The 112,080-nt window shown below is 67.1% G+C and carries 104 protein-coding genes, 8 tRNA genes and 1 rRNA gene (1 of these 113 only partly in view); 57 read left to right on the top strand and 56 right to left on the bottom strand.

Annotated features, from left to right (window positions below):
- Positions 1–1,951, bottom strand: the 5' portion of a protein-coding gene (gene rnr, locus BMZ19_RS00565) for a ribonuclease R (RefSeq protein ID WP_090305268.1). Its footprint begins 803 nt before the window's first position; the window shows 1,951 of its 2,754 coding nt (coding positions 1–1,951); the start codon lies at positions 1,949–1,951; its stop codon lies off the left edge, out of view.
- 203 nt (positions 1,952–2,154) lie between these two features.
- Here rnr and BMZ19_RS00560 point away from each other — a divergent pair.
- Both BMZ19_RS00560 and BMZ19_RS00555 read left to right on the top strand, forming a co-directional pair.
- A tRNA-Leu gene (locus tag BMZ19_RS00560) sits at positions 2,155–2,241 on the top strand.
- A gap of 73 nt (positions 2,242–2,314) precedes the next feature.
- Positions 2,315–2,401: transfer RNA gene (locus BMZ19_RS00555), tRNA-Leu, on the top strand.
- A gap of 170 nt (positions 2,402–2,571) precedes the next feature.
- Here BMZ19_RS00555 and BMZ19_RS00550 read toward each other — a convergent pair.
- From BMZ19_RS00550 to BMZ19_RS00495, 12 genes are all read right to left on the bottom strand, one after another.
- Positions 2,572–3,867 carry an adenylosuccinate synthase gene (locus BMZ19_RS00550; protein WP_090305266.1) on the bottom strand — a complete coding sequence of 432 codons (1,296 nt, stop codon included), beginning with the start codon at positions 3,865–3,867 and terminating at the stop codon, positions 2,572–2,574.
- Positions 3,868–3,921: 54 nt separating this feature from the next.
- On the bottom strand, positions 3,922–5,109 hold the full coding sequence (locus tag BMZ19_RS00545; protein ID WP_090305263.1) for an ATP phosphoribosyltransferase regulatory subunit: 1,188 nt from the start codon (positions 5,107–5,109) through the stop codon (positions 3,922–3,924).
- 32 nt (positions 5,110–5,141) lie between these two features.
- Positions 5,142–5,327: a DUF2065 domain-containing protein gene (locus tag BMZ19_RS00540; protein WP_090305260.1), complete on the bottom strand. Its 186-nt coding sequence runs from the start codon at positions 5,325–5,327 to the stop codon at positions 5,142–5,144.
- 105 nt (positions 5,328–5,432) lie between these two features.
- Positions 5,433–6,302 carry a protease modulator HflC gene (gene hflC / locus BMZ19_RS00535; RefSeq protein ID WP_090305258.1) on the bottom strand — a complete coding sequence of 290 codons (870 nt, stop codon included), beginning with the start codon at positions 6,300–6,302 and terminating at the stop codon, positions 5,433–5,435.
- Positions 6,302–7,462: an FtsH protease activity modulator HflK gene (gene hflK / locus BMZ19_RS00530; protein WP_090305255.1), complete on the bottom strand. Its 1,161-nt coding sequence runs from the start codon at positions 7,460–7,462 to the stop codon at positions 6,302–6,304. The genes hflC and hflK overlap by 1 nt, the downstream gene beginning before the upstream one ends.
- Positions 7,463–7,561: 99 nt before the next feature.
- On the bottom strand, positions 7,562–8,863 hold the full coding sequence (gene hflX / locus BMZ19_RS00525; RefSeq protein WP_090305252.1) for a ribosome rescue GTPase HflX: 1,302 nt from the start codon (positions 8,861–8,863) through the stop codon (positions 7,562–7,564).
- 15 nt (positions 8,864–8,878) lie between these two features.
- On the bottom strand, positions 8,879–9,127 hold the full coding sequence (gene hfq / locus BMZ19_RS00520; protein ID WP_090305249.1) for an RNA chaperone Hfq: 249 nt from the start codon (positions 9,125–9,127) through the stop codon (positions 8,879–8,881).
- A gap of 110 nt (positions 9,128–9,237) precedes the next feature.
- On the bottom strand, positions 9,238–10,209 hold the full coding sequence (miaA, locus tag BMZ19_RS00515; protein ID WP_090305246.1) for a tRNA (adenosine(37)-N6)-dimethylallyltransferase MiaA: 972 nt from the start codon (positions 10,207–10,209) through the stop codon (positions 9,238–9,240).
- A gap of 89 nt (positions 10,210–10,298) precedes the next feature.
- On the bottom strand, positions 10,299–12,200 hold the full coding sequence (gene mutL / locus BMZ19_RS00510) for a DNA mismatch repair endonuclease MutL (protein WP_090305243.1): 1,902 nt from the start codon (positions 12,198–12,200) through the stop codon (positions 10,299–10,301).
- Positions 12,197–13,723 carry an N-acetylmuramoyl-L-alanine amidase gene (locus tag BMZ19_RS00505; RefSeq protein WP_090305240.1) on the bottom strand — a complete coding sequence of 509 codons (1,527 nt, stop codon included), beginning with the start codon at positions 13,721–13,723 and terminating at the stop codon, positions 12,197–12,199. Before BMZ19_RS00505 ends, mutL begins: the two co-directional genes overlap by 4 nt.
- Before the next feature lie 2 nt (positions 13,724–13,725).
- Positions 13,726–14,199: a tRNA (adenosine(37)-N6)-threonylcarbamoyltransferase complex ATPase subunit type 1 TsaE gene (gene tsaE / locus BMZ19_RS00500; RefSeq protein ID WP_090305238.1), complete on the bottom strand. Its 474-nt coding sequence runs from the start codon at positions 14,197–14,199 to the stop codon at positions 13,726–13,728.
- On the bottom strand, positions 14,187–15,689 hold the full coding sequence (locus BMZ19_RS00495) for an NAD(P)H-hydrate dehydratase (RefSeq protein ID WP_090305235.1): 1,503 nt from the start codon (positions 15,687–15,689) through the stop codon (positions 14,187–14,189). Before BMZ19_RS00495 ends, tsaE begins: the two co-directional genes overlap by 13 nt.
- Positions 15,690–15,751: 62 nt before the next feature.
- On the opposite strand from BMZ19_RS00495, the gene queG reads away from it, so the two are divergent.
- On the top strand, positions 15,752–16,816 hold the full coding sequence (gene queG / locus BMZ19_RS00490; RefSeq protein WP_090305233.1) for a tRNA epoxyqueuosine(34) reductase QueG: 1,065 nt from the start codon (positions 15,752–15,754) through the stop codon (positions 16,814–16,816).
- Positions 16,817–16,827: 11 nt separating this feature from the next.
- On the opposite strand, the gene BMZ19_RS00485 is transcribed toward queG, so the two are convergent.
- The gene (locus BMZ19_RS00485; protein ID WP_090305230.1) at positions 16,828–17,589 is read right to left on the bottom strand and encodes a YdcF family protein; all 762 of its coding nucleotides are present in this window, start codon (positions 17,587–17,589) and stop codon (positions 16,828–16,830) included.
- A 247-nt stretch (positions 17,590–17,836) separates the two neighbouring features.
- On the opposite strand from BMZ19_RS00485, the gene leuS reads away from it, so the two are divergent.
- From leuS to aauR, 10 genes are all read left to right on the top strand, one after another.
- Entirely contained in the window at positions 17,837–20,458 is a 2,622-nt protein-coding gene (gene leuS / locus BMZ19_RS00480; RefSeq protein WP_090305227.1) for a leucine--tRNA ligase, read from the top strand.
- Positions 20,459–20,519: 61 nt separating this feature from the next.
- Positions 20,520–21,107, top strand: a complete 588-nt coding sequence (locus tag BMZ19_RS00475) for an LPS-assembly lipoprotein LptE (RefSeq protein WP_090305225.1) — start codon at positions 20,520–20,522, stop codon at positions 21,105–21,107.
- 37 nt (positions 21,108–21,144) lie between these two features.
- On the top strand, positions 21,145–22,182 hold the full coding sequence (gene holA, locus BMZ19_RS00470; protein WP_090305221.1) for a DNA polymerase III subunit delta: 1,038 nt from the start codon (positions 21,145–21,147) through the stop codon (positions 22,180–22,182).
- Between the two features lie 98 nt (positions 22,183–22,280).
- Entirely contained in the window at positions 22,281–22,457 is a 177-nt protein-coding gene (arfA, locus tag BMZ19_RS00465; protein ID WP_090305218.1) for an alternative ribosome rescue factor ArfA, read from the top strand.
- Between the two features lie 295 nt (positions 22,458–22,752).
- Positions 22,753–23,670 carry a glutamate/aspartate ABC transporter substrate-binding protein gene (locus BMZ19_RS00460; protein WP_090305215.1) on the top strand — a complete coding sequence of 306 codons (918 nt, stop codon included), beginning with the start codon at positions 22,753–22,755 and terminating at the stop codon, positions 23,668–23,670.
- A 62-nt stretch (positions 23,671–23,732) separates the two neighbouring features.
- Positions 23,733–24,479 carry an amino acid ABC transporter permease gene (locus BMZ19_RS00455; protein WP_090305211.1) on the top strand — a complete coding sequence of 249 codons (747 nt, stop codon included), beginning with the start codon at positions 23,733–23,735 and terminating at the stop codon, positions 24,477–24,479.
- Complete coding sequence (locus tag BMZ19_RS00450) at positions 24,476–25,144, top strand: amino acid ABC transporter permease (protein ID WP_170847682.1); 669 nt, start codon at positions 24,476–24,478, stop codon at positions 25,142–25,144. The genes BMZ19_RS00455 and BMZ19_RS00450 overlap by 4 nt, the downstream gene beginning before the upstream one ends.
- Positions 25,141–25,875 carry an amino acid ABC transporter ATP-binding protein gene (locus BMZ19_RS00445; RefSeq protein WP_090305206.1) on the top strand — a complete coding sequence of 245 codons (735 nt, stop codon included), beginning with the start codon at positions 25,141–25,143 and terminating at the stop codon, positions 25,873–25,875. The genes BMZ19_RS00450 and BMZ19_RS00445 overlap by 4 nt, the downstream gene beginning before the upstream one ends.
- A gap of 83 nt (positions 25,876–25,958) precedes the next feature.
- A complete protein-coding gene (locus BMZ19_RS00440; protein WP_090305203.1) occupies positions 25,959–27,857 on the top strand; it encodes a sensor histidine kinase in 1,899 nt (632 codons plus the stop codon).
- The gene (gene aauR, locus BMZ19_RS00435; RefSeq protein WP_090305200.1) at positions 27,850–29,172 is read left to right on the top strand and encodes a two-component response regulator AauR; all 1,323 of its coding nucleotides are present in this window, start codon (positions 27,850–27,852) and stop codon (positions 29,170–29,172) included. Before BMZ19_RS00440 ends, aauR begins: the two co-directional genes overlap by 8 nt.
- 21 nt (positions 29,173–29,193) lie before the next feature.
- Here aauR and BMZ19_RS00430 read toward each other — a convergent pair whose 3' ends face one another.
- Genes BMZ19_RS00430 through BMZ19_RS00420 form a run of 3 tightly spaced genes read right to left on the bottom strand, consistent with a single transcriptional unit; the run spans position 29,194 to position 30,784 of the window.
- On the bottom strand, positions 29,194–29,898 hold the full coding sequence (locus BMZ19_RS00430) for an energy-coupling factor ABC transporter permease (protein ID WP_090305197.1): 705 nt from the start codon (positions 29,896–29,898) through the stop codon (positions 29,194–29,196).
- Positions 29,895–30,362, bottom strand: a complete 468-nt coding sequence (locus BMZ19_RS00425) for an FAD/FMN-containing dehydrogenase (protein ID WP_090305194.1) — start codon at positions 30,360–30,362, stop codon at positions 29,895–29,897. The genes BMZ19_RS00430 and BMZ19_RS00425 overlap by 4 nt, the downstream gene beginning before the upstream one ends.
- Entirely contained in the window at positions 30,359–30,784 is a 426-nt protein-coding gene (locus BMZ19_RS00420) for a GNAT family N-acetyltransferase (protein ID WP_090305191.1), read from the bottom strand. The genes BMZ19_RS00425 and BMZ19_RS00420 overlap by 4 nt, the downstream gene beginning before the upstream one ends.
- A 113-nt stretch (positions 30,785–30,897) precedes the next feature.
- Here BMZ19_RS00420 and BMZ19_RS00415 point away from each other — a divergent pair, with 113 nt between their 5' ends.
- From BMZ19_RS00415 to BMZ19_RS00405, 3 genes are all read left to right on the top strand, one after another.
- A complete protein-coding gene (locus BMZ19_RS00415) occupies positions 30,898–31,527 on the top strand; it encodes a DUF1780 domain-containing protein (protein WP_090305188.1) in 630 nt (209 codons plus the stop codon).
- Positions 31,528–31,604: 77 nt separating this feature from the next.
- Positions 31,605–31,778 (top strand): DUF3094 family protein, encoded by a 174-nt coding sequence (locus BMZ19_RS00410; protein WP_090305185.1) that lies wholly within the window; start codon positions 31,605–31,607, stop codon positions 31,776–31,778.
- Positions 31,779–31,838: 60 nt separating this feature from the next.
- Positions 31,839–33,137 (top strand): NAD(P)/FAD-dependent oxidoreductase, encoded by a 1,299-nt coding sequence (locus BMZ19_RS00405; protein ID WP_090305181.1) that lies wholly within the window; start codon positions 31,839–31,841, stop codon positions 33,135–33,137.
- 208 nt (positions 33,138–33,345) lie between these two features.
- On the opposite strand, the gene BMZ19_RS00400 is transcribed toward BMZ19_RS00405, so the two are convergent.
- The 3 genes from BMZ19_RS00400 to BMZ19_RS00390 form a co-directional block, all read right to left on the bottom strand.
- Positions 33,346–33,420 (bottom strand) — tRNA-Lys (locus tag BMZ19_RS00400).
- A 5-nt stretch (positions 33,421–33,425) separates the two neighbouring features.
- Positions 33,426–33,502: transfer RNA gene (locus BMZ19_RS00395), tRNA-Pro, on the bottom strand.
- Between the two features lie 9 nt (positions 33,503–33,511).
- Positions 33,512–33,587, bottom strand: a tRNA-Asn gene (locus BMZ19_RS00390).
- Between the two features lie 193 nt (positions 33,588–33,780).
- Here BMZ19_RS00390 and BMZ19_RS00385 point away from each other — a divergent pair.
- The gene (locus BMZ19_RS00385; RefSeq protein ID WP_090305177.1) at positions 33,781–36,126 is read left to right on the top strand and encodes a DUF1631 domain-containing protein; all 2,346 of its coding nucleotides are present in this window, start codon (positions 33,781–33,783) and stop codon (positions 36,124–36,126) included.
- Positions 36,127–36,221: 95 nt separating this feature from the next.
- Here BMZ19_RS00385 and clpB read toward each other — a convergent pair whose 3' ends face one another.
- From clpB to rluD, 3 genes are all read right to left on the bottom strand, one after another.
- Positions 36,222–38,786, bottom strand: coding sequence for an ATP-dependent chaperone ClpB (gene clpB / locus BMZ19_RS00380; protein WP_090305174.1), 2,565 nt, complete (start codon positions 38,784–38,786; stop codon positions 36,222–36,224).
- 177 nt (positions 38,787–38,963) lie between these two features.
- Entirely contained in the window at positions 38,964–39,713 is a 750-nt protein-coding gene (gene pgeF / locus BMZ19_RS00375) for a peptidoglycan editing factor PgeF (protein WP_090305171.1), read from the bottom strand.
- Positions 39,710–40,672 (bottom strand): 23S rRNA pseudouridine(1911/1915/1917) synthase RluD, encoded by a 963-nt coding sequence (gene rluD / locus BMZ19_RS00370; RefSeq protein ID WP_090305169.1) that lies wholly within the window; start codon positions 40,670–40,672, stop codon positions 39,710–39,712. Before rluD ends, pgeF begins: the two co-directional genes overlap by 4 nt.
- Before the next feature lie 146 nt (positions 40,673–40,818).
- Here rluD and BMZ19_RS00365 point away from each other — a divergent pair, with 146 nt between their 5' ends.
- Positions 40,819–41,835 (top strand): outer membrane protein assembly factor BamD, encoded by a 1,017-nt coding sequence (locus BMZ19_RS00365; protein ID WP_090305166.1) that lies wholly within the window; start codon positions 40,819–40,821, stop codon positions 41,833–41,835.
- A gap of 59 nt (positions 41,836–41,894) precedes the next feature.
- On the opposite strand, the gene BMZ19_RS00360 is transcribed toward BMZ19_RS00365, so the two are convergent.
- Entirely contained in the window at positions 41,895–43,529 is a 1,635-nt protein-coding gene (locus tag BMZ19_RS00360) for an NAD+ synthase (protein ID WP_090305164.1), read from the bottom strand.
- Positions 43,530–43,714: 185 nt separating this feature from the next.
- Between BMZ19_RS00360 and BMZ19_RS00355 the strand changes: the two genes are divergently transcribed.
- The 5 genes from BMZ19_RS00355 (at position 43,715) to BMZ19_RS00335 (ending at position 49,585) form a co-directional block, all read left to right on the top strand.
- The gene (locus BMZ19_RS00355) at positions 43,715–43,945 is read left to right on the top strand and encodes a PP0621 family protein (RefSeq protein ID WP_090305160.1); all 231 of its coding nucleotides are present in this window, start codon (positions 43,715–43,717) and stop codon (positions 43,943–43,945) included.
- Entirely contained in the window at positions 43,932–45,524 is a 1,593-nt protein-coding gene (locus BMZ19_RS00350) for a sensor histidine kinase (protein ID WP_244517081.1), read from the top strand. Before BMZ19_RS00355 ends, BMZ19_RS00350 begins: the two co-directional genes overlap by 14 nt.
- A gap of 2 nt (positions 45,525–45,526) precedes the next feature.
- Positions 45,527–46,876 (top strand): sigma-54-dependent transcriptional regulator, encoded by a 1,350-nt coding sequence (locus BMZ19_RS00345; protein ID WP_090305154.1) that lies wholly within the window; start codon positions 45,527–45,529, stop codon positions 46,874–46,876.
- Between the two features lie 326 nt (positions 46,877–47,202).
- Positions 47,203–48,540, top strand: coding sequence for an NADP-specific glutamate dehydrogenase (gene gdhA / locus BMZ19_RS00340; protein ID WP_090305151.1), 1,338 nt, complete (start codon positions 47,203–47,205; stop codon positions 48,538–48,540).
- 190 nt (positions 48,541–48,730) lie between these two features.
- Positions 48,731–49,585 carry a helix-turn-helix transcriptional regulator gene (locus tag BMZ19_RS00335; protein ID WP_090305148.1) on the top strand — a complete coding sequence of 285 codons (855 nt, stop codon included), beginning with the start codon at positions 48,731–48,733 and terminating at the stop codon, positions 49,583–49,585.
- A 183-nt stretch (positions 49,586–49,768) separates the two neighbouring features.
- On the opposite strand, the gene BMZ19_RS00330 is transcribed toward BMZ19_RS00335, so the two are convergent.
- The 14 genes from BMZ19_RS00330 to BMZ19_RS00265 form a co-directional block, all read right to left on the bottom strand.
- Positions 49,769–50,833, bottom strand: coding sequence for a tetratricopeptide repeat protein (locus BMZ19_RS00330; protein WP_090305144.1), 1,065 nt, complete (start codon positions 50,831–50,833; stop codon positions 49,769–49,771).
- Between the two features lies 1 nt (position 50,834).
- Positions 50,835–51,797: a type II secretion system F family protein gene (locus BMZ19_RS00325; protein ID WP_090305140.1), complete on the bottom strand. Its 963-nt coding sequence runs from the start codon at positions 51,795–51,797 to the stop codon at positions 50,835–50,837.
- A gap of 31 nt (positions 51,798–51,828) precedes the next feature.
- The gene (locus tag BMZ19_RS00320) at positions 51,829–52,815 is read right to left on the bottom strand and encodes a type II secretion system F family protein (RefSeq protein WP_090305136.1); all 987 of its coding nucleotides are present in this window, start codon (positions 52,813–52,815) and stop codon (positions 51,829–51,831) included.
- A 2-nt stretch (positions 52,816–52,817) separates the two neighbouring features.
- Positions 52,818–54,248 (bottom strand): TadA family conjugal transfer-associated ATPase, encoded by a 1,431-nt coding sequence (locus tag BMZ19_RS00315; protein ID WP_090305133.1) that lies wholly within the window; start codon positions 54,246–54,248, stop codon positions 52,818–52,820.
- Entirely contained in the window at positions 54,241–55,473 is a 1,233-nt protein-coding gene (locus BMZ19_RS00310) for an AAA family ATPase (RefSeq protein WP_090305130.1), read from the bottom strand. Before BMZ19_RS00310 ends, BMZ19_RS00315 begins: the two co-directional genes overlap by 8 nt.
- Entirely contained in the window at positions 55,467–55,970 is a 504-nt protein-coding gene (locus BMZ19_RS00305) for a TadE/TadG family type IV pilus assembly protein (protein WP_090305127.1), read from the bottom strand. Before BMZ19_RS00305 ends, BMZ19_RS00310 begins: the two co-directional genes overlap by 7 nt.
- Positions 55,970–56,434, bottom strand: coding sequence for a TadE/TadG family type IV pilus assembly protein (locus tag BMZ19_RS00300; RefSeq protein WP_090305124.1), 465 nt, complete (start codon positions 56,432–56,434; stop codon positions 55,970–55,972). Before BMZ19_RS00300 ends, BMZ19_RS00305 begins: the two co-directional genes overlap by 1 nt.
- A gap of 52 nt (positions 56,435–56,486) precedes the next feature.
- Positions 56,487–57,842 (bottom strand): pilus assembly protein TadG-related protein, encoded by a 1,356-nt coding sequence (locus BMZ19_RS00295; protein ID WP_090305122.1) that lies wholly within the window; start codon positions 57,840–57,842, stop codon positions 56,487–56,489.
- Between the two features lie 31 nt (positions 57,843–57,873).
- Entirely contained in the window at positions 57,874–58,143 is a 270-nt protein-coding gene (locus BMZ19_RS00290) for a hypothetical protein (RefSeq protein WP_090305120.1), read from the bottom strand.
- A gap of 14 nt (positions 58,144–58,157) precedes the next feature.
- A complete protein-coding gene (locus BMZ19_RS00285; protein WP_090305117.1) occupies positions 58,158–59,672 on the bottom strand; it encodes a type II and III secretion system protein family protein in 1,515 nt (504 codons plus the stop codon).
- 85 nt (positions 59,673–59,757) lie between these two features.
- A complete protein-coding gene (gene cpaB, locus BMZ19_RS00280; RefSeq protein ID WP_090305114.1) occupies positions 59,758–60,564 on the bottom strand; it encodes a Flp pilus assembly protein CpaB in 807 nt (268 codons plus the stop codon).
- The gene (locus tag BMZ19_RS00275) at positions 60,561–61,913 is read right to left on the bottom strand and encodes an AAA family ATPase (protein WP_244517074.1); all 1,353 of its coding nucleotides are present in this window, start codon (positions 61,911–61,913) and stop codon (positions 60,561–60,563) included. The genes cpaB and BMZ19_RS00275 overlap by 4 nt, the downstream gene beginning before the upstream one ends.
- A gap of 37 nt (positions 61,914–61,950) precedes the next feature.
- Complete coding sequence (locus BMZ19_RS00270; protein ID WP_090305111.1) at positions 61,951–62,445, bottom strand: A24 family peptidase; 495 nt, start codon at positions 62,443–62,445, stop codon at positions 61,951–61,953.
- A 54-nt stretch (positions 62,446–62,499) separates the two neighbouring features.
- On the bottom strand, positions 62,500–62,691 hold the full coding sequence (locus BMZ19_RS00265; protein ID WP_090305108.1) for a Flp family type IVb pilin: 192 nt from the start codon (positions 62,689–62,691) through the stop codon (positions 62,500–62,502).
- A gap of 488 nt (positions 62,692–63,179) precedes the next feature.
- Here BMZ19_RS00265 and cueR point away from each other — a divergent pair, with 488 nt between their 5' ends.
- Together cueR and BMZ19_RS00255 are read left to right on the top strand one after the other, a co-directional pair.
- The gene (cueR, locus tag BMZ19_RS00260; protein WP_090305105.1) at positions 63,180–63,593 is read left to right on the top strand and encodes a Cu(I)-responsive transcriptional regulator; all 414 of its coding nucleotides are present in this window, start codon (positions 63,180–63,182) and stop codon (positions 63,591–63,593) included.
- A gap of 139 nt (positions 63,594–63,732) precedes the next feature.
- Positions 63,733–65,055: a lytic murein transglycosylase gene (locus BMZ19_RS00255; RefSeq protein ID WP_090305102.1), complete on the top strand. Its 1,323-nt coding sequence runs from the start codon at positions 63,733–63,735 to the stop codon at positions 65,053–65,055.
- A 121-nt stretch (positions 65,056–65,176) separates the two neighbouring features.
- Here the strand turns inward: BMZ19_RS00255 and hemH are convergent, their stop codons facing one another.
- On the bottom strand, positions 65,177–66,202 hold the full coding sequence (gene hemH / locus BMZ19_RS00250) for a ferrochelatase (RefSeq protein ID WP_090305099.1): 1,026 nt from the start codon (positions 66,200–66,202) through the stop codon (positions 65,177–65,179).
- Positions 66,203–66,214: 12 nt separating this feature from the next.
- The gene (locus BMZ19_RS00245) at positions 66,215–67,117 is read right to left on the bottom strand and encodes a TIGR01777 family oxidoreductase (protein ID WP_090305096.1); all 903 of its coding nucleotides are present in this window, start codon (positions 67,115–67,117) and stop codon (positions 66,215–66,217) included.
- 195 nt (positions 67,118–67,312) lie between these two features.
- Between BMZ19_RS00245 and BMZ19_RS00240 the strand changes: the two genes are divergently transcribed.
- The 11 genes from BMZ19_RS00240 (at position 67,313) to BMZ19_RS00190 (ending at position 77,166) form a co-directional block, all read left to right on the top strand.
- A complete protein-coding gene (locus tag BMZ19_RS00240) occupies positions 67,313–68,308 on the top strand; it encodes an NAD(P)/FAD-dependent oxidoreductase (RefSeq protein ID WP_090305093.1) in 996 nt (331 codons plus the stop codon).
- Between the two features lie 7 nt (positions 68,309–68,315).
- Positions 68,316–68,531 carry a TIGR02450 family Trp-rich protein gene (locus BMZ19_RS00235; RefSeq protein WP_090305089.1) on the top strand — a complete coding sequence of 72 codons (216 nt, stop codon included), beginning with the start codon at positions 68,316–68,318 and terminating at the stop codon, positions 68,529–68,531.
- Between the two features lie 179 nt (positions 68,532–68,710).
- Positions 68,711–69,670, top strand: a complete 960-nt coding sequence (locus BMZ19_RS00230) for a YbgA family protein (protein WP_090305086.1) — start codon at positions 68,711–68,713, stop codon at positions 69,668–69,670.
- A 13-nt stretch (positions 69,671–69,683) separates the two neighbouring features.
- On the top strand, positions 69,684–70,643 hold the full coding sequence (locus tag BMZ19_RS00225; RefSeq protein ID WP_090305083.1) for a MerR family transcriptional regulator: 960 nt from the start codon (positions 69,684–69,686) through the stop codon (positions 70,641–70,643).
- A 12-nt stretch (positions 70,644–70,655) separates the two neighbouring features.
- The gene (phrB, locus tag BMZ19_RS00220; RefSeq protein WP_090305080.1) at positions 70,656–72,104 is read left to right on the top strand and encodes a deoxyribodipyrimidine photo-lyase; all 1,449 of its coding nucleotides are present in this window, start codon (positions 70,656–70,658) and stop codon (positions 72,102–72,104) included.
- Between the two features lie 17 nt (positions 72,105–72,121).
- Positions 72,122–72,547 carry a nuclear transport factor 2 family protein gene (locus BMZ19_RS00215; protein ID WP_090305078.1) on the top strand — a complete coding sequence of 142 codons (426 nt, stop codon included), beginning with the start codon at positions 72,122–72,124 and terminating at the stop codon, positions 72,545–72,547.
- A complete protein-coding gene (locus BMZ19_RS00210) occupies positions 72,544–73,314 on the top strand; it encodes an SDR family NAD(P)-dependent oxidoreductase (protein ID WP_090305074.1) in 771 nt (256 codons plus the stop codon). Before BMZ19_RS00215 ends, BMZ19_RS00210 begins: the two co-directional genes overlap by 4 nt.
- On the top strand, positions 73,311–74,558 hold the full coding sequence (locus BMZ19_RS00205) for an NAD(P)/FAD-dependent oxidoreductase (protein WP_090305071.1): 1,248 nt from the start codon (positions 73,311–73,313) through the stop codon (positions 74,556–74,558). The genes BMZ19_RS00210 and BMZ19_RS00205 overlap by 4 nt, the downstream gene beginning before the upstream one ends.
- Positions 74,555–75,352, top strand: coding sequence for a DUF1365 domain-containing protein (locus BMZ19_RS00200; protein ID WP_090305068.1), 798 nt, complete (start codon positions 74,555–74,557; stop codon positions 75,350–75,352). Before BMZ19_RS00205 ends, BMZ19_RS00200 begins: the two co-directional genes overlap by 4 nt.
- Complete coding sequence (locus BMZ19_RS00195) at positions 75,339–76,607, top strand: SAM-dependent methyltransferase (protein WP_090305065.1); 1,269 nt, start codon at positions 75,339–75,341, stop codon at positions 76,605–76,607. The genes BMZ19_RS00200 and BMZ19_RS00195 overlap by 14 nt, the downstream gene beginning before the upstream one ends.
- A gap of 43 nt (positions 76,608–76,650) precedes the next feature.
- Positions 76,651–77,166: a DUF2878 domain-containing protein gene (locus tag BMZ19_RS00190; RefSeq protein WP_090305063.1), complete on the top strand. Its 516-nt coding sequence runs from the start codon at positions 76,651–76,653 to the stop codon at positions 77,164–77,166.
- Position 77,167: 1 nt separating this feature from the next.
- Here BMZ19_RS00190 and BMZ19_RS00185 read toward each other — a convergent pair whose 3' ends face one another.
- From BMZ19_RS00185 to hemA, 6 genes are all read right to left on the bottom strand, one after another.
- Positions 77,168–77,683: an acyloxyacyl hydrolase gene (locus BMZ19_RS00185; protein ID WP_090305060.1), complete on the bottom strand. Its 516-nt coding sequence runs from the start codon at positions 77,681–77,683 to the stop codon at positions 77,168–77,170.
- 131 nt (positions 77,684–77,814) lie between these two features.
- Positions 77,815–78,609, bottom strand: coding sequence for a glutamate racemase (murI, locus tag BMZ19_RS00180; protein WP_090305057.1), 795 nt, complete (start codon positions 78,607–78,609; stop codon positions 77,815–77,817).
- Positions 78,599–79,357: a molybdopterin-synthase adenylyltransferase MoeB gene (locus tag BMZ19_RS00175; protein WP_090305055.1), complete on the bottom strand. Its 759-nt coding sequence runs from the start codon at positions 79,355–79,357 to the stop codon at positions 78,599–78,601. Before BMZ19_RS00175 ends, murI begins: the two co-directional genes overlap by 11 nt.
- Complete coding sequence (gene prmC, locus BMZ19_RS00170; RefSeq protein WP_090305052.1) at positions 79,347–80,207, bottom strand: peptide chain release factor N(5)-glutamine methyltransferase; 861 nt, start codon at positions 80,205–80,207, stop codon at positions 79,347–79,349. The genes BMZ19_RS00175 and prmC overlap by 11 nt, the downstream gene beginning before the upstream one ends.
- Positions 80,208–80,304: 97 nt before the next feature.
- On the bottom strand, positions 80,305–81,387 hold the full coding sequence (prfA, locus tag BMZ19_RS00165; RefSeq protein ID WP_090305049.1) for a peptide chain release factor 1: 1,083 nt from the start codon (positions 81,385–81,387) through the stop codon (positions 80,305–80,307).
- A 58-nt stretch (positions 81,388–81,445) separates the two neighbouring features.
- The gene (gene hemA / locus BMZ19_RS00160) at positions 81,446–82,714 is read right to left on the bottom strand and encodes a glutamyl-tRNA reductase (RefSeq protein WP_090305046.1); all 1,269 of its coding nucleotides are present in this window, start codon (positions 82,712–82,714) and stop codon (positions 81,446–81,448) included.
- A gap of 166 nt (positions 82,715–82,880) precedes the next feature.
- Here hemA and BMZ19_RS00155 point away from each other — a divergent pair, with 166 nt between their 5' ends.
- From BMZ19_RS00155 to BMZ19_RS00110, 10 genes are all read left to right on the top strand, one after another.
- A complete protein-coding gene (locus BMZ19_RS00155) occupies positions 82,881–84,623 on the top strand; it encodes a tetratricopeptide repeat protein (protein WP_244517073.1) in 1,743 nt (580 codons plus the stop codon).
- Complete coding sequence (lolB, locus tag BMZ19_RS00150; RefSeq protein WP_090305044.1) at positions 84,620–85,237, top strand: lipoprotein insertase outer membrane protein LolB; 618 nt, start codon at positions 84,620–84,622, stop codon at positions 85,235–85,237. The genes BMZ19_RS00155 and lolB overlap by 4 nt, the downstream gene beginning before the upstream one ends.
- A gap of 20 nt (positions 85,238–85,257) precedes the next feature.
- On the top strand, positions 85,258–86,124 hold the full coding sequence (gene ispE, locus BMZ19_RS00145; RefSeq protein ID WP_090305041.1) for a 4-(cytidine 5'-diphospho)-2-C-methyl-D-erythritol kinase: 867 nt from the start codon (positions 85,258–85,260) through the stop codon (positions 86,122–86,124).
- Positions 86,125–86,142: 18 nt separating this feature from the next.
- Positions 86,143–86,217: transfer RNA gene (locus BMZ19_RS00140), tRNA-Gln, on the top strand.
- Positions 86,218–86,264: 47 nt separating this feature from the next.
- Positions 86,265–86,339: transfer RNA gene (locus BMZ19_RS00135), tRNA-Gln, on the top strand.
- Between the two features lie 96 nt (positions 86,340–86,435).
- Positions 86,436–87,377 (top strand): ribose-phosphate pyrophosphokinase, encoded by a 942-nt coding sequence (locus BMZ19_RS00130; protein WP_090305038.1) that lies wholly within the window; start codon positions 86,436–86,438, stop codon positions 87,375–87,377.
- A 106-nt stretch (positions 87,378–87,483) separates the two neighbouring features.
- Positions 87,484–88,071 carry a 50S ribosomal protein L25/general stress protein Ctc gene (locus tag BMZ19_RS00125; RefSeq protein ID WP_090305035.1) on the top strand — a complete coding sequence of 196 codons (588 nt, stop codon included), beginning with the start codon at positions 87,484–87,486 and terminating at the stop codon, positions 88,069–88,071.
- A 34-nt stretch (positions 88,072–88,105) separates the two neighbouring features.
- Positions 88,106–88,690, top strand: a complete 585-nt coding sequence (gene pth, locus BMZ19_RS00120; protein WP_090305032.1) for an aminoacyl-tRNA hydrolase — start codon at positions 88,106–88,108, stop codon at positions 88,688–88,690.
- Positions 88,691–88,731: 41 nt separating this feature from the next.
- Complete coding sequence (gene ychF / locus BMZ19_RS00115) at positions 88,732–89,832, top strand: redox-regulated ATPase YchF (protein ID WP_090305029.1); 1,101 nt, start codon at positions 88,732–88,734, stop codon at positions 89,830–89,832.
- Positions 89,833–90,145: 313 nt separating this feature from the next.
- Entirely contained in the window at positions 90,146–91,192 is a 1,047-nt protein-coding gene (locus tag BMZ19_RS00110; RefSeq protein WP_090305026.1) for an ornithine cyclodeaminase, read from the top strand.
- A gap of 359 nt (positions 91,193–91,551) precedes the next feature.
- Here BMZ19_RS00110 and rocF read toward each other — a convergent pair whose 3' ends face one another.
- Positions 91,552–92,499, bottom strand: a complete 948-nt coding sequence (gene rocF / locus BMZ19_RS00105; protein WP_244517072.1) for an arginase — start codon at positions 92,497–92,499, stop codon at positions 91,552–91,554.
- A 160-nt stretch (positions 92,500–92,659) separates the two neighbouring features.
- Here rocF and BMZ19_RS00100 point away from each other — a divergent pair, with 160 nt between their 5' ends.
- From BMZ19_RS00100 to BMZ19_RS00065, 8 genes are all read left to right on the top strand, one after another.
- On the top strand, positions 92,660–93,091 hold the full coding sequence (locus tag BMZ19_RS00100) for an Lrp/AsnC family transcriptional regulator (protein ID WP_090305023.1): 432 nt from the start codon (positions 92,660–92,662) through the stop codon (positions 93,089–93,091).
- Between the two features lie 246 nt (positions 93,092–93,337).
- Entirely contained in the window at positions 93,338–94,117 is a 780-nt protein-coding gene (locus tag BMZ19_RS00095; RefSeq protein ID WP_090305018.1) for an ABC transporter substrate-binding protein, read from the top strand.
- 69 nt (positions 94,118–94,186) lie between these two features.
- Positions 94,187–94,912, top strand: coding sequence for an ABC transporter permease (locus BMZ19_RS00090; RefSeq protein ID WP_425287150.1), 726 nt, complete (start codon positions 94,187–94,189; stop codon positions 94,910–94,912).
- Positions 94,909–95,622 carry an ABC transporter permease gene (locus tag BMZ19_RS00085; protein ID WP_090305008.1) on the top strand — a complete coding sequence of 238 codons (714 nt, stop codon included), beginning with the start codon at positions 94,909–94,911 and terminating at the stop codon, positions 95,620–95,622. Before BMZ19_RS00090 ends, BMZ19_RS00085 begins: the two co-directional genes overlap by 4 nt.
- Before the next feature lie 99 nt (positions 95,623–95,721).
- Positions 95,722–96,483: an ABC transporter ATP-binding protein gene (locus BMZ19_RS00080; protein WP_090306296.1), complete on the top strand. Its 762-nt coding sequence runs from the start codon at positions 95,722–95,724 to the stop codon at positions 96,481–96,483.
- Between the two features lie 4 nt (positions 96,484–96,487).
- Positions 96,488–96,979 carry an Lrp/AsnC family transcriptional regulator gene (locus tag BMZ19_RS00075; RefSeq protein ID WP_090304996.1) on the top strand — a complete coding sequence of 164 codons (492 nt, stop codon included), beginning with the start codon at positions 96,488–96,490 and terminating at the stop codon, positions 96,977–96,979.
- Between the two features lie 146 nt (positions 96,980–97,125).
- Positions 97,126–97,202, top strand: a tRNA-Met gene (locus BMZ19_RS00070).
- 117 nt (positions 97,203–97,319) lie between these two features.
- Positions 97,320–97,796, top strand: a complete 477-nt coding sequence (locus BMZ19_RS00065) for a hypothetical protein (RefSeq protein WP_090304993.1) — start codon at positions 97,320–97,322, stop codon at positions 97,794–97,796.
- Between the two features lie 2 nt (positions 97,797–97,798).
- Here the strand turns inward: BMZ19_RS00065 and BMZ19_RS00060 are convergent, their stop codons facing one another.
- The 5 genes from BMZ19_RS00060 to BMZ19_RS00040 form a co-directional block, all read right to left on the bottom strand.
- On the bottom strand, positions 97,799–98,710 hold the full coding sequence (locus tag BMZ19_RS00060) for a DMT family transporter (RefSeq protein WP_090304991.1): 912 nt from the start codon (positions 98,708–98,710) through the stop codon (positions 97,799–97,801).
- 249 nt (positions 98,711–98,959) lie between these two features.
- The gene (locus BMZ19_RS00055) at positions 98,960–100,294 is read right to left on the bottom strand and encodes a flavin monoamine oxidase family protein (RefSeq protein WP_090304990.1); all 1,335 of its coding nucleotides are present in this window, start codon (positions 100,292–100,294) and stop codon (positions 98,960–98,962) included.
- Positions 100,295–100,384: 90 nt separating this feature from the next.
- Complete coding sequence (gene rimI / locus BMZ19_RS00050) at positions 100,385–100,837, bottom strand: ribosomal protein S18-alanine N-acetyltransferase (protein WP_090304989.1); 453 nt, start codon at positions 100,835–100,837, stop codon at positions 100,385–100,387.
- A complete protein-coding gene (locus BMZ19_RS00045) occupies positions 100,834–101,658 on the bottom strand; it encodes an energy transducer TonB (protein WP_090304988.1) in 825 nt (274 codons plus the stop codon). Before BMZ19_RS00045 ends, rimI begins: the two co-directional genes overlap by 4 nt.
- On the bottom strand, positions 101,655–103,202 hold the full coding sequence (locus BMZ19_RS00040) for a 2-isopropylmalate synthase (protein WP_090304987.1): 1,548 nt from the start codon (positions 103,200–103,202) through the stop codon (positions 101,655–101,657). Before BMZ19_RS00040 ends, BMZ19_RS00045 begins: the two co-directional genes overlap by 4 nt.
- A 169-nt stretch (positions 103,203–103,371) precedes the next feature.
- Here BMZ19_RS00040 and mksB point away from each other — a divergent pair, with 169 nt between their 5' ends.
- From mksB to mksF, 3 genes are all read left to right on the top strand, one after another.
- On the top strand, positions 103,372–104,604 hold the full coding sequence (mksB, locus tag BMZ19_RS00035; protein ID WP_090304972.1) for an Mks condensin complex protein MksB: 1,233 nt from the start codon (positions 103,372–103,374) through the stop codon (positions 104,602–104,604).
- 79 nt (positions 104,605–104,683) lie between these two features.
- A complete protein-coding gene (gene mksE / locus BMZ19_RS00030) occupies positions 104,684–105,355 on the top strand; it encodes an Mks condensin complex protein MksE (RefSeq protein WP_090304971.1) in 672 nt (223 codons plus the stop codon).
- A complete protein-coding gene (gene mksF / locus BMZ19_RS00025; RefSeq protein ID WP_090304970.1) occupies positions 105,352–108,177 on the top strand; it encodes an Mks condensin complex protein MksF in 2,826 nt (941 codons plus the stop codon). Before mksE ends, mksF begins: the two co-directional genes overlap by 4 nt.
- A gap of 45 nt (positions 108,178–108,222) precedes the next feature.
- Here the strand turns inward: mksF and BMZ19_RS00020 are convergent, their stop codons facing one another.
- From BMZ19_RS00020 to rrf, 4 genes are all read right to left on the bottom strand, one after another.
- Positions 108,223–110,505 (bottom strand): PqiB family protein, encoded by a 2,283-nt coding sequence (locus BMZ19_RS00020; protein ID WP_090304968.1) that lies wholly within the window; start codon positions 110,503–110,505, stop codon positions 108,223–108,225.
- Positions 110,498–111,118 (bottom strand): paraquat-inducible protein A, encoded by a 621-nt coding sequence (locus BMZ19_RS00015; protein WP_090304965.1) that lies wholly within the window; start codon positions 111,116–111,118, stop codon positions 110,498–110,500. The genes BMZ19_RS00020 and BMZ19_RS00015 overlap by 8 nt, the downstream gene beginning before the upstream one ends.
- Positions 111,105–111,767, bottom strand: coding sequence for a paraquat-inducible protein A (locus tag BMZ19_RS00010; RefSeq protein WP_090304961.1), 663 nt, complete (start codon positions 111,765–111,767; stop codon positions 111,105–111,107). Before BMZ19_RS00010 ends, BMZ19_RS00015 begins: the two co-directional genes overlap by 14 nt.
- 124 nt (positions 111,768–111,891) lie before the next feature.
- A 5S ribosomal RNA gene (gene rrf, locus BMZ19_RS00005) occupies positions 111,892–112,007 on the bottom strand.
- Positions 112,008–112,080 lie beyond the last annotated feature (73 nt).

The following is a 112,080-nucleotide window of genomic DNA, read 5'->3' as shown; positions in this document are numbered from 1 at the left end:
AGTTGACCACGTCGCGGGTCGCCTCGTCGGCGCGCCGCTCGGTCATCGAGCACTGCTCGCCGAGCTGCTCCAGACGACCCTCGTCGTACGGATAGATGCGCGCCTTGGGCATGCTCGCCGCCCCGACCCGGCGCACCTTGTCGGAAGTGCGCTTGGAGCGGATCACGCTGCGGATCGCCCGGTGCACCAGCAGGTCCGGATAGCGGCGGATCGGCGAGGTGAAGTGGGTGTAGGCCTCGTAGTTGAGGCCGAAGTGGCCGGCATTGTCCGGGCTGTACACCGCCTGACTCAGCGAGCGCAGCATGACCGTCTGGATCAGGTGCTGGTCCGGACGCTCGCGCACCGCCTCGAGCAGGTTCAGGTAGTCCTTGGGCGTCGGCTCGCCCTTGCCGCGGTACAGGGTCAGCCCCAGCTCGCCGAGGAAGCTGCGCAGCTTTTCCAGCTTCTCCGCCGGCGGGCCGTCGTGCACCCGGTACAGCGCCGGCACCTCGTGCTCCATGAGGAAGCGCGCGGTGGCGACGTTGGCGCAGAGCATGCACTCCTCGATCAACCGGTGCGCATCGTTGCGCTGGGTCGGGCGGATCTCGGTGATCTTGCGGTCGGCGCCGAAGACGATGCGCGTCTCCTGGGTCTCGAAGTCGATGGCGCCGCGCACCTGGCGTGCCGCCAGCAGTGACTTGTATAGCGCATACAGCTGACGCAGGTGCGGCACCAGGTGCGGCATCTGCTGGCGCAGGTACTTGGCTTCGGTGGAGTTGGGCTTCTCCAGCAGCTGGCTGACCTTGGTGTAGGTCAGTCGCGCATGGGAGTGGATCACCGCCTCGTAGAACTGGTAGCCGGTCAGCTCGCCGCTCTTCGACACGGTCATCTCGCAGACCATGGCCAGGCGATCGACCAGCGGATTCAGCGAGCACAGGCCGTTGGACAGCTCCTCGGGCAGCATCGGGATCACCCGCTCGGGGAAATACACCGAGTTGCCGCGCTTGACCGCCTCCTCGTCCAGCGCCGAACCAACCTTCACATAGTGCGATACGTCGGCGATGGCGACGAACAGGCGCCAGCCGGCCCCCTTGACCGCCTCGGCATACACCGCGTCATCGAAGTCGCGGGCATCCTCGCCATCGATGGTGACGAAGGGCAGCTCGCGCAGATCGACGCGCTTGTGCTTGTCCTTCTCCTCCACTTCGGGCTTGAGCTTCTTCGCCTCGGCGAGCAGCGCCTGCGGCCACTCGTGGGGCAGGTCGTAGCTGCGCATGGCGACCTCGATCTCCATGCCGGGCGCCATGTAGTCGCCGAGCACCTCGACCACTTCACCCTGGGCCTGACGGAACACCGTCGGCCACACATCGATGCGCACCTGGACGAACTGGCCGTGGTGCGCCGCACCCTGCTTGCCCGGCAGGACCAGCACCTGCTGCTGGATCTTCGGATTGTCAGCCACCACCATGGAAATGCCGCTTTCCTCGAAGAAACGGCCAACCAGCGTTTCATGGGCGCGCTCGAGCACCTCGACCAGCGCGCCTTCTCGACGCCCGCGCCGATCGAGACCAGAGACCCGTGCCAGCGCACGGTCGCCGTCGAACACCAGGCGCATCTGCGCCGGACTGAGGAAGAGGTCGTCGCTGCCGTCGTCGGGAATCAGGAAGCCGAAGCCGTCGCGATGGCCGCTGACGCGCCCGCGGATCAGGTCCAGCTTGTCCACCGGGGCATAGGCGCCGCGACGGGTATAGATCAGTTGGCCATCGCGCTCCATGGCACGCAGCCGGCGGCGCAGGGCCTCCTCGGCCTCCTCGCCAGCCAGACCCAGCTCTTCGAACAACTGGGCACGGGAAGCCGGCGCACCGCGCTCGGCCAGGTGCGCCAGGATCAGCTCGCGACTGGGGATGGGGTTTGCGTATTTTTCCGCTTCGCGGGCGGCCTCGGGATCGAGGGTTTGCCAATCATCGGCCATATGTCCGGTTTTACCTGTGGTTGTCTTGCTCGTGGTCATGCCTATATTGAAGCGCGAAAGCGGCGCCTAGCGCAGCCTCGTCGGCACAATAAAATTTTTTCATATCAGGGGTTTACAAGCTTCCGAAGCCCCCGTATAGTTTGCGCCCACAGCAGCAGTGATCGCTGTAACGATAGAGCAGATGAGCAATCATCGCACTATTAGCCCAGGTGGCGGAATTGGTAGACGCGCTGGTTTCAGGTATCAGTGGTGGCAACACCGTGGAAGTTCGAGTCTTCTCCTGGGCACCAATTCTAAACATCTGCTTCGGCAGATGTGCAGCAAGAAGCAGTCAGCTTCGTCGTGTAACGGCAAAAATGGCACGCCCAGATGGCGGAATTGGTAGACGCGCTGGTTTCAGGTATCAGTGGTGGCAACACCGTGGAAGTTCGAGTCTTCTTCTGGGCACCAATTCGAAAAAACCGGATCTTAGGATCCGGTTTTTTTTCGCCTGCAGAAAAGCATCAACCCTCTTCAGGCCTCGACCGAGCCTGACCGGTACCATTCGCCAGCTCTTCAGGGCGCTTCTTCAGGACAAAAAAAAGACCGCCCGCAGGCGGTCTTTTTCAGGCAACCAGCGATCAGGCGTAGGGATGACGCAGGACGATGGTTTCGTTGCGGTCCGGACCGGTGGAGATGATATCGACCGGCGCACCGACCAGCTCTTCAACGCGCGCAATGTAGGCGCGCGCATTGGCCGGCAGCTCTTCGAGGGACTTGGCGCCCACGGTGGATTCACTCCAGCCCGGCATTTCCTCGTAGACCGGCACCAGGCCGACATAGCTGTCGGCGTCGGTCGGCGCTTCGCTCATCAGCTCGCCGGCGGCGTTCTTGTAGGCCACGCACAGCTTGACGGTTTCCAGGCCGTCGAGCACGTCGAGCTTGGTCAGGCACAGGCCGGAGACCGAGTTGATCTCGATGGCGCGACGCAGGATCACCGCATCGAACCAGCCGCAGCGACGGGCACGACCGGTGGTGGAACCGAATTCGTGGCCCTTCTCGGCCAGGCGCGCACCGACGTCGTCGAACAGCTCGGTGGGGAACGGACCGGAGCCGACACGAGTGGTGTAGGCCTTGGTGATGCCGAGAATGTAGTCCAGGTACAGCGGACCGAAGCCGGAACCGGTGGCGACGCCGCCGGCGGTGGTGCTGGAGCTGGTCACGTACGGGTAGGTGCCGTGATCGATGTCCAGCAGCGAGCCCTGCGCGCCCTCGAACATGATGCAGGCATCAGCCTTGCGCAGCTCGTGCAGACGGGCGGTGACGTCGACGACCATCGGCTTGAGGATCTCGGCGTAGGCCAGCGCCTCGTCGAGGGTCTTCTGATAGTCGACCGGATCGACCTTGTAGAAGTTCTCGAGGACGAAGTTGTGGTAGGTCAGCAGCTCCTTGAGCTTGACCGCGAAACGCTCGGGATTGAACAGGTCGGCGATGCGCAGACCGCGACGGGCCACCTTGTCCTCGTAGGCCGGACCGATGCCGCGACCGGTGGTGCCGATCTTGCCTTCGGAACGGGCTGCTTCGCGGGCCTGGTCCAGGGCCACGTGGTACGGCAGGATCAGGGTGCAGGCCGGGCTGATGCGCAGGCGCTCGCGCACCGGCACACCCTTCTCTTCCAGCTTGGTGATTTCCTTGAGCAGCGCATCCGGCGCCACCACCACACCGTTGCCGATCAGGCACTGCACGTTGTCGCGCAGGATGCCGGACGGAATCAGGTGCAGCACGGTCTTCTCGCCGTCGATCACCAGGGTGTGACCGGCGTTGTGGCCGCCCTGGTAGCGCACCACGGCGGCAGCCTGGTCGGTCAGCAGATCGACGATCTTGCCCTTGCCCTCATCACCCCACTGGGTGCCCAGGACCACGACATTCTTACCCATAACACTTGTCCCCTCGTGGAAGGTCGGTACCGGCGCGCACGCCGGTGAAAAAACTCAGGAAGCCAGCGGCGAGACCTGCCAGCCACCCTCCTGTAAACGCAATTCGCTGTCGCAGCCGGCCTCGCGGGCGTCCGCCAGGGTCTGCCCCGGCAGCGCCTGGACCACACGACGGCCGCTGCGACGCAGCTCGAGCACGGTCTGCCACAGCCGTGCATCACCGCTCTGCGGCGCCCAGATACCCCGCGGGTCGGCAGCCTGGATGGCCTGCCCCAGCGTCACCAGGGCCTTCAGATCGGTGGAGAAGCCGGTGGCCGGACGCGCGCGACCGAAATCGGCGCCGATATCGTCGTAACGCCCGCCCTGGGCGATGGACTGGCCGACGCCAGGCACGAAGGCGGCGAACACCATGCCGGTGTGGTAGTGATAGCCGCGCAGCTCGCCCAGATCGAAATACAGCGGCAGCGCCGGGTAGCGCGCGCTCAGCTCGCCGGCCACCTCTTCCAGCTCGGCCAGCGCCGCCAGCACATCGGCCGGGGCTGCCACCAGCAGCTGGCGCGCCTCGGCCAGCACTTCACGGCCGCCACACAGCTCGGCCAGCGCGCGCAGCATGGCCGCCTGCTCGGCCGGCAGCGCCGCAGTCAATGCCGCCACCTCGTCGATGGCCTTGCGCTGCAGGGCGTCGAACAACTGCTGTTCGGTTTCGCCGGACAGCCCGGCCGCGCGGGCCAGGCCGCGGTAGATGCCGACATGACCGAGATCCATGTGCACTTCGGCCACCCCCGCCAGTTCCAGCACCTCGAGCATAAGGCTGATGACCTCGCGATCGCTGGCCGTGCTGGCATCGCCGTACAGCTCGGCGCCGATCTGGATCGGACTGCGCGAGGTGGACAGCGCCGCCGGGCGCGCATGCAGCACGCTGCCGGCGTAGCACAGGCGGCTCGGTCCTTCCTGGCGATGGGTATGGGCGTCGAGTCGCGCCACCTGTGGCGTGATGTCGGCGCGAAAGCCCATCTGCCGACCGGACAGCGGATCGGTGACCTTGAAGGTGCGCAGGTCGAGATCCTGCGCAGCCCCGGTAAGCAGGGACTCCAGGTATTCGACATGCGGAGTGATGACGAGCTCGTAGCCCCAGTTGCGGAACAGATCCAGCACCTGACGGCGAGCCGTCTCTATGCGTGCGGCCTCTGCCGGCAGCACTTCTTCGATTCCGTCCGGCAGCAGCCAGCGGTCCAGCGTTGCCATATTGCCTCTCCCCTTTCGGCCGGGCGTGGTGTTCAACGTAGCCAGTACAGCAGGCCCGTTCCCAGCAGCATGCTGCCCAGTCCGATCAGCCGCAGCTGGCGATCCTCCAGCCCGGCCAGACTGATGACAGCCTCGCGCCAGCGCCGCGGACAGAGGAACGGCAGAATGCCTTCCAGTACCAGCAGCAGACAAAAAGCGATGCCAAGTTCTTGCCACATGGTTCCCGCAGACGCAAAAAAGCCGGGAAATCCCGGCTGACTCATGATAACACGTTTTCCCCGTGGTCACCCCGGCGGCTGCGCAGCAACCGCCGGGCGGACCGGTCAGGGCCTGGCCTTCTCCAGATAGCGGAAGAAGTCACCCTTGGGATCCAGCACCATCACGTCGCGCTTGCCGGCAAAGCTTTCGCGGTAAGCCTGCAGGCTGCGATGGAAGGCATAGAACTCGGCATCCTGACCGTAGGCCTTGGCGTAGATCGCCGCCGCCTGGGCATCGCCCTGGCCGCGCAGCTCTTCCGACTCGCGATAGGCTTCGGCCAGCAGCACGCGGCGCTGACGATCGGCGTCGGCACGGATACCCTCGGCCAGCTCGCGACCCTTGGCGCGATGCTCGCGGGCCTCGCGCTCGCGCTCGGTGCTCATGCGCTCGAACACGCTGCGGTTGACCTCCTTGGGCAGGTCGATGGCCTTGACCCGCACGTCGAGCACCTCGATGCCCAGCTCGCGACGCGCCATGCGATCCAGCAACTGGGTGATGTCGGCCATCAGCGCATCGCGCTCGCCGGACACTACCTCGTGCAGGGTGCGCTTGCCGAACTGGTCACGCAGACCCGACTCCAGACGCCGCGACAGACGCTCGTCGGCGATCTGTTTCATGCCCGAGGTCGCGGTGTAGAAGCGCTCGGCGTCTGCGACCCGCCACTTGGCGAAGGAGTCGACCATCACCGCCTTCTTCTCCAGGGTGAGGAAGCGCTGGGTCGGCGTATCCAGGGTCAGCAGACGCGCGTCGAACTTGCGCACCTGGTTGACGTAGGGGATCTTCACGTGCAGACCCGGCTGCACGTCGGCCTCGACGATGCGCCCGAACTGCAGCAGCACCGCCTTTTCGGTCTGCAGGACGATGTAGAAGCAGTTCCAGCCCACCAGCGCCAGCACGGCGGCGGCAATCAGGGCGATCAGCGACTTGTTGCTCATCAGCGGCTCTCCCTCGAACGCAGATCACGCTGCAGATCGCTATTCATCCGCGGTACCGACTCGGCCGCACCGGACTGAATGCTCGGTGCCACGGACCCGGCCGCAGCGGAGCGACCCTCCATCATCTTGTCCAGCGGCAGGTAGAGCAGGTTGTTGCCCCCCTGCTCGCCGGTGATCAGCACCTTGCTGGTGTTGCCCAGCAGGTCCTGCATGGTTTCCAGATAGAGACGCTCGCGGGTCACTTCAGGAGCCTTGCGGTACTCGGCCAGCAGGCGACTGAAACGGTCGGTCTCACCCAGGGCTCGCGCCACCACTTCCTCGCGGTAGCCGTTGGCATCCTCGACGATGCGCTGGGCCTGGCCGCGCGCCTCCGGAATCACGCCATTGGCATAGGCCTCGGCCTGGTTCTTCTCGCGCTGCTCATCCTCGCGGGCACGGATCACGTCGTCGAAGGCTTCCTGCACTTCGCGCGGCGCGGCGGCGCTCTGGATGTTCACCTGGGTCACGGTGATGCCGGTCTTGTAGGTATCGAGGAAGCGCTGCAGGCGCTCGCGGACGTCGATGGCCATCTGTTCGCGACCCTCGGTCAGCACCTGGTCCATCGAGGTCGAGCCGACCACGTGGCGCAGGGCGCTGTCGGTGGCGTGCTGCAGGCTGACTTCCGGCTGGTCGACGTTGAGCACGAACTCCTGCAGGTTGCTCACCCGGTACTGCACGGTCAGCGGCACCTCGATGATGTTCTCATCCTCGGTGAGCATCTGTCCCTGCTTGCTGTAGGCGCGCTCGCGGGTGACGTTTTCCTGGAACTTGCGGTCGATCGGCGGCAGGTAGAGGTTCAGGCCCGGCCCTACGGTTTCGTAGTATTTGCCGAAGCGCAGGATGACGGCCTGTTCCTGCTCATCCACCACGTAGACGGCACTGTACAGCCAGAGCGCGGCCAGTACGCCGAAGCCGATCGCCAGCAGGCCGATACCACCGCCCTTGCCGCCGCTTGCGCCATCGTCGCCGCCACGCTTGCGCCCGCCAAACAGCCTGTTGAGGTTGTCCTGCAGCTTGCGCAAGGCTTCGTCCAGATCCGGTGGCCCCTGGCGACCGCCGCCACGGCGGCCACCCCAGGGATCCTTGTCGTTCGAGTTGCCACCCGGCTCGTTCCAGGCCATAGCGTTCTCCCCACTGATAACGCATCGACGCGCATTTGGCGCACATCCACCCATGCTACAGAAAGCCCCCGACCAACGGCAAAGCCAGCCGCCCGGGCTTTATTGCAAAGTATGTTGTGCCAGAAATTCTTCGGGCTTCCAGCCTTCGCGACTGACCAGCCGATTCAGCTCCACCCGCGGCAGACGCACCTTCAACAGGATAGCGCCCCCTTCGTCGTGCCCCTCTTCCTGCACGGCGCCGAGCGAGAAGAACTGCGCGCGCAGGCGGCCCAGCTTCTGCGGCAGGCACAGCGTGCCGATGAACAGGTCGTCGGCGAGCAGTTCGCTGATGGCCTGGTGCAGCAGGTCCAGACCCAACCCTTCGCGCGCCGACAACCACACCCGCACCGGCTTGCCGCTGTCGTCGCGCTGGATCTGCGGCGCCACACCGGGCAGCAGGTCCAGCTTGTTGTAGACCTCGAGGGTCGGCAACTCGTCCGCGCCGATCTCCTTGAGCACCGAATACACCTGCTCGATCTGCAGCTGGCGCTCCGGCTCGTGAGCATCGATCACGTGCAGCAACAGGTCGGCATTGCTCGATTCCTCGAGCGTGGCGCGGAACGCCTCGACCAGCTTGTGCGGCAGGTGACGGATGAAGCCCACGGTATCGGCGAGGATCACCGGGCCGACGTCGTCGAACTGCAGACGGCGCAGGGTCGGGTCGAGGGTGGCGAACAGTTGGTTGGCGGCGAAGACATCCGCCTCGGTCAGCGCATTGAACAGGGTCGACTTGCCGGCGTTGGTATAGCCGACCAGCGAGACCACCGGCACTTCCGCACGCTTGCGCCCGCGCCGGGCCAGCTCGCGCTGGCCACGCACCTTCTCCAGGCGCTGCTTGATCTGGCGAATGCGCACGCGCAACAGGCGGCGGTCGGTTTCCAGCTGGGTCTCGCCCGGACCGCGCAGGCCGATACCGCCCTTCTGCCGCTCCAGGTGGGTCCAGCCACGCACCAGACGCGTGCTCAAGTGATCCAGCTGGGCCAGCTCGACCTGCAGCTTGCCCTCGTGGGTGCGCGCGCGCTGGGCGAAGATGTCGAGAATCAGACCGGTACGGTCCAGCACGCGACACTCGAACACCCGCTCGAGGTTGCGCTCCTGACTGGGCGTAAGGGTGTGATTGAAGATGACCAGGTCGGCCGCGTCGCGCTTGACCTGATCGCAGATCTCCTCGACCTTGCCGCTGCCGATCAGGAAGCGGGCGCTCGGCTGATGCCGGGGAATGTTGACGAAGCCAACCACCTCGGCGCCTGCCGAACGAGCCAACTCGAGAAACTCGTCGGGATCTTCACGCGCCTCGGGCGCCTGACCTTCCAGATGAACCAGAATGGCCCGGTCACCGCCCTCATGGCGCTCAAAGAACAAGACTGGCGACTCCGCTTATTCGTCGTTGCCCGATTCGCCCTGCTCGCTGCTGGGCAGACGGACCGGACGGCTCGGAACCACGGTGGAAATGGCGTGCTTGTAGACCATCTGGCTGACGGTGTTCTTCAGCAGGATGACGAACTGGTCGAACGACTCGATCTGACCCTGCAGTTTGATGCCGTTGACCAGATAGATGGAGACCGGAACGCGTTCCTTACGCAGGGTATTCAGGTAAGGGTCTTGTAGCGAATGCCCTTTTGACATTGTCCACACTCCTTCAGAGGATAAGTAATTTTAATTGGTAGGTCGAAATCGACGAAGTCATGGCTTGCTGCTGCGCTTTCCCCACAGGATAGCCGGCTGCCGACCGAAACTCAGCCTTTAATGGAGATCGCGTGCAGATATTTCAAGGTACGTGCCAGATTGTCGCAGGCCAGGCTGTCCAGCCAGTGCAACTGCGACCAACTGCGCAACCAGGTGAATTGTCGCTTGGCCAGCTGGCGGGTAGCGATGATGCCGCGCTCGGCCATCTCCTCTCGACTCAGGTGTCCTTCGATATATTCCCATGCCTGCCGGTAGCCCACCGAACGAATCGAGGGCAATCCCGCATGCAGGTCGCCACGGGCATGCAGAGCTTCGACCTCGGCAATGAAACCTTGTTCAAGCATCAGCTGAAACCGTCGCGCAATGCGCTCGTGCAGCAGCGGACGCTGTCCCGGGGCAATCGCCAAGTGGGCGACATTATAGGGTAAAGCCTGTCCCTGCGGCGTACCCGCGTGCAGATTTTGCAACACCTGGCGGCGACGGTGCTCGCTCATGCTCAGGCCGCTGACCCGGTACACCTCCAGCGCCCTTACCAGCCGTTGCGGATCGTTGGGATGGATGCGCGCTGCCGACTCCGGATCGACCCGCACCAGTTCCGCATGCAGCGCCGCCAGACCCTCGGTGGCGGCCTGCGCCTCGAGCTGGGCGCGCACCGCGGGATCGGCCGAGGGCATGTCGGCCAGTCCCTCGAGCAGCGCCTTGAAATACAGCATGGTGCCGCCGACCAGCAGCGGAATCCGCCCGGCTGCGGTGATTTCGGCCATCGCCGCCAGCGCATCGCTGCGAAACTCCGCCGCCGAATAGCTCTCGGCCGGGTCGCGGATATCGATCAGGCGGTGGGGAAATTCACCCAGCAGCTCGCGCGAGGGCTTGGCAGTGCCGATGTCCATGCCGCGATAGACCAGCGCCGAGTCGACACTGACGATCTCGCAGGGCAACACCCGCGCCAGCTCGATGGCCAGGTCGGTCTTGCCCGAGGCGGTCGGACCCATGAGGAAGATGGCGGGAGGCAGCGAAGACATCGGGACACTCTGGAAGGGTAACGACCATCCGACGCTACGGACGGTCAGGCAAGGTTTCAGGCGCCCCTCGACCGACGGGGCGGCGGCGATCAGCGCCCGCGCAGGAACAGCTTGTCGAGATCGTCCATGCCCAGCTGGGTCCAGGTCGGCCGGCCGTGGTTGCACTGACCACTGCGCTCGGTCTGCTCCATGTCGCGCAGCAGGGAGTTCATCTCCGGCACGGTCAGGCGCCGGTTGGCGCGCACCGCGCCATGGCAGGCCATGGTCGCCAGCAGTTCGTTGAGGTGGGCCTGGATGCGGTCGCTGGAGCCGTACTCGAGCAGATCGCTGAGCACGTCGCGCACCAGCTGGCTGGCTTCGGCCTGCTTGAGCAGCGCGGGAATCTGGCGGATCGCCAGGGTTTCCGGTCCGAGGCGCTGCAGCTCGAAGCCGAGACGGGCGAACCACTCGGCATGTTCCTCGGCGCAGTCGGCCTCGCGCTGACTGAGGGCGATGGATTCGGGCACCAGCAGCGGCTGGCCACGCAGGCCCTCGCTGGCCATGGCGCTCTTCAGGCGCTCGTAGGTGATGCGCTCGTGGGCCGCATGCATGTCCACCAGCACCAGGCCATGGGCATTCTCGGCGAGGATGTACACGCCCTTGAGCTGCGCCAGCGCATAGCCCAGCGGCGGCACGTCGCCCTGGCCCTGCGGCAACGCCTGCGCGCCCCCCGCAGGCAGCGGAGCGAAGAACTCGCGGTAGGCGCCCTGCAACTCGGCCTGTGGCTGGCCACCCGGCGCCTGCGGTGGACGATAGCCACCGCCGCCGCCGACGCTTTGTCCGCCCGGCGGCGGCTGCCAGCGTGGCGCCTCGGCCGGTGCGGCCGCCGGCACATGCTCGGCCAGGCTCATCTCGTTCTGCCCAGCGAACTCGCCAGCCGCCAGGCCACCGACCTGCGCCTCGCTGCGCAGGCTGGCCGGCGCAGCGAGCTGATCCTCGGGGCGCACATCGGCCAGCGCGCGATGCAGGGTGCCATACAGGAAGTCGTGGACCATGCGGCTGTCGCGGAAACGCACCTCGTGCTTGGTCGGGTGCACGTTGACGTCGACCACCGTCGGATCGATCTCGAGAAACAGCACAAAGGCCGGGTGGCGGCCGTTGTACAGCACGTCGCGATAGGCCTGGCGCACCGCGTGGGCGACCAGCTTGTCGCGCACCATGCGGCCGTTGACATAGAAGTACTGCAGGTCGGCCTGGCTGCGCGAGAAGGTCGGCAGGCCGACCCAGCCCCACAGGCGCAGGCCGCCGCGCTCGATGTCGATGGGCAGCGCCTGCTCGAGGAACGCCGGACCGCAGACGCTGGCCACCCGCCGCGCGCGGCTGGTCTCGTCGGCCGCCGGATGCAGGGACAACACGCCCTTGCCGTTGTGGCGCAGGTGGAAGCCGACCTCGAAGTGGGTCAGCGCCAGACGCTTGATCACTTCCTGCAGGTGGTCGAACTCGGTCTTCTCGGCGCGCAGGAACTTGCGCCGCGCCGGGGTATTGAAGAACAGGTCACGCACTTCCACCGTGGTGCCGTCGGGATGCGCCGCCGGCTGCACCCGCGGCTGCATGTCACGCCCCTCGGCCTCGACCTGCCAGGCCTGCGGCGTACCGCGGCGGCGCGAGGTCAGGGTCAGTCGGGCCACCGAGCTGATCGAGGCCAGCGCCTCGCCGCGAAAGCCCAGGCTGAGCACCCGCTCGAGGTCTTCCAGCTCGCGGATCTTGCTGGTGGCGTGGCGCGCCAGAGCCAGCGGCAAATCATCCGGATCTATCCCGCCGCCGTCATCGCGCACGCGCAGCAGCTTGATGCCGCCCTGCTCGACCTCGACGTCGATGCGCGCGGCACCGGCGTCGAGACTGTTCTCGAGCAGCTCCTTGGCCACCGAGGCCGGCCGCTCGACTACCTCGCCGGCAGCGATCTGGTTGGCCAGCCGCGGCGTCAGCAACTGGATCCGCGCCGCCTCACTCATGGCTGCACCGCCAGGCTCGGCGCCGGAATGGTCAGCATCTGACCGGCCTTGAGATTGTCGCTGCTAAGCCGGTTGGTACTGCGCAGCGCCGGGAGGCCGACCTGATAGCGCTGGGCGATCAGCGCCAGGCTCTCACCGGGAGCGACCACGTGCTCACGCCGGCCGATCTTGATCTTGCCCTGGTCGCGCAGCCAGGCGATGTAACTGCCCGGTGGCGGGTTCTCGTGGAAGAACTGGCGGATACCGCTGTGGATCGAGTGTGCCAAGGCCTGCTGATGGCTCTTGGTGGACAACTTCTGCGATTCGGCAGGATTGGAGATGAACCCGGTTTCCACCAGGATCGACGGAATGTCCGGCGACTTCAGCACCATGAACCCGGCCTGCTCGACCCGTCGCTTGTGCAGCGGCGCGATGCGCCCCATGTTCGACAGCACCTTGTGGCCGACGTCCAGGCTGGAGGACAGCGTCGCGGTCATCGACAGATCGAGCAGCACCCCGGCGAGCATGCGGTCCTTGTCGTCGAGACTCACGCTGCCGACGCCGCCGACCAGGTCCGAGCGGTTTTCGCTGTCGGCCAGCCAGCGCGCGGTTTCCGAGGTAGCGCCGCGATCGGAAAGGGCGAATACCGAGGCGCCGAAGGCCGCCGCCCGTGGCGCAGCATCGGCATGGATCGAGACGAACAGGTCGGCACCCTTCTTGCGGGCGATCTCGGTACGCTTGCGCAGCGGGATGAAGTAGTCGCCGCTGCGCACCAGCTCGGCGCGAAAGCCACGCTCGCTGTTGATCTGGCGCTGAAGCTCGCGGGAAATCGCCAGCACCACGTCCTTCTCGCGCACACCACGCGGGCCGAGGGCGCCCGGATCCTCGCCGCCGTGACCGGCATCGATGGCGACGACGATGTTGCGCTTGCCGCTCGGCACCGGTGGCAGCGGGGCGGCCGCACGCGGTTCGGGGGCAGCTTTCGGCGGCTGAGTCGCGACGGGCGGCGGCAGGGTCGCGACTGGCAGGGGATCGTTCGCCACCGGCTTGTCCGCCGACGGACGGGGCGGCACGGCATTCGCCGGCCCCTTGGCCGACTGCACCGGCACACTGGCCTGGGTGGGCGTCTCGTCCTGATCAAACAGATCGACCACCAGACGGTGACCATACTGCTGGTTCGGCGCCAGGCTGAAACTCTTCGGCGATACCGCCGCCGCCATGTCGAGCACAATGCGCAGCTGCCCGGGCGCCCGCTCGGCCACGCGCAGGCTGCGGATCGGAGTCTGCGCGGTGGCCAGCTGCTCCAGACGGGTCTTCAGCTGCGCGCCGTCGACGTCGATGACAATGCGCTCCGGTGCGCTCAGGGTGAACACACTGTGCTGCACCGGTCCGCTCAGGTCGAACACCAGACGGGTGTTGTCCGGCGCGCGCCACAGGCGCACGCTGCGGATTTCGCTGGCCGCCAGCACCGTCTCGGCCGCCAGCAGGGCCAGCGCGGTGCTCAGCACGGCAAGCAGTGCCCGGGGGCGAATGGCCCATCGCATGTTCATTGAACTCCCACAGTCGTCAGTGTGGCGCACCAGGCGTCACCACGCGCGCCATGGGGCTGCAGGCGCACTACCCGGCCCTCACCTTGCACGTCGATGGTAATGTCCAGGTCCGCCTTGGGCAGAATGCCGGCGCCACGTTCGGGCCACTCGATCAGGCACAACGCGTCACCGTCGAAATAGTCGCGGATGCCGAAGAATTCCAGCTCCTCCGGATCGGCCAGACGGTACAGGTCGAAATGATAGACGTGCCGCGCGCCCAGCTCGTAGGGCTCGACCAGGGTGAAGGTCGGACTCTTCACCGCTCCGGCATGGCCCAGACCGCGCAGGATACCGCGCGACAGGGTGGTCTTGCCCATGCCCAGATCGCCATGCAGATAGATCACGCCGACGCCGGCGCTCACCTCGGCCAGGCGAGCGCCCAGCGCCAGCATGGCGGCCTCATCGGCGGCATACAGGGTCACTTCAGGCACGGGCTGTGCTCCTCCAGCAGTTCACGTAGGGTTTCGATCAGATCGGCCGCCGCCAGACCGCGGCCGCCGCGGCCCAGACGCTCGCCGGCGCGGGCATGCAGCCACACGCCGAGACGCGCCGCCGCGGCCACGTCCAGGCCCTGGGCCAGCAGGGCACCGAGCAGGCCGGCGAGGACATCGCCCAACCCGGCACCGGCCATGGCCGGGTGGCCATGGTCGCACAGATACAACTCGCCTGCAGGGGTCGCCACCAGGCTGCCCAAGCCCTTGAGCAGCACCACGGCATTCAGCCGGCGGGCCAGCGCCAGCGCGGCGGCCGGCCGGTCGGCCTGCACCTCTGCCGTAGTGCAGTCAAGCAGGCGCGCGGCCTCGCCGGGGTGCGGCGTGACCAGCCAGTTGCCGCTCGGCGGTGTCAGCTGTGCGGCGGCCAGCAGGTTCAGCGCATCGGCGTCCCACACCTGCGGCTTGTCCAGCGCGCCCAGCCCGGCCAGCAGGCCGCGCCCCCAGGCGCCCTGCCCGCAGCCGGGGCCGAGCACCAGCACATCGGCTTGGGCGAGCAGATCCTGCAGCTGGAAGGACGACTGCACGCCACGCGCCATCACCTCCGGTCGGCGCGCCAGCAGCGCCGGCACATGCTCGTCGCGGGTGGCCAGGCTGACCAGCCCGGCGCCGCTGCGCAGGCAGCTTTCCGCCGCAAGCAGCGCCGCACCGCCGAAGCCGAGATCGCCGCCGACCAGCAGTACGTGGCCGAACAGGCCCTTGTGGGCGTTGCGCGGGCGCGGCGCCAGCCGCGGCAGACTGCCGGCGGACAGGCGCAGCGCCGCCGGCGCCACGCTGGCGAGCAGCGCCGGATCGCCGCGCAGGTCGTCGAACACCAGCGCACCGCAGTAGTCCGGCCCGTCGAGGCAGTACAGGCCCAGCTTGAGGCCGATGAAGGTCACCGTCAGCTCGGCCTGCAGCGCCACGCCGAGCACCCGCCCGGTATCCGCGCACAGACCGGAAGGGATATCCACCGCCAGCACCGGCAGGCCGCTGGCATTGGCCAGACGGATGGCCTGGGCGTAGGGCTCGCGGACCGCGCCGTTGAGGCCGGTGCCGAGCAGCGCATCGACCAGCACGCCGCGCAGCGGCGCGCACTCGCTCCATGGCTCGATCGCCACGCCAGCCGCGCGGGCTTCGGCGCAGGCGCTTGCCGCATCGCCGCCCAGCTGCCCGGGATCACCGACCGCCAGCACGCGCACGCGCCAGCCGGAATGCTGCGCCAGCGCGGCAAGCAGATAGCCGTCGCCGGCGTTGTTGCCGCGCCCGGCCAGCACGGTGACTTCCCGCGCATCCGGCCAGCGCCGGCGCAGGGCCCGCCACACGGCCTGGGCGGCGCGCTGCATCAGCTCGAAGCCGGGGGTGCCGGCGGCGATCAGGCGCGCGTCCAGCTCGCGGACCTGGGCGGCGCGATACAGGGCAAGGGGCAGGGGATCGTTGCGATGCGACATGGGCCATTCGACTCCGGGCTCTGGCACAATTATACCCACCCTGTCCCGGACTGCCGCCAGCCATGTCGACCACCGCCCCCGATCTTGTCGCCCTCGCCCAGTCGATCCGTGACTGGGGCCGCGAGCTGGGCTTCCAGCAGGTCGGCATCGCCGGCATCGAGCTGGACGAGCACGAGGCGTATCTCCAGCGCTGGCTGGCCGCCGGCCATCACGGCGAAATGGACTACATGGCCGCCCACGGCCACAAGCGCTCGCGCCCGGGCGAACTGGTGCCGGGCACCCTGCGGGTGATCTCGCTGCGCATGGACTACCTGCCCGGCGACACGCGTATGACCGAGGTACTGGCCAGCCCGGACAAGGCCTACGTGTCGCGCTACGCCCTGGGCCGCGACTACCACAAACTGATCCGCAAGCGCCTGCAGCAGTTGGCCGAGCGTATCCAGACCGCCGTCGGCCCGTTCGGCCATCGCGCCTTCGTCGACAGCGCGCCGGTGCTGGAAAAGGCCCTGGCGCAGCAGGCCGGGCTCGGCTGGATCGGCAAGAACACCCTGCTGCTCAACAAGAAGGCCGGCAGCTGGTTCTTTCTCGGCGAGCTGTACGTCGACCTGCCGCTGCCCGTCGATGCGCCCCACACCAGCGAACACTGCGGGCGCTGCCAGGCCTGCCTGGACATCTGCCCGACCGCCGCCTTCGTCGGCCCGCAGCAGCTGGATGCGCGGCGCTGCATCTCCTACCTGACCATCGAGTTCAAGGGGCCGATCCCCGAGGAGCTGCGCCCGCTGATCGGCAACCGGGTGTTCGGCTGCGACGACTGCCAGCTGGTCTGCCCGTGGAACCGCTTCGCCCGCCCCACCGCGCAGGGCGACTTCCAGCCGCGGCACAATCTGGACAACAGCGAACTGGCGGCACTGTTCCGCTGGAGCGAGGAGGAGTTTCTCGCCCGCACCGAGGGCTCGCCGCTACGCCGCGCCGGCTACCAGCGCTGGCTGCGCAACCTGGCGGTGGGCCTGGGCAATGCGCCGAGCAGCATTGCGGTCATCGAGGCCTTGCGCCTGCGCCGCGACGACCCATCCGAGCTGGTACGCGAGCATGTCGAATGGGCGCTGGCGCGCCACGGCGTGGCCTGAGCAACAGTCGATCAGCGATGGAGCAGCGGATAGAGCAGCAGCCCTGCCGCCTCGTGAAGCAGCAGGCCGCTCTGCCACAACGCCTTGCTCTCCGGCAGCCAGCCGCCCAACGGCCGGCCGTTGGGCACGCCGAGAAAGCCCAGCGGCGCCGGCACCACCTCGAAACCGTGGCGCTCGAAGCACCAGCGCGCCCGCGGCATGTGCCATGCCTGGGTGACCAGCACGATGCGCCGCACCCCCGCGTCGCGCAGCAGCGGCGCACTGAGCGCGGCGTTTTCCCAGGTGGTGCGGCTGCGCCCTTCCTGCCAGCGCGCCACCACGCTGAAGTCCTCCTGCAGCACCTGGGCGAACAGCTCGGCCTCGCTCGGCGGCGCGCCGAAATGCAGGCCGCCGCTGGCGAGGATCGGCAGGCCGCTAGCCCAGTGCAGGCGCGCCGCCAGACGGGCGCGCTCCAGCGCCAGCAGACTCGGCTGATCGCCGCCCCAGCCGGGATCGCCACGCTCGCGTCCACCGCCGAGCAGCACGATGGCCTCGGCGCGCCGCGACAGCGTCGGCCACTCGCTCGCCGCCAGCGCCGGCTCGCGCTCCAAGAGCCGCGCCGCCTGCTCGACCGCCACGGGCAGACTCATCAGCCACAGGCCGCCAAGGCCCAGCACGCCGCAGGCCAGGGCCAGCCGCGGGCGGCGCAGCCGCCACCACCAGACCAGCAGCAACAGCAGGAACAGACCGCCCGGCGGCAGCAGCAGTTGCTCGAACAAATAACCCAGTGGCACGGCGATCCTCCCCTGCATGGGCCGCGACGGTCGCCCCGGCAGCCGACGGTGCGCGCCCGCCATCCCCTAGCTTAGCGGTGCAACGAGCCGTAGTGCGATGCACCGGCACCCAGCGTGGCTGCAAAACCATCCGCAGACGCCGCCGATCAACGCCCCGCCACCCGCCAATCAGGGTTTCCCCAGATCCGCGGGGGTCATGTATGCTTGGAAACTTTGATTACCCCCCTTTTTCCAGTCCGGCAGAGCCATGCACGAACAGTATCAGCCCCGCGAAATCGAAGCCGCCGCGCAGTCCCACTGGGACGCGCACCAGTCCTTTGAAGTAAGTGAACAGCCCGGCAAGGACACCTTCTATTGCCTGTCGATGTTCCCCTACCCGAGCGGCAAGCTGCACATGGGCCACGTGCGCAACTACACCATCGGCGACGTGATCGCGCGCTACCAGCGCATGCAGGGCAAGAACGTGCTGCAGCCGATGGGCTGGGACGCTTTCGGCATGCCGGCGGAAAACGCCGCGATGCAGAACCAGGTCGCCCCCGCCGCCTGGACCTACGCCAACATCGACTACATGAAGACCCAGCTGAAGAGCCTGGGCCTGGCCATCGACTGGTCGCGCGAAGTCACCACCTGCAAGCCGGACTACTACCGCTGGGAGCAGTGGCTGTTCACCCGCCTGTTCGAGAAGGGCGTGATCTACCGCAAGAACGGCACCGTCAACTGGGACCCGGTGGACCAGACCGTACTGGCCAACGAGCAGGTGATCGACGGCCGCGGCTGGCGCTCCGGCGCGCTGGTCGAGAAGCGCGAGATCCCGATGTACTACTTCAAGATCACCGCCTATGCGGATGAGCTGCTGCAGTCCCTCGACGATCTGGATGGCTGGCCCGAGCAGGTCAAGACCATGCAGCGCAACTGGATCGGCAAGTCGCGCGGCATGGAAGTGAGCTTCCCCTACGACGCCGCCAGCATCGGCAGCGAGGGCGTGCTGAAGGTGTTCACCACCCGCCCGGACACCCTGATGGGTGCCACCTACGTGGCCGTGGCCGCCGAACACCCGCTGGCCTGCATTGCCCTGAGCCAGCTGCCGGCCGACCAGGCCGCCGAACTGCAGGCCTTCATCGACGAGTGCAAGCGCGGCGGCGTGGCCGAGGCGGACATCGCCACCCAGGAGAAGAAGGGCCTGGCCACCGGCCTGTTCGTCCTGCACCCGCTGACCGGCGAGAAGCTGCCGGTGTGGGTCGCCAACTACGTGCTGATGAACTACGGCGAAGGCGCGGTGATGGCCGTGCCGGCCCACGACGAGCGCGACTTCGAGTTCGCCCACAAGTACGCCCTGCCGATCAAGGCGGTGATCCGCACCGCCGCCGGCGACGAAACCCCGGCGCCGTGGCAGGACGCCTATGGCGAGCACGGCCAACTGATCAACTCCGGCGAGTTCGACGGCCTGGACTTCGCCGGCGCCTTCGACGCCCTTGAGGTCGCGCTGCAGAAGAAAGGCCTCGGCCAGGCGCGCACCCAGTTCCGCCTGCGCGACTGGGGTATCAGCCGCCAGCGCTACTGGGGCTGCCCGATCCCGATCATCCACTGTGACAGCTGCGGCGACGTGCCGGTGCCGGAAGACCAACTGCCGGTGGTGCTGCCCGAAGACGTGGTACCGGACGGTGCCGGCAGCCCGCTGGCGCGCATGCCCGAATTCTACGAATGCATCTGCCCGAAGTGCGGCGCCGCGGCCCGCCGCGAAACCGACACCATGGACACCTTCGTCGAGTCGTCCTGGTACTACGCGCGCTATGCCTCGCCGCAGTTCGACGGCGGCATGGTCGACAAGGCCGCAGCCAACCACTGGCTGCCGGTCGACCAGTACATCGGCGGCATCGAGCACGCCATCCTGCACCTGCTCTACGCGCGCTTCTTCCACAAGCTGATGCGCGACGAAGGCCTGGTCGACAGCAACGAGCCGTTCACCAACCTGCTGACCCAGGGCATGGTGATCGCCGAAACCTACTACCGCCTGCAGGATAACGGCAGCAAGCTGTGGTTCAACCCGGCCGACGTCGAACTGGAGATGGACGCCAAGGGCAAGCCGCTGTCCGCCAAGCTGAAGAGCGACGGCCTGCCGGTGGAAATCGGCGGCATCGAGAAGATGTCCAAGTCGAAGAACAACGGCGTCGACCCGCAGACCATGATCGAGCAGTACGGCGCCGACACCTGCCGCCTGTTCATGATGTTCGCCTCGCCGCCGGACATGAGCTTGGAGTGGTCCGACTCCGGCGTCGAGGGGGCCAACCGCTTCCTGCGCCGCGTCTGGCGCCTGGCCCACGCCCACGTCAGCGCCGGCCTGCCGGGCGCGCTGGACAGCGCCAGCCTGAACGATGCACAGAAGGGCATCCGTCGCGCCATCCACCTGGCCATCCGCCAGGCCAGCCAGGATATCGGCCAGCACCACAAGTTCAACACCGCCATCGCCCAGGTGATGACCCTGATGAACGTGCTGGAGAAGGCGCCGCAAGGCGAGGCCCAGGACCGCGCCCTGCTGCAGGAAGGCCTCGAGGCCGTGGCCCTGCTGCTGGCGCCGATCACCCCGCACATCAGCCACGCGCTGTGGCAGCAGCTCGGCCACGCCGAGCCGATCATCGACGCCACCTGGCCGCAGATCGACCAGGCCGCGCTGGTGCAGGACAGCCTGACCCTGGTGGTGCAGGTCAACGGCAAGCTGCGCGGCGAGATCCAGGTCGCCGCCTCCGCCTCCCGCGAGGAAGTCGAAGCCGCCGCCCGCGCCAACGAGAACGTGCTGCGCTTCACCGCAGGTACCACCATCCGCAAGGTCATCGTGGTGCCGGGCAAGCTGGTCAACATCGTTGCCAACTGACGGACATCGTCCAATCTGCCGCCCGCCTCGTGCGGGCGGCGTTTCACATGAGGGAAGCCTGATGAAACGTAGCCTGTCCGGCCTGCTGCTGGTGATGCTGGCCACCCTGCTCGGCGCCTGCGGCTTTCAGCTGCGCGGCACCGGCAGCAACGATTTTGCCCTGACCGAACTGGATCTCGCTGCACGCAACGCCTACGGCGAGACCGTCAAGGACGTGCGCCGCATGCTGGAAAACAGCGGCGTGCGCGTGCACGGCGGCGCTCCCTACCGGCTGGTGCTGGTCAACGAGAACGAACGGCAGCGCACCGCCAGCTACACCAGTTCGGCACGCAGCGCCGAGTACGCCCTGAGCAGCAGCCTCGACTACGAGATTCGCAGCGGCGAGCTGCGCCTGCTCGGCGATCGCCTGGAGGTGCAGAAGGTCTACGTGCACGACTCCAACAACCTGATCGGCTCCGACCAGGAAGCCCAGCAGCTGCGCGCGGAAATTCGCCGCGAGCTGGTGCAGCAACTGGGCATGCGCCTGCAACAGCTGAGCCCGACCCGCCTGGCCACGCTGCAGGAAACCGCCCAGGCCAAGGCCGACGCCGAGGCTCGCGCGGCCGAAGAAGCCGCGCGCCAGCCGGCTCCGGCCGCGCCGGCACGCTGAGCGAGCACGGGGCCTGCGGGCCCCGTTTTCCCTGCCGATGAAACTCACCCCCGCCCAACTGGCCAAGCACCTGCAGGGTCCGCTCGCCCCGCTGTACGTGGTCAGCGGCGATGACCCGCTGCTGTGCCAGGAAGCCTGCGACGCCATCCGCGCCGCCTGCCGCGCCCGCGAGTTCAGCGAGCGCCAGGTCTTCCACGTCGACGCCAATTTCGACTGGAACCTGCTGCGCGAGGCCGGCGCCAGCCTGTCGCTGTTCGCCGACAAGCGCCTGCTGGAGCTGCGCATCCCCGCCGGCAAGCCCGGCGACGACGGCACCCGCGCGCTGCTCGACTACCTGGCGCGTCCGGCCGAGGACACCGTGCTGCTGCTCAGCCTGCCGCGGCTCGACGGCAAGACGCAGAAGACCAAGTGGGCCAAGGCGCTGATCGACGGCGACAACTGCCAGTTCGTGCAGATCTGGCCGGTGGACGCCGCGCAGCTGCCGCAGTGGATTCGCCAGCGCCTGGCCCAGGCCGGGCTGTCCGCCAGCATGGAGGCCATCGACCTGCTGGTGGCGCGCATCGAGGGCAACCTGCTGGCCGCGGTGCAGGAGATCGAGAAGCTCAAGCTGCTGGTCGAGGGCAACCAGCTGGATGCGGCCACCGTGCAGGCCAGCGTCGCCGACAGCGCGCGCTTCGACCTGTTCGGCCTGCTCGACGCGGCGCTGGCCGGCGATGCAGCCCACGCCCTGCGCATGCTCGAAGGCTTGCGCGGCGAGGGCGTGGAGGCGCCGGTGATCCTCTGGGGACTGGCCCGCGAGCTGCGCCTGCTCGCCACCCTCGCCCAGCAGCACGCCCAGGGCCAGCCGCTGGAGCGACTGATCGCCCAGGCCAAGCCGCCGATCTTCGGCAAGCGCCAGGCCCTGGTCGGCCGCGCCGTACAGCGTCACCCGGCGAGCCGCTGGAACCAGCTGCTGCGCGATGCCCAGCTGATCGACGCGCAGATCAAGGGCCAGGCACCCGGCAACGTGTGGAATGCGCTGGCGCAGTTGACCCTGCAGATCGCCGGCACGCGCCTCAACCTGCCCACCGAGTAGACCTGCTCACTTTTTGCACAGCGCCACTGGACAACTTGCGTAGCGCGGCCGATGATGCGCGCGCCGGCACGCTCGCCGGCGACCCACGAGGAGTGGTCATGGCCAAGCAACGCAACCCCGGCCCGAACAAGGTCAAATCCCTGATAGCGCAACCGCTGTTCCGCTGTCGCCGGGAAAAGCCCGCCAAAGGCAAAGGCAGCTACCGCCGCGAAGCCTTCCGGTCCACCGACCGGGAGGCTTCTTCCTTTCCAGGTCCGGAAAAGCTCGCCGCCTGAGTCCCCGTCTGCCCAACACGCCTGTCGCCGCCCCTCTCCGCCCCGCCCCGAATCGTTCGGCTTTCCGAATGCAGCAGCCCGCTCCATCCGGCCAGCCGGACGAAGATCCTCTCCAGTCGCCGCCAGTAAAAATAAAATCCTTCATTTTCAATAAGATACGCTTATATCCGCGTAGCCATAAAGCTGGCCCGCATCCTGCAATCAACCTGTCAGCCATGCTGATCCGAAGCCCCCGCGGATCGCCGCTATCACCGTCCACGCCAATAACCAATAACTAGAAGCCGAGGAAACACTCATGCGTATCGTCCCCCGTTTGCTGAGCAGTGCCATCGCCATCGCCCTGCTGTCCGGCCCGGCCTTCGCCGCCGAGGAACTCACCGGTACCCTGAAGAAGATCAAGGAATCCGGCAGCATCACCCTCGGCCACCGCGACGCCTCCATCCCCTTCTCCTACCTGGGCACCGATTCGCGCCAGCGCCAGCCAGTCGGCTACTCCCACGACCTGCAGCTCAAGGTGGTCGAGGCGCTCAAGCAGAAGCTCGGCATGCCGGAACTCAAGGTGCGCTACAACCTGGTCACCTCGCAGACCCGCATCCCGCTGGTGCAGAACGGCACCGTCGACCTCGAGTGCGGCTCGACCACCAACAATCTGGAGCGGCAAAAGCAGGTCGACTTCTCGGTGGGCATCTTCGAGGTCGGCACCCGCCTGCTGACCAAGAAGACCTCCGGCATCGCCGATTTCGCCGACCTCGCCGGCAAGAACGTGGTGACCACCGCCGGCACCACCTCCGAGCGCCTGCTCAAGTCGATGAACGCCGACAAGCAGATGGGCATGAACATCATCTCGGCCAAGGACCACGGCGAGTCGTTCCTGATGCTCGAGTCCGGCCGCGCGGTGGCCTTCATGATGGACGACGTGCTGCTCTATGGCGAAATGGTCAAGGCCAGGAAGCCCGACGACTGGACCGTGGTCGGCACCCCGCAGTCCTTCGAGATCTACGGCTGCATGCTGCGCAAGGACGACCCGGCCTTCAAGCAGGTGGTCGACGACGCCATCCGCGCCACCTACCAGTCCGGCGAGATCAACGCCATCTACGACAAGTGGTTCCTCCAGCCGGTACCGCCGAAGGGCCTCAACCTCAACTTCCCGATGAGCGAGCAGATCAAGCAGCTGATCGCCGAACCGACCGACAAGTCGGCCGAGCAGCGCTGAACGAAACGGGCGGCTGCACGCAGCCGCCTGGCCTTGCGTCAACCACAGAAGGGGAAACCCGCATGAATTACAACTGGGACTGGGGCATATTCTTCAAGTCCACCGGGATCGGCAGCGAGATCTACCTCGACTGGTTCGTCACCGGCTTCGGCTGGACCCTCGCCGTCGCCCTGGCGGCCTGGACCGTCGCCCTGGCGCTCGGCGCGCTGCTCGGCGTGCTGCGCACCGTGCCGAACCGCTGGCTGTCCGGCTTCGCCAGCAGCTACGTGGAGATCTTCCGCAACGTACCGCTGCTGGTGCAGCTGTTCCTCTGGTACTTCCTGGTGCCGGACCTGCTGCCCGAGCCGCTGGAGCTGTGGTTCAAGCAGGACCTCAGCCCCGCCACCTCGGCCTACCTGAGCGTGGTGGTGTGCCTCGGCCTGTTCACCGCCGCGCGGGTCTGCGAGCAGGTGCGCACCGGCATCCAGGCCCTGCCCAAGGGCCAGACCGCCGCCGCCCGCGCCATGGGTTTCAGCCTGGCGCAGATCTACCGCTACGTGCTGCTGCCGCAGGCCTTCCGCATCATCATCCCGCCGCTGACCAGCGAGTTCCTCAACATCTTCAAGAACTCCGCGGTGGCCTCGCTGATCGGCCTGATGGAGCTGCTGGCGCAGACCAAGCAGACCGCCGAGTTCTCCGCCAACCTGTTCGAGGCCTTCACCCTGGCCACCCTGATCTACTTCGTGCTGAACATGGGCCTGATGCTGCTCATGCGCCAGGTGGAGAAGAAGGTGGCGGTGCCCGGCCTGCTGTCGGTAGGAGGCAAGTGATGGATTTCAGCGCAATCCTCCCGGCCATGCCCGGCCTCGTCGACGGCATGCTGATGACCCTCAAGCTGCTGCTGCTCGGCGTGCTCGGCGGCGTCAGCCTCGGCACCCTGCTGGCGCTCATGCGCCTGTCGCACAACCCCTTGCTGTCCAAGCTGGCCGGGCTGTACGTCAACTACTTCCGCTCCATCCCGCTGCTGCTGGTGATCACCTGGTTCTACTTCGCGGTGCCCTTCATCCTGCGCTGGGTCACCGGCGAGGACACCCCGGTCGGCGCGTTCACCTCGTGCCTGGTGGCCTTCATGATGTTCGAGGCGGCGTATTTCTGCGAAATCGTCCGCGCCGGCATCCAGGCCATTCCCAAGGGCCAGATGGGCGCCGCCCAGGCGCTGGGCATGAGCTACGGCCAGTGCATGCGCCTGGTGATCCTGCCGCAGGCGTTCCGCAAGATGACCCCGCTGCTGCTGCAGCAGAGCATCATCCTGTTCCAGGACACCTCGCTGGTCTACACCGTGGGCCTGATGGACTTCCTCAACGCCGCCCGCTCGCGCGGCGACATCATCGGCCAGCCGTACGAATTCCTGATCTTCGCCGGCCTGGTCTACTTCACCGTCAGCTTCGCCGCCGCCCAGTTGGTCAAACTCCTGCAGAAGAGGTTAGCCGTATGATTTCCATCCAGAACGTCAACAAGTGGTACGGGGACTTCCAGGTGCTGACCGGCTGCAGCACCGAGGTGAGCAAGGGCGAGGTAGTGGTGGTGTGCGGGCCGTCCGGCTCCGGCAAGTCGACCCTGATCAAGTGCGTCAACGCTCTGGAGCCGTTCCAGCAGGGCGACATCGTGGTCGACGGCACCTCGATCGCCGCGCCGCAGACCAACCTGCCGCAGCTGCGCTCGCGGGTCGGCATGGTGTTCCAGCACTTCGAGCTGTTCCCGCATCTGTCGATCACCGAGAACCTGACCATCGCGCAGACCAAGGTGCTCGGCCGCAGCAAGGACGAGGCCATCGACAAGGGCCTCAGGCTGCTCGACCGCGTCGGCCTCAAGGCCCACGCCCACAAGCACCCCGGCCAGCTGTCCGGCGGCCAGCAGCAGCGCGTAGCCATCGCCCGCGCCCTGGCGATGGACCCGGTGGTGATGCTGTTCGACGAGCCGACCTCGGCGCTCGATCCAGAGATGGTCAACGAGGTGCTCGACGTGATGGTCGAGCTGGCCCAGGAAGGCATGACCATGATGTGCGTGACCCACGAGATGGGCTTCGCGCGCAAGGTCGCCGACCGGGTGATCTTCATGGACCGCGGGCAGATCGTCGAGGACTGCGCCAAGGACGCGTTCTTCGGCGACATCCACGCCCGCTCCGAGCGCGCCCAGCAGTTCCTCGCCAAGATCCTCCAGCATTGAGCCTGCAGCGGGAGGCGGCGCCGGCGCCGCCTCCCGTCCACGGGCAGTGCCGGCGCCCTACTGGCCGCACGGACCTCTTTGTGATGCAATCGCCACATCCCCGCCCTCCGGCGCTGCCGCCCTCGCTGACCGTGAACCCGCGCCTGACTCCGCCCGTGCATGTACCACTGCTGGTCCTGTTGCTGATGCTCGGCTGTGGGGTGGTCGCCTACCACCTCAGCGAACGGGCCGGCCTGCGCGCGCTGGCGGACAACGGCGAGCGTCAGCTCGAACTGCATGCCCACACCCTGGCCAGCGCGATCAGCATCCACGCCTACCTACCCAGCCTGCTGGAACTGGAGACCGGCGTCGGCCGCCTGCTGCTCGAGCCCAGCGAGCGCCGCCGCGCCCAGGTCAACGCCTACCTCGAAGGCCTCAACCAGCGCAGCGGCAGCCGCGCGGTGTACCTGCTCGACCGCAGCGGCCGGGTCGTGGCCACCAGCAACTGGCGCGACGCCGACAGCTTCCAGGGCGACGACCTGTCGTTCCGCCCCTACTTCCAGGACGCCATCCAGGGCAAGCCGGGACGCTTCTACGGGCTCGACAGCATCACCGGCGAGCCCGGCTACTACCTGTCCCACGGCCTGCGCCGCGCCGGCGAGATCATCGGCGTGGCGGTGGTGAAGATCCGTCTCGACCCGCTGGAGGAGCGCTGGCAACGGGCGCAGCTGGAGGCCTACGTCAGCGACGGCAACGGCATCGTCATCCTCTCCAGCGACCCGGCGCGGCGCTTCAAGTCGGTGCAACCCCTCGACGCGGAACGGCGTACCCAGCTGGCCAGCAGCCTGCAGTACCACTGGACGCGCTTCGAGGAACTGCAGCCGCTGCGCCGCCAGCGCCTGTCCGCCGACACCGAGCTGCTCAGCCTGCCCTCCGCGGCCAGCGCCCAGCCGGTCAGCTACCTGGCGCAGACCCGTCGCCTCGCCGATCCGCCGTGGGACTTCACCCTGCTCTCGCCGGTACGCGACGTGCGCAGCGCCGCCACCAGCCATGGCCTGCTGGCAGCGGTGGCAGTGGCCCTGCTGGCCTTCCTGCTGATCGCCTGGAACGAGCGGCGCAAGACACTGGCCACCCGCCTGGCCGCGCGCGAGGCGCTGGAGGAGGCCAACAACCAGCTGGAGCGGCGCATCGCCGAACGCACCGAGCACCTGCGCGCCAGCAACGAACGGCTCAAGGCGCAGATCCGCGAACGCCGCCAGGCCGAGGAAAGCCTGCGCAAGACCCAGGACGACCTGATCCAGGCCGGCAAGCTGGCCGTGATCGGGCAGATGTCCACCAGCATCGCCCACGAACTCAACCAGCCGCTGGCCGCCCTGCGCACCCTGTCCGGCAACACCGTGCGCTTTCTCGCCCGCGGCGACAGCGCCACCGCCAGCAGCAACCTGCAGACCATCAACGAACTGGTCGACCACATGGGCCGCATCACCGCCAGCCTGCGCGCCTTCGCCCGGCGCTCCGATGACCGCGGCGAGGCCGCGCTGGACAAGGCGGTGGACGCCGCCCTGTTCCTCCTCCGTCCGCGCCTGGAGCGCACACCGCTGACCATCCACCGCACCTGTGCCGACGCCCGCCTGGCGATCGACCAGACGCGCCTGGAGCAGATCCTGGTCAACCTGATCGTCAACGCCATCGACGCCCTGAGCGCACAGAGCGACCGCCAGCTATGGCTCGACGGCCGCGTCGAGGACGGTCACTACCGCCTCGCCGTGCGCGACAACGGACCCGGCATCCCGCCGGCCCTGCGCAGCCAGCTGTTCGAGCCGTTCTTCACCACCAAGCCGGGCGAACAGGGTCTGGGCCTTGGCCTGACCCTGTCGGCCAGCCTGGCCGCCGCCGCCGGCGGCAGCCTGACTGCCCAGCACCCGGACGACGGCGGCACCCTGTTCGAGCTGAAGCTGCCGCTGCTGCCCCCATCCCCTGCCGAGTCCCGCCGCGATGCATGAGCCTCTCACCGTCCTGATCGTCGAAGACGACCCCCACGTGCTGCTCGGCTGCCAGCAGGCGCTGGCCCTCGAGGACATCGCCAGCGAGGGCGTCGGCAGCGCCGAGGAGGCCCTGGCGCGGATCGGCGAGGACTTCGCCGGCATCGTCATCAGCGACATCCGCCTGCCCGGCATGGACGGCCTGACCCTGCTCGGCCGGCTCAAGGCCCGCGACCGCAGCCTGCCGGTGGTGCTGATCACCGGCCACGGCGACATCTCCATGGCGGTCGGCGCCATGCGCGACGGCGCCTACGACTTCATGGAAAAACCCTTCTCCCCCGAACGCCTGGTCGACGTGGCGCGCCGCGCCCTCGAACAGCGCAGCCTGGCCCGCGAGGTGTCGGCGCTGCGCCGCCAGCTGGCCGGCCGTCAGGCCCTGGAGGAACGCCTGATCGGCCGCTCGCCGGCCATGGCGCAGCTGCGCGGGCTGATCGCCAACGTCGCCGACACCTCGGCCAACGTGCTGATCGAGGGCGAGACCGGCACCGGCAAGGAGCTGGTGGCGCGCTGCCTGCACGACTTCAGCCGGCGCAAGGACCACCCGTTCGTCGCCCTCAACTGCGGCGGCTTGCCGGAAAGCCTGTTCGAGAGCGAGATCTTCGGCCATGAGGCACACGCCTTCACCGGCGCCGGCAAGCGGCGCATCGGCAAGATCGAGCACGCCAACGGCGGTACCCTGTTCCTCGACGAGATCGAGAGCATGCCGCTCAACCTGCAAATCAAGCTGCTGCGCGTGCTGCAGGAACACAGTCTGGAGCGCCTCGGCTCGAACCAGAGCATCGCGGTGGACTGCCGGGTGATCGCCGCGACCAAGGCCGACCTCGACGAGTTGGGTCGCGGCGGCCAGTTTCGCAGCGACCTGTACTACCGGCTCAACGTCGTTACCCTCGAGCTGCCGCCGCTGCGCGAGCGCCGCGAGGACATCCCGCTGCTGTTCGAGCACTTCCTGCAGCAGTCCGCGCTGCGCTTCGACCGCCCCGTACCGGAGCTGGACCGCCAGACCCTGGCCAGCCTGCTGGCCCACGACTGGCCGGGCAACGTGCGCGAGCTGCGCAACGTCGCCGAGCGCTTCGCCCTCGGTCTGCCGGTGTTCAAGAAGGGCGGTGCCTGCGCGGAAAGCGGCGGGCCGAATTTCGCCGAGGCGGTGGAGGCGTTCGAGAAGCGTCTCTTGAGCGATGCCCTCGAACGCCACGGCGGCAACCTCAGCCAGGCCAGCCAGGCCCTCGGCATGGCCAAGACCACCCTGTTCGACAAGGTCAAGAAGTACCGCCTGTAGCGGCCGGGCGACGGGACAGACTCAGCGCCTGTTTTCGTCCTCGTCCTTGCTCTCGTCCTTCCACGGCGCCTGCAGGTAGCGGGTGCGGTTGAAGGTCTCCAGCCACTCCGGGTAGTAGACCACCAGCGCGGTGACCACCGTGCCGTTGATGAAGGCCTCGGGGAACATGATCAGCCACAGGAAACCGACGAAGTCGTCGAGCCAGGGCGGCATCTGGTAGATGCCATCGACCAGCAGCACGCCCAGACCGGCGAGCAGCACCAGCACGGCAATCAACGCCGCCGGGAAGAAGCCGCTGAAGAAGATGTAGACGAACAGGTTGCGCGGCTGCAGGCGCTCGACCCAGCGCGCGCAGACCTCGGTGACCAGCACCGGGATGAGAATCAGCAGGACGCCGTTCACCCCCAGCGCCAGCCAGTCCTGACGACCCAGCGCAGCCAGCGCCAGCTGCGCGGCGAAGGCACTGAGCACCGCCAGCGGCCAGTCGAGCAGCAGGGTCACCGCGGTCATGCCGATGAAGTGGAAGGACAGCCCCGAGGCAAAGTCGCGGCGCACCAGCCACAGCAGGAACAGCGCCAGCACGGTGCCGAACAGCAGGTGCTGGCGGCGGAAATCGCTGAACAGCTCGACCCAGGGCGCCTGCCAGAGCGCCGCCAGCAGCAGCGGCAGAAACAGCAGCGCACCCAGCCACAGGCTGGCCTCGCTGAGCAACCGCGCGGCGATCACGGCGCCACCTGCTCCAGGGCCGCCCGCAACGCCGCGGCATCGCTGAACACCCGGCGTTCACGCAGCACGCCCCGCTCCAGCTGCAGCCAGAGCACGCCCTGTTCCGGCGCGGCGTACTGCGGCACCACCTGCGCCTCGCGATCGAGCAGCACGCGGTAGCGGTACTCGCGCATCGCTGGGATGGCGAACAGCTTGCCGATCAGGCCGGGCATGCGGCTGATATCGGCCACGAACAGCGCCTGACGGGCCTCCAGATAGCCCTTGGCCTGCCCTTCCAGGGCGGCATCCAGCAGTTTCGCCGCGTCCATGCTGCGCGCCACCAGCAGGATGCGCAGGTCGTCGTCGAGGGTATAGGCCTGCTCGAACTGGTCGCTGAGGGTCCAGGGCGCCAGGCGCTCGCCGGTTTCCAGCGCCTGCGCACCGCTCGCCAACAGGGCCAGGCCCAGCCATATCCAGCACTTCATCGTGATTGCTCCATCGTGGAAAAGACCCGGATATCCCCGCGCTCCCCCCAGCCAAAACGGGCGCGCCAGAACGCCAGCGCCTCGGGCGCGGCGTCGAGAACGAAGACATGACTCTTGGCGATGCCCTGCGCCGCCAGGCGCGCCAGCACCGCGGCGATCAGCGCGCTGGCGATGCCACGCCGCCGATAGCCGGGATCGACCGCCAGGTGCTGCAGGTAGCCACGCCGGCCGTCATGGCCGGCCAGCAGGCAGCCGACAACGCGGCCATCGGTCTCGGCCAGCAGACTGAAGCCGGGATTGCGCGCCAGATAGGCGCAATAAGGCGCCAACGCATCCTCGGCGCGCAGCTGAATGCCCGGCGTGCGGGCCCACAGGGCATGGAGAACGGCATGGTCGGCGGGGGTGGCTTCGCGCAGCTGCATGGGCACTCCGATAATCGGCACGCTTCAGTCTACACCGCCGGCACGCTCCCCAGAGCGACTGCGACAACCTGGCGTCGGCACCGCCGAGGGGGCGTGCCGGCTACACTTCCAACATGGACGAGCGCGACTACCTGCACCATCTGGTGCGCCAGGCCGAGGCGGCCACCGACTTTCTCTCCAACGGCCGCAAGTGGGAACGCGAACGCTGGGTCTGCCAGCGCCTGCTGCAAGCGCTGAACATCGCCCACCGCGTGGAGGACTTCGTCACCCCGATGCAGCAGCCGCCTGACGTGCTGTACCGCGACGCCAGCTTCGAGGTGTTCTTCGTCATCGACGAGGGCCGCCGCCTGAACGACGAGTGGCGCGAGGAACTGGAGCGACGCCGCGCCGCCAGCAGCCTTGCCCAGCTGCAGCGCCGCGAGCCCAAGCCCAGACGCATCACCCTGGCCGAGGTGCAGCAACGCCTCGGTCCGACCCTGCGCAAGAAGGCGCACAACTATGCAGAGCGCGGCATCGACCTGGGCGAACTCGACCTGCTGGCCTACGTCAGCTTCAAGCGCGAGATCCCCGACTTCAACAGCGTCTTCCCGCCGCCCAGCGAGTACCTGCGCCAGGGCTGGCGCTCGCTGTCGATCGTCGGCCCCAACTATGCCCGCGTGCTGTTCGCCCATGCCGACGCGCCGGCATTCCTGCGCGACAACCAGGCGCGCACCCTGCTGTTCGATGTCGAAATGGGCTTCTGAGCGCCTTGCGCTCCTGCGGCATTGAGCCGCACAGGGCGCCAGGCATAGAATGGTCCATTTCTTATTCCGAGACTGCCATGTCCAGCCGTCTGAACCCCGAAGATCAGCGCCGGGTCGAGCACTACCTCAGCTCCCCGCAGCATCAGGTCAAGCGCCAGCCGTTCCGGCCGTGGCGGCTGATGCTCGCTCTGCTGGCCGTGGTCATCGGCCTGGGCCTGCTGAGCCGCCTGCTGAGTTCGCTGGTCACATGATCGCACCCGTACGCCGCCGCCAGTCTCCCCCGGTTTTTCCAAGCCTTGAGAGACATCCCCATGACCCATCACATCGTGATTGTCGGCGGCGGCGCCGGCGGGATCGAACTGGCCACCCGCCTTGGCCGCAGCCTGGGCAAGCGTGGCCAGGCGCGCATCACCCTGGTTGACGCCAACCTCACCCACATCTGGAAACCGCTGCTGCACGAGGTGGCCGCCGGCTCGCTGAACTCCTCGGAGGACGAGCTGAACTATGTCGCCCAGGCCAAGTGGAACCACTTCAAGTTCCAGCCCGGGCGCATGTGCGGCCTCGATCGCGCGCGCAAGACCATCCAGCTGGAAGCCAAGCACGACGCCGCCGGCGTCGAGCTGGTGCCAGCGCGCGAGATCGCCTACGACACCCTGGTGCTGGCGGTCGGCAGCAAGACCAACGACTTCGGCACCCTGGGCGCGGCCGAGCACTGCCTGTTCCTCGATTCGCGCGACCAGGCCGAGCGCTTCCACAACCTGCTGCTCGACCAGTACCTGTGCGCCCACGCCCATCCGCAGCAGGAAGGGGCCGGACAGATCAACGTGGCCATCGTCGGCGCCGGTGCCACCGGAGTCGAACTGGCGGCCGAACTGCACCATGCCGCGCTGCTGATGGCGGCCTACGGCCTCGACGGCATCCGCCCGGAAAACCTCAACCTGACCCTGATCGAGGCCGGCCCGCGGGTGGTCCCCGCCCTGCCCGAACGCATCAGCCGCCCGGTGCACAGCACCCTGGAGAAACTGGGCATCAAGGTCCTGGTCGGCTCGCCGGTCCAGGAAGTCAGCGCCGAGGGCCTGCGCACCGCCAACGGCAACTTCATCCCGGCCAGCCTCAAGGTCTGGGCCGCCGGCATTCGCGCCCCCGAGTTCCTCCGCGAGCTGGACGGCCTGGAAACCAACCGGATCAATCAACTGGTGGTCCTGCCGACCCTGCAGTCAAGCCGCGACGAGCACATCTTCGTGCTCGGCGACTGCGCCGCCTGTCCGATGGGCGACGGCAAGAACGTGCCGCCGCGCGCGCAGGCCGCCCACCAGCAGGCCTCGCTGCTGGCCAAGTCGCTGGCGCGCCGCCTGGAAGGCAAGCCGTTGCTGGAGTATCGCTACCGCGACTACGGTTCGCTGATCTCGCTGTCGAGCTTCAGTGCGGTGGGCAACCTGATGGGCAACCTGACCGGTGACGTGATGCTGGAGGGGCGCCTGGCGCGCTGGTTCTACGTGTCGCTCTACCGCCTGCACCAGATGGCGCTGTACGGCACCTTCCGCACCCTGCTGCTGATGCTCAGCGACCGCCTCGGCCGCAGCACCGAGCCGCGTCTGAAGCTGCACTGACGGCAACGCCCCGGCAGGGGCAGGATGGGCGGCGCACCACGCTGCCCATCGGCAATCGGGTGGATACGCCGCCAGCGGCGTTATCCACCCGAGCCGCCACGGCGACAGGAGGGCGGCCCGGTGGGCGGACAAAAAACGCGGACAAACAAAAAAAGCTGGAAGGCCTTGCGGCACTTCCAGCTTTTCAGTCCTTCCGAAGAAGGCAAGATGGTGGGTCGTGTGGGATTCGAACCTACGACCAATTGGTTAAAAGCCAACTGCTCTACCACTGAGCTAACGACCCAAAACTGGTCGGGGTAGGGGGATTCGAACTCCCGACATCCTGCTCCCAAAGCAGGCGCGCTACCGGACTGCGCTATACCCCGTCTGAAAGTTGGCTCCGCGACCTGGACTCGAACCAGGGACCCAATGATTAACAGTCATTTGCTCTACCGACTGAGCTATCGCGGAACGGTAATACTTTCAACCCCTCAACAGGTTTCGGCGTTGCCGATTTCCCGTATCAGTGGCGCGGCATTCTACGCATTTAAAAACATCCGTCAACCCTGCGATCAGGTTTTTTTTCAGTGCTTGGCATAACCCCCTCCACTTGCTATATGTGCACCACTTCCGAGAGTGCAGGGCGCTGGCCCGCCAGACCATCATGAGCCATACGCCACCGCCAGATCTTTCCGCCCCCAGCGCCCTCGCCGGCCGCAGCATCCAGCCACGCTTCGGCCAGCTCGAGCAGGCGTGCCGCCAGCAGGTGATGAACCATCTCGACCCGTACCTGACGCGCACCTTCGAACAGGTGGACGACACCCTGTTTGCCCTGGCCGACAAGGCTGCCAACAATCGCGAACAGGTACTGTTCTTCGACGGCATGCGCGAGGTACGCAAACAGCGGACCGCGATCGTCCGCCACTTCCACCAGCAGCTCTCCAGCGACTTCGCAGCCTATCTTTCCGGCAGCCGTGTCGAGAGCGCAGTTCCGCCCCCCAGCGCCCGTGACCAGCTGTCGCTCGTCGCCCACGAAGAGCACGAGGAAGACCTGCTGCTCGACAAGCTGGTCAAGCGCTGCCAGAGCCACTGCGCCACGCTGCTGCGGCCACTGGAGCAACGTCTGGCGCACCTGTGCCCCGCGCCGCAGGCGGCATTGCAGCAGGCGCTACCCTTCGGCCCCCGCGCCATCGCCGAGGCCTTCCGCCAGGCACTGGCCGGCGAGCCGCTACCATTGCCGCTGACGATCCGCCGCATCCTCTATGAACTGTTCGAGCAGCAGGTCATGGGCTCGCTCGACAGTCTGTATGCCACTCTCAACCAGCAGCTGATCGAGGCCGGCATCCTGCCGCAGCTCAGCGACAAGCCGCCGCGCCCGCACAGGCCGTCAGCGCCCGCCAGCGCCCCGAGCAGCCCGCAGCCTGTCACCGAAAGCCGCCAGCGCCGCAACGACAACTGGCCGGAGGCGGTGGACAGCAGCGGCGAGCAGCTGTTTCGCGGCGTCACCCAGCTGCTCAGCCGGCGCCACACTGGCACTGGCACTGGCACTGGCACTGGCACTGGCACTGGCACTGGCACTGGCACTGGCACTGGCACTGGCAACAGCGTGGGCGACCCTATTACCCCCGTAAACCCGGGGCCACCGCCCGCCTCGAGCGGAACCTACAGCGCAGACGAGCTGATGGCCGCGTTGACCCGTCTGCAGCAGGTCACCGCCCACAAGATCACCCAGGAGATGCAACGACCGCAGGATGCCGGACAGCTCAAGGCGCGCCTGTACGCCGAGCTGGAGGCTGCCTGCACCCTGCCCGAGCGTCCGCAACTGAGTGACGAGGATGCGGACATCATCGATCTGGTGGGCATGCTGTTCGCCTTCATCCTTGACGACCCCGCCCTGCCGGATCGCTGCAAGACCGTACTCTCCCACCTGCACACGCCCTACCTGAAGCTCGCCCTGCGGGATCGCCGTCTGTTCACCCACGGCGACCACCCGGCACGCCGGCTGCTCGACAGCATGGCCAAGGCCGGCACCCGCTTCGTCGAGGACAGCGATGCCAGCGGCCTGCTGGCGAAGATGCAGGAAATCGTCGAGCGCATCATCCAGGACTTCAGCGAGGATCGCGCGCGGTTCTCCCTGCTGCTCGAGGACTTCGAGGCGCACCTGCGCCGCCTGCAGCAGCGCATCGAGCTGCGTGAGCGGCGCACGCTGGATACCGCCCGCGGTCGCGACCGCCTGCTTGCGGCGCGCAGCCAGGCTGCCCAACAGATCCGCCAGGTGCTGCATGACCGTGCACTGCCGCGCCTGATGCAGGAGCTGCTGGAAAATGGCTGGCGCGACGTGCTGACCCTGATCCACCTGCGCACGGGCGAGCAGAGCGAGGAATGGCAGAGCGCCTGCCAGGTCGCCGAACAACTGGCCTGGAGCTGCACGCCATTGAGCCGCAACGACCGCGAGCGCATGCAGCGGGCACGGCTGGCCTTGCTGGAACAACTGCGCGAAGGGCTGCAGCAGCTGGGCAGCCTGCCCGAAGCCGACATCCGCGGCCTGCTGCAGGACGTGGTCGCCTGCCAGCACGCCGTGCAGGCCCGGCAGCCCGAGCTGGTCGCCGGCCTGCAGGCCAGACTGCCGAAGAGCCTGCTGGGCACCAAGCTGCAGGCCGGCCCGGAAGACGAGCTACCCGCGAGCGATGCGCTGACCGAGGAACTGGAAGCCCAGCTGCAACAGTTGCAGGCCCTACCGTTCGGTAGCCTGTTCGGCTTCCACGAGGACGGCCAGATGCGCCGCCTGCGCCTGTCCTGGTTCAGTCCGGCCACCCGCCGCTACCTGTTCATCGATCCCAGCGGCGAGCACAACCGCACCTGGCCGGCGGCACGCCTGGCCCAGGCGCTGCACGACGGCAGCGTGCAGTTGCTCGGCGAGCCGACCGACACGCCGCTGATGGAGCGCGCCCTGCAGGCGATCTACCGGGTCCTGCAGCGCCTCGAGGAAGACCAACCGGCAGACGGCTGAGCCCCGACGCCTGCAGCAAAAAAGGCACGGCTCTCGCGGCGCCGTGCCTTTGGGTTATCCGCATGGCCGGGATCCCCCGGCCACCTGACCCGACCTCAAGCGAAGACGATCTGCTCGCCCTCGACCTTGGCATGGATGGTCGCCCCGGGGGCGAACTCGCCGGCGAGGATCTGCTGCGCCAACGGGTTCTCGATCCAGCGCTGGATCGCGCGCTTGAGCGGCCGCGCGCCGTACACCGGGTCGTAGCCGACGGCGATCAGCTTCTCCAGAGCTTCGGGCGTCAGCTCCAGAGTCAGCTCGCGCTCGGCCAGACGCTGGCGCAGGCGACCCAGCTGGATCTCGGCGATGCCGCCGATCTGCTCCTTGCCCAGCGGATCGAACACCACCACCTCGTCGATGCGGTTGATGAACTCCGGGCGGAAGTGGTGGCTGACCGCATCCATCACCGCCGCGCGCTGCGCCTCCGGATCACCCACCAGCTCCTGGATCTGCGCCGAACCGAGATTGGAGGTCATCACCACCACGGTGTTCTTGAAGTCCACGGTACGCCCCTGGCTGTCGGTCAGGCGACCGTCCTCGAGCACCTGCAGCAGCACGTTGAACACGTCGGGGTGAGCCTTCTCCACCTCGTCCATGAGAATCACCGAGTAGGGCTTGCGGCGCACCGCCTCGGTCAGGTAACCGCCCTCCTCGTAGCCGACGTAGCCCGGCGGCGCGCCGATCAGGCGGGACACCGAGTGCTTCTCCATGAACTCGGACATGTCGATGCGCACCATCGCCTCCTCGGTATCGAAGAGGAAATCGGCCAGCGCCTTGCACAGCTCGGTCTTGCCCACCCCGGTCGGGCCGAGGAACAGGAAGGAGCCGCTCGGCCGGTTCGGATCGGCCAGGCCGGCACGCGAGCGGCGCACCGCGTTGGACACCGCGACCACCGCCTCGTGCTGGCCGATCACCCGCTTGTGCAGCTCGGCCTCCATGCGCAGCAGCTTGTCGCGCTCGCCTTCGAGCATCTTGGCCACCGGAATGCCGGTCCACTTGGACACCACCTCGGCGATCTCCTCGTCGGTGACCCGGTTGCGCAGCAGCTGGTTCTCGCGCGGCTCGCGCTGGTCCATGCTGACCAGCTTGCGCTCCAGCTCGGGAATCACACCGTACTGCAGCTCGGCCATGCGCTGCAGGTTGCCCTGGCGACGGGCGGTCTCCATGTCGGCCTTGGCCTGCTCCAGCTGCTGCTGGATCTGCGCCGAGCCCTGCACCTCGGCCTTCTCCGACTTCCAGATCTCCTCGAGGTCGGCGTACTCGCGCTCGAGCTTGGCGATGTCCTCCTCCAGCTTGGCCAGGCGCTTCCTGGTGGCCTCGTCGGTCTCCTTCTTCAGCGCCTCGCGCTCGATCTTCAGCTGGATCAGGCGGCGGTCCAGGCGGTCCAGCTCCTCGGGCTTGGAGTCGATCTCCATGCGGATGCGGCTGCCGGCCTCGTCGATCAGGTCGATGGCCTTGTCCGGCAGCTGGCGGTCGGTGATGTAGCGATGGCTGAGCTTGGCCGCGGCGATGATCGCGCCGTCGGTGATGGTCACCCCGTGGTGCACCTCGTAGCGCTCCTTGAGGCCGCGCAGGATGGCAATGGTGTCCTCCTCGCTCGGCTCGTCGACCAGCACCTTCTGGAAGCGGCGCTCCAGCGCGGCGTCCTTCTCGACGTACTGGCGATACTCGTCGAGGGTGGTGGCGCCGACGCAGTGCAGCTCGCCGCGGGCCAGCGCCGGCTTGAGCATGTTGCCGGCATCCATCGAGCCCTCGGCCTTGCCGGCCCCCACCATCGTATGGAGTTCGTCGATAAACAGGATGACCCGACCTTCCTGCTTGCCCAGCTCGTTGAGCACCGCCTTGAGACGCTCCTCGAACTCGCCGCGGAACTTGGCGCCGGCGATCAGCGCGCCCATGTCCAGCGACAGCAGGCGCTTGTCCTTGAGGCCGTCCGGCACCTCGCCGTTGACGATGCGCTGGGCCAGGCCCTCGACGATGGCGGTCTTGCCCACGCCCGGCTCGCCGATCAGGACCGGGTTGTTCTTGGTGCGCCGCTGCAGGACCTGGATGGTGCGGCGGATCTCGTCATCGCGACCGATCACCGGGTCGAGCTTGCCCTCCTCGGCACGCTTGGTCATGTCGACGGTGTACTTGTCGAGCGCCTGGCGCGACTCCTCGGCGTTGGGGTCGTTGACCGCCTCACCGCCGCGCAGGTTGCTGATCGCGTTCTCCAGCGCCTGCCTGCTCACCCCCTGGGCCAGCAGCAGCTTGCCCAGCTTGGTGCCGCCGTCCAGCGCGGCGAGCAGCACCAGCTCGCTGGAGATGTACTGGTCGCCCTTCTGCTGGGCCAGGCGGTCGGCCTGGTTGAGCAGGCGCGCCAGGTCCTGCGACATGTTCACGTCGCCAGTAGGGTTCTGGATCTTCGGCAGGTCGTCGAGCGCCTTGCTCAGCGCCTGGCGCAGGGCGGCGATGTCGAAGCCGACCTGCAGCAGCAGCGGCTTGATCGAACCACCCTGCTGTTCAAGCAGAGCCAGCAGCAGGTGCAGCGGCTCGATGGCGGAGTGATCGCGGCCCACGGCCAGGGACTGGGCATCGGAAAGCGCCAGTTGCAGCTTGCTGGTCAAACGGTCGATACGCATGGATTCGTCCTTCGTAAGCAACGGCGGACCGGGCAACAGGCACCCGACAAGCACAGCGAGTCCGCCTGGGGATTCGATTGCAGGATAGATGAGGACGATTGACGGCGATTCAAGGGGCGGGAACTTGACCGGGGTCAAGCGGGGTGCAGAGACCTGCAGGAACCAGCTTGCTGGCGCCTACAGGGCTAACGACTCCAGCCAGATCAGGCTGGCCAATCGCCCGGTACGCGGCTCGCGGCGGTAGGAATAGAAGCGCTCGGCATCACTGAAGGTGCACAACCCGCCACCGTATACGGCGGTGATACCAATGGCCGCCAGGCGAATGCGCGCCAGCCGGTACAGGTCGGCCATGAAGCGCCCGGGATTGACGCTGGGCACGAACGCCGCGACCGCCTCGGCATGCTGCGCGACGAAGGCCTCGCGTACCTCGGCGCCGACCTCGAAGACCTGCGGGCCGATGGCCGGCCCCAGCCAGACCAGCACCTGATCGACCGGGCAGTCCAGCGCGGCGACGCTGGCCTCCAAGACCCCGGCCGCCAGCCCACGCCAGCCGGCATGCGCCGCCGCCACGCGGCTGCCGGCACGGTCGCAGAACAGCACCGGCAGGCAGTCGGCGGTCATGACGGTACAGGCGATGCCGGGGGTGGCGCTCCAGCTGGCGTCGGCGTCGGCGACCTGCGCCGGATCGGCCTCGGCCACCGCCACGCCGTGCACCTGACTGAGCCAGGCCGGCTGGCAGCCGAGCAACGCCTGCAGGCGCCGGCGATTTTCGGCCACGGCAGCCGGATCGTCGCCGACATGGTCGCCGAGGTTGAAGCTGTCGAACGGCGCCTGGCTGGCGCCACCGGCGCGGGTGGTCACGCAGGCGCGCACGCTGGGTGGCGCCGGCCAGTCAGGGATCAGCAGATCACCGAGGGCCAGACTCATCCGATGAACGCCTCGCGGTCGCCGCGCAGCAGGTTGAGCAGCTCGACCAGGTCGTCCGGCAGTGCCGATTCCCAGCCCATGCGCTCGCCGGTCACCGGGTGATCCAGCTCGAGGAAGCGCGCATGCAGTGCCTGGCGCGGATACTCGCGCAGGGCCTGGACCAGCACCGGGTTAGCCGCCGGCGGAATACGGAAGCGGCCGCCATAGAGCGGATCGCCGACCAGTGGGAAGTTGACGTGGGCCATGTGCACGCGAATCTGATGGGTGCGCCCGGTCTCCAGCTTGACCCGCACGTGGGTGTGCGCGCGGAAGCGCTCGAGCACCCGGTAATGGCTAACCGCCGGCTTGCCGGTGGAGGTCACCGCCATCTTCTGGCGCTGCTGCGAGTGGCGACCGATGGGGGCATCGACCTTGCCGCCAGCGGTGACCACGCCGAGTACGATGGCCTCGTAGACGCGGCTGACGCTGCGCGCCTGCAGCTGGGCGACCAGATTGGTATGCGCCTCCAGGGTCTTGGCCACCACCATCAGGCCGGTGGTGTCCTTGTCCAGACGGTGGACGATGCCGCCACGCGGCACGTTGGCCAACTCGGGCCAGTGATGCAGCAGGGCGTTGAGCAGGGTGCCGTCGGCGTGCCCGGCAGCCGGATGCACCACCAGTCCGGCGGGCTTGTCCAGCACCAGCAGGTGCTCGTCCTCGTAGACGACGTTGAGGGCGATATCCTGCGCCAGATACTCGACTTGCGCCTCGCGCTCGGCCTCCAGCTGCAGCACGGCGCCGCCGTGGACGACGTCGCGCGGACGCAACACGGCGCCGTCGACGGTCAGCCGACCATCCTTGATCCAGCCGGCCAGGCGCGAGCGCGAGTGATCGGGAAATACCTGGGCGGCGATCTGGTCAAGACGTTGCCCGCCCAGCTCGTAGGGCACTTCGGCACGCAATTGAATGATTTCGGACATGGCGGGTATCGGGGAGGGCCGTGCGGCTTTGGTTTCAGCCACAGGCTTGTGGTTAAATACGGCGAATTTCCCCCAGAGGATTCTGGGGCGCCAATCATATCAGGCCGGCCCCCGTCACGCACCCGGCCCCAGGGAACCCAAGCGCCATGCAAGTGAAACACCTGCTGCTGATCGCCACCCTCGCCCTCACCGCCGCCTGCTCGTCGCAGCAGGTGATCGACGAAAACCTCAGCGAGGCCGAGCTGTACAAGCAAGCGCAGGAGCACCTGGACAACGACAGTTACACCAGCGCGGTGACCTCGCTCAAGGCGCTGGAGTCGCGCTACCCGTTCGGTCGCTACGCCGAGCAGGCGCAGCTCGAACTGATCTACGCCCACTACCAGAACCAGGAGCCGGAAGCCGCCAAGGCCGCCGCCGAGCGCTTCATCCGCCTGCATCCGCAGCACCCCAACGCCGACTATGCCTGGTACCTCAAGGGCCTGGCTTCCTTCGACCAGGACCGCGGCCTGCTGGCCCGCTTCCTGCCGCTGGACATGACCAAGCGCGATCCCGGCGCGGCCCGCGACTCGTTCAACGAATTCGCCCAACTGGTCGCCCGCTACCCGAACAGCCGCTACGCCCCGGACGCCAAGGCGCGCATGATCTACCTGCGCAACCTGCTGGCCGCCTATGAAATGCACGTGGCGCACTACTACCTCAAGCGCCAGGCCTACGTCGCCGCCGCCAACCGCGGCCGCTACGTGGTGGAAAACTTCCAGGAAACCCCGGCCGTCGGCGACGGCCTGGCGGTGATGACCGAAGCCTACCAGCGCCTCGGCCTCGACGATCTGGCCGCCACCAGCCTGGCCACCCTCACGCTCAACTACCCGGACCACCCGTCCCTGGAAAGCGGCGAGTTCGTGCCGAGCGAGAAGGAAGCCGACACACGCTCCTGGATGAGCAAGGCCACCCTTGGCCTGATCGAGAGCGAAGCGCCGCTGCCGCCGGGCCAGACCCGCGCCAGCCAGGATGTGCAGCGCCAGTACGAGGAAGCCCTGGAAGCCATCCCCGAGGAGCTGCAGCCGGAAAACGCGCAAGAGGTCGAGCCCGACGAAGTCGAGGAAGACGACAACGCACCGAAGCGCTCCTGGTGGAAGCGCATGACCTTCGGCCTGTTCGACTGACACGACCGGGCAATGAAAAAGGGAGGCTACGGCCTCCCTTTTTCATTTCTGCCGGACAGTCACTCGCCGATGCGCCAGCCCGAGGTGATCGGATAGCGGCGATCGCGGCCAAAGCCGCGCTGGGTGATACGCGGGCCGACCGCGGCCTGGCGGCGCTTGTACTCGTTGAGATCGACCAGGCGCAGCACGCGGCGCACGTTCTCGGCGCTGAAGCCGCGGGCGATGATGGCATCAGCCGACTGGTCCTCCTCCACGTACAGGCGCAGGATCTCGTCCAGCTCCGCATAAGGCGGCAGCGAATCCTCGTCCTTCTGGTCCGGCGCCAGCTCCGCCGACGGCGGACGGTCGATGACCCGCTGCGGGATCACCTCGCCACCCAGGCTGTTGCGATACTCGCAGAGACGGAACACCAGGGTCTTGGGCACGTCCTTGAGCACGTCGAAGCCACCGGCCATGTCGCCGTACAGGGTGCAATAGCCGACCGCCACCTCGCTCTTGTTGCCGGTGGTCAGCACCAGGTAGCCCTTCTTGTTGGAGATCGCCATCAGCAGGGTGCCGCGGCAGCGCGCCTGCAAATTCTCCTCGGTGGTGTCGCGCGCCAGGCCGGCGAACACGGGCGCCAGTGTGCCCATGAACGCCTCGACCATCGGCGCAATGGGCAGCACGCTGTAGGCCACTCCCAAGGTGCGCGCCTCGGCCTCGGCATCCTCGAGGCTGATCTGCGCGGTGTAGTGGTACGGCATCATCACCGCCTCCACCCGGTCGGCACCGAGGGCATCCACCGCCACCGCCAGGGTCAGCGCCGAGTCGATGCCGCCGGACAGGCCGAGCACCACGCCCTTGAAGCCGTTCTTGCGCACATAGTCGCGTACGCCGAGCACCAGCGCGCCGTACACGCTGGCCTCCTCGCCAGCCAGCGGTACGCAGGCGCCGGGCTGCGGCTGCACCAGCTCCTCGTCGACCTGCAGCTCGGCGAGGAACAACCCTTCCTCGTAGGCCGGCGCGCGCTGCAGCACATGGCCGCTGGCCGCCACCACGCAGGAGCCGCCGTCGAACACCAGCTCGTCCTGGCCGCCGACCTGGTTGACATAGACGATCGGCATGTCGCCTTCGCGCGCGCGCGTCGCCAGGGTCTCCTCGCGCAGGCGCTGCTTGTCCAGGTGGAACGGCGAGGCATTGAGGTTGAGCATCAGCCGCGCGCCGGCGGCACGCGCCGCCGCCATCGGCTCGGCATGCCAGATGTCCTCGCAGATGCTCAGCGCCACCGGCACGCCGGCGATCTCCACCACGCACGGCTGGTCGCCGGCATCGAAGTAGCGCTTCTCGTCGAACACCTGATAGTTGGGCAGCTTCTGCTTGTAGTAGCGCGCCACCTGCTGGCCGTCATCGAGCAGCGCACAGGCGTTGTAGCGCCGCTCGCCCTCCACCCAGGGGAAGCCGATCAGCAGGCGGATGTCACGCACCTCGCGGGCCAGGCGCTCGAGGGCGGCCTCAGTGCGCAGTTGCATGCTGTCCCGGAACAGCAGGTCTTCCGGCGGATAGCCGCACAGCGACAGCTCGGGAAACACGATCACATCGGCCTGCCACTGTTCGCGGGCGCGCCCGGCCGCCTCGATGATGCGCTCGACATTGCCGTGAATGTCGCCGACGCGCAGGTTGAGCTGGGCCATCGCGACCCGCAGGACTTGACTCATGCTGCTCTCCAAATGAAGGGAACAGGCGCCGGGAACCGTGAGAGTCCCGCCGGGCCTGATGTAAGGGCCGCATTGTCCCGCAACGGCCGCAGCCGACACAACGCACAGTCGCGGCCGGCGGTGCTGGGATCGCGCCGCCGGCGACGCTACACTGGCGCCCGATTCCGCTTGCGCATGAGAGCATTATGGCTCGCCTACTGATCCTGCTTGCCCTGTTCGCCCTGGCCTGGTGGCTGTGGCGCAGCTTCACCCGCCCGAAGAAGGCTCGCCCGCCGGCCGCGCCCAAGGTCCAGCCGATGGTGCGCTGCGCCCACTGCGGGGTACATGTGCCGCAAGCCGAAGCCCTCGCCCACGACAACCGCTGGTATTGCAGCCGTGCCCACCTCGAACAGGACAATCCCCCTGGACCGCGCTGACTTCTGGTCGCCGAGTGCCGAGCAGGGCCAGCGCATCCTGCGCCTGTACCATCTCTATCGCCTCAGCGTCGGCCTCGCTCTGGTGCTGCTGGTCACCAGCAACATGCACCGCGAGCTGCTGGACATGGCCGATCCCCAGCTGTTCCGCTACGGCAGCTGGGCCTACCTGGCCACCAACGTGGTGCTTGGCGTCCTGCTGCAGCAGGCCAACCGGCCACTGCAGCTGTTCGGCCTGGCGCTGTTCGACGTCAGCCTGCTCAGCGCCCTGTTCTATGCCGCCGGCGGCATCCCCAGCGGCCTGGCGCCGTTGCTGGTGATCTCGGTGGCGATCGCCAACAGCATCCTGCGCGGGCGCCTCGGCCTGCTGATCGCCGCGCTGGCCAGCAGCGGGCTGATCTACCTGACCTTCTATCTCAGCCTCAGCCGCCCGGCGGCCACCGCCCAGTACGTGCAGGCTGGCGCCCTCGGCACCCTGTGCTTTGCCGCCGCGCTGATCATCCAGGCTCTCGGCCGGCGCCTGCAGCAGAGCGAAACCCTGGCCCGCCGCCACGCCGCCGACGTCGCCGACCTGCAGGCGCTCAACGCCCTGATCCTGCAGCGCATGCGCACCGGCATCCTGGTCCTCGACCCGCAGCTGCGGGTACTACTGGCCAACCCCAGCAGCCAGACCCTGCTCGGCCAGAGCCAACTGGTCACCCAGCGCCTCGACGCGCACTGTCCCGCGCTGCTCGAGCGCTTGCAGCAGTGGCAGGAAAATCCGGCCTTGCGCCCGCAGAGCCTGCAGGCCTTCGCCGAAGGCCCGGTGCTGCAGCCCAGCTTCGTGCCGCTGCGCCGCAAGGGCGAGCGCGACATCCTGGTGTTCCTCGAGGACGTCTCGCAGATCGCCCAGCAGGCGCAGCAACTCAAGCTGGCCTCCCTCGGTCGCCTGACCGCCGGCATCGCCCACGAAATCCGCAACCCGCTCGGTGCCATCAGTCACGCCGCCCAACTGCTGCAGGAAGCCGAGGACCTCAGCGCACCCGACCGCCGCCTGACCCAGATCATCCTCGACCACTCGCGACGCATGAACCTGGTGGTGGAAAACGTCCTGCAACTGTCGCGTCGGCGCCAGGCCGAACCGCAGCTGCTCGACCTGCGCTACTGGCTGCACCGCTTCGCCGGCGAACTGCGCGAAACCCAGCGCGGCGATTCGGCGGTCAACCTGCAATGCGTCTCCGGCTCGATCCAGACCCGCATGGATCCGCAACAGCTGACCCAGATCCTCACCAACCTGGTGCAAAACGGCCTGCGCCACAGCGCGCGCAAGCACGACAAGGGCCAGGTCTGGCTGCAGCTGTTTCGCGACGGCGCCACGCAACTGCCGGTGCTGGAAATCAGCGACGACGGCGACGGCATCCCCGCCGACCAGCTGGGCAACCTGTTCGAGCCGTTCTTCAGCACCGAAAACAAGGGCACGGGCCTTGGCCTGTACATCTCCCGCGAGCTGTGCGAAAGCAACCGCGCCCGCCTCGACCACGTTCCCCGTGAAGGCGGCGCCTGTTTCCGTATCACCTTCGCCCACCCGAAAACCGCGAGCTGAGCATGGCGCAACGAGCCCTGATCGTCGACGACGAACCCGACATCCGCGAACTGCTGGAAATCACCCTCGGCCGCATGAAGCTGGACACCCGCTGCGCGCGCAACGTCAAGGAAGCGCGCGAGTGGCTGGCCCGCGAGCCGTTCGACCTGTGCCTGACCGACATGCGCCTGCCCGACGGCACCGGCCAGGAACTGGTGCAGCTGATCCAGCAACGCTACCCGCAGACCCCGGTGGCGATGATCACCGCCTACGGCAGCCTGGACACCGCGATCAACGCCCTCAAGGCCGGCGCCTTCGACTTCCTCACCAAGCCGGTCGACCTGGCGCGCTTGCGCGAACTGGTGGCCACCGCCCTGCGCCTGCGCAGCCCGCAGGTGCAGGACGTCGCCGAGGGCTCGGTGGACAGCCGTCTGCTCGGCGACTCGCCGCCGATGCGCGTGCTGCGCAAGCAGATCGCCAAGCTGTCGCGCAGCCAGGCGCCGGTGTACATCAGCGGCGAGTCCGGCAGCGGCAAGGAGCTGGTGGCGCGCCTGATCCACGAACTCGGTCCGCGCACCGAGCAGCCGTTTGTGCCGGTCAACTGCGGGGCCATCCCCTCGGAGCTGATGGAAAGCGAGTTCTTCGGCCACAAGAAGGGCAGCTTCACCGGCGCGGTGGAAGACAAGCCCGGCCTGTTCAAGGCCGCCGATGGCGGCACCCTGTTCCTCGACGAGGTGGCCGACCTGCCGCTGCCGATGCAGGTCAAGCTGCTGCGCGCCATCCAGGAGAAGGCCGTGCGCGCGGTCGGCGGCCAGCAGGAAGTCGCGGTCGACGTGCGCATCCTCAGCGCCACCCACAAGGACCTGGCCGGCGAGGTCGCCGCCGGACGCTTCCGCCAGGATCTCTACTACCGCCTCAACGTCATCGAACTGGGCGTGCCGCCACTGCGCGAGCGCCGCGAGGACATCGCCCTGCTCGCTGAGCGCAGCCTGCAGCGCCTGGCTGCCGAATGCGGCCTGGAGCCGGCCCAGTTGAGTGACGAGGCGCTGGAGAAGCTGAAAAGCTACCGCTTCCCCGGCAACGTGCGCGAACTGGAAAACATGCTCGAGCGCGCCTACACCCTGTGCGAGGACGACCTGATCCAGGCCAGCGACCTGCGCCTCGGCGATGCTCCCGCCCCTGGCAGCGGGGACAGCGCCGGCGGCAGCCTGACCCAGATCGACGACCTCGAGGACTTCCTCGAAAGCATCGAACGTCAGGCGATCATGCAGGCGCTCGAGGAAACCCGCTGGAACCGCACCGCCGCCGCCCAGCGCCTCGGCCTGTCGTTCCGCTCGATGCGCTACAGGCTGAAGAAGCTCGGCATCGACTGATGCCTCGGCCGATATAGCGGCCGCCCCTCACCTCCCCCTCGCCCTTGCCGATACGGCGGCCTGCGTCCAGGCCGCACGGTATCCGCGCGCCTCACCCCACCCATCGCATCGCACCTTTTTCGACCATCAGAAAACCCAAAACAGTGCACCATGACGCTATAAGAACCGGCCTAAACCCGCTCTAAACGGCGCCAATTTACAAAAAAGCACCAAAAAGATTCATCCAAGCGTCACTTCGCACTACCGGAAAGCACTCCTGGCTGTTAAATTTCCGCACCCGCCAGATACGGCCGACCTCATTCGTAGAAAACCTTCGAGGCATCCCCATGTCCCTGTCCCTTGACGCCTTCCTGACCCAACTCAAGCGCCGCGACCCCGACCAGCCGGAATTCCACCAGGCGGTCGAAGAAGTGGTGCGCAGCCTGTGGCCCTTCCTGCAAAGCGAACCGCGCTACATGAAGGCCGCCATCCTCGAGCGTATGGTCGAGCCGGAACGCGCCATCCTGTTCCGCGTACCGTGGGTCGACGATCAGGGCGTGGTGCGCGTCAATCGTGGCTACCGCGTGCAGATGAGCAGCGCCATCGGCCCGTACAAGGGCGGCCTGCGCTTCCACCCGTCGGTCAACCTCGGCGTGCTGAAATTCCTCGCCTTCGAGCAGGTGTTCAAGAACTCCCTGACTTCCCTGCCCATGGGCGGCGGCAAGGGCGGCTCCGACTTCGATCCGAAGGGCAAGAGCGACAACGAAGTGATGCGCTTCTGCCAGTCGTTCATGAGCGAGCTGTACCGCCACATCGGCGCCGACCTCGACGTGCCGGCCGGTGACATCGGCGTCGGCGCCCGCGAAATCGGCTTCATGTACGGCCAGTACAAGCGCCTGGCCAACGAGTTCAGCTCGGTGCTGACCGGCAAGGGCATGAGCTACGGCGGCAGCCTGATTCGTCCGGAAGCCACCGGCTACGGCTGCGTGTACTTCGCCCAGGAAATGCTCAAGACCCGTCACGAAGGCTTCGATGGCAAGCGCGTGGCGATCTCCGGCTCGGGCAACGTCGCCCAGTACGCGGCACTCAAGGTCATGGAGCTGGGCGGCAAGGTCATCTCCCTGTCCGACTCCGCCGGTACCGTGCTGATCGAGGCCGGCCTGAACCAGGAGCAGTTCGACTACCTGATGGACCTGAAGAACGTCCGTCGCGGTCGCATCGAAGAGATGGCTGCCCACTTCGGCCTGCAGTACCTGGAAGGCCAGCGTCCGTGGGGCCTGGTGTGCGACATCGCCCTGCCGTGCGCCACTCAGAACGAGTTGGACGCCGACGACGCGCGCACCCTGATGAAGAACGGCTGCATCTGCGTGGCCGAAGGCGCCAACATGCCGTCGACCCTGGAGGCCGTGGACCTGTTCGTCGAGGCCGGCCTGCTCTATGCCCCGGGCAAGGCTTCCAACGCCGGCGGCGTGGCCGTGTCGGGTCTGGAAATGAGCCAGAACGCCATGCGCCTGCTGTGGACCGACGGCGAAGTGGATGCCAAGCTGCACAGCATCATGCAGAGCATCCACCACGCCTGCGTCGCCTACGGCGAGGAAAACGGCCGCATCAACTACGTCAAGGGTGCCAACATCGCCGGCTTCGTCAAGGTTGCCGACGCCATGCTGGCCCAAGGCGTGGTCTGAGGCTCCCGCCTCGCGACGCTGCCTGAGCAGTACAGAACAAGCCGGCCGCTGTGCCGGCTTTTTCTTGCCTCGCATTTTTTATTCCAAAAAGCTCATTTAATCCTCACGTTTAGGAGGATTGGTTCTCTTCCGCCCGCCCTGAATGATCTTGAATTGATAGCAGAATCAAGTCAGTAGAGTAGTTAGTGGAATGAGTGCCAAGGCCGCGAGCAAGCCCCGTCTGTTGTGGTTCGATCTGACCAGCGCGCAGAACGCCGAGCAGTGCACCCAGCAATTCACTCCGCCGTGCGAGGTCACCCTCGCCTATGGTCTCGGCAGCCTGCCGGCAGCAGACGAGAAGAACCTGCCGGACATGATCTGCCTGCAATTCGACCGCCCCGACAGCAGCGGTCTGAACCTGTTGCTGGAGATCAAGCGTCGCGCGCCCTCCATCCCGATCACCATGCTCACCGTGCAGCACTCCGAGGAACTGGCCGTGTGGGCGTTCCGCTCGGGCGCCTGGGAGTATCTGACCCTGCCGCTGTCCGGCGCCGAGCGCCAGCGCTACCTTAAGTCCCTGCGCGACCTGCACGAACTGCGCCGACGCCCGCCGGGCAGTCAGCGTCTGCGCCCGGTACGTACCGAGCAACTGCCCGACTGCGTGCGCCTGAACCGCGGACAGCATGCCCACCAGCCGCTCTACGCCGCCCTGGCGCATATCGACAATCACTTCCGGGAACGGATCGAAGAGAAGGAAATGGCCGAGCTCTGCGCCATGACCGTGGTGCGCTTCAGCCGCATGTTCAAGCAGAACTGCGGTATCGGCTTCCAGGAATACGTGATGCGCAAACGCATGCAGGCCGCCGAGGAACTGCTGCTCAACAGCGAGATCCCGGTCTCCAGCGTGGCCTACATGGTCGGTTTCAAGGACCCCTCCTATTTCGCCCGCGCCTTCCGCCAGTATTTCGGTCACAGCCCGAGCGCCTGCCGGCAAGCTCAGCCAGCGGAAACGACAACGCCCCTGCCCGACCAACTGGATAGAAGGGCATCGGATCGCCTGCAGTAGAACAATCGTTCGCAGTAGAACAAAAGTGGACCGTCTGAAGGGGCGACTCATTCACCCTGAGCAATGGCATGCACGACTTTCACCCCTCTCCCAGTCATGGGAGAGAGGCCGGGGGTGGGGTAGCAGTAACTGTTGTCACTTCATGCTATTTCCCTGCTCACTTGTCCGGCAGATCGCCACAATTCAAGGCATCTTCACGTGCCCTGTCGCAGGCAGGCTGACACTGGAGACCACTGGCGCCAGCGGCACCTGCAACTCACCCACACTGCCACCCTCGTTGCGGATGCGACGAATCTGCTCAACGCGCTTGAGGTTCTGGAAGGCCACCTCATAGTGGGCCGGCGACTGGTCGATGGCGCTACGGAAGAAGCGTTCGGCCTCTGCCAGCTTGCCCTCGATCAGGCAGATATAGCCAACATCGTTGCTGGCCTCGGCGCGCGGCTCGACCTGCTCGAAGGCCGACAGCGCCTCCTCGTATTGCCCCATGCGCGCCAGTAGCATCCCGTAGTTGCGCCACGCGGGCTTGTAGCTGGAATCGAAACCCAGTGCCTGCCGATACGCCGTGCGTGCGGCCGGCCAGTCGCCCGCCAGATAGTGCGAATAGCCCTGGCTGTTAGCCACCATGGCCGAGCGCGGGCTGATCTGCAGCGCCAGCTGGTAGTACCGCTGCGCCCGGTCGAAGTCGTTGCCCAAGTCGGCCAGCACGCCAAGGCCGGTGTAGACCCGCAGCGGCGATTTTTCGTCCACCATCAGCCGGCTCAGATCGGCCAGCTCGCCTGGCGGCACCCCATCGCCAAAACGCTGCTGGTCCAGGCGCAGTGCATTGCCGAGCGTCTGCTGCGCCTCCGAATAACGGCGCATACCGATCTCCAGTGTGCCCAGCTCGCTCAGGGCCTCGAGATTGGCCGGATCGTTCTTCAGTACATCGCGCAAGGCCAGCTCGGCCAGCTGACTGTTGCCCCTCTCGCGATGGATACGCCCGACCCACACCAGCGCGTCGTAGCGTTTGGCATCAAGTTCGCTGGCGCGCAGGAACAGGTACAGCGCCTGATCGGTATCACCGGCTGCATAGGCCGCACTCGCCATCTTCATGGCCTGATCCGATGTTTCGGCCCCCTTCTGAACCTTGTAGAGCACCGAGCGACCACCGTCGTACAGCTCATTACGGCTCTTGCCGACACCCTCCCCCATGGTCTGGCAACCTGCCAGCGTGGCAGCAAACGCTGCCAAAAGTGCGATCCTGCGCATATCACAATCTCCCGAAGGCCTTGAGAACGCCGACAATCACCGGTCCAATGACGACCAGGAAGAAACTCGGCCACAAGCAGAAGATTAGTGGAAAGATCAGTTTGGTACCGAGTTTCGCCGCCTGCTCCTCGGCGGCCTGGGTGCGCCGGTCGCGAAACTCCTCGGCATAGATGCGCAGGGTATCAGCCACGCTGGTACCGAAGCGGATGCTCTGGGCCAACAGGCTGACCAGACCGTTGATGTCCTCCAGGCCGGTGCGGTCAGCCAGATGACGCAGGGCCTCCGTGCTGGAGATGCCGGCACGAATCTCGGCGTTGACCAGCGCCAGCTCCTCAGCCAGCTCGCCATGGCTGACCGACAGCTCCTCGGCCACCCGCTCGATGGATTGCGGCAGCGCCAGGCCGGACTCGACGCAGACCACCAGCAAATCCAGGGCATCGGGAAAAGCCGCGCGCAGTGAGCGCATCCGTGCCTGCTTGCGCTTGTCCACATAAACCGCCGGCACAATCCAGCCCACCCCCGCAGCCCCTACCAACAGCAGGGAAGCCTGAAGGAACGAAGCCCCCTTGAGGAACGGCAAAACCAGCACGGCAATCCCAACCAATACCAGAATCAGCAACAAACGAGCCGCCCAGTAGGCTTGGGCGGCCGAGGGCTGACGGTAACCGGCGTGCACCAGCAGAGTTCGGGTCGGCGAATTATGCCAGTCCTGATTACCGGCAAAACGCTCGCCCACCTGCTCCAGCATCAGCTGCAGGCTACTGGGCGCTGCGCGGCCGACACTGGCATGGCCACGCTTGAGCACATTCAGGCGGCGTTGCAGCGGACTCTGCAGGCCAACCACCAGCAGCCCCACGGTCACCAATGCCAGCACCGCACTCAGCCCCACTGCACTGACAAACAACAGACGCGCCAGCTCAGGATTGCCCACCACGCTATCGAGCAAACTCAGTAGATAGTCCATTTGCAGTCCCTCCCCACAGTCCGCCCAGGCTTCAGACCTCGATGCGGATGATCTTTTTGATCCAAAAAATCCCCAGCAGCATGGCAAAGAAGGACCCAGCGATCAGCTTGTGCCCAATCGGCTCCTTGAGCAGCATGGGCAGATACTCTGGAGAAGTAGCCATCAGCGCGATGGTCAACACGAAGGGAATCGCCACCAGTACCCACGCCGACATCCGCCCCTCCGCCGACAGCGTCTTGACCTTGCGCTGGAAACGGAAGCGACCGCGAATCAGCGAGCTCAACCGCTGGAGAATCTCGGTGAGGTTGCCGCCGGTTTCCCGGTGCAACAGGATCGAGGTCACCAGCATCATCACAGTCATACTTGGCATGCGCTCGAGCAGGCCGAGCATGGCGCGACGCACGTCGTTGCCGTAGTTGATGTCGGCAAAGGTCAGGCCGAACTCGTGGGCTACCACGCCCTTCTGCTCGTCGGCCACCAGGCGCAGGGTCTCGTTGAACGGATGCCCCGCCTTGAGGGCGCGGACCATGGAGTCGAGCGCATCCGGCAACTGCTCCTCGAACTCGGCGAAGCGTTTGCCGCGGTCGCTGGAGATCTTCAGGATCGGCACCCAGAACAGCGCCACACCGACCGCCAGCGCCGCCCACCACAGGGGGAAGAACAGCCACACCAACAGCGCTCCCCCTGCGGCCAGCGCCAGGCCGAGCAGGATCACCCGATAGGCGCGAAACTCGTGTCCCGCCTGCTCGACCATCTCGGCCAGCTTCTCCATGCCCGGCAGCTGCTCCAGCGCCGCCTCCAGCGGCGACAAGCGCTTGAGGTATTTCTGGCGCAGCACCGTCTGCATGTTCGGCACATCACTGGCACGCTCGAGCACGTGCAGCCGCTCGCGAATCCGCTTGCGCACCTTGCCGGCTTCGCCGAACACAGGCACCGCCAGTCCCTGGCTGAGCAGGAAGACCGACAGGAAGATCATACCAAGGAAGATCAGGATGAATTCCGTGGGGATCTGGCTCATGGCTATTGACCCTCCATCCACTCCGGCCGGAACAGGTTGAGCGGCAGCTCGATACCGCGCTTTGCCAGCACATCGCGGAAAGCCGGGACCATGCCGGTGGGCTTGTAGTCGCCGAGCACCTCGCCATGCTCACCGATGCCGCGGCGCTCGAAGGTGAAGATCTCGGTCATGGTGATGATCTCGCCCTCCATGCCGTTGATCTCCTGCACGCTGACCAGCCGGCGCTTGCCGTCCTCCTGACGCTCGAGCTGTACCACCACGTCGATGGCCGAGGCGATCTGCTGGCGCAGCGCCTTGATCGGGAAGGTGGCGCCGGTCATCGCCACCATGTTCTCGATACGTCCCAGAGCATCGCGTGGGGTGTTGGCGTGGATGGTGGTCAGCGAGCCGTCGTGACCGGTGTTCATCGCCGCCAGCATATCCAGCGCCTCGGAACCACGCACCTCGCCGATGACGATGCGGTCGGGGCGCATGCGCAGGCTGTTGCGCACCAGCTCGCGCTGGTTCACCTCGCCACGTCCCTCGATATTCGGTGGACGGGTTTCCAAGCGCACCACATGGGGCTGCTGCAGCTGCAGCTCGGCCGAGTCCTCGATGGTAACGATGCGTTCGTTGTGCGGAATGAAGCTGGACAGTACGTTGAGCATGGTGGTCTTGCCGGTACCGGTACCGCCGGAAACCAACACGTTCATCCGGCCACGGACGATGGCCTTGAGCACCAGGGCAATCGCCGCGGTCAGCGTGCCGCGCTCGATCAGGCTCTCGGTATTGAGCAGATCGACGGCAAAGCGGCGGATCGACATGCTCGGCCCGTCAATGGCCAGCGGCGGGATGATGGCGTTGACCCGCGAACCATCCTTGAGGCGGGCATCCACCAGCGGCGAAGACTCGTCGATACGCCGCCCCAAGGCAGAGACGATGCGGTCGATGATATTGAGCAGGTGAGCATCATCGCGGAAGCACACATCAGTTCTCTGCAACTTGCCGAAGCGCTCGACATAGACCGACTTGGCTCCGTTGATCAGGATGTCCGACACCGTGCTGTCGGCCAGCAGCGGCTCCAGCGGGCCGAGGCCGAGCACCTCGTCGGTGATCTGCTTGATGATCAGCTGGCGGCTGGCCACGCTGATCGGCGCCGAATGATCGTCAAGCAGGCGCAGGCAGATCTCGCGAATCTGCTTGGTTGCCTCGGACGGCTCCAGGCTGTCGAGCAGCGACAGATCCATGACCTTGAGCAACTGCTCGTAGACCTTCTCGCGCCACTCCACCTCCAACGGGTTGAGCTGGGTGCGGGTACTGTAGTTGTTCAGCGGCACGGCCTCCTCCCAGGCCAGCTGTTCGCGTTCGTGGCTGGTGGCTTCGCTGGCAGTGGTCGGCGACGCTGCAGGTTTCTGCGGTGACTGGCGCAGGCGATTGCGCAATTCGTTAAGCATGGCTGACTCCCCCGAACAGGCGACTCACCGCACGCTTGAACAGTCCGCCACGTTGGACTTCCGGGCTGCCCTGCAGATCTTCGGCGATCTGCTTGAGTGCCAGGGTAATGGCGGCGCGCGGTGCATGGATGGCCAGAGGCACGCCGGCGTTCTGGCTCTCGCTGACCACAGTGAAATCGTTGGGCAATAGCAGCAGGTCCGGGCAGCGCAAGGCCTCCTCGATATCCTTGAGACTGACCGCGGCATTCTTGTTGTAACGGTTGACCAGCACCTGCAGGCGGCTGGACTGGATGCCCATGTCGTCGCGCAGGATGCGCAGCAGGCGGTCGGCATCCTTGAGGTGGCTGATACTCTGCTGCACCACCACCAGCGCCTTGTCGGCACTCTCCAGTGCAGTGCCGGTGAGGTGGTCGATCTGCCGTGGCAGGTCCACCACCACCCAGTCGTAGGTGCTGCGCGCCAAGTGCAGCAGAGCCTCCAGCTGCTCTGCATGGATATCCTGTGGCAGGCACAGCTCGGAGCTGCGTCCGCCCAGCACGTGCAAGTTGGCGTTGTAGTGAGTACAGAAACCACGCAACGCCAGGCTATCCATTTCGCCTATCTGCTGCAGCACTTCGACGTGACTGTGAGTCGGCTGTACATCGAGATAATGCGTCACGCTGCCGAACTGCAGATCGAGGTCGATCAGTAGCACGCTGGCGTGCTGGCTCAACTGCTGGGCCAGGTTGCAGGCCACCAGGGTCGCACCGGAGCCCCCCTTGGCGTTCATCACCGCCAGCAGTTTGCCGCTCCTACCGCTGCTGGCACGTTTTTCCTGCACCATGCGCAGCAGCGCAGCGGCCATTTCCTGCGGGTTGAGCGGCTCGGGGAGAAAATCCCGCGCCCCCGCCTGCATGGCCAGGCGCAAGCCTTCAGCCTGCTCCAGCGCACCACATACCAGCAAGGCCGGACGCTCGGCAGCTGGGCGCTGCATCAAGGCTGCCAGCTCCTCGCGCCACATGGCGCTGACCCGCAACAACAGCAGGTCGGGCATATGCTCAAGACTGTGCAACGGATCGCAGTGGCCATTGCTGACCAGCCGTGTAGTCACTTGCAGGCCTGGAACGTGCTGGCAGATGCCCTGCAGGTCCTTGAGCGCCTGGGCATCGCGGCTGCTGATCAGCAATTTCAACCCCTGCCGCGATGAGTTATCCGTCGCTATCGGCACTTCCTTTAAGTTCAGCATGGAGTGATCTCCGGAACGACGCCATCCTCGGCATGCCTGCCGAGACTTTCGCGGGGAATGGTCGACCTGAATACCGGCAGGGTAAACATCCCGCGAAATCCAGGAATCAGCAGCTCGAAGGGAAAATCGCTCACCCGTAGCTGCACGTAACGAATGGCACGGAAACCGTTGGCGCTGATCAGATCATCAGGACTGGCAACGACCGCCCCGTTCTCGTCCAGGTAGATCAGATTCAGATCGGCGGTTTCCAGACTGCCAATCAGCGAGCTGGCACCGCTGTTGTTGATGTCGTTGAAGATGGCCCGCCGCAGGATGCGCTCGTCTCGAATGTCACAAACCGCGGCTAGCCTGGCACCGCGTCGCACCACCTCGTCCAGACCATTGACCGTGAAGTACAAACGGCCCATTTCCAGCACTCCGAACAGCAGCACGAAGAGCAGCGAGCCAATGATGGCGAACTCCACTACGTACACACCGCTCATGCGTTTCGCGTTCATCACAGCCCCCTCATCACTGTGGTAGCCACCAGCGGGAAATTCAGTGGAATGGCATTGCCGATCAGAGCCGGCAAACCGTTGCCGATCACCGGCCGGAACACATAGCTGATGCGTACCTGCACATGCTCGGTCCCAACCGTGCTGACCTGTACATCGCCCGTAGTCAAGCCAGGCACCACCGTGTTGCCCTGGGGAGTGGGAGTGCCATAAACGGCGAGATTCTTGGTCCGAGCTTCCAGCACCGGATCGATCTCCACCTGGCCGAGATTGCCGTTCCAAGCCTGGCCGGCGAGATAACGCACTGCATCGCGGTTGGCCTGCAGCAGGTTGTTGTAGTGGTAGAGCATGCGTCCGAACTCGGCGATGGCGAGCAGCAGCAACAGGAGCAGCGGCAGGGCAATGGCAAACTCGACCATGGCCACACCTCGCTGGCTCTGGCTGTGCTTGTGTGAGCGAACTTGCATAATCACCCTCCCTTGCCGGGACAAGCCCGGCAGGCTTGCTTTCAACCACCGATCAGGAGTCGGTACTCGGCGTACGGTTGTCGTCGATATAGGTCTTGTACAGTTGGATGATCGCTGGACCGGTATCCTCAGTCGGCACCGGTCCGGCTACGCCATCGCCTTCGCACTCCTTGACGAACTGGCCGAACACCTGGGCCTCTACGCCCTGCTGGGCAACGGTCTGCAACAGGAAGAAGCAACCAAAATCCAGCACCGGTACATCGACCTGGCCTCCCGACTCTCCATCGCAGTTGCCGATCACTATATTGAGCATGCGCCGCTCGTAGGCCCCCGCGCAGGAGCCGGACGCTGCACAGGCCGCACTATCCGTCTTCCAGTCATTGAGGTCGTACAGTGGAGCTCCGCCAGCCGACAGATCTCCGCCGCTGGAAGTTACCTGCTGCCCCTGGTATTCCACCTGAGCCGGCGACGTACTGTCGTTGTAGGTCATCTTGGGGTCGTTGAACTCGGTGACCCAGTCCGGCGGATAGTCGGTGGCGTTCATGCCGGGGCCGTTGTACACGCCGAAGCGGGTATTCAGCCCCTGGGCCACGGGGCCTACCTGGTTGCCGGGTTCGGTGCCGACCTCGTCGCCTACCACATTGCACTTCTCGATACCACCAGCCAGGGCGGTGCGCAGGTCGTTGGCGCCGGAAGCCCCATCAAGGCGCAGCAGCTGAAAGTTTCCTGGGCCGATGGCCGGCTCATTGCCAGCCGCACTCTTGAGGACTTCCAAATCCCCATAGCTATACCCCCAGTACGAAGTACCGCCATTATCCGCAGGATCGTCATCGGGATCGCCGCAGACCATGATGGGCTCGATCTTGCAGGGGCTGGCCGAAGGGCTCGGCCCTGCGGTGGCAATGGCGGCCACTGCCTTGTCGCCCAAACCTGCAAAGACCTGAGCGACCCCCCACAGGAACCCCGTCAGAGGGTAGTCCGGCACAGATACGCGGACGTACCTGGCATCGACCGGCCCAGGAAAGGAGAAGGGGCCATAAACGCTGTTGGAAAGCGTAACCACGGTAGAACCCGCAACCGCCGGCGCTGTTACTCCAATCGCCTGGCCCAGCTCTCCGTTACCCCCAGCCGCGGCATTGCGCGCCAAGGTATCCAATGCCGCATCGCGAGCCAGACTGGAGGCATTGCCGCTACCGAAGGACTGCTGCAACGTCTTGGCACCGCTCAAGGCTGCGGCATCCACGGCATTCTGCAGGCGCGTCTTGTTCAGCAGCATGTGGCCACCATCCAGAGCCAAGGCCCCCATCAGCAGCATGGCCACCAAGGCAATGACCACAAGCACTATCACGGCCCCCTGTTGCCTGACCGGCCAGTGTTGCTTGAGGTTTCGTTTAGTCAGGGGGCGCATACATATTTCCTCACAAGTCGTTATATCAACGTCAGTTGCCTATGTTGATCTGAATGGGCTGCGCTACCTGACCGGCATCGCCGGTAACACCGCGGTAGTTGTCCATCACCTGCTCGGTCAACGGGCCATCGATGCCCGTTGGCGATACTTCCGTTCCCGGATTGGCGACCAACTCCTTGTCGGCAATTTGCTGGTAGGTGGTGGCGTACACCGTGGATCCCAGGTCGCCGACCCGTCCTTCCTCATAGGTCATGCACCCCGTCAGGGTGGTCAGCAACATCAGCGAAATCAGTGTTTTCATGGTCTGTGCTCCCTTCAGTCCAGATCGTGGCCGAAGCGGCCTTCGCTTACGCCCAAGGTCACCGGGATGTTGCGGCCCGGGCCGTTGCCCTTGGTCTTGCCGAGCAGGTAGAAGTCCAGATCGTTGGGCTCGACGAAGCGCTCGGTCGGCAGGCGCACAGCCTTGGCATCCAGCGGTTTAGCCAGATACGGTGTCACCATGATCACCAACTCGGTTTCGCCGCTCTGGTATTGCTGGCTGCGGAACAGATGCCCCAATACCGGGACATCGCCCAGACCGGGAAACTTGCTGACGAAGTCACGCGTGGTTTCGTTGATCAGGCCAGCGATGGCTATGGTCTGGCCGTTACCCAACTCCACGGTGGATTGCGCACTGCGCTTGGTGATCGACGGAATGACCTGAGCCACGCCCCCGCCCAATACGCTATCCAGTCCAGTGTCCAAGGCCAGGGCATTGGTATTGGAAAGCTCGCTGACCGAAACATTCAGGTTGAGGTTGATCCGTCCGGAGTCCAATACAACCGGCAGGAACTTGACCCCCACACCAAACTCCTTGTACTCGATGGTGATGCCGTCATCCTCGGTGACCGGAACCGGGAACTCGCCACCGGAGATGAACTCGGCCTGCTGCCCGGTCAGAGTAGTCAAGGTCGGCTCAGCCAGGACCTTGGCGGAACCATTATCCTTGGCCGCCTCCAGCACCACGTTGAACAGGAAGTTCTCCGAGAGGAACTGGCCGAACAGCGCCTTGCCATTGCCAATCATCGAAGCCGGATCAAGGGGGGTACCGTCAGGCGCCACACCTAGCAACCGGCCATCGTTGAAACCACCCCCACTCCAGCGGCTGGAGGAGCCGAAATCCAGAGCGTTGAAGCGCACGCTGAGGTTCTTGAACAGGCTACGCTGCATCTCGGCCACCTTGACCTCGAGCATCACCTGCTGACTACCGCCGACGGTGAGCAGGTTGATCACCTCCAGCGACTTACTCGGTTTCGCCTCGGCCGCTTCCGCCTTGCCTTGGGCAATGCTCTGGCTCTGTGCGGTATAGGTCTTGGCCACCTTGACCGCAGTATCCATCGCAGCCGCGCTGGAAACCTGGCCACGCAGCACCAGTGCGCCCTGGGCGCTGAATACCGAGATCTTCTCGTTGGGCATCAGCTCGTGGAGCTTGCTCTTCAGCGCACCGAGGTCGTGCACCACCTCGAGATCGAGGCTGTCGATCAGCCTGCCTTGGCCATCCCACAGCAGCACGTTGGTGCTGCCCAGCGAGCGGCCTAGCAGGTACAGCTCGCGCGGGTTGGTGACCAGTACATCGGCGATTTCCGGGTTGCCGATGGAAACCTTGCGTACCGGCGCACTGGTGGTCAGCACTCGCGACTTGTAGATGGGTACTTCGACATTGGTGATGGCGCCCCCCGGAAAGCCCGCGGTCACCGCGTTGGGCTCGGCGGCCTGGACCGCCAGCGACAGCAACAGCCAGGCGCCAACCGTGCACAGCGCGTGCGCCCCCAGCCTGTGGATTGTGTCCATGTCCTGCTCCTTAGTCTTTATCAACGCTTGCCTGCATCTGTCGGACGCCAGACCCCGCGCGGCGCCCTGCTGTCGAACAACCCCGCTAACGCTGTACGCTCACCCGCTCCACCTCGGTGCCACGAATAATGGTGACCTGCCCCATGCCATCCCCACTGCTGCGGCGCACCACCCGCTTCGGCGCTGGCCGTGGCGCTACGGCCACCACTGGCTCGGCCTTGGCTTCGGGCTTCTTCTGCTCGTCCAGCGGATTGCGCAGGGCCAGTTGCAGCTTTCCTTCGGTTTGCGCCTTGACCAGGACCTCGGCCTCTTCCGAGGTCATTTCGAGAGTCACCGCGCGCACCACTACCGGTTGGGTCTTGTCGGTGCTGGCGGTCTGGTCCACCGCCAGCACGCGCAGATCCTCCAGAATGGTTTCCGACTTGGCTTCGTTGCTGCCGCCTGAAGTCTTCTTGGTGGCCAGCACGTCGACCCGGTTGCCGGGCAGCAGGAAACCACCGACGCCCACTACATCATCGACCCGTACCGAGATCGCCCGCTTGTTGGGGGCGATCAGCGAGGCCAGGGTACTCCCCCCCAGGTGCTCGGCCAGCCGAGCCGCACGGAGGATGTCGCCCTGCAGCAGGGTGAAGGTGGCAATCCGGCCGGTGGCCTTCTCTACCGTATCGAAGGCATCACTGGGCGCCGATCCCTTGGGCATGGCCACCAGCTTGACGTGCTGTGGCTCGACCATCTGGCCGAAGGGAATCTCCACCACAGCCACCACCACGTTCTCCATATTGGAATCGGTGGCAGTATTCATCCGCGCAGTCAGCCAGTTGTTGGCCATCCAGGCTGCGCCAAGCCCGAGCAGTACCGACAGCGCGATCAACGACAATGTGCGAGAGCTCATGGTGTGTCTCCTTGCTCAGCGCCCCCGAGCCTGACGAAGTAGTTGTGCCAGGCCCATTCCAGCTCCTGCGGCGTCAACGGCCCGGAGCTCCCCTGATAACGCTGCCGGTCGCGCGCCATGCCGAGCAGGTCGCGCGGATGGCAGGGTGCCAGCGGCACCTTTTCCGGCTGGTGCAGTCCTTCGATCACGTAACGCAACAGCAGCGGGTCGAAGGGAATGCCCAGTTTCTCCACTTCCTGGCGCCAGATCCGCTCGTACTCGTTGCGGGTCAGGTGGTCGAAATGCAGCTTGTAGCCAATGCGGCGCAGGAAGGCCTCCTCTGCCAGTTCCAGCGGGTTGAGGTTGGTGGAAAACACCAGGATCAGGTCAAAAGGTAGTTCACAGTGGCGACCGCCGCCGAGGTTGAGAAAATCTTTTTTCTCCTCCATTGGCACGATCCAGCGGTTGAGCAGTTGGGCCGGCGCCATGCGCTGGCGGCCCATGTCGTCGATGATGAACATGCCGTTGCTGGCCTTGAGCTGCAGCGGCGCCTGGTACTGGCGGGTATAGGGGTCGTAGCGGATATCCAGCTGATCCATGGTCAGCTCGCCACCGGTGATCACCACCGGGCGCTTGCAGCGCAGCAGTCGGCGATCGTGGCCCTGGTCCAGGCGCAGGGTCGGCCGGGCCGGATCGTCCGCCCGCTCGTGCACCTGCGGGTCGAAGACCTCGATGATCGCCTCGCCGATGGCGATGGCCTGGGGAATCCAGATCGCCTCGTCGAACAGGCGGATCAGCTTGCTGCTGATGAAGGTTTTACCGGTACCGGCGGGGCCGTAGATCATGATCGCCCGTCCGGAATTCAGCGCCGCGCCGAGCTGGTCGAGCAGGCCGTTGTGCAGCACCACGCCCTCGAAGGCAACCTGCATGGCCTTGGCGTTGACGCCACCGTGGTGGATGGTCTGGGCAAGGAGCAGTTCGCGGTAGCAATCCACGGGATAGGGCGCCGGGCCGATATAGCCGCTGCGCGCCAGCGCATCGCGGGCCGCGCCGCGACCGCGGTCGGTAAGCCCGTAGCGCAGGCCGCCGCCGGCGCCGTTATTCTGACCGAGCACCTCGATCCGACCATCCTTGCGCAGAAAGGCCAGCAGCTCGTCGAGCACCGGCCCGGCCAGCGCCAGGCGCTCCATCAACCTGGCGGTATCCAGGCTGCCGGCGTCGTACAGGTGTTTGCAGAGCAGATCGATCAACAGCGGTTCGGAAAGTCCGGTTTCCGCCACGCTGCGTGGCTGTGTCACGTTGAACGTATTGTGTTCTCCGGGACTATCCCGCCCGGCCTCCTCGATCCTGGCAATCCCCGGCAAGTTCATGGCCTGCTCCCTGGTATTTGTTGATTTCTTTACATGATCAGATCGGTGTCCAGTACAGACTCAGCAAGGTTCCGGCAGCGATGGCTATGGCATAAGGAAAGCGATGCCTGGCGGCGTCACCCTCCTCCGCGGCAATGCGACTGCGCGTGGCAGCCATCGCCCAATAGCGCACCACGAGCTTGCCAAGATGACCTTTGTAGAGTAGATAAAGGATTCCCAATAGCGACCCTACAATCAAACTGTAAGCGCCCGCCCACAAGGCGCCGGTTGCCCCAAGAAAACTGCCCACCACCGCCATCAATTTAACGTCGCCGGCGGCCATGCCGCCCAATACATAAAGTGGAACAAATAGTGCAAACCCGGTAAGCAACCCTGCACCAGCCGAGATCACTCCGCTCCATCCATAAGCCCATGCCTGCCAGGCAAAACCAACCAGCAAGCCCAGCAACAGGTAATAATTGGGGAGTCGGTGACTTACGAGGTCGTAAATCACCGCCCCCAAGAGGAGCGCTGATAAAAATTCAATCAGCATCAAACCCCCCTAAATATATAGAAATCCAACAATTATTAATTTGATATTGAAAAGTTACGGAGCGGCCGGAGTGATTGCATCAGTAAGACTATCAATCACAACACCAACCTGAGTACCGAGCTCAGTGAACGCAGTAACTACAGCCAAACTAACCAGCCCGCCTGCCACCGCATACTCCACAACGGTCAGACCCTCTTCATCCTTGATGAACTTGACCACTGCCTGCTTGATTGTTTGAAGTTCCATTTTTCCCTACCCCTTCAGTTCGCCGATTTGGTCACGGCAGTTCGTTTGCCGTGATTTGAAGTTAGTCGGGGCCACCAGGAGGGGTTAGGAGTTTTTTGCCAATCGCAGGTACTTTTTTGCGACGCAGCGGGTCAGGCGACGGTAATGCTGTGCAGACGGAGCAGACGCCGGACCTGCTCGGCACCGGCAAGCGCTTGAATTGGGGCAGGAAAAATCGGCATGGCGCACCGCCGCTGCCAGTCTGCTGCTCGATAAGGACTGTGCCCGTCCCGGGAAGTTTTGTGATGTACATCACGCTCTTGCTGGTGCGCAGCCTTGCCATGATGCAGGGCGCAGGCCTGCCAGAGCATCAAGAGCTTCGCCCCGAGGTCGGGCCTCCCACAAGGGCAGGCGTCGCGTACCGGCCGTGGCGCGTGACCTTGCCACCATGGCAAGCTCGATCCTGATCGACGCTTGCCTACCCATCCATATCCTGCGGAGAGTCCGCCATGAACATCGGCCAAGCCGCCAGCCAGTCCGGCCTCAGCGCCAAGATGATCCGCCACTACGAAAGCATCGGCCTGTTGCAGCCGGCCGGGCGCGGCGACAACGGCTATCGCCGCTACGCCGAGCAGGACCTGCATCGCCTGACCTTCATCAAGCGCGCCCGCGACCTGGGCTTCTCCCTGGAGGAGATCGGCAAACTGCTGCAGCTGTGGCAGGACCGCCAGCGCGCCAGTGCCGATGTGAAGGCATTGGCGCTGCAACATATTGCCACGCTCGAGGGCAAGATCGCCGAGCTGGTCAGCCTGCGCGACACCCTCGGCGAGCTGGTCGAACACTGCCAAGGCGACGAGCGCCCGGATTGTCCGATCCTGAAAAGCCTGGCGTGCGGAACGCCTCGCGACGGACGCTGCGACTGAGTGATTGGCGGCGCAACGCCAGCATACAAGGGCCCTGCGAGCCGACGGATGCCCTCCGGATGCGGCAAGTCGGCCGAGGCAAAGCCGTCTTGCCCATGTTAAGGTTGGCCCCTGTTCAGTTTTGCCGTGGAACCTGTCCATGCCGAACCTTATCGCCGGGCGTCAGCCGCGCCATCGTCTGCTCGGCAGCTGTGCGCTGCTGCTGGCGCTGGTCCAGCTCAGCGCCTGTGCCGAGCCTCCTGCCAACCGCATCGAGCTGGCCGCACCCAAGGTAGCCACCGCTGCGCCGGCGCCGCTGCAGCAAGCCGCCGTGCCCGCTGCCCCCGTGGTGCAGCTGAGCTTCAGTGAATGGCGCGATGCCTTCCGGCGCGAGGCGCTGGCTGCCGGTATCCAGGCCAGCACCTTCGAGCGCGCCTTCGCCGGCGTCGTCCCCGATCCGGCGGTGATCCGTGCCGACCAGAGTCAGCCGGAATTCACCCGGCCGGTGTGGGAATACCTCGACAGCGCGGTTTCCACCCTGCGCGTGCACCGCGGCCAACGCCTGCTCGCCGAGCATGCCGCGACCCTGCATGCCATCGAGCAGCGCTATGGCGTGGATCGCCATACCCTGGTGGCGATCTGGGGCATGGAGAGCAACTTCGGCGGCAACATGGGCAACATGAACGTGATCCGCTCGCTGGCCACCCTCGCCCACGAGGGACGCCGGCCGCAGTTCGCCCACGATCAGTTGCTCGCCGCCCTGACGATTCTCGAGCAGGGCGACGTGCAGGCGCAGAACATGCAGGGCTCCTGGGCCGGGGCGATGGGCCAGACCCAGTTCATCCCGACCACCTACCAAAGCTACGCGGTGGACTTCGACGGCGACGGCCGCCGCGACATCTGGGATTCCCCCCCCGACGCGCTGGCTTCCACCGCCAACTACCTGCGCGCCTCCGGCTGGCAGAGCGGACAGCGCTGGGGCATGGAAGTGCGCCTGCCGCAGGGCTTCGACTATGCGCTGGCCGACCCGGAGCAGCGCAAGCCACTGGGCGAATGGCTGCAGCTGGGCGTGAGCCCGCAGCATCCATACAGCACCGTGCGCGACGACAGCCAGATGGCCACGCTGGTGCTGCCGGCCGGGCATCGCGGGCCGGCGTTCCTGGTCATGGACAACTTCCGCAGCATCCTCAAGTACAACAACTCCACCGCCTATGCGCTGGCCATCAGCCTCCTCGGTGAGCGCTTCCACGGCGGCGGGCAGGTGCTGGCCAGCTGGCCGCGCAACGAGCGGCCGCTGTCGCGCAGCGAACGCATCGAGCTGCAGGAGCGCCTGGTCCAGCGCGGCTTCGATCCCGGCGAACCGGACGGCATCATCGGCGCCAACACCCGCCGCGCGGTGCGCGCCAGCCAGCAGCAACTCGGCTGGCCGGCCGATGGCCATCCGAGCTATCGCCTGCTGGAGCAGTTGCGCCAGCTGCCTTGAGCCGCAAGCACGACGAGAAAGGCCACGCGTGAATCACAGGGCTCCACTGTAGGGGCGAATTCATTCGCCAACAGGGCTCGCAAAGGCGAATGAATTCGCCCTTACAAGGGCCAGGCTGGCATCAGATCGCCTTCGGCGTGCGCTCGCACAGCTTGACCAGCGCCGTTACCCACTGCGGGTGGTCGTTGAGGCAAGGCACCAGCACCAAGTCCTCGCCACCGGCCTCACGGAACTGCTCGCGACCACGGTCGCCGATTTCCTCGAGGGTCTCGATGCAGTCGGCGACGAAGGCCGGGCACATCACCAGCAGCTTCTTCACCCCGCGCCCGGCCAGCGCCTCGAGGGTCTCCTCGGTGTAGGGTTCGATCCACTTGGCGCGGCCGAGGCGCGACTGGAAGGACACCGACCACTGGTCGTCGCTCAGCCCGGCCCGCTCGGCAAAGCCGCTGCTGGTACGCAGGCACTGGGCGCGGTAGCAGCTGTCGAGCACCACGCCGGTGGCATGCAGGCAGCAGTCGTCCGTCTTCAGGCAGTGTGCGCCGGTCGGGTCGCTCTTGTGCAGGTGGCGCTCGGGCAGGCCGTGGTAGCTGAGCAGCAGGTGGTCGAAGCCCTGCTCGAGATAGGGACGCGCACTCTCGGCCAGCGCCGCGAGGTATTCGGGCTGGTCGAAGAATGGCGGCAGCACGTCGACCTCGAAGGGCAGGTCGCGGGCACGCTGCACGCGCCGGGCCTCCTCGACCACGGTGGTCACGGTGCTGTCGGCGAACTGCGGGTACAGCGGCACCAGGGTCACCCGGCCCACACCAGTCTTCTCCAGGCGCTGCAGGACGGTGTCGATGGACGGCTCGCCATAGCGCATCGCCAGCTCCACCGGGCCGTTCTGCCACTGCTCGGCGACCTTCTGCTGCAGGCGGCGGCTGAGCACCACCAGCGGTGAGCCGTCTTCCCACCAGATCGAGCGATAGGCTTCGGCCGAGGCGGCCGGGCGCTTGATCAGGATCATCGCCACGATCAGCCGACGCAGCGGCCAGGGCAGGTCGATGACGTAGGGGTCCATGAGGAACTGGTTGAGGTAGCGACGCACGTCGGCCACTTCGGTGGAAGCCGGCGAGCCCAGGTTGACCAGCAGCAGCGCGTGATCGGTCATGCAATGTCCTTGTCAGTGACGACCCAGCAGATCGGCCAGCGCCGCCTCCAGGTCGGGAAAACGAAATTGGTAGCCGGCGTCGAGGGTGCGCCGGGGCTGCAGGTGCTGGCCACCGAGCAGCAGGTCGGACATCTCGCCGAACGCCAGGCGCAGCACGCAGGCCGGCGCCGGCAGCAGCGCCGGGCGGTGCAGCACGCGGCCCAGGGTACGGGCGAACTCGGCGTTGCGCACCGGATTCGGCGCGCAGCCATTATAAGGACCGCGGCATTCTTCATGCTTCAGCAGGAAGTCGATCAGGCCGACCTCGTCATCTATGTGGATCCAGGGCATCCACTGCCGGCCGCTGCCCATGCGTCCGCCGAGGCCTAAGCGAAACGGCGGCAGCAGGCGCGCCAGCATGCCGGCATCGCGCGCCAGCACCGGTGCGGTGCGCACCAGCGCCACGCGGATACCCAGATCCTCGGCACGCAGCGCGGCCTCCTCCCACGCGAAGCACAGCTGGCTGCCGAAGTCCTCGCTGCCCGCGGGGCTGTCTTCGTCGAGACGACGCTCGCCGCCGTCGCCATACCAGCCCACCGCCGAGCCGGAGACCAGCACCCGCGGCTTCTGCGGACGACTGGCCAGCCAGTCGACCAGCTGACGGGTCAGCTCGATGCGGCTGTCCCACAGCAACTGGCGCCGCTTCGTCGTCCACGGCCGGTCGGCGATCGGCGCCCCGGCCAGGTTGACCACCGCGTCCAGGGGCTCGCCGGCATCCAGCTCGTCGAGGCGGCCGATGCCCCGCGCGCCACTGCACAGCCCCGTCACCTTGTCGGGGCTGCGACTCCAGACCACCAGTTGATGTCCTTGCGCCGCCCACAGGCGACACAGCGCGCGGCCAATCAGGCCAGTGCCGCCGGTCAGCAGAATACGCATCGAGGTATCTCCTGGTTGTTGTGCATGCGTCAGTTCAGAGTCTGGTCCACACTGCAATTACCGGCCAGGTCAGCGTGGCCTGTGAACAGTCCGGGTTCATGGCTGGATTGGACCAGAACATTCTGTACAATTCAATAATATTGTATAAGTTTGGTCCAAGGATTAGCCTGTAGTCTCAGCATTTGAGGTGACGTCATGAACACTCCCATCGCCATCATCGGCAGCGGCATGGCCGGGCTGTCGGCGGCTCACGCTCTCACGGCGGCGGGTCTTTGCGTACAACTCTTCGACAAGAGCCGTGGCAGCGGCGGACGCATGTCCAGCAAGCGTAGCGAAGTCGGCGACCTCGACCTGGGCGCCCAGTACTTCACCGCCCGCGATCGCCACTTCGTCGATATCGTGCAGCAATGGCAGGAAAACGGCTGGCTGGCCGAGTGGAAGCCCGCGCTGTACCAGTCCCAGGGCGGCCAGCTCAACCTGTCGCCGGACACCCAGCTGCGCTACACCGGCGTACCGCGCATGAGCGCGCTGACCCGCAACCTGCTCGGCGAGCTGCCGGCGACCTTCGCCTGCCGCATCACCGAGGTGTTCCGCGGTGAGCAGCACTGGCATCTGGTCGATGCCGCCGGGCAGAGTCACGGCCCGTTCAGCAAGGTGATCGTCGCAGTGCCGGCGCCGCAGGCCTCCGTGCTGCTCTCCGCCGCGCCCAAACTCGCGGCCAGCGTGGCCAGTGTCGTCATGGAACCGGTGTGGGCCGTCGTCCTGGCCTTCGCCAAACCGCTGGATACCCCGGTGGAAGGCTGCTTCGTGCAGGACAGTCCGCTCGACTGGCTGGCGCGCAACCGCAGCAAGCCCGGCCGCGCCAGCCGCCCGGACAGCTGGGTGCTGCACGCCAGCAGCGCCTGGAGCCGCCAGCACATCGACCTACCGCCCGAGGCGGTGATCGAGCAGTTGCGCTGTGCCTTCGCCGAGCTGATCGGCTGCGCCGTGCCGGAAGCCGACTTCAGCCTGGCGCATCGCTGGCTGTATGCGCGCCCGGCGCATGCGCACCAGTGGGGCGCGCTGGCCGATGCCGACCTCGGCCTGTACGTGTGCGGCGACTGGTGCCTGAGCGGCCGGGTCGAGGGCGCCTGGCTGAGCGGCCAGGAAGCGGCCCGCCGCCTGCTCGAACACCGCGAGCACAACTCCTGAGTCGGCCATGCATCGGATCAACCCCGCCAAGCTGCACCTGTCCAAGTGGACGGCGGTGCAGCCGCGCAACCGCGAAAAGCATTTCCTGGTCACCGAGCTGTACCGTGACGAGGAAGGCGTCGTGCTGGCCATCGAACTGCAGGCGGTGCTGACCGGCCGCAGCCAGCGCTGCGACTGGCGCACCCTGAAGGACGCTGACCACTGGCGGATGGGTTGGCACTGAGCGCGCCCACCGCCCACCTCGTCCACCCCCGGCAATAGATCAGACAAGCAATACAAAAGCTGTACAAAGCATTTGACCTGTACAACATATGCCCTATGATAAGGCTGTGTTGTACAGAAACCATTGCTTGTACAGGTTGCGCCCGCGCTGCTGTACAAGCTGCAGCCCAGGTGCCCGCCATGACCGCCGCTCAGCCACCCCGTCTCAAACTCGCCATCAGCGCCTGCCTGCTCGGCAACGAGGTGCGCTACAACGGCGGCCACAAGCAGTCGCAGCTGTGCAGCCAGACCCTGGCGCGCTACTTCGACTTCCAGCCGCTGTGTCCGGAAATGGCCATCGGCCTCGGCGCCCCGCGCGAGCCGATCCGCCTGGTCGGCGATGCCCGGGCGCCGCGCGCGGTCGGCACCGTTACCCGCAGCCTGGACGTCACCGAGGCGCTGGTCGGCTACGGCGAGCGCATGGCCGCGCAACTTGCCGACATCAGCGGGCTGATCGTCATGCAGAAGTCGCCGTCCTGCGGCATGGAGCGGGTCAAGGTCTACCAGGACGACGGCCGACCGGCCGAGAAGGGCCAGGGCCTGTTCACCGCCACCATCGCCCGCCTGCGCCCGGAGCTGCCGATCGAGGAAGACGGCCGCCTCAACGATCCGGTGCTGCGCGAGAACTTCATCGCCCGGGTGTACGCCTATGGCGACTGGCAGCGCCTGTGCGCCGAGGGACTGACCCGCAAGGCGATCATCGCCTTCCACTCGCGGCACAAGTACCTGCTGATGGCCCACAACCCGCTCAAGTACCGCGAGCTGGGTCGCCTGCTGGCCGGCATCGGCGAGCACGATCCGGCCGAGCTGGGGCCGCGCTACTTCAGCGCGCTGATGGCAGCGCTGCAGAAGTGCGCCACCCGCGGCACCCACGCCAACGTGCTGCAGCACCTGTCCGGCTACCTGCGCCGCGCCCTGCCCAGCGAGGAGCGCCGCGAGATCCAGCAACTGATCGAGCAGTACCGCAGCGGCGTGGTGCCGCTGGTGGTCCCGCTGACCATGCTCAAGTACCACTTCCGCCGTCATCCGGACCGCTACATCGCCCTGCAGGCCTACATGCAGCCGCACCCGGAAGACCTCAGCCTGCGCAACGCGATCTAACGGAGCGCCGGCCATGTACGAGCACTTGCCCCTGCCTGCCAGCAACCTCGCCGAGAACGCCGAACTCGGTGCGGAGGAGTTCGCCGAAGGCTGGCTGCCGATCCGCGAGGTGGCGCGGCAGACCGGGGTCAACCCGGTGACCCTGCGCGCCTGGGAGCGCCGCTACGGTCTGATCGTGCCGCAGCGCACCGCCAAGGGTCACCGCCTGTACGGCCAGGCCCACGTCGAGCGCATCCAGGCGATCCTCACCTGGCTCAATCGCGGCGTGGCGGTCAGCCAGATCCGCGACCTGCTCGATCACGATGCGCCGCCCGCCGGCAGCGCCGACGGCCCGTGGGAAAGCCTGCACAGCGAGCTGCTCGAGGCCGTCGCCACGCTGGCCGAGCGCCGCCTCGACGACGCCTACAACCGCGCCCTGGCGCTGTACCCGCCGCAGCCGCTGTGCCGCCACCTGCTGCTGCCGCTGCTCGCCGAGCTGGAGCAGCGCTGGCAGGGCCAGTTCGGCGCGGCGCTGGAGCGGGTGTTCCTGCGCTCCTGGCTGCGCAGCCGTCTCGGCGCGCGGGTCTACCACAACAACCGCCAGTTGCAGGGCGCGCCCGTGCTGCTCGCCAACCTGTCGGAATTGCCGATGGAGCCCGGCCTGTGGCTGTGCGCCTGGCTGCTCAGCGACAGCCTGTGCCCGGTGGAGGTACTCGACTGGCCGCTGCCGGCCGGCGAGCTGAACCTCGCCGTCGAGCGTCTGCAGCCGCGCGCCGTGCTGCTGTATTCCAGCCAGGCGCTGGACAGCGTGCAACTGCGCCGCCTGCTGCCGCGCCTGCATGCCGGCTGCGCCGTGCCGCTGCTGCTCGCCGGCCCGGCCGCGCAGATCCATCGCGACGAGCTGGCCGCTCTCGAGCGCCTGGCGCTGGCCGACTCGCCGCTCGACGCTCACCACTACCTGCACCAGCGCGGCCTGTTCGCCGCCGCCTCCTGAGGATCGAAGCCCATGACCCGCCTCGTCTGGCTGCGCAGCGATCTGCGCGTGCGCGACAACACCGCCCTGGCCGCCGCGGCCGCCGCCGGCAACGGCCCGCTGCTGGCGGTCTGGCTGATCGCACCGGCGCAGTGGCGTGAACATGACGATGCCGCCTGCAAAATCGACTTCTGGCTGCGCAACCTCGCCGAGCTGGCGCAGAACCTGGCGGCGCTGAATATCCCGCTGCTGCTGCGCACGGCCGAGCGCTGGGACGACGCGCCCGCCGTGCTGCTGCAGCTGTGCCGCGAACACGGCATCAGTGCCGTGCACGTCAACGCCGAGTACGGCGTGCACGAACAGCGCCGCGACCAGGCGGTGGCGGCCACGCTGGAGAGCGCCGGGATCGCCTGGCACAGCCATCTCGACCAGCTGCTGTTCGCTCCCGGCAGCGTGCTGACCAAGAGCGGCGGCTACTTCCAGGTGTTCAGCCAGTTCCGCAAGGCCTGCTACGCGCGCCTGGCGCAGGGCCTGCCGGCGCTGCAGCCACTGCCGCGCATCCAGGCGGCGAGCGGTATCGCCAGCGATCCGCTGCCCGCGATCATCGACGGCTTCCCCACGCCGAGCGCGAGCCTGCGCCAGCTGTGGCCGGCCGGCGAGGCGACGGCGCACCGCCAACTGGCCAGCTTCGCCGACGAGCATCTGGCGTGGTACGCCAGCCAGCGCGACTTCCCCGCCCAGCCCGGCACCAGCGCCCTGTCGCCCTACCTGGCGGCCGGCGTGCTGTCGCCGCGCCAGTGCCTACACGTCGCGCTGCAGGTCAACGGCGGCGAGTTCGCCGACGGCAATCCCGGGGTGGTCACCTGGATCAGCGAGCTGCTGTGGCGCGAGTTCTACAAGCACATCCTGGTCGGCTACCCGCGGGTGTCGATGGGCCGCGCCTTCCGCAGCGAGACCGAGGCGCTGGCCTGGCGCGATGCGCCGGCCGATCTCGAGGCCTGGCAGCAGGGCCGCACCGGCATCCCCATCGTCGACGCGGCGATGCGCCAACTGCTGGCCACCGGCTGGATGCACAACCGCCTGCGCATGATCGTCGCCATGTTCCTGACCAAGAATCTGCTGATCGACTGGCGCCACGGCGAGCGCTGGTTCATGCGCCAGCTGATCGACGGCGACCTGGCCGCCAACAACGGCGGCTGGCAGTGGAGCGCCTCGACCGGCACCGACGCGGCGCCCTACTTCCGCATCTTCAACCCGCTGACCCAGGCGCAGCGCTTCGACCCGGACGGCGCCTTCATCCGCCAGTGGCTGCCCGAGCTGGCCGCACTGGACAAGCGCGACATCCACAACCTGGCGACGCTGGGCGGCCTGTTCGGCCTGCCCGGCTACCCACGGCCGATCGTCGACCTGGCCCGTTCGCGCGAGCGCGCCCTGGCGGCGTTCAAGGCGCTGGACCAGTCACCCGACGCGCAGTCGGCATGAACCGCGAGGAACCTGCGATGAGCGACTTCCTGCCCGCCTTCGCCCGCCGCTTCGCCGCGCTGGACAAGGACAATCTCGAGCACCTCGGCGAGCTGTACAGCACGGATGTGCTGTTCGTCGACCCGCTGCACGAGATCTGCGGCTTGGCCGCCCTGGAGCGCTACTTCGCCGCGCTGTACGCCAACGTGAGCGACCTGCACTTCGAGCTCCACGGCTGCGATGAAGTGCACGAGGGCGAGGGCTACCTGCGCTGGACCATGAGCTACCGCCATCCGCGCCTGGCCGGCGGGAGGCCGATCCAGGTCGAGGGCTGCTCGCACCTGCTCTGGCGGGATGACCGGGTCTACCGCCACCGCGACTATTTCGACGCCGGCGCGCTGCTCTACGAACACCTGCCGGTATTCGGCCGGGCAATCGCCTGGCTGAAGAGGAGGCTGACATGAACGGCAAACGAATCTGGCTGACCGGCGCCAGCAGCGGCATCGGCGCCGCCCTGGCCGAACAACTGCTGCAGCGCGGCCAGCGCCTGGCGCTCAGTGCGCGGCGCCGCGAACCGCTCGACGCCTTGGCCGCGCGCTGGCCCGGGCAGGTGCTGGTGCTGCCGGGCGATCTCACCGATCCGAACGCGGTCGCCGCCATCGGCGCACAAATCGAGCAGGCCTGGGGCGCGCTGGACATGGCCATCCTCAACGCCGGCACCTGCGAGTACCTCGACGTGCGCGCCTTCGAGGCGGCGATGGTCGAGCGGGTGATGAACAGCAACCTGATGGCCGCCGCCCACTGCATCGAGGCCGCCCTGCCGTTGTTGCGCAAGGGCGACGAGCCGCTGCTGGCCGGAGTGGCCAGCGCGGTGACCTTCCTGCCACTGCCGCGCGCCGAGGCCTACGGCGCTTCCAAGGCGGCGCTGCGCTACCTGCTGCAGTCGCTGCGCGTCGACCTGGCCGCCGAGGGCATCGCCGTCACCCTGATCAGCCCCGGCTTCGTCGACACGCCGCTGACCCGGCGCAACGACTTCGCCATGCCGATGCGCTGGCCAGCCGACAAGGCCGCCCGGCATATCGCCACGCGGCTGGAACAGCGCCCGCTGGAAATCACCTTCCCCACGCCGTTCATTGCCCTGTTGCTGCTGCTCGCCCACCTGCCCGGGCGCCTGCAACTGGCCCTGGTCCGGCGCATGAGCCGCAACTCCGCCAAGGATGTCAGCCGATGAAAATCGCCATTGTCGGCACAGGGATCGCCGGCCTGACCACCGCCCACCTGCTCGCGCGCCAGCACCAACTGACCGTGTTCGAGGCCGGCGACTGGATCGGCGGGCATACCCATACCATGGACGTCACGCTGGATGGCCGCAAGCATGCGGTGGATACCGGCTTCATCGTCTTCAACGACTGGACCTACCCCCACTTCATCCGCCTGCTCGAGCGGCTGGGGGTCGCCTCGCAGCCGACCGAGATGAGCTTCTCGGTGCACGAGCCCAGCAGCGGCCTGGAGTACAACGGCAACACCCTCAACAGCCTGTTCGCCCAGCGCAGCAACCTGCTGTCGCCGCGCTTCTGGGGCATGCTGCGCGACATCCTGCGCTTCAACCGCGAGGCGCTGGCGGATCTCGGCAGCGGCCGCCTGCCGGCCGGGATCACCCTCGGCCGCTACCTGGCCGAGCGCGGCTATGGTCAGCGCTTCATCGACCACTACATCGTGCCGATGGGCGCGGCGATCTGGTCGATGTCGCTGGCCGGCATGCTGGAGTTCCCGCTGGAATTCTTCGTACGCTTCTTCAAGAACCACGGCCTGCTGTCGGTCAACGACCGGCCGCAGTGGCGGGTGATCCAGGGTGGCTCGCGCAGCTATATCGAGCCGCTGACCGCGAACTTCGCCGACGCCATCCGCCTCAACTGCCCGGTGCTGATGGTCGAGCGCGACGCAGACGGCGTCACGGTGCACAGCGCCGCCGGCCGCGAGCGCTTCGACAAGATCGTCTTCGCCTGCCACAGCGACCAGGCGCTGGCGCTGCTCGCCGCGCCGAGCGCGGCGGAGCGCGAGATCCTCGGCGCCCTGCCCTACGCCGACAACGACGTGCTGCTGCACACCGACACCGGCCTGCTGCCGCGGCGTCCGCTGGCCTGGGCCAGCTGGAACTACCGCCTCGGCGGCGACCCGCGCCAACCGGCGGCGCTGACCTACAACATGAACATCCTCCAGGGCATCCAGGCGCCGCAGACCCTGTGCGTCAGCCTCAACCAGAACGCGGCCATCGACCCGCAGCGGGTGCTCGGCCGCTTCAACTACGCCCACCCGCAGTACAGCCTGGCCGGCATGGCCGCCCAGGCGCGCTGGAGCGAACTGCACGGCGCGCAACACAGCTACTACTGCGGCGCCTACTGGGCCAACGGCTTCCACGAGGACGGCGTGGTCAGCGCCCTGCGCGTCGCCGAAGCATTCGGGGAGCGACTGTGAACAGCGCGCTGTACCAAGGCTGGATACGCCACCGGCGCGTGCGTCCGCGGGCGCATGCGTTCCGCTACCGCATCGGCCTGCTGTACCTCGACCTCAGCGAGCAGGACGCCCTGTTCGGCCTGTCGCCGCTGGTCGGACCCGGCCGCTTCGCGCCGCTGTCGTTTCGCCAGAGCGACTACCTGCCGCAGCTCACCGGCCAGGGCATGGCGCTGAGCGATGCGGTGCGCCAGTGCGTGGGCCAGGCGCTGGGCCAGGCGCCGCAGGGGCGCATCTGCCTGCTCACCCAGCCGCGCTGCTGGGGGCTGACCTTCAATCCGGTGAGCTTCTTCTACTGCTTCGACGCTGATGACCAGTTGGCGGCGATCCTCTGCGAGGTCAGCAACACGCCCTGGCGCGAGCGCTACCACTACGTGCTGCCGGCCGCGGGCAGCGGCAGCCAGCACTTTGCGGTGGCCAAGGCCTTCCACGTCTCGCCGTTCCTGCCCCGCGAGCTGGAGTACCGCATGCATTTCAGCGCACCGGGGCAACGCCTCGGCGTGCACATGGAAGACCACGACGCCGAGGGCCGTCTGTTCGACGCCACCCTCACCCTCGAGCGCAGCCCGCTGGATCGCGCCGGGCTGCATCGCCACCTGCGCGCCTTCCCGTGGATGAGCGCGAAAACCGTGCTCGGCATCTACTGGCAGGCCCTGCGCCTGGCGCTCAAGCGCGTGCCGCTGTTCTCCCATCAGCCGGCGGACGGCGACTGCCGCGTCGCCACCCGGATCCAGGAGCAAGCCCATGAAGACCTCTAGCCTGACCGCCTCCCGTGCCCGCCTTGCCGATGGCCTGGCTGCCGGCCTGCTGCGCCGCGCCGTGCTGCGCCAGCTCGGCCAGTTGCGCCGTGGCCGCCTGCTGCTGGTCGAGGGCGACGAACGCCACAGTTTCGGCGAGCCGCACGCCGCGTTGCACGGCGAAATCCACATCCACGACAGCGCCGCCTGGGGCCTGGTCGCCGGCAACGGTTCGATCGGCGCCGGCGAGGCCTACATCCACGGCTACTGGAGCAGCCCGGACCTAACCGCAGTGGTCCGCGTGCTGGTCGCCAACCTCGCGGTGCTCGACGCCCTCGAAGGCGGCCTGGCCGCCCTCGGCCGGCCCGTGCTGCGCGCCCTGCACTGGTTGAACCGCAACTCGCGCAGCGGTTCGCAGAAGAACATCGCCGCCCACTACGATCTCGGCAACGAGCTGTTCGAGGCCTTCCTCGACCGCACCATGATGTACTCGGCGGCGATGTTCCGCAGCGCCGACGACAGCCTCGAGCAGGCGCAGCTCAACAAGCTGGAGCGCATCTGCCAGAAGCTCGACCTCCAGCCCAGCGACCACCTGCTGGAGATCGGCACCGGCTGGGGCAGCATGGCGCTGTACGCCGCCAGCCACTACGGCTGCCGGGTGACCACCACCACCCTGTCGCGCGAGCAGCACGCCTACACCGCGCGGCGCATCGCCGAGATGGGCCTGGAAAGTCGCGTCACCCTGCTGCTCAAGGACTACCGCGAACTCGACGGCCAGTTCGACAAGCTGGTGTCGATCGAGATGATCGAGGCGGTCGGCCACCGCTACCTGCCCGAGTACTTCCGCCAGTGCGCGCAGCTGCTCAAGGCGGACGGGCTGATGCTGCTGCAGGCCATCACCATCCGCGACCAGCGCTACCGCCAGGCCTGCAACAGCGTCGACTTCATCCAGCGCTACATCTTCCCCGGCGGCGCGCTGCCGTCGATCGAGGCGATGCTGACCACCGTCAGCCGCGAGAGCGACATGAACCTGCTGCACCTCGAGGACTTCGGCGCCCACTACGCGCGCACCCTGCGCCACTGGCACGACAACCTGCGCCACGTCCGCGGCCACCTCGAGCAGCTCGGCTACGACGAGCACTTCTACCGGCTGTGGGAGTTCTACCTGTGCTACTGCGAGGGCGGCTTTCTCGAGCGCAGCATCGGCACGGTGCAGATGCTGCTGGCCAAACCGGAGGCGCGGCCGGCGCCGCTGCTGGGGCGCTTCGCGGGTTGATGGCATCATCGCCGCCCTCACTCTGCACACAGGTAGCCCGCCGATGAACCGCAAACTGCTGCTCAACGCCCTGCTGTTCCAGACCGGCTGGTTCGCCTGCGTGTTCGCCGCCCGCGAGCCGTGGCTGCTGGCGGTCGCCGCGCTGGCGCTGCTCGCGCACTTCCGCTGGATCGCTCGCTGGCGCGAGGAAGGCCGGCTGGTGGCCAGCGTGCTGATCGCCGGCAGTGCGCTGGACAGCTTCCTGCTGCAGTTCGGGGTATTCGACTTCGGCGCAGAGCGGCTGCTGGTGCCGCTGTGGCTGGCGCTGCTCTGGGCCCTGTTCGCCACCACCCTGAACCACTGCCTGGCCTGGACCGCGCGGCCCTGGTGGCTGGGCAGCCTGCTCGGCGCGCTGGCCGGGCCGCTGTCCTACTGGGCCGGTGCCAGCATCGCCGGGGTCGGCTTGCCGCTCGGCAGCACGCCGACCCTGCTGCTGCTCGCCGGCCTGTGGGCGCTGGTGATGCCCGTGCTGCACGGCTTTGCCGCGCTGTACCGCGAGCAGGCGCGGTTGCGCGGCTGACTCAGAACGACGTGCGATAGTGCAGCGTGTAGGTCTCGGCGCCGTCGTTGGGATTCTTGATCCCGGCGTTGGAGTAGTGGATGGCGCGCACGCCGATCTCCTGACCGGCGAAGCGCAGGCCGAAGCCGATGCGGTCCTCGAACTGGAAGGCGGTGCTGAGGTCGTGGCTCTCGTGCTCGGTGCTGGAGAACAGCGCCGCGCCGATGCCGGCCTCGACGTAGGGACGCACCGACTCGCCGGCGAACTCGTAGACGAACACCGGGGCGAACGACAGGCTGTGGTTGCTCGCCGACTGGTCGCCAAACCAGTAGGTGTAGCCGGCATCCCAGTAGCCGGTCAGGCGGCCGGTGGAACTCTGCCACCAACTGCGCTCGAAGTCGCGCTGCAGGGCCAGGCGGATCACCTCGGTGGACTCGCGGGTCACCCCGCCGGCGAGGGTCACGTCCCAGGCACTGGCCGGCGCACTCGCGCCCAGGGCCAGGGTCACTACGGCACCGATGCTCAGCAATCGCTTCATGGTCGGAACTTCCTTATTTTCGTGGTGATGGGGGCAGATCCCCTGACCGCCGGAGCACCGCTCTTACTGCTCGGCAGTGGCAGTCTGCTTGCAGTATAGGAGCCGTTCGTCGGCGCGAGAATGGCGAAGTTTCAGCAGCCCAGCGCCGCGACCGCCGCCGCCTCGCCCCACAGCACCGGCAGCACCCGCGCCAGAGCGGCCGGCTCGCCACTCGACCAGAAGCGTGCCGCCTGCGCCGGCCCCGCGGCGAGCAGACCACGCTCGCCGAGCAGGCGCGCGAGCTGGCGCGCCACCGCGGCACCGGTGTCGATCAGCTCCACCTCGGCCGGCACCAGCTCGCGCAGCAGCGGCCTGAGGAAGGGATAGTGGGTGCAACCGAGGATCAGCGTGTCGCAGCCGGCGGCCAGCAGCGGCTGCACGTAGGACGCCAGCAGCGCGCGGGTCTGCGGCGCGGTCAGGGCGCCCTGCTCGACGCACTCCACCAGCCCCGGGCAGGGCTGGGTGACCACCCGCACGTCGTGGGCGAAGCGATCCAGCAGGGCGGCGAAGCGCGCGCTCTTCAGGGTGCCGGTGGTGGCCAGCACGCCGACCGCGCCGCTGCGGGTGGCCGCAGCGGCCGGCTTGACCGCCGGCTCCATGCCGACGATGGGCAGTTCGGGATGGCGCTCGCGCAGCTCGGCCACCGCTGCCACCGTGGCGGTGTTGCAGGCCACCACCAGGGCCTTGGCACCCTCGCCGAGGAGGAAGTCGGCGATGTGCCGGCAGCGCTCGCGGATGTACTCGGGGCTCTTCTCGCCGTAGGGCACGTGGCCGCTGTCAGCGACATAGAGCAGCGACTCAAAGGGCAGCCTCGCGCGGATCTCGCCCAGCACCGACAGGCCGCCGACCCCGGAGTCGAATACGCCGACCGGCGCCTCACTGGCCATCGCGCGTCCCGCATACCGTGCACAGCGGGTCGCGCTTGACGCGCAGCTCGCGGAAGCGGCTGGTCAGAGCATCGACCAGCAGCAGGCGGCCGACCAGCGGCTCGCCGAAGCCGACCAAGAGCTTGAGGGTTTCCAGCGCCTGCAGGCTGCCGACCAGACCGACCAGCGGACCGACCACGCCGGCCTCGCTGCAGGTCAGCTCGTCTTCGCTGCCGGCGCCGTACAGGCAGTGGTAGCAGGGGCTGGCGGCGTGGCGCGGATCGAACACCGCCAACTGGCCTTCCAGGCGGATCGCGGCACCGGACACCAGCGGCTTGCCAGTGGCCACGCAGGCGGCGTTCACCGCGCTGCGGGTGGCGAAGTTGTCGCAGCAGTCGACCACCACGTCCACCGCCGCCACCGCGGCGGCCAGGCTGTCGGCGTCCAGCGCCTGGCGCAGCGGCTTGAGCGCGACGTGCGGGTTGAGCGCGGCGAGACGCGCCATGGCCGAATCGACCTTGGCTAGGCCGACACTGACGCTGTCATGGATCACCTGGCGCTGCAGGTTGGTCAGGTCGACCGTGTCGAAGTCGGCCAAGTGCAGCTCGCCGACCCCGGCGGCGGCCAGGTACAGCGCCACCGGCGAGCCGAGGCCGCCGAGGCCGACGATCAGCACGCGACCGTGCTTCAGGCGCAGCTGGCCGTCGATGTCGATCTGGGGCAGGAGGATCTGCCGGCTGTAGCGCAGCAGTTCATCGTCACTCAGCATTCGGTTCACCCACAAGAGACTCTCCATTCCAGCGGCCGAGGGTGATGCGCTCGTTGCCGCCCAGGTCGCGGCGGCTGTCCACCGCCGTGAAGCCGCGGGCGGCGAACAGGGCACGCACCGCTTCACCCTGATCGTAGCCATGCTCGAGCAGCAGCCAGCCGGCGGGCTCGAGGTGCTCCGGCGCCTGCGCGACTATCTCGCGGATGTCGTCCAGGCCGTCTCTGCCGGCGACCAGCGCGCTGGCCGGCTCGAAGCGCACGTCGCCCTCGCGCAGGTGCGGATCCTCGGCGGCGATGTACGGCGGATTGCCGACGATCATCGCGAAGCGCTGCCCGGCCAGGGCCGCGAACCAGCGACTCTCGACGAAGCGGACATTGCCCAGCTTGAGGCGCGCGCGGTTGCGCTCGGCTAGGGCCACCGCTTCGGGCACGCGGTCGACGCCGAGCACCTGCCAGGCCGGCCGCTCGCTGGCCAGGGCCAGGGCGATGGCGCCGGTGCCGGTGCCCAGATCGAGCACCCGGACCGAGCCGCCGGGGAGCAGCGCCAACGCGGTCTCCACCAGCAGTTCGGTGTCCGGACGCGGGATCAGGGTGTGCGGCGCCACTTCCAGATCCAGGCTCCAGAAGCCCTGCTGGCCGAGCAGGTAGGCCACTGGCTCGCCGCTGCGGCGCCGCTCGAGCAGCGCAGCGAAGGCCGCGCACTGGGCCACGGAAGGCTCGTGCTCGGGCCAGGTGCGCAGGTAGCTGCGCGGCTTGCCGAGCACGTGGGCGAGCAGCAGCTCGGCATCCAGCCTGGGGCTCGGCGAGTCGGGCAGCGCGGCGCTGCTCAACAGGGATTCGATGGAGGCCATGACATCATCTCCGTAGGAGCCAGCTTGCTGGCGATCACGCGGCAGGTCGTACAAGGGCATCGCGAGCAAGCTCGCTCCTAGAGGCTTGCGCAGTGGCTCAGTCGCCCAGCGCCGCCAATTGGTCGGCCTGGTACTCCTGCAGCAGCGGCTCGATCACCTGCTCCACCGCGCCGCCCATGATCTCGTTCAGCGAGTACAGGGTCAGGTTGATGCGGTGGTCGGTGACCCGGCCCTGGGGGAAGTTGTAGGTGCGGATACGCTCGGAACGATCACCGGAGCCGACCAGCAGCTTGCGCGTCTCGGAGATTTCCTTGTGTGCGGCGGCGTCCTGCTGGTCCTGCAGTCGGGCTGCCAGCCAGCCCATGGCGCGGGCGCGGTTCTTGTGCTGCGAGCGTTCTTCCTGACACTCGACCACCATGCCGGTCGGCAGGTGGGTGATGCGCACCGCCGAGTCGGTCTTGTTGATGTGCTGGCCGCCGGCACCGGAGGCGCGATAGGTGTCGACACGCAGATCGGCCGGATTGATCTCGATGGCCGCCTGCTCGTCCGGCTCCGGCAGCACCGCCACGGTGCAGGCCGAGGTGTGGATGCGGCCCTGGGACTCGGTTTCCGGCACGCGCTGCACGCGGTGGGCGCCGGACTCGAACTTGAGCTTGGCGTAGACGTTGTCGCCCTCGACGCGAGCGATCACTTCCTTGTAGCCACCGTGCTCGCCCTCGCTCTCGGAGAGGATCTCGACTCGCCAGCCCTGGCGCTCGGCGTAGCGCGAGTACATGCGGAACAGGTCGCCGGAGAAGATCGCCGCCTCGTCGCCGCCGGTGCCGGCGCGGATCTCGAGGAACACGTTGCGACCGTCGTTGGGATCCTTGGGCAGCAGCATGCGCTGCAGGCGGCTCTCCAGCCCCTCGAGCTGCGCCTTGGCCGTGGTCACTTCCTCCTCGGCCATCTCGCGCAGGTCGGGGTCGCTGTCCTTGAGCAGCGCCTGGGCGCCCTCGAGGTCGCCCAGCACCTTGCGGAACTCGCGGAAGGCGGCGTTGACCGGCTCGATCTCGGCATATTCACGGGAATAGGCGCGGAACTTGGTCTGGTCGCTGATCACCTCGGCGTCGCCGAGCAGCGCGGTCAGCTCCTCGAAACGGTCCTGCAGGGTATCGAGCTTGTTCAGCAGCGAGGCTTTCATCGGTGGTTTCACCATGGCCGGCGCCACGCCGGTCAATCGGCGCGGCGCGCACGGGCGGTTAGCGGTTGTGCCCGGCCCCGTCGAGGTCGAGCAGTTCCTGGGCTACGGCCAGCGCATCGTGGCGGCCGGCGGCGGAAAACTTCTTCAGCTGCACGCTGGGCGCATGCAGCAGCTTGTTGGTCAGGCCGCGGGCCAGCTGGGCCAGCACGTCCTCGGCCGGGATGCCGTTGCCGAGCTGGCGCAGGGCCTTGGCCAGCTCCTCGTCGCGCAGCTGTTCGGCGCGCTGGCGGTAGCCGCGCAGCAGGTCGACGCTGTCGCGCTCGCGCAGGCGCGCCATGAACTCGTCGACCCCGGTCAGCACCAGCTCCTCGGCGGCGCGGGCGGCGCCCTGACGGCTGCGCAGGTTCTCGGCGATGACCTCGTGGAGGTCGTCGACGGTGTACAGGTAGACGTCGTCCAGCTCGCCGACTTCCGGCTCGATGTCGCGCGGCACGGCGATGTCGACCATGAACACCGGGCGGTGCTTGCGCTTCTTCAGCGCGCGCTCGACCGCGCCCTTGCCGAGGATCGGCAGCGGGCTGGCGGTGGAGCTGATGACGATGTCGCTGTTGACCAGTTGCTCGGGAATGTCGGCCAGCAGCACGGCCTGGCCGCCGACCTCATCGGCCAACTGGCTGGCGCGCTCGAGGGTGCGGTTGGCCACCACGATGCGGCGGATGCCCTGCTCGTGCAGGTGGCGGGCGACCAGGGTGATGGTCTCGCCGGCGCCGATCAGCAGAGCCTGGCTGCGCGGCAGCTCGCTGAAGATCTGCTTGGCCAGGCTCACCGCGGCGAAGGCCACCGATACCGGGTTCTCGCCGATGCGGGTGTCGGTGCGCACGGTCTTGGCGGTGCTGAAGGTAGCCTGGAACAGCCGGCCGAGCAGCGGGCCGAGGGTGCCGGCCTCGCGGGCGCTGGCGTAGGCGTCCTTCATTTGGCCGAGAATCTGCGGCTCGCCGAGGATCATCGAGTCCAGCCCGCAGGCCACGCGCATCATGTGACGCACGGCCTCGTTGTCCTCGTGGATGTAGGCACAGGCACGCAGTTCGTCGAGGTTAAGGCCGTGGTAGCCGGCCAGCCAGGCGAGGATCGCCTCGGCCTGCGCCTCGTCCAGCGCCAGGTACAGCTCGCTGCGGTTGCAGGTGGAGAGGATCGCCGCCTCGCGGCATGGCGTCACCCGGCACAGCTGCTGCAGGGCCTCGACCAGCTGCTCGGGGCCGAAAGCCACGCGCTCGCGGACCGCCACGGATGCGGTTTTATGGTTGATGCCGAGGGCGAGAAAAGCCATGCGGGGATGCTGAGGTGGCCTGGAAGCCGACAATTGTCCTACTTAGGCCGGTGCAGGACAACTGCCTGGCGTAGCCGGCCCCCTCGCCCGGACGATGACACCCGGCAAGCATGGGATTGACGGGGCGCTTGTGTCATGATTGGCCGACTTGCCGGTGAGCCCGCCTATGCCTGCCATAAACAAATCCTTCGCGCTGTTGAGTGCCCTCGCCTTGCTGGGCGGTTGCCAGATTCTGCCCTCTGCCCGCACCGATGCTGCGCAGCCGGAGGCCGAGACCGCCACCCCACCCAGCGCTGCCGTTGCCGCCGTCCCCAGCGCCTCGTTCAGCCCGGACACCCTGTACAGCCTGCTGGTCGCCGAACTGGCCGGGCAGCGTGACCGCTTCGATATCGCCCTGGCCAACTACGTCGAGCAGGCCCACGCCACCGGCGACCCGGCGGTGGCCGAGCGCGCCTTCCGCATCGCCGAGTACCTGGGCGCCGACGAGGCCGCCCTGGAAACCGCCCTGCTGTGGGCCGACAGCGCCGAGGACAACCTCGACGCCCAGCGCGTCGCCGCCATCCAGCTGGCCCGCGCCGGGCGCCACGACCAAGCCATGCTGTATATGGAGCAGGTACTGCAGGCCAAGGGCGACACCCACTTCGACTTCCTCGCCCTGACCGCCGCGCAGACCGACCCGGAAACCCGCGCCGGTCTGCGCCAGAGTTTCGACCGCCTGCTCGAGCGCTACCCGGACAACGCCCAGCTGGTGTTCGGCCGCGCCGTGCTGCTGCAGCAGGACGGCCGCCGCGAGGAAGCCCTGGCCAGCCTCGAGGCCCACCCGGCCGGCAGCCGCGAGGTCGCCCCGCTGCTGCTGCGCGCCCGCCTGCTGCGCTCGCTGGATCGCAACGAGGAAGCCCTGTCCCTGCTCAAGGCCGGGCTGCGCCAACACCCCGACGACAAGCGCCTGCGCCTGACCTACGCCCGCCAGCTGCTGGAAGACCAGCAACTGGACGCCGCCCGCAAGCAGTTCATCGAGCTGCTGCAGCGCTTTCCCGAAGACGACGACCTGCGCCTGTCGCTGGCCCTGGTCAGCATCGAGGCCAAGGCCTGGGACGAGGCGCGCCCCCTCCTCGAGGAGCTGATCGAGCGCGACAGTCATGTCGACGCCGCACACTTCAACCTCGGCCGCATCGCCGAGCAGCAAAACGACAGCCGCCGCGCCCTGGGCGACTACGCCGAGGTCGGCCCGGGCAACGATTACCTGCCGGCACAGGTGCGCCGCACCGAGCTGTTGGTCAAGGCCGGGCGCAGTGCCGAGGCCGAGCGCCTGTTGGCCGGCGCCCGCGACAGCCAGCCCGACTATGCCCTGCAGCTGTACCTGATCGAGATCGAGAGCCTGTCCAAGCAGCAGCGCTACGATGCCGCCTGGCAGCGCATCAGCGAGGCCCTCGAGCAGTTCCCAGAAGATCTCAACCTGACCTACACCCGCGCCATGCTCGCCGAGAAGCGCGGTGACCTGGCCGGCCTGGAGCGGGACCTGCGCTTCATCATCGAGCGCGAACCGGACAACGCCATGGCGCTCAACGCCCTCGGCTACACGCTGGCCGACCGCACCACGCGCTATGCCGAGGCCCGGGAACTGATTGCCAAGGCCTACGAACTCAATCCCGACGACCCGGCGATCCTCGACAGCCTGGGCTGGGTCAACTACCGCCTGGGCAACCTGCCCGAGGCAGAGAAACTGCTACGCCAGGCTCTCAAGCGCATGCCCGACCATGAAGTCGCCGCCCATCTGGGCGAAGTGCTGTGGGTCAGCGGCCAGCAGGACGCGGCGCGCAAGGTCTGGCGCCAGGCGCTGACCGACACGCCGGACAGCAGCGTGCTGCAGGAAACTCTCAAGCGCCTAACCGGCAAGGTGCAGCCGTGAACCTGCGCAGCCTGCTGTTGCTCGCCGGCCTGCTGCTGCTCGCCGGTTGCGCCGGCCTCGGCCCGCGCGAGGATCTCGGCGGCCAGGGTGAAGCCGCCAGCTGGCGCAGCCACAAGGCCCAGGTCGCCGCCATCGACGGCTGGCAGATCAGCGGCAAGGTCGGCATCCGCGCCCCGCAGGACTCCGGCAGCGGCACGCTGTTCTGGCTGCAGCGCCGCGACTACTACGACATCCGCCTGTCCGGCCCGCTCGGTCGCGGCGCCGCCCGCCTGACCGGCCGCGAGGGCGACATCCAGCTCGAGGTGGCCAATCAGGGGCGCTACCAGGCCGAATCCCCCGAGGCGCTGCTCGAAGAACAGCTCGGCTGGCGCCTGCCGGTCTCGCACCTGCTGTGGTGGGTGCGCGGCCTGCCCGCCCCCACCAGCAAGAGCCGGGTGACCCTGGATGCCGACAGCCACCTGTCGCAGCTCGATCAGGACGGCTGGCGGGTCGAATACGCCAACTACCGCCTGCAGCATGGCTACTGGCTGCCCGAGCGGCTCAAGCTGTTCGGGCAGAACATCGACATCACCCTGGTGATCAAGGAATGGCAGCCCCGCCGCCTCGGTCTCTGATTTTTTTTGCCCTGAATCCCATGCACGAAGCCACCCTGATCCTGCCGGCCCCGGCCAAGCTCAACCTGTTCCTGCACATCCTCGGCCGCCGCCCCGACGGTTACCACGAGCTGCAGACGGTGTTCCAGTTCCTCGACCACGGCGACGAGCTGGGCTTTCGCCTGCGCGACGACGGCGAGATCCGCCTGCACACGGCGATCGCCGGCGTGCCCCACGACAGCAACCTGATCGTGCGCGCTGCGCGGCGCCTGCAGCAGGAGTCCGCCACCCGCCTGGGCGCCGATATCTGGCTGGACAAGCGCCTGCCCATGGGCGGCGGCATCGGCGGCGGCAGCTCGGACGCCGCCACCACCCTGCTCGGCCTCAACCACCTGTGGCGGCTCGGCTTCGGCCTCGAGCGCCTCGCCGCCCTCGGCCTGGAGCTGGGCGCCGATGTGCCGGTGTTCGTCCGCGGCCGGGCGGCGTTCGCCGGCGGCGTCGGCGAACAGCTCGTCCCGGTCACCCTCGAGGAGCCCTGGTTTCTCGTCGCCGTACCGCAAGTGTCTGTCAGCACAGCAGAAATTTTCTGCGCCCCGGAGTTGACACGCGACACCCCGGCCATTAGAGTTTGCGGCCTTCCCGAAGGGGGCGGTCATAACGACTGCCAGCCGGTGGTCGAGCAGCGTTACCCAGAAGTACGTAACGCCTTGAACTTGCTGAACAAATTTGTTCCCGCAAGAATGACCGGCACCGGAGCTTGTGTGTTTGGGAGCTTCCCAAACCGCGACGATGCTGATAAAGTCTCGCGCCAGCTTCCGGCCACTCTGCCAAGCTTCGTAGCTCAGGGACGCAACATCTCGATGTTGCATCGCAAGCTCGAAACACTGGTACAGGAAGTGAGTGCATAGCACTCGGTTATACGATACAGGGGCGTCGCCAAGCGGTAAGGCAGCAGGTTTTGATCCTGCCATGCGTTGGTTCGAATCCAGCCGCCCCTGCCATAACCTCTCGAGGTTCGTTTGTTTTTTCCGCATTCATTTTACGCGACAGGGGCGTCGCCAAGCGGTAAGGCAGCAGGTTTTGATCCTGCCATGCGTTGGTTCGAATCCAGCCGCCCCTGCCATATTCTCGAAAAACCTTTGTGGTTTTGCGGTACACCCGCGAGCTCACAAAGGTTTTTTGTTCATCCAGGTCCACCCTCAGCCGGCAGGTACTGCGCGTGTCCAAGATGATGGTCTTCACGGGGAACGCCAACCCCGATCTCGCCCGCCGTGTCGTGCGTCAATTGCATATTCCCCTCGGTGACGTTTCCGTCGGCAAGTTCTCCGACGGCGAAATCAGCGTGGAAATCAACGAGAACGTCCGCGGTAAGGACGTCTTCCTGATCCAGCCGACCTGCGCACCGACCAACGACAACCTGATGGAACTGGTGGTGATGGCCGACGCCTTCCGCCGCTCTTCCGCCAGCCGCATCACCGCGGTCATCCCCTACTTCGGCTATGCCCGTCAGGATCGCCGCCCGCGCTCCGCTCGCGTGGCCATCACCGCCAAGGTAGTGGCCGACATGCTGACCGTGGTCGGCATCGACCGCGTGCTCACCGTCGATCTGCACGCCGACCAGATCCAGGGCTTCTTCGACATGCCGGTAGACAACATCTACGGCTCGCCGGTGCTGGTCGACGACATCGAGGATCAGCGCTTCGAGAACCTGATGATCGTCTCCCCGGACATCGGCGGCGTGGTGCGTGCGCGCGCCGTGGCCAAGAGCCTGGGTGTCGACCTGGCGATCATCGACAAGCGCCGGCCGAAAGCCAACCAGTCCGAGGTGATGCACATCATCGGCGACGTGGAAGGCCGTACCTGCATCCTGGTCGACGACATGGTGGATACCGCCGGCACCCTGTGCCATGCCGCCACCGCGCTGAAGAAGCACGGCGCCGCCAAGGTCTACGCCTACTGCACCCACCCGGTGCTGTCCGGCCGCGCCATCGAGAACATCGAGAACTCGGTGCTCGACGAGCTGGTGGTGACCAATACCATTCCGCTGTCCGCTGCCGCCCAGGCCTGCGAGCGCATCCGTCAGCTGGACATCGGTCCGGTCGTCGCCGAAGCCGTACGTCGCATCAGCAACGAAGAATCCATCAGCGCCATGTTCCGCTAAGGAACGGGCGCCGATACAACCGCTCCGCCTTTGCGCGGAGCCTTAGCCAACCGCCCGAACGCTGGTCGCAAGCGTGTCGGGCGTGTTGTCACCCTGGAGAAATACCATGACCAATTTTGCCCTGAATGCCGAAGCGCGTTCCGACCTGGGGAAAGGTGCGAGCCGCCGCCTGCGTCGTAACGCCAGCCTGGTTCCCGCCGTGATCTACGGTGGCGACAAGGCTCCGCTGTCCGTCAGCCTGGTGGCCAAGGACTTCGCCAAGCTGCTGGAAAACGAAGCTTCCTACAGCCACGTGCTGAGCCTGAACGTCGACGGCACCGTTGAAACCGTGCTGATCAAGGCCCTGCAGCGTCACCCGGCCAAGGGCTTCGTCCTGCACGCCGACTTCATCCGCGCCGTGGCCGACCACAAGCTGACCACCAGCGTACCGCTGCACTTCATCAACGCCGAAACCGCCGATGCCGTGAAGCTGCAGGGTGGCGAAATCTCCCACACCATGTCCGAAGTGGAAGTTTCCTGCCTGCCGAAGGATCTGCCGGAATTCATCGAAGTCGACCTGGCCAAGGTGGCCATCGGCCAGACCGTACACCTGTCCGACCTGACCGTTCCGGCCGGCGTCGAGCTGGTGGCCCTGGCCCACGGCAACGACCTGGCCGTCGCCAACATCCACGCTTCCCGCGTGCAAGGCGAATAAGTCACTCGTTGACTGAACCAAGAGAGCCCCTGTCGTGACTGCCATCCAACTGATCGTCGGTCTGGGTAACCCCGGCCCCGAATACGAACAGAGCCGGCATAACGCAGGGGCTCTTTTCGTCGAGCGCCTGGCCCGCCATCAGGGCGTCAGCCTGAGCGCCGAGCGCAAGTACTTCGGCCTGGTCGGCAAGTTCAGCCATCAGGGCCGCGACGTTCGTCTGCTCATCCCCACCACCTACATGAACCGCAGCGGCCAGTCCGTGGCGGCGCTGGCGAATTTCTTCCGCATTCCGCCGGCGGCCATCCTGGTGGCCCACGACGAACTCGACATGCCTCCCGGTACCGCCAAGCTCAAGGTGGGCGGCGGCCATGGCGGGCACAACGGGCTCCGGGACATCATCGCCCAGCTCGGCAACCAGAATTCCTTCCATCGCCTGCGGCTCGGCATCGGCCACCCAGGCGACAAGAACCTCGTCTCCGGCTTCGTCCTCGGCCGGGCTCCGCGCAGCGAACAGGAAAAGCTCGAGGCAAGCATCGACTTCGCCCTCGACGTGCTGCCGGAAATGCTCGCCGGCGACTGGACCAAGGCCATGCACAAACTGCACAGCCAGAAAGCCTGAGCCATCTCCACGATCGAACTCATCTCCGCGAGGGATACACCATGGGATTCAACTGCGGCATCGTCGGCCTGCCCAACGTCGGCAAGTCCACCCTGTTCAACGCCCTGACCAAATCCGGCATCGCCGCGGAGAACTTCCCGTTCTGCACCATCGAGCCGAACAGCGGCATCGTGCCGATGCCCGATGCGCGCCTCGAGGCCCTGGCCGAGATCGTCAAGCCCGAGCGCGTGCTGCCGACCACCATGGAGTTCGTCGACATCGCCGGCCTGGTCGCCGGCGCCTCCAAGGGTGAAGGCCTGGGCAACAAGTTCCTCGCCAACATCCGCGAGACCGACGCCATCGCCCACGTGGTGCGCTGCTTCGAGGACGACAACGTGATCCACGTGTCCAACTCGGTCGATCCCAAGCGCGACATCGAGATCATCGACCTCGAGCTGATCTTCGCCGACCTCGACAGCTGCGAGAAGCAGCTGCAGAAGGTCACCCGCAACGCCAAGGGTGGTGACAAGGAAGCCCTGGCGCAGAAGGCGATCCTCGAACAACTGATCCCGCACTTCACCGAAGGCAAGCCGGCCCGCACCCTGATGAAGAACATGGGCAGCGACGAGAAGGCGCTGATCCGCGGCTTCCACCTGCTCACCAGCAAGCCGGTGATGTACATCGCCAACGTCGCCGAAGACGGCTTCGACAACAACCCGCTCCTCGACGTGGTCAAGGCCATCGCCGAGGAAGAAGGCGCCCTGGTGGTGCCGGTGTGCAACAAGATCGAGGCGGAAATCGCCGAGCTGGAAGACGGCGAGGAGAAGGACATGTTCCTCGAGTCGCTCGGCCTGGAAGAACCGGGTCTCAACCGGGTGATCCGCGCCGGCTACCAGCTGCTCAACCTGCAGACCTACTTCACCGCCGGGGTGAAGGAAGTGCGCGCCTGGACCGTCAAGGTCGGCGCCACCGCGCCGCAGGCCGCCGCGGTGATCCACACCGACTTCGAGAAAGGCTTCATCCGCGCCGAAGTCATCGCCTATGACGACTTCATCCAGTACAAGGGCGAAGCCGGCGCCAAGGAAGCCGGCAAGTGGCGCCTGGAAGGCAAGGAGTACATCGTCAAGGACGGCGACGTGATGCACTTCCGCTTCAACGTCTAAGCCTTACCGCTCCTCCCGACAAGCCCCGCCCAGTGCGGGGCTTGTGCTTTCCGGGGCGGCCAGCCCGCCCCCACTCCCCTCTTGCCCCTCCTCGGTTGTCCTCGCCCCGGCCACAGCAGAATCGGCTGCCAAGCCTCCCCTTTCAGCTTTCCAGGCTGGGCGGCAGCCGCGGATCAGCCGGGATTGTCGCCGGCGCGAGCCCACAATAGCGGCATCGCCAGACGCGCACATGCCGCCTGGCCAACGCGCCAAGACAGGGCGCCACGCTCATCGCCAGTGGCCGCCCGAGCCGATAGCCAAGAGGAACAACAAGATGACCCGCTATATCGACGTCAACGACCTGAGCCACCTGGTGGCCCGCCAGGGCCTGACCACCTGCCTGGCCGAGATGACCGAATACCTGCGCCAGGACTACCTGCGCTGGGCGGAGTTCGAGAAATGCGCACGCCTGGCCAACCACTCGGCCGACGGCGTGATCGAGCTGATGCCGGTATCCGATGCCTCGCTGTACTCGTTCAAGTACGTCAACGGCCACCCGAAGAACACCCGCGCCGGCCTGCTCACCGTGATGGCCTTCGGCGCCCTCGGCGACGTCGCCACCGGCAAGCCGGTGCTGCTCAGCGAACTGACCCTGACCACCGCCCTGCGCACCGCCGCCACCTCGGTGCTGGCCGCCAGCGTGCTGGCGCGCAAGGGCTCGCGCAGCATGGCGCTGATCGGCAACGGCTCGCAGAGCGAGTTCCAGGCCATCGCCTTCCACAGCATCCTCGGCATCGACGAGATCCGCCTGTTCGACGTCGACCCGCAAGCCACCCGCAAGCTGGCGCGCAACCTGGCCGGCTTCCCGGGCATCAAGGTGATCATCGCCAACTCCACCATGGAGGCGGTGCGCGGCGCCGACATCGTCACCACGGTGACCGCCGACAAGACCAACGCCACCATCCTCACCCCGGAGATGATCGAGCCGGGCATGCACCTCAACGGCGTCGGCGGCGACTGCCCGGGCAAGACCGAGCTGCACCGCGACATCGTCGAGGCGGCCAACGTGTTCGTCGAGTACGAGCCGCAGAGCCGCATCGAGGGCGAGATCCAGCAGCTGCCGGCCGGCTCGCCGACCACCGAGCTGTGGCAAGTGCTCAGCGGCGCCGCGGCCGGCCGCCGCAGCGACGCGGAAGTCACCCTGTTCGACTCGGTGGGCTTCGCCCTCGAGGACTACTCGGCCATGCGCTACGTGCGCGACGTCGCCGAGCGCCTGGACATCGGCAGCCTGATCGAGCTTGTGCCCAGCCCGCGCGACCCGAAGAACCTGTTCGCCCTGCTCGCCGAAGGCGCCGAACAGCCGCTGCTCAAGCGCGCCTGATTCCTCCCGCGTCCAAACCGAACGCCCCGCGCCGCCATGGCACGGGGCGTTTTGCTGTTTCTTGCCACGAGCTGCCGGCAAGCCGTCGCCCTACAAACCTGAAGCCACGCACCTCCTGCCAGCCGTAGCAGCTTCGCCATTCGGGCCAACAATCAGCGAAGACAAGGGTGCGGCTGTGGATAAAGGACTGGCCCGGCAGTACCGGGGAAAAGCTGCATCCCGCAGCCGCACGCGCTACTCCAGCTACCGGCGAGACGGCGGGAAGCCGACTGGAGCCATGTTCGACCAGCAGCAGAATGCAAACGACCGGGGCCCCCTGTGGCGGCCCCGGTCGTTGTCGTGCAGCGGACTCGCCAGCCTCAGCCGGCAGCGCGCATCAGCGTCGACTTGCCGAACAGGCTCTCGGTCAGCTCCACCGCCACCTTGGCGGTGCGGTTGCGCACGTCCAGCGCCGGGTTCAGCTCGACGATGTCCAGCGAACGCAGCAGGCCGGTGTCGGCGATCATCTCCATGCACAGCTGCGCCTCGCGGTAGCTCGGTCCGCCGGGCACCGTGGTGCCGACGCCGGGGGCGATCTCCGGGTCGAGGAAGTCGACGTCGAAGCTGACGTGCAGGTGGGTGTTGTCGTCCAGCCCGGCCAGCGCCTGCTGCATGGCCACACGCATGCCCACCTCGTCGAGGTAGCGCATGTCCATCACCTCGAGGCCCGCCTCGTGCACGCGCACGCGCTCGCCCTCGTCGACGCTGCGGATGCCGATCTGGCGGATCGCGTCGGCCTGGATCGCCGGGACCTGGCCGGCCATCTCGACCAGCTCGCGCGGGCCGGCACCACACAGGCAGGCCACCGGCATGCCGTGGATATTCCCCGAGGGGGTGAGCTCGGAGGTGTTGAAGTCGGCGTGGGCATCCAGCCAGATGATGCGCAGCTTCTTGCCGGTGTCGCGGCAGTGGCGGGCCACCGCGCTGATCGAGCCGACGCCCAGGCAGTGGTCGCCACCGAGCAGGATCGGCAGGCGCTCCTCGCGCAGTTCGGCGTAGATGGCGTCGTGCACCGCCTGGTTCCAGGCGATCACTTCCGCCAGGTGGCGGTAGCCCTGCTGCGGCGGCTGCCAGGGATTGGCCGGACCATTCAGGTTGCCGCGATCAAGCACCTGGAAGCCGCGCTCGCGCAGCGCGCTCTCCAGGCCGGCGACGCGCAGCGCCTCCGGCCCCATCGAGGCACCGCGGGCGCCGGCGCCGACATCGGTAGGCGCCCCGACCAGGCTGACGATCCTGGGCAGGGCGGACAGGGCATGAATGACTGACACGATGGCGACTCCGGTTGAGCGAAATGGTGGGAAAAGTGTAAGAAAGCCCTCGCCTAGCAGATAGATAGATAAATTACATTTTCTGCTTAATCATCAAGCAGAATGACAGGGTAACCTGACGTTTTGATCAAAATAGCCCGCAACCACCCGGTGACGCCCCATGCATGATCTCCCCGACGACCTCGACCGCCGCCTGCTCGCCCTGCTGCGCGAGGACGGCCGCGCCTCCACCGCCGCCCTCGCCGAACGCCTCAAGGTGTCGCGCGGCACCGTGCAAAACCGCATCGACCGCCTGCAACGCTCCGGCCTGCTGGTCGGCTTCACCATCAAGCTGCGCAACGAGCTGGACAACAGCGGAATCCGCGCCATCACCATGATCGAGCTGCGCGGTGGCGCCAGCGATGCGGTGATCGCTGCGCTGCGCCAGATCCCCGAAGCCGTGCGGGTGCACACCACCAATGGCCGCTGGGACCTGGTGGTGGAAATCCACACCGCCACCCTCGGCGAGTTCGACCGGGTGCTGCGCGAGCTGCGGGCGATCAAGGGCGTCGCCAACTCGGAAAGCAATCTGCTGCTGGCCGCCTACAAGTGAGCGGCCCCTCGTACGGATTTGCGACACCCGCGGCGACGCAGAGACATAAAAAACATGGAGCACAGCCGATTCTGCTGTTTTCGGCTTTTTAACAACGATTTATTGCCCGGCCGACGACCCTTTACGACACCAATCGAGCCACGCCACAGGTCATTCTCACTCCCCGGCCGCACCCGGCCCGGCGGCCCTCCCCGCCCGGCCAGAGCCGCCGCACAACAAAAACAAGACAACCTGTGGGACAGCTCCATGACCAAACTTCGCACCCTGCTCGCCGTGCTTCTTGTGCCCCTGTCCGCCGGTCTGGCCCAGGCCAAGGAGTGGAAGGAAATCCGCTTCGGGGTGTTCCCCGACTACCCACCCTTCGAATCGGTGGCCGCCGACGGCAGCCTGAAGGGTTTCGACATCGAACTGGGCAACGCCCTCTGCGCCAAGCTGGAGGTCAAGTGCACCTGGGTGACCAATGACTTCGACGGCCTGATCCCGGCCCTGCGCGCGCGCAAGTTCGACGGCATCATGTCGTCGATGGCTGTCACCCCGGCCCGCGAAAAGCAGATCGACTTCTCCGAGAAACTGTTCCTCAGCCCCACCTCGGTCATCACCCGCAAGGACGCCGGCTTCGGCGCCACTCCCGAATCGCTCAAGGACAAGCAGGTCGGCGTACTGCAGGGCTCCATCCAGGAAGTCTACGCCCGCGCCAAGCTGGCTCCGGCCGGCGCGCGCATCAAGGCCTACCAGTCGATGGACCAGAACTACGCCGATCTGGCCAACGGCCGCCTCGACGCCATCGTCACCGACAAGCTGGAAGCCGAGCTGAACTTCCTTTCCCAGAACAAGGGCCAGGGCTTCCACAGCGGCCCGGCGATCCTCGACCCGGGCCTGCCCTCGGTGATCGCCATCGGCCTGCGCAAGAACGACGCCGAGCTGAAGGCGCTGCTCAACCAGGGTATCGCCGCCCTGCACGCCGACGGCACCTACCAGGCCATCGAGCGCAAGTACTTCGGTCCGCAGGACATCTACAACGAGTGACCGCTCCCCGCCCGGCCCGTCGGCAACGGCGGCCGGGCTCCGCCCTCGCTTCCGAACAGGTATTCCATCGTGAATGACCTCCTGCATTCCCTCGGCCTGCCCGGCGTCGAGCTGCACGGCTTCGGCCCGCTGCTGCTGCAAGGCATCTGGATGACCCTGAAGCTGGCCCTGCTGTCGCTGCTGCTCAGCGTGGCGCTCGGCCTGCTCGGCGCCAGCGCCAAGCTCTCGCCGCGGCGCCCGCTACGCCTGCTGGCCATGGGCTACACCACGCTGATCCGCGGCGTGCCTGACCTGGTGCTGATCCTGCTGATCTTCTACAGCCTGCAGACCTGGCTCAACGAGCTGACCGACGCCCTCGGCTGGGACTATCTCGAGATCGACCCGTTCAGCGCCGGCGTGGCCACCCTCGGCTTCATCTACGGCGCCTATTTCACCGAGACCTTCCGCGGCGCCATCCTCAGCGTGCCGCGCGGCCAGCTGGAGGCGGCCACCGCCTACGGCCTCGGCGCGCTCAAGCGCTTTCGCCTGGTGCTGTTCCCGCAGATGATGCGCTTCGCCCTGCCCGGCCTCGGCAACAACTGGCTGGTGCTGCTCAAGGCCACCGCGCTGGTGTCGATCATCGGCCTCGCCGACCTGGTCAAGGCGGTGCAGAACGCCGGCAAGAGCAGCGGCGAGCCGTTCCACTTCCTGATCATCGCCGGCCTGGTCTACCTGCTGATCACCAGCCTGAGCAACCTGCTGCTGCGCCAGCTGGAGCGCCGCTACAACACCGGGATCAAGGAGCTTGCGCCATGATCGAGCTGCTCAACGAGTACGGCCAGGCCTTCCTCTGGCACGACGGCTACAACCTGTCCGGTCTGGCCATGACCCTCTGGCTGCTGGTCGCCTCCATCGCCCTGGGCTTCATCCTCGCCCTGCCGCTGGCCGTGGCGCGCGTCTCGCCGAACCGCCTGCTGCGTTGGCCGGTGCAGTTCTACACCTACCTGTTCCGCGGCACGCCGCTGTATATCCAGCTGCTGATCTGCTACACGGGCCTCTACAGCCTGGAGGTGGTGCGTGCGCAACCGCTGCTCGACGGCTTCTTCCGCGAGGCGATCAACTGCACCCTGCTGGCCTTCGCGCTGAACACCGGCGCCTACACGGTGGAGATCTTCGCCGGCGCGATCCGCAACATTCCCCACGGCGAGATCGAAGCGGCGCGCGCCTACGGCCTGTGCGGCTGGCGCCTGTACGCACGGCTGATCCTGCCGTCGGCCCTGCGCCGGGGGCTGCCCTACTACGGCAACGAGGTGATCCTCATGCTGCACGCCACCTCGCTGGCGTTCACCGCCACCGTGCCGGATATCCTCAAGGTCGCCCGCGATGCCAATGCCGCCACCTTCATGACCTTCGAGGCCTTCGGCATCGCCGCCCTGCTCTACATGCTGCTGTCCTTCCTGCTGGTCGGCCTGTTCCGCCTCGCCGAACGTCGCTGGATGACCTTTCTTGGCCCAACCCGGGGGTAACACGTGATGAACCAGACCGCCTATGCCCTGCCCGCCGCACCGGCCGGCATCCTGTCCACGCGCCCCGCGGCGCAGGCCCGCGGCGTCGCCGCCAGCGAGCTGTTCAAGCTGCGGGTCGCCGACCTGCACAAGCGCTACGGCGACAACGAAGTGCTCAAGGGCGTGTCGCTCGACGCCCGCAGCGGCGACGTGATCAGCCTGATCGGCACCAGCGGCTCGGGCAAGAGCACCATGCTGCGCTGCATCAACTTCCTCGAGCAGCCGGACCAGGGAAGCATCACCCTCGACGGCCAGACCATCCGCATCCAGCACAGCCGCGCCGGCGTGCGCTCGGCCGACAAGGCCCAGCTGCAGGGCCTGCGCACGCGCCTGGCGATGGTGTTCCAGAACTTCAACCTGTGGAGCCACCTGAGCGTGCTGGACAACATCACCCTGGCGCCGCGCCAGGTGCTCGGGGTGTCGGCGCGCGAGGCCGAGGAGCGCGCCCACGCCTACCTCGACAAGGTCGGCCTGCCGGAGCGGGTCGCCACGCAGTATCCGGCCTTCCTCTCCGGCGGCCAGCAGCAGCGCGTCGCCATCGCCCGCGCCCTGGCCATGGAGCCGGAGATCATCCTGTTCGACGAGCCGACCTCGGCGCTCGACCCGGAACTGGTCGGCGAGGTGCTCAAGGTGATCCAGACGCTGGCCGAGGAAGGTCGTACCATGATCATGGTCACCCACGAGATGGGCTTCGCCCGCCAGGTGTCCAGCCAGGTGCTGTTTCTCCACCAGGGCCGCGTCGAGGAGCAGGGCGGTGCCGAGATCCTCGACCAGCCGCGCAGCGAGCGCCTGCAGCAGTTCCTCTCCAACCGCTTGAAGTGAAGCCATGCCCGACGCCAGCCAAGACCACAACCTGCCCCTCGACCGCATCGACCAGGCGATCATCGAGGTGCTGCGCCACAACGGCCGGATCACCTACCAGAAGCTCTCCGAGCTGGTGCACCTGACGCCGCGGCCCTGCCTGGAGCGGGTGCGCAAGCTGGAGCGCCTGGGGGTGATCCTCGGCTACGGCGCCATCGTCGACCTGCAGCAGGTCTCCCCCGGCCTGTCCCTGCTGGTGCTGGTGGCGCTGTCCAACCAGAGCGGGCGCTCGGCGCAGAAGGCCTTCGAGTCCAGCATGCGCGCCTGCCCGCAGGTGCTCGAATGCCGCCTGATCAGTGGCACCTTCGACTACAGCCTGCGCATGCGCTGCCGCGACATGGAGCACTACCGGGTGCTGACCGAGACCTGGCTGGACAACCCCGAGCTGCATATCGACAAGCTGGTCGCCCACCCCGAGCTGGCCACGGTGAAAAATCCCGCGCCGATGCCGGGCTGAGGACGCCCGCTCCGGAGGTCAGGGATGACGGCTGCCAGGCTTGTCGGCGCCACCGCCCAAGCCATGGCAAGCACTTGATCGGACTGGAATTTTCTGTGACACAGGGGTTGACAGGCGACCCGCCGGAGAGAATAATGCGCGCCGTTGGCTACGTAGCTCAGTTGGTTAGAGCACGGCATTCATAATGCTGGGGTCCGGGGTTCAAGTCCCTGCGTAGCCACCAAATTCCGGAAAGGGCCTGCAGCAATGCAGGCCCTTTTTCGTTGTGCCGGAAAATTGTGCAGGATAGGCTGCAGGGGCCCGGAAGGATCCGGGGTACTCGCCCATGCCAGGAGGCACCATGGCCGCAGCCCGCACCGTCGTCCCGCAGCGCACCTGGGGTAACGCACCCCGACTGGTGTTTCTCGTCCTCATCGGCTGGCTGCTCGGCGCCAGCGCGGCCGAACCGGTCGAATCGCCACCGCGCCAGACGGCGTTCGACGACAACAACTACCGGCCCCGCGAAATCGTCAATCGTCTGCCCCCGCCTCCAGTCACGACGGCAACACGCAGCACACGCAGGCCCACCGCCAAGTCGGTTACCCGTTCGGCCAAATGGTCGTGGCAAAGCCGCCAGACCGTCGAGCGCGGCACCTTCCAGTGGCGCGAGCGCGACGGGCGCATCGACTACGCCAGCGTGTGCATGAACGAGAAGACCGGCTCCCTGCGCTACCGTGAGTGCCGCAAGGGCGCCAAGCCGGCGTTCGCCCGACTCTGCAAGAGTGGCCGCAACCCGGCCGCCTGCCACGCGCAGAACAACTACTCGCCGCTGCGCTAGTTTCAGGCCACCGCCTTCGCCGCTGCTGGTCGGGTAGCCAGCAGCAGGCCGGCGAAGATCAGCGCCCCGCCCAGCCAGTGATAGAAGGCCAGCCGCTCGCCCAGCAGCAACCAGCCGAGCAGCGCCGCGAACACCGGCATCAGGTAGCTGAACAGCGAGGCGCGCGCCGCGCCGAGCACCTTGAGGCCGTGGTTCCAGCTCAGATAGGCGAGCAGCGAGGCAAACACCGCCGTATAGCCGATGGCCCCGAGGCTGCGCGGACTCGGCGTGAAGCCGCCGACACGGAGCAGTTCGAACAGGTAGAACGGCAGCATCAGCAGCAGGCCTAACAGGATCATCACGCCCAGCAGGGCCAGCGGCGGCAACGCCAGGCGTGGCGCCCAGAGGCGCATCAGCAGCGAATACAGCGCCCAGGCCAGCACCGCCAGCAGCATGATTAGGTCGCCGCGATAGAAGTCGAGGGCCAGGAACGTCGCCGGATCGCCGCGGCCGATCAGCAGCAGTAGGCCGCCGGCGGCCAGGGTCATGCCGAACCAGGCGCGCCGTGCCGGCCAGTCGCCGAGCAGCAGGCCGGCACCGAGGAAGGTGGCCAGCGGCAGGCAGGTGTTGAGCAGGGTGATGTTGATCGCCGAGGTGCTGTGCGCGGCGTGATAGAGCAGCGAGTTGTAGCAGGCGATGCCCAGCCCGGACACCACCCATAGCCGCCAGCCGGCACTGCGCACGGCGGCGCGCTGCTGCCACAAGGGGCGGGCGACGAACGGCAGGAGGATCGCCAGTGCCAGCGACCAGCGCCAGAACGCCAGCGACATCGGCGGGATGCTCTCGTACACCGCGCGCGCCACCAGGGCATTGCCGGCCCAGCACAGGCAGGACAGCACCAGTCCGGCGGCGGCCCACAGGTGACGCAGGTTCATCGGCGGCACTCCCCGCGTGCGCGGATCAGGCCCGGGAAGGAACGCCGGCACTCGGGCAGGCGCAGCGGTAGACAGGCGACGGGCATGGACAACTCCTTGGGAACAGCCCGGCACCTTACGAACTGCCGGGCCGCCTTGGCAAGCCGCGGCCAAAATCCCGGCACCGGCGCGGCCCTCCTCTGCCGCGGGCGGGGCGGACGGCATGCTCATCGGCGGCCGGCGCCGCTACAACGCCCGGCCGCGCCCGGATCAGCCCAGTGCGAGCACTTCCTCCGCGGCCTGCTCGCCGGCCTCCACCGCGCCCTCGAGGCTGCCCGGCCAGCGACGGGCCAGGTCGGCGCCGGCGAAATGCACCCGCCCCAGCGGCCGGCGCAGCGACGCTGCCTGCAGGCTCCAGCCGCCGGCCGGCCACTGCACGGCGGCGCTGCGCAGAAACGGCTCATCGGCCCAGCACTGCAGCAGGCACTCCAGCGGCGTACGCGCCGGCTCGCCCAGCAGCCCGCCGAGGATGTCCAGCAGCAGCGCCCGCCGCGCCGGCTCCTGCACAGCGTCGAAGCGCCGCGCCGCCGCGCCCGTGAAGCGGACACCCAACGCGCCCTCGCCGGCTTGCAGCGGCGGCTGCTCGAGGAGCAGACAACCGCCGGCGCTGCACAGCGGCAGAGCGATCTGCGGCAGGCGCTCACGCCAGAACGGCCGCTCGTAGCGCAACTGGGCATCCACGGAGCTCTGCGGCAGCAGGTGGCGCAGGCCGTGATCCTGCCAGCCCGCCAACGCCGGAGTGAACCCCATGCGCACCAGCAGCAGCGCCGGCAGCGCCAGCACCACCCGCCCGGCGCGATAGCGGCCCTGCGCGGTGAGCAGCTCGACGCCACGGGCATCCTGCTCCAAGGCCAGTACCGGGGTATCGAGGATCAGCCCCTCACCCAGGCGCTCGGTCAGCCCCTGGCAGATCGCCTGCATTCCGGCCGCCGGACGCTGCTGGCCTCGACCGAGACGCAGCTCGGCCAGCCCCGCTGCGCCCCCCTGGCGGCGCAGCTGCAACAGCGCCTGCAACAGGGACACCGCCTGCGGCGCCCCCGCGAACAGCAGCTCGGCCATCTCGCCGCCCAACTGCCGGGCGTCCCGCCCCAGCCAGCGCGCCCCCAGCCAGTCGGCCAGGCTGTGCCGATCGAGCGCCTGCGCCTGGGCATGCTCCGGCGCAGGTTCCGGAGACAGCAGGGCCGCCTGCTGCTCCAGCTGGCGCCAGAGTCGGCGCAGCTGCAGACGCGCCAGCCAGGGCAACCCGGCCAGCGCCGGCCCGTACAGCTGCTGCAGACCTATCGCCGGCTCGGCGGGCGGCGACTCCAATGCCAGTCCCAGCTCGCTCACCAGTTGGCGCAGACGCACCTGCCGTTCACCGATACCGCCCGCGCCCAGCTCGACCGTCTGGCCGGCAGCGAACGGGCGCGTCAGGATCCGCCCGCCGATGCGCGGTGCCGCCTCCAGCACACGCACGTCCTTGCCGGCCCAGCCCAGCCGCCAGGCAGCCGTCAGCCCGGACAGGCCGGCACCGACCACGATCACTTCGGCGGTTTGCAGCGTCATCGGCAGGTATTCCAGAAAGCGAAAGGCAAAAGGTGAAACGCCGACGCGCTTGCCGCGGGCCGGCGTCGTACACAAGCGAAGACCAGCGGCTCAGTCGAACAGGGGGCAGGCCATCACCAGCGCATCCTCGCGCCCGCCCACCGCCGGATAGTAGTCGCGGCGGCGGCCGATCTCGTTGAAGCCGAAACGTTCGTACAGGCGATAGGCCGACTGGTTGGAGGCGCGCACTTCGAGGAAGCAGTCGTTGCCGCCGCGCTCGCGGGCACGCTGCATCAGGTGGGTGAGCAGGCGCAGGCCCAGGCCGCGACCCTGGCTTTCCGGCTTGACCGTGATGTTGAGCAGGTGGGCCTCGTCGAGAATCAGGTTGATCACCCCGTGGCCGACCTGCTGGCTGCCCTCGAACATCACCCAGCATTCGTAGGAGTTCAGCGCATCGCTGAAGGTGCCGCGGGTCCAGGGATGACTGAAGGCGGCGTATTCGATCTTGAGTACCGCATCCAGGTCGTCGGCGCTCATGCGCCGGAAGCTTACTGCATCGCTCATCGTTCACTCGTCCAGCGACGCATTGCGCGACGCATGCTGTGCCACAGCTCGGCCTTGAGGGCCGGAGCTTCCATCAATTGTTCCAGTCCCGGCAGGGTCCAGGCGCAGCCCAGCCCGGCCAGATCGATTTCCCGACAGGCCGCCACCGCGTCCTCCTCGCCGGCGAAGCGTGCGGCCGGCGTGCCTATCAGCCAGACGCAGGCCGCCGGTTCCTGCTCCAGCTGGCCCTGCAACACGGCGCGCACGTAGTCGCGCGCCGCCGCCGGGCCCTGGTCGAATTCGCGGTTGCCGCGGATCAGCGGCCAGCGGATCGGCTCGCCCTGAGCGCGCGGACTGTCCGGCAGCCCCGCGGCATGCAGCAGGTCCTTGAGCAGCCGATAGGCCGGGTCGCGACTGGCGAAGACTTCGCCGGTCGGCAGTTCGACCAGCAGCAGGCAGTTGCCGGCACGCAGCAGCTGCAGGACGAAGCGCGGCGGCGGTTCGCGGCGCACCTCGGCGAGCGGCGCGGCGGCGACGGCCGGAGTGGCCGCCTTGGCCGGCGCCGGCTTGACCGGCAGCACGGCAATCCTGCGCGGCGCGGCCGGTTTTTCCACCACAGGCGCCTCCGCAGGCGGCTCAACCGCCTCCGCCCCGCTCGCTGCCGGCAACGGCGCTGCCCCTGCCGACGGCGGGCGTGGCCGGCGCGGCGCTTCGACGGCCGCTTCCGGCAACGCCAGCAGCTCGGGCCGCGACGGCGCGGCGAACGGCAACGCCGTGCGCGGCAGCCAGGTGGTTACCTGCATGGCGCCGAGGTAGGCCCGGCGCTGCTGCTCGTCGATCAAACGCCGTCCGCCTGCGGGTGGGTCTTGTGCACGCCGGCCTGCATCAGGTTCAGCGCGTTGAGGTAGGCCTTGGCCGAGGCGGCAAGGATGTCGGTGTCGGCGCCATTGCCGTTGACGATGCGCCCACCCTTCTCTAGGCGCACGGTGACCTCGCCCTGCGAGTCGGTACCCTGGGTGATGGCGTTGACCGAGTACAGCTGCAGGTTGGCCTGCGACTGGGCGATCGCCTCGATGGCCTTGAAGGTGGCATCCACCGGGCCGGCACCGCTGGCCAACGACGAGTGCTCGACGCCATCGACGCTGAGCACCAGCTGCGCATGCGGCACCTCGCCGGTCTTGCTGGCCACCTCGAGGAAGGCCAGTTTGAAGTGCTCCGGAGCTTCCTCGCCGAGGCTGTCGGAAACCAGCGCCTGCAGGTCCTCGTCGAAGATCTCGTGCTTCTTGTCGGCCAGCTCCTTGAAGCGGGCGAAGGCGGCGTTCACCTCGGCCTCGCCGGCCAGGACGATGCCCAGCTCCTCAAGGCGCGCGCGGAAGGCGTTGCGCCCGGAGTGCTTGCCCATGACCATCTTGTTGGCGTTCCAGCCGACGTCCTGGGCGCGCATGATCTCGTAGGTCTCGCGGTGCTTGAGCACGCCGTCCTGGTGGATGCCCGACTCGTGGGCGAAGGCGTTGGCGCCGACGATGGCCTTGTTCGGCTGCACCGGGAAGCCGGTGATGCCGGAGACCAGTCGCGAGGTGCTGAGGATGTGCTCGGTCTCGATGTTGGTATAGACGCCGAGCAGGTCCTGGCGAGTCTTGATCGCCATGACGATCTCTTCCAGCGCGGCGTTGCCGGCGCGCTCGCCCAGACCGTTGATGGTGCACTCCACCTGGCGCGCACCGGCGACCACCGCAGCCAGCGAGTTGGCCACCGCCAGGCCGAGGTCGTTGTGGCAGTGCACCGAGAACACTGCCTTGTCGGCGTTGGGGATGCGCTCGAGCAGCTGGCGCATGGTCTCGGCGTACTGGTGCGGGATGGCGTAGCCAACGGTGTCGGGAATGTTGATGGTGCGCGCGCCGGCGTCGATGGCGGCCTCGATGATGCGGCAGAGGAAGTCGATTTCCGAACGGCCGGCGTCCTCGCAGGAGAACTCCACATCGGCGCACAGGCTGCGCGCCTTCTTCACCGCGCGTACCGCCTGCTCGATCACCTGGTCCGGCTGCATGCGCAGCTTGTACTGCATGTGGATCGGGCTGGTGGCGATGAAGGTGTGGATGCGCCCACTGTTGGCGTTCTTCAGCGCCTCGGCGGCGCGCTCGATGTCGCCGTCCAGCGCCCGCGACAGGCTGCACACGGTGCTGTCCTTGATGGTCTCGGCAATCGCCTTGACCGCCTCGAAGTCACCCGGGCTGGCGATGGCGAAGCCGGCCTCGATCACGTCGACACGCATGCGCTCCAGCGCCTTGGCGATGCGCAGCTTCTCTTCCTTGGTCATGGACGCGCCGGGGCTCTGCTCGCCGTCGCGCAGCGTGGTGTCGAATATGATGACGCGGTCGTTGCTCATGTCGATCTCCTGGTGATCCCGGCGCAGGTGCAGGCGTGTCGTTGCACGCCGATTTATCTGCCGATTGTGGCGCGAATCCCGATCCCGGGAAAGCGCCGCCGACTGCCTGCCACCTCGCCCGGCAGGCCTTGCAGTACAATCGGCGCTTTTTCGCCCATCAGGTCTACCGATGATCGATCCCCGCCGCGTGCTGCGCTCGCTCGCCGAACACTGGAACCTGCTCGAACCGCTGTGCGAGCGCTTCGACGCCGGCACCCTGAGCCTGGCCGAACTGCGCGGCCAGCTGGCCGACCGGCTGAGCGACGAAAGTCCGACTGCCGTCACCGCCCTGCTCGACCAATGGATCCGCCTGGACATCCTGGTGCCGGTGGCCAAGAGCCCCAACCGCTTCGAGCTGAACGCGCAGATCCACGACTTTCTTGCCTACCTGCGCCGCGAGCACCGCCTCGGCCTGTGCCTGGAGATCGAGGCCTACCTGCGCCATCTGGAGCGCCTGGCCGGCTACATCCAGGATGCCTTCCTCGCTCGCGACGGCCACGACCTGGCGCGCCAGCTGCGCCTGCTGGACATGCGCGTGCGCGACGTGCTGAAGAAGCTGGCCAACGACGAGCAGGCCCTGGTCGCCGTGGCCGAGCGGGCCAAGACCTCGGATCGGCAGATTCCCCTGCGCCAGCGCTACGCCGAGGTGCTGGCGACGTGGGACGAGTATGTCGAGCCGATGATCCAGCTGGTCAGCGCCGACGGCGCCTTCGAGCAGGGCGTGCACCGCGTCGAGCAGGTGCTGCTGCGCCTGCTGACCGACCAGCAGCGCCTCGGCCAGTTGGTCGACGACGACCTGCTGTTGCGCACCCACGCACGCATCCTCGAGATGCAGACTACCGCCCAGCTGACCCTGCGCCGCGCCCGCGAGCTGCTGCTGCCGCTGCGCGAGGAAGCGCGTCGGCACAACGCGGTGACCCGCGGCGCCGCCCTGGCGCTGGCGGCGATCCGCCGCAAGGGTCTGGATGCCGTGCCACAGGCGGCCGTGGCGCTGTTCAGCCGGCCGCAGAGCACCTTCCTCGGCTCGGCCAGCCAGGTCGAGGCCTACGTCTACGCACTCGCGCGCTTCGAGCCCAAGCCGGCCGAATTCCCCAAGGCCGCCCGCCGCCCGCAGGAACAGCGCCAGGCGCCGCGCACCGCCAAGGAAATGCTCGCGCGCTGCGCAGCCGCCCTGCCGCTGCCGGACCTGATGGGTTGGCTGCTGGAGCAGGAACCGGAAGGCGCCAGTGACGAGCTGCTCTACTGGTTCTCGCGGCTGTCCCGCGACACCCGCTTCCACCGCCAGCGCCTCGAGCGCCGCGAATACCTGACCCGCGAGCACCGCATCGTGATGAACTCCTGCGCGCTGGAAGCCAGCCCGTGAGCCACGACACCCTCCGTACCGCCATCCCCTCCCCCGCGGGGCGAGGAGCACTCCGCTTGCCAGCACGACGAGCCTGCGCATGAACATCGACCTTTCCGAACTGACCCAGCTGGCGCCGATCTTCCGCGAGCTGTTCAAGGGCTATCACCTCAGCCACCGCGACGCCGAAGCCTATCGCCAGCTCAGCGACCAGCAGGACGCCTATCGAGCGCTGTTTCGCGCCCTGGGCTTCGAGCTGGTATGCGACAGCCGCGGCTTCTTCTACTTCGTCCCCGAACAGTCAGGCGCCCAGGTCAACAAGACCGCCCAGCGCCTGGCGCTGTTCACCTTCATGCTGGTCGAGCATCTCGCCGACCTGGGCCGCGACCCGCTGGGCGTGCTGGACGGCGGTAGCCTCGGCCGCGACGAGCTGCCGCCGCTGCTGGAGAAATACCGCGAACTGCTGCTGCAGGCCGAGGTACAGAGCCCGGAGGAGCTGGAGGAGAAGATCCTGCGCCGCCTGGTGCAGCTCGGCTTCGCCGCCGACGAGCAGGGCAGCTACCGCTTCCTGGCGCCGATGCACCGCTTCCTCGACGTCTGCCTGGCCGTGCAGCAGGACCGCGACCTGGCCGCCAGCCTGCACAGCGACCTGCCGCTGCCGACGCCACTGCTGGTGGCGGACGACAGCGACGAAAGCATGACCGACGAAGCCGACGACGAGGCCGCCCTGGCCCGTGCCATCGCTGCCGAACGCGAGGAGCTCGACGCATGACCGAACGCTACGGCATCCGCCGCTTCGCCCTGCTCAACACCGCCGGCTACAGCCTCGGCCTGTTCCCGCTGGAACAGCCGCTGTCGATCTACGGCGCCAACAACCTGGGCAAGAGCGCCTCGATCAACGCCCTGCAGTTCCCGATCCTCGCGCGCCTGTCGGACATGAGCTTCGGCAAGTACACCACGGAGCAGTCGCGGCGCTTCTACTTCGCCTCGGACACCAGCTACATCCTCATCGAGCTGGACCTGCCCCACGGTCCGCACGTGATCGGCGTGGCCGGGCGCGGGCCGGGCGGCGGCTTCGGCCACCAGTTCTTCGCCTACCAGGGCTCGCTGGATCTGGCCCACTACCAGACCGACGGCACCTGCCTGCGCCAGCGCCAGCTGTTCGCCAACCTCGAACGCGCCGGGATCAAGGCCCATGAGGTCAAACCCGAGGAGCTGCGCCGCCTGCTGGTCGGCGGTCACACCGCCATCCCGCTGGACCTGACCCTGATTCCGCTGCGCTCGACCAGCGAGCAGAGCCTGAAGACCTTCCGCGCGCTGTTCATCAACCTGCTGCACATGCGCGAGATCACCGCGGCCAAGCTCAAGCAGCTGTTCCTCGACGCCTTCGAGCACAGCCTGCGTTCGGGTAGCGTCGACTACATCGCCGCGACGGAAGAGGCGTTTCGCGACGTGCGGCGCATGGCCCAGGACCATCAGGCGCTGGTCGCCGCCGGCCCGCAGATCGAGGCGCTGGCTGGCGGCCTGGCCCAGCGCGATGCGCTTCGCGGCAAGCTGCATCGGCTGTCGCCGCTGCTCGACCAACTGCTCGGCGCCTGGCACGACTACGCCGATGCCCGCCGCGCCGAACTGCTGGAGCAGCACGAGGCGCTGCGCGGTCAGCAGGATGGCCTGCAGAACGAGCAGCGCGGCGACACCCAGGAGCTGCTGCGCCTGCAGCGCGAATGCGGCGAGCTGCAGCGCTGGCTCGAGGAACTGGCCACCTTGCAGAACCGCTTCGCCCTGGTCGACGACGTGCGGGGGCTGGAGCAGCAGCTGCTCGCCGCCAAGGACGCCCACGACGAACTGGCCGGCGCGTTGGCACAGTCGCGGCAGTTCTCCAGCGAGGATCTGTCCGAGCGCCTGCGCGACCTCGAGCAGCGCCTCAAGTCGGTCAGGCAGCAACTCGACCACGCCGACAACAACAGCTACGCCCGGCTGCGCGAGGAGTTCTCGCAAGCCGACGTCGAGCGCCTGATGCGCCTGTTCAACGGCGCACTGCTCAGCCTGCCACTCGGCACGCAGGGCATCACCCTCGACAAGGCCGGCAGCTGGGTGAAAACCCTGCAGGGCCTGCTGGCCGGCTTCAGCGGCGAGAGCTTCACCGCCCCCGGGCTGGCCATCGACCTGTCGTCGATCGAGCCGCCGACACTCAAGGTGCTCGCCGACCGCAGCGCCCTGCGCGAGCAGAAGGATCGTCTCGAGCGCGAGCTGAAGCAGCTGAAGTCCCAGCAGGAAGTGGCCCGCGATCTGGGCGCCAGCAAGGCGCAGGCCGAGGCGCTGTACCAGCAGGTGCTGGACGCGCAGAAGGCCCTGGAAGACTACCGTCGCTGCCAGACGCTGGCCTCCGCCGCCGACGACAAGCGCGAGCAGCTGGCCCAGCTGGAGGCCCGCCAGGAGCAGCTGCAACGCTCCAGCGATGCCTTCGCCGAGCGCGTCCAGCAACTGGCCGCGCGTCTGCAACTGGTCAGCCGCCAGCTCGGCGAGCTGGAGGCCAGGGAGCGCACCCTCGCCGACGCCCTGCGCCGCCGCCAGCTGCTGCCGGCCGACCTGCCACCCGGCACGCCGTTCATGGAGGCGGTCGACGACTCGCTGGACAACCTGCTGCCGCTGCTCAACGACTACCAGGACAGCTGGCAGGGCCTGCTGCGCGTCGACGGGCAGATCGAGGCGCTGTACGCCCAGGTGCGCCTCAAGGGCGTGGCCAAGTTCGACAGCGAGGAGGACGCCGAGCGCCGCCTGCAGCTGCTAGTCAACGCCTACGCCCATCGCCAGGACGAGGCGCTGACCCTGGCCAAGGCACGCCGCGCCGCAGTTACCGATATCGCCCGCACCCTGCGCAATATCCGCAGCGACTACGACAACCTCGAGCACCAGCTGGCGCTGTTCAACCGCGAGATCAACAAGCGCCAGGTCTCCAACCTGGAGAGCTTCCGCATCGTCCTCGCGCCGCATAAGGAAGCGCTTCGGCATATCGACCAGATCATCCACAGTGCCGGCCAGTACGAGGCCGGCGAGACCCTGTCGGTGTTCGACCTGTCGCAGTCGACCGAGCAGGATGTCCGCAACGACCAGGCGCGCGAGTACCTGGCGCGCCTGGTGGCGGCCAACCACAACCAGCTGGGGCTCAAGGATCTGTTCGAGCTGGCCTTTGAGATCACCAAGGTCGGCGGGCAGCCGGTGATCCACACCGACATCGACGGCGCGGCTTCCAACGGCACCACCATGACCATCAAGGCGCTGACCAACATGTACCTGCTGCTGCACCTGATGGACCGCGAGCAGGCCGGTCGCGTGCGCCTGCCCTACTACCTCGACGAGGCGGCAGACATCGACGAGCACAACCAGCTGGCGCTGATCGAGACCAGCCGCCAGCTCGGCTTCGTGCCGATCCTCGCCTCGGTGAAGCCGCAGGTCGCCGCGCAGGTGGCCATCGACCTGGAAGGCGGCAGCGGCCCGGGCGGCATCTATATCGACGAGGCGGACTGGAAGCTCATCCAGCCGCGCGAGGACGTGGCAACCGCGGCGCCGACGGAAGTCGGCGAGCCGGCCTGAGTCGTCCGGGGATCGGCGCGGAGCAATCCGCGCCGGCGCAGGCACTCAGGGCTTGAGCGGAATCTTCGGCGCCCAGCGCAGCCACTCTTCCTGGGGCTCGTCGAACAGGGCGAAGGTCTGCCCGGGATGCGCCGGGCTGCCCTCCTCCGGGGTGGCAAAGGCGATGCCACCGGCGAGGATCGCCTCCACCGACTCGGTGCGCACCTCCACGCCCTTGAGCAGACCGAAATCGACGTCCACCCCGCTGGCATTCCAGAACCGGCTGCCGCCGCGTACCAGCGCGGCATACCGTGGCTCGATGCGGATATGGATCAGCACACGGTCGGCCCGCGGCCCCAGCTCCAGACTGGTCACCTTGCCCACCGGCACCCCTCGATAGCTCACCGCATCGCCCGTGACAACCGAGCCGCGGCGGGCGGCACTCAGCACCAGGGCCAGACCAGGCTCCTCGGCAAGCGCCTGCGGCGCCTGGGCCAGCAGCTCGAAGATGCGCTGCGGCGCGCCCGTGCGCGCCGCCGGCTGCACTTCCAGATAGGGACCGCTGACCAGCGTATCGAGATTGGCGGTGCGTGCCAGGCCCAACTCCGGACGCACCACCCAGAAGCGGCTGCCGGCGCGAGCGATGCGCTCCTCGGCTTCGGTGACCCGAACCCGGAGCAGCACCGCCGCCATGTCGTCGCTGAGGCGTATCTGCTCCACCTGGCCGACATCCAGACCGCGAAAGCGCAACGGCGTGCCCTCGCGCAGGCCGTCGCTGCGTGCAGTACGCAGCTCGATCAGCCGCCCGACGGCAAGCGCCTGCTTCTCGTCGGCGAACAGCGCAAAGCGACGAAAGCGCGCCACCGGTGCCGCCTGGAGGTCGGGGGTATCGAAGGCGATGCCGCCCAGCACCAGGGTCTGCAGCGACTCGCTCTTCACCTCGATGCCCGACAGGCCGCCTTTCAGGCTGATGCCGCTGGCATTCCAGAAGCGCGTCGAGGCGTTGACCAAGCCGGCGTAATCCGGCTCGATGTGCACATCGAGCATCACCTCGCGGCGGTCTGCCGACAGCTGGTAGCTCTGCACGCTGCCCACGCGAATCTGTCGATACAGGATCGGCGTGCCGACATCCAGCGACCCCAGGCGCTCGGCGGCCAAACGCAGGTGCAAACCGGGGGCGTCGACATTCAGTGGCGGCGCCTTGGCCCGGACGCTGAACTCCCGCGCAGGGACGCCCTCCTTGCCGAAACGCACGGCGAGGAAGTTGCCCTGCACCAGCGCCTCGAGGCCGGTGATGCCGGCCAGCGAGATGGACGGCTTGACCACCCAGAACTCGCTGCTGCTCAGCAGCAGCTCCTCGGTGCGCGGGTCCATGGTCAGCTCGGCCAAGGGCCTGGAGAAGTCCTGCCCCATGTCGAGCTTCCTCAGCACCCCCACCTGCACGCCATTGAACACCACCGGCGTGCGCCCGGGCTGCAGGCCGCTGACGTTGTCGAGTTGCAGCTGGACGCGGAAGCCGGTCTCCGCCGCCTCGAAGTCCTCGTAGAGGCGGAACGGGAATGCCGGATCGGTTGGCGGGCTGTCCTGTCGATGCTCCGGGGTGGCAAAGGCGATACCGCCGGTGGCGATACTGACCAGTGACTCGGCACGCAACTTGAAGCCGGACAGACCGCCGCTGAAACTGATGCCGCTGGCATTCCAGAAGCGCGTGTGCTTGCGCACCAGATGCGCATACGGCTGCTCGACGTAGATCTGGATCTCGATGGTGCGCTGGTCCTCGGCAAGCCGATAGTTCTTCACCTGCCCGACCCTGATCTGGCGGTAGAACACCGGGCTGCCCCGATCGATGGAGCCAAGGCGATCGGCCTTGAGCGTGACGTGCAGACCCGGAAGGCTATCCGCCAGCGGCGGCGGCTCGGCCAGCGCCTGGAACTCGCGGACCAGCTTGCCCTTGGCCGGCTCGATGGCGATGTAGATGCCTGAAACCAGGGTTTCCAGTCCCGTGACACCGGCCAGCGAGACACGCGGCCTGACCAACCAGAAACGGGTGTTCTTGCTCAGGTAGTCCTGGGCCTCGCGATTGATTTCGATGGTGGCATCCACCCCCTGGATGTCCGCGCTGACATGCAGGCCGACCACCTTGCCCACGGCGATCCCCTTGTACATAACCTGGGTCTTGTTGACCTGGATCCCGTCGCCATCGGCAAAGTGCACCTGGACATCCAGGCCAGCCTCGCTGAAGGCGCGCCAGAGCAGCCAGAGACCGATCAGCAGAGCCAGCAGCGGCAACACCCAGATGGCGGACCAACTGCTGGTCTTGCGGATACTGGGCTGTTCGAGTTCAGTCATGGGCAGGGTCCGCGTCGGTGTTGTCCCAGATCAGCCGGGGGTCGAAGTTCAGCGCGGCCAGCATGGTCAGCACCACCACGGCAGCAAAGGCCATGGCGCCACTTCCGGCCTCGACGCTGGCCAGATTGCCGAAGCTGACCAGCGCCACGAGTATGGCAATGACGAAGATATCCAGCATCGACCAGCGACCGATCCACTCGATGAAGCGGAACATGACGATGCGCTGGCGCGCCGATAGCCGCTGATGGCGTTGCACGGAAAATAGCAGCAGGGCGATGCCTGACAGCTTGAGCGTCGGCACCAGGATGCTGGCGACGAAGACCACCAGGGCGATGGGTAGCATGCCCGCATGGATCAGCTCGATCACACCGCCCATGATGGTCGCCGGGCTGCCTTGCCCGAACAGATTGACCGTCATGATCGGCAGCAGGTTGGCCGGGATATAAAGGATGGCCGCCGCGCACAGCAGCGCCCAGGTTCGTACGATGCTGTTCGGGCGACGGGGGTGCAGCCGTGCGCCGCAGCGGCGACAGCTCTGGCGCTCAACGGGGGCAATACGATTCAGTTGGTGGCACTCACTGCACACCAGAATGCCGGCATCAATCGCGCGCATGGCCGCCTTCCTCCAACGCCTCCCAGATCTGGTGGGGCGACATGCTCACCTCCAGCCATATCTGGGCCAGCAGCAGACCGACGAAGCAGAACAGCCCCGAGCCCAGGGTAAGGTCGGCCATATCGATCAGCTTGACGATGGAAACCAGAATGCCTATCAGGTAGACCTCGAGCATGCCCCACTCGCGCAGGTGGTGGTACGAGCGATACAACCGGCGGCCCCAGGCCAGCGCCAACCTCCAGCGGATGCTGAGCAGCACCAGCAGTTGGCAGAGCAGCTTGAGCAGCGGAATGACCATGCTGCACAGGAAGACAATCAGCGCCACGGCCTCCATGCCGCCGTGATAGAGGCTCACTACCGCGCTCCAGAGCGTGTCCTGGGTAGTCTGGCCGAGCAGGGTGAGGTGCATGATCGGCAGAAAGTTGGCCGGCAAGAACAGCACCAGAGCCGTCAGCACCAGCGCCAGGCTGCGGCGCTGCACTTGCGCGCGATGGGCGAATAGCTCGAAACCGCAGCGCGGACAGGAGGCCTTCTGCTCGAGCAGCAGCTGCGGCTTGTGCATCAGCAAATCGCACTCGTGGCATGCCACCAGCTCTTCTAGCGGCAGGCTCGGCAGTGTGCTGGCGGGTTGCGAGGCAGGGTCGGACATGGGACATCACTCTGAACGCAGCACGTTCATTGTATCCGAGCGTGGCAGCCGGTCGCTGAGCGTTGGCGGATCGGAAAAGCCGAAACCCCGACCAGCGTGTGCTGATCGGGGTTTCTGTATAGGTGCTTGACGATGACCTACTCTCACATGGAGAAGCTCCACACTACCATCGGCGATGCGTCGTTTCACTGCTGAGTTCGGGATGGGATCAGGTGGTTCCAACGCTCTATGGTCGTCAAGCAATTTGTTGGGGAATCGTTTTGAGTCGCTTCCCCTAATTGGGTATGTGATATCGGTGTATCTTCGGTAATTT

The sequence above is a fragment of the Pseudomonas linyingensis genome, assembly GCF_900109175.1.
Lineage (GTDB): Bacteria > Pseudomonadota > Gammaproteobacteria > Pseudomonadales > Pseudomonadaceae > Geopseudomonas > Geopseudomonas linyingensis.
This window is presented reverse-complemented; position numbering and strand designations above follow the sequence as displayed.

Bases quoted from the DNA above. Each gene is read 5' to 3' on its own strand.
- BMZ19_RS00110 (WP_090305026.1), top strand. From the start codon at position 90,146: ATGACCCGCTATATCGACGTCAACGACCTGAGCCACCTGGTGGCCCGC.
- BMZ19_RS00095 (WP_090305018.1), top strand. From the start codon at position 93,338: ATGACCAAACTTCGCACCCTGCTCGCCGTGCTTCTTGTGCCCCTGTCC.
- BMZ19_RS00300 (WP_090305124.1), bottom strand. From the start codon at position 56,434: ATGCAAGTTCGCTCACACAAGCACAGCCAGAGCCAGCGAGGTGTGGCC.
- BMZ19_RS00085 (WP_090305008.1), top strand. From the start codon at position 94,909: ATGATCGAGCTGCTCAACGAGTACGGCCAGGCCTTCCTCTGGCACGAC.
- BMZ19_RS00460 (WP_090305215.1), top strand. From the start codon at position 22,753: ATGCGTATCGTCCCCCGTTTGCTGAGCAGTGCCATCGCCATCGCCCTG.
- ispE (WP_090305041.1), top strand. From the start codon at position 85,258: ATGCACGAAGCCACCCTGATCCTGCCGGCCCCGGCCAAGCTCAACCTG.
- BMZ19_RS00100 (WP_090305023.1), top strand. From the start codon at position 92,660: ATGCATGATCTCCCCGACGACCTCGACCGCCGCCTGCTCGCCCTGCTG.
- BMZ19_RS00175 (WP_090305055.1), bottom strand. From the start codon at position 79,357: ATGCTGAGTGACGATGAACTGCTGCGCTACAGCCGGCAGATCCTCCTG.
- BMZ19_RS00270 (WP_090305111.1), bottom strand. From the start codon at position 62,445: ATGCTGATTGAATTTTTATCAGCGCTCCTCTTGGGGGCGGTGATTTAC.
- BMZ19_RS00455 (WP_090305211.1), top strand. From the start codon at position 23,733: ATGAATTACAACTGGGACTGGGGCATATTCTTCAAGTCCACCGGGATC.
- BMZ19_RS00255 (WP_090305102.1), top strand. From the start codon at position 63,733: ATGCCGAACCTTATCGCCGGGCGTCAGCCGCGCCATCGTCTGCTCGGC.
- mksF (WP_090304970.1), top strand. From the start codon at position 105,352: ATGACCGAACGCTACGGCATCCGCCGCTTCGCCCTGCTCAACACCGCC.
- BMZ19_RS00205 (WP_090305071.1), top strand. From the start codon at position 73,311: ATGAAAATCGCCATTGTCGGCACAGGGATCGCCGGCCTGACCACCGCC.
- BMZ19_RS00410 (WP_090305185.1), top strand. From the start codon at position 31,605: ATGTCCAGCCGTCTGAACCCCGAAGATCAGCGCCGGGTCGAGCACTAC.
- BMZ19_RS00445 (WP_090305206.1), top strand. From the start codon at position 25,141: ATGATTTCCATCCAGAACGTCAACAAGTGGTACGGGGACTTCCAGGTG.
- BMZ19_RS00285 (WP_090305117.1), bottom strand. From the start codon at position 59,672: ATGGACACAATCCACAGGCTGGGGGCGCACGCGCTGTGCACGGTTGGC.
- BMZ19_RS00065 (WP_090304993.1), top strand. From the start codon at position 97,320: ATGGCCGCAGCCCGCACCGTCGTCCCGCAGCGCACCTGGGGTAACGCA.
- BMZ19_RS00215 (WP_090305078.1), top strand. From the start codon at position 72,122: ATGAGCGACTTCCTGCCCGCCTTCGCCCGCCGCTTCGCCGCGCTGGAC.
- BMZ19_RS00295 (WP_090305122.1), bottom strand. From the start codon at position 57,842: ATGCGCCCCCTGACTAAACGAAACCTCAAGCAACACTGGCCGGTCAGG.
- BMZ19_RS00475 (WP_090305225.1), top strand. From the start codon at position 20,520: ATGAAACGTAGCCTGTCCGGCCTGCTGCTGGTGATGCTGGCCACCCTG.
- BMZ19_RS00345 (WP_090305154.1), top strand. From the start codon at position 45,527: ATGGCGCAACGAGCCCTGATCGTCGACGACGAACCCGACATCCGCGAA.
- BMZ19_RS00015 (WP_090304965.1), bottom strand. From the start codon at position 111,118: ATGCGCGCGATTGATGCCGGCATTCTGGTGTGCAGTGAGTGCCACCAA.
- BMZ19_RS00365 (WP_090305166.1), top strand. From the start codon at position 40,819: ATGCAAGTGAAACACCTGCTGCTGATCGCCACCCTCGCCCTCACCGCC.
- mksE (WP_090304971.1), top strand. From the start codon at position 104,684: ATGAACATCGACCTTTCCGAACTGACCCAGCTGGCGCCGATCTTCCGC.
- BMZ19_RS00545 (WP_090305263.1), bottom strand. From the start codon at position 5,109: ATGGCAACGCTGGACCGCTGGCTGCTGCCGGACGGAATCGAAGAAGTG.
- hemA (WP_090305046.1), bottom strand. From the start codon at position 82,714: ATGGCTTTTCTCGCCCTCGGCATCAACCATAAAACCGCATCCGTGGCG.
- BMZ19_RS00405 (WP_090305181.1), top strand. From the start codon at position 31,839: ATGACCCATCACATCGTGATTGTCGGCGGCGGCGCCGGCGGGATCGAA.
- BMZ19_RS00225 (WP_090305083.1), top strand. From the start codon at position 69,684: ATGTACGAGCACTTGCCCCTGCCTGCCAGCAACCTCGCCGAGAACGCC.
- BMZ19_RS00265 (WP_090305108.1), bottom strand. From the start codon at position 62,691: ATGGAACTTCAAACAATCAAGCAGGCAGTGGTCAAGTTCATCAAGGAT.
- BMZ19_RS00425 (WP_090305194.1), bottom strand. From the start codon at position 30,362: ATGAAGTGCTGGATATGGCTGGGCCTGGCCCTGTTGGCGAGCGGTGCG.
- BMZ19_RS00125 (WP_090305035.1), top strand. From the start codon at position 87,484: ATGACCAATTTTGCCCTGAATGCCGAAGCGCGTTCCGACCTGGGGAAA.
- BMZ19_RS00385 (WP_090305177.1), top strand. From the start codon at position 33,781: ATGAGCCATACGCCACCGCCAGATCTTTCCGCCCCCAGCGCCCTCGCC.
- BMZ19_RS00310 (WP_090305130.1), bottom strand. From the start codon at position 55,473: ATGCTGAACTTAAAGGAAGTGCCGATAGCGACGGATAACTCATCGCGG.
- BMZ19_RS00240 (WP_090305093.1), top strand. From the start codon at position 67,313: ATGAACACTCCCATCGCCATCATCGGCAGCGGCATGGCCGGGCTGTCG.
- BMZ19_RS00075 (WP_090304996.1), top strand. From the start codon at position 96,488: ATGCCCGACGCCAGCCAAGACCACAACCTGCCCCTCGACCGCATCGAC.
- BMZ19_RS00415 (WP_090305188.1), top strand. From the start codon at position 30,898: ATGGACGAGCGCGACTACCTGCACCATCTGGTGCGCCAGGCCGAGGCG.
- aauR (WP_090305200.1), top strand. From the start codon at position 27,850: ATGCATGAGCCTCTCACCGTCCTGATCGTCGAAGACGACCCCCACGTG.
- prfA (WP_090305049.1), bottom strand. From the start codon at position 81,387: ATGAAAGCCTCGCTGCTGAACAAGCTCGATACCCTGCAGGACCGTTTC.
- pgeF (WP_090305171.1), bottom strand. From the start codon at position 39,713: ATGAGTCTGGCCCTCGGTGATCTGCTGATCCCTGACTGGCCGGCGCCA.
- hemH (WP_090305099.1), bottom strand. From the start codon at position 66,202: ATGACCGATCACGCGCTGCTGCTGGTCAACCTGGGCTCGCCGGCTTCC.
- BMZ19_RS00195 (WP_090305065.1), top strand. From the start codon at position 75,339: ATGAAGACCTCTAGCCTGACCGCCTCCCGTGCCCGCCTTGCCGATGGC.
- rluD (WP_090305169.1), bottom strand. From the start codon at position 40,672: ATGTCCGAAATCATTCAATTGCGTGCCGAAGTGCCCTACGAGCTGGGC.
- hflC (WP_090305258.1), bottom strand. From the start codon at position 6,302: ATGAGCAACAAGTCGCTGATCGCCCTGATTGCCGCCGCCGTGCTGGCG.
- BMZ19_RS00355 (WP_090305160.1), top strand. From the start codon at position 43,715: ATGGCTCGCCTACTGATCCTGCTTGCCCTGTTCGCCCTGGCCTGGTGG.
- BMZ19_RS00230 (WP_090305086.1), top strand. From the start codon at position 68,711: ATGACCGCCGCTCAGCCACCCCGTCTCAAACTCGCCATCAGCGCCTGC.
- BMZ19_RS00550 (WP_090305266.1), bottom strand. From the start codon at position 3,867: ATGGGTAAGAATGTCGTGGTCCTGGGCACCCAGTGGGGTGATGAGGGC.
- BMZ19_RS00290 (WP_090305120.1), bottom strand. From the start codon at position 58,143: ATGAAAACACTGATTTCGCTGATGTTGCTGACCACCCTGACGGGGTGC.
- arfA (WP_090305218.1), top strand. From the start codon at position 22,281: ATGGCCAAGCAACGCAACCCCGGCCCGAACAAGGTCAAATCCCTGATA.
- hfq (WP_090305249.1), bottom strand. From the start codon at position 9,127: ATGTCAAAAGGGCATTCGCTACAAGACCCTTACCTGAATACCCTGCGT.
- BMZ19_RS00155 (WP_244517073.1), top strand. From the start codon at position 82,881: ATGCCTGCCATAAACAAATCCTTCGCGCTGTTGAGTGCCCTCGCCTTG.
- BMZ19_RS00010 (WP_090304961.1), bottom strand. From the start codon at position 111,767: ATGTCCGACCCTGCCTCGCAACCCGCCAGCACACTGCCGAGCCTGCCG.
- cpaB (WP_090305114.1), bottom strand. From the start codon at position 60,564: ATGAGCTCTCGCACATTGTCGTTGATCGCGCTGTCGGTACTGCTCGGG.
- mutL (WP_090305243.1), bottom strand. From the start codon at position 12,200: ATGAGTGAGGCGGCGCGGATCCAGTTGCTGACGCCGCGGCTGGCCAAC.
- prmC (WP_090305052.1), bottom strand. From the start codon at position 80,207: ATGGCCTCCATCGAATCCCTGTTGAGCAGCGCCGCGCTGCCCGACTCG.
- BMZ19_RS00235 (WP_090305089.1), top strand. From the start codon at position 68,316: ATGCATCGGATCAACCCCGCCAAGCTGCACCTGTCCAAGTGGACGGCG.
- gdhA (WP_090305151.1), top strand. From the start codon at position 47,203: ATGTCCCTGTCCCTTGACGCCTTCCTGACCCAACTCAAGCGCCGCGAC.
- holA (WP_090305221.1), top strand. From the start codon at position 21,145: ATGAAACTCACCCCCGCCCAACTGGCCAAGCACCTGCAGGGTCCGCTC.
- BMZ19_RS00245 (WP_090305096.1), bottom strand. From the start codon at position 67,117: ATGCGTATTCTGCTGACCGGCGGCACTGGCCTGATTGGCCGCGCGCTG.
- queG (WP_090305233.1), top strand. From the start codon at position 15,752: ATGTCGACCACCGCCCCCGATCTTGTCGCCCTCGCCCAGTCGATCCGT.
- miaA (WP_090305246.1), bottom strand. From the start codon at position 10,209: ATGTCTTCGCTGCCTCCCGCCATCTTCCTCATGGGTCCGACCGCCTCG.
- BMZ19_RS00505 (WP_090305240.1), bottom strand. From the start codon at position 13,723: ATGCGATGGGCCATTCGCCCCCGGGCACTGCTTGCCGTGCTGAGCACC.
- BMZ19_RS00190 (WP_090305063.1), top strand. From the start codon at position 76,651: ATGAACCGCAAACTGCTGCTCAACGCCCTGCTGTTCCAGACCGGCTGG.
- leuS (WP_090305227.1), top strand. From the start codon at position 17,837: ATGCACGAACAGTATCAGCCCCGCGAAATCGAAGCCGCCGCGCAGTCC.
- BMZ19_RS00275 (WP_244517074.1), bottom strand. From the start codon at position 61,913: ATGAACTTGCCGGGGATTGCCAGGATCGAGGAGGCCGGGCGGGATAGT.
- BMZ19_RS00325 (WP_090305140.1), bottom strand. From the start codon at position 51,797: ATGGACTATCTACTGAGTTTGCTCGATAGCGTGGTGGGCAATCCTGAG.
- BMZ19_RS00040 (WP_090304987.1), bottom strand. From the start codon at position 103,202: ATGAGCAACGACCGCGTCATCATATTCGACACCACGCTGCGCGACGGC.
- rimI (WP_090304989.1), bottom strand. From the start codon at position 100,837: ATGAGCGATGCAGTAAGCTTCCGGCGCATGAGCGCCGACGACCTGGAT.
- hflK (WP_090305255.1), bottom strand. From the start codon at position 7,462: ATGGCCTGGAACGAGCCGGGTGGCAACTCGAACGACAAGGATCCCTGG.
- BMZ19_RS00055 (WP_090304990.1), bottom strand. From the start codon at position 100,294: ATGACGCTGCAAACCGCCGAAGTGATCGTGGTCGGTGCCGGCCTGTCC.
- BMZ19_RS00305 (WP_090305127.1), bottom strand. From the start codon at position 55,970: ATGAACGCGAAACGCATGAGCGGTGTGTACGTAGTGGAGTTCGCCATC.
- BMZ19_RS00360 (WP_090305164.1), bottom strand. From the start codon at position 43,529: ATGAGTCAAGTCCTGCGGGTCGCGATGGCCCAGCTCAACCTGCGCGTC.
- murI (WP_090305057.1), bottom strand. From the start codon at position 78,609: ATGGCCAGTGAGGCGCCGGTCGGCGTATTCGACTCCGGGGTCGGCGGC.
- mksB (WP_090304972.1), top strand. From the start codon at position 103,372: ATGATCGATCCCCGCCGCGTGCTGCGCTCGCTCGCCGAACACTGGAAC.
- BMZ19_RS00060 (WP_090304991.1), bottom strand. From the start codon at position 98,710: ATGAACCTGCGTCACCTGTGGGCCGCCGCCGGACTGGTGCTGTCCTGC.
- BMZ19_RS00020 (WP_090304968.1), bottom strand. From the start codon at position 110,505: ATGACTGAACTCGAACAGCCCAGTATCCGCAAGACCAGCAGTTGGTCC.
- BMZ19_RS00440 (WP_090305203.1), top strand. From the start codon at position 25,959: ATGCAATCGCCACATCCCCGCCCTCCGGCGCTGCCGCCCTCGCTGACC.
- cueR (WP_090305105.1), top strand. From the start codon at position 63,180: ATGAACATCGGCCAAGCCGCCAGCCAGTCCGGCCTCAGCGCCAAGATG.
- BMZ19_RS00210 (WP_090305074.1), top strand. From the start codon at position 72,544: ATGAACGGCAAACGAATCTGGCTGACCGGCGCCAGCAGCGGCATCGGC.
- BMZ19_RS00540 (WP_090305260.1), bottom strand. From the start codon at position 5,327: ATGTGGCAAGAACTTGGCATCGCTTTTTGTCTGCTGCTGGTACTGGAA.
- BMZ19_RS00320 (WP_090305136.1), bottom strand. From the start codon at position 52,815: ATGAGCCAGATCCCCACGGAATTCATCCTGATCTTCCTTGGTATGATC.
- clpB (WP_090305174.1), bottom strand. From the start codon at position 38,786: ATGCGTATCGACCGTTTGACCAGCAAGCTGCAACTGGCGCTTTCCGAT.
- phrB (WP_090305080.1), top strand. From the start codon at position 70,656: ATGACCCGCCTCGTCTGGCTGCGCAGCGATCTGCGCGTGCGCGACAAC.
- BMZ19_RS00495 (WP_090305235.1), bottom strand. From the start codon at position 15,689: ATGTCGCATCGCAACGATCCCCTGCCCCTTGCCCTGTATCGCGCCGCC.
- BMZ19_RS00420 (WP_090305191.1), bottom strand. From the start codon at position 30,784: ATGCAGCTGCGCGAAGCCACCCCCGCCGACCATGCCGTTCTCCATGCC.
- BMZ19_RS00330 (WP_090305144.1), bottom strand. From the start codon at position 50,833: ATGCGCAGGATCGCACTTTTGGCAGCGTTTGCTGCCACGCTGGCAGGT.
- ychF (WP_090305029.1), top strand. From the start codon at position 88,732: ATGGGATTCAACTGCGGCATCGTCGGCCTGCCCAACGTCGGCAAGTCC.
- BMZ19_RS00315 (WP_090305133.1), bottom strand. From the start codon at position 54,248: ATGCTTAACGAATTGCGCAATCGCCTGCGCCAGTCACCGCAGAAACCT.
- BMZ19_RS00185 (WP_090305060.1), bottom strand. From the start codon at position 77,683: ATGAAGCGATTGCTGAGCATCGGTGCCGTAGTGACCCTGGCCCTGGGC.
- BMZ19_RS00335 (WP_090305148.1), top strand. From the start codon at position 48,731: ATGAGTGCCAAGGCCGCGAGCAAGCCCCGTCTGTTGTGGTTCGATCTG.